Source organism: Gilliamella sp. ESL0232 (assembly GCF_013346885.1).
Lineage (GTDB): Bacteria > Pseudomonadota > Gammaproteobacteria > Enterobacterales > Orbaceae > Gilliamella > Gilliamella bombi.
The window spans coordinates 109774-224102 of sequence record NZ_JAAEDW010000002.1; the positions used below are offsets into that span (position 1 = coordinate 109774).

At 35.1% G+C, this 114329-nt stretch carries 127 protein-coding genes, 1 tRNA gene, 4 pseudogenes and 1 riboswitch (2 of these 133 only partly in view); of the genes and pseudogenes, 39 read left to right on the top strand and 93 right to left on the bottom strand.

The features are described from left to right. The 4 genes in view from GYW75_RS03475 to GYW75_RS03490 are tightly spaced (at most 41 nt apart) and all read left to right on the top strand, a layout consistent with a single transcriptional unit that may run on beyond the window. Nucleotides 1-467, top strand: partial view of a PTS system mannose/fructose/N-acetylgalactosamine-transporter subunit IIB gene (locus tag GYW75_RS03475; RefSeq protein WP_174798460.1) — the 3' portion only. It extends 7 nt beyond the left edge of the window; the window shows 467 of its 474 coding nt (coding positions 8-474); its start codon lies beyond the left edge, outside the window; the stop codon is at nt 465-467. A 41-nt stretch (nt 468-508) separates the two neighbouring features. Further along, nucleotides 509-1303, top strand: a complete 795-nt coding sequence (locus GYW75_RS03480) for a PTS mannose/fructose/sorbose/N-acetylgalactosamine transporter subunit IIC (protein WP_174798461.1) — start codon at nt 509-511, stop codon at nt 1301-1303. Beyond that, on the top strand, nt 1300-2115 hold the full coding sequence (locus GYW75_RS03485) for a PTS system mannose/fructose/sorbose family transporter subunit IID (protein ID WP_174798462.1): 816 nt from the start codon (nt 1300-1302) through the stop codon (nt 2113-2115). Before GYW75_RS03480 ends, GYW75_RS03485 begins: the two co-directional genes overlap by 4 nt. Before the next feature lie 9 nt (nt 2116-2124). After that, nucleotides 2125-3189, top strand: a complete 1065-nt coding sequence (locus GYW75_RS03490; RefSeq protein WP_174798463.1) for a tyrosine-protein phosphatase — start codon at nt 2125-2127, stop codon at nt 3187-3189. A 71-nt stretch (nt 3190-3260) separates the two neighbouring features. Here the strand turns inward: GYW75_RS03490 and GYW75_RS03495 are convergent, their stop codons facing one another. The 12 genes from GYW75_RS03495 to dusA all read right to left on the bottom strand — a co-directional run bounded on the left by GYW75_RS03495 (nt 3261) and on the right by dusA (nt 16203). Next, nucleotides 3261-3842 carry a YiiX/YebB-like N1pC/P60 family cysteine hydrolase gene (locus GYW75_RS03495; protein ID WP_174798464.1) on the bottom strand — a complete coding sequence of 194 codons (582 nt, stop codon included), beginning with the start codon at nt 3840-3842 and terminating at the stop codon, nt 3261-3263. A gap of 125 nt (nt 3843-3967) precedes the next feature. Further along, nucleotides 3968-4384, bottom strand: a complete 417-nt coding sequence (locus GYW75_RS03500; protein ID WP_085165439.1) for a DUF4878 domain-containing protein — start codon at nt 4382-4384, stop codon at nt 3968-3970. Nucleotides 4385-4530: 146 nt separating this feature from the next. Further along, a complete protein-coding gene (gene truC / locus GYW75_RS03505; protein ID WP_174798465.1) occupies nt 4531-5238 on the bottom strand; it encodes a tRNA pseudouridine(65) synthase TruC in 708 nt (235 codons plus the stop codon). Nucleotides 5239-5260: 22 nt separating this feature from the next. Continuing rightward, nucleotides 5261-6079 (bottom strand): pyridoxal phosphatase, encoded by an 819-nt coding sequence (locus tag GYW75_RS03510; protein WP_174798466.1) that lies wholly within the window; start codon nt 6077-6079, stop codon nt 5261-5263. Nucleotides 6080-6145: 66 nt separating this feature from the next. Further along, nucleotides 6146-6751, bottom strand: a complete 606-nt coding sequence (gene recR, locus GYW75_RS03515; protein ID WP_065560888.1) for a recombination mediator RecR — start codon at nt 6749-6751, stop codon at nt 6146-6148. 211 nt (nt 6752-6962) lie between these two features. Next, the gene (plsY, locus tag GYW75_RS03520) at nt 6963-7565 is read right to left on the bottom strand and encodes a glycerol-3-phosphate 1-O-acyltransferase PlsY (RefSeq protein WP_085165445.1); all 603 of its coding nucleotides are present in this window, start codon (nt 7563-7565) and stop codon (nt 6963-6965) included. 183 nt (nt 7566-7748) lie between these two features. Continuing rightward, on the bottom strand, nt 7749-10589 hold the full coding sequence (gene uvrA, locus GYW75_RS03525; RefSeq protein WP_174798575.1) for an excinuclease ABC subunit UvrA: 2841 nt from the start codon (nt 10587-10589) through the stop codon (nt 7749-7751). A gap of 233 nt (nt 10590-10822) precedes the next feature. Continuing rightward, nucleotides 10823-11758 carry a sugar kinase gene (locus GYW75_RS03530; protein WP_174798467.1) on the bottom strand — a complete coding sequence of 312 codons (936 nt, stop codon included), beginning with the start codon at nt 11756-11758 and terminating at the stop codon, nt 10823-10825. A 25-nt stretch (nt 11759-11783) separates the two neighbouring features. Further along, nucleotides 11784-12254: a YhcH/YjgK/YiaL family protein gene (locus GYW75_RS03535; RefSeq protein ID WP_174798468.1), complete on the bottom strand. Its 471-nt coding sequence runs from the start codon at nt 12252-12254 to the stop codon at nt 11784-11786. Nucleotides 12255-12366: 112 nt separating this feature from the next. Then, the gene (locus GYW75_RS03540) at nt 12367-13122 is read right to left on the bottom strand and encodes a hypothetical protein (RefSeq protein ID WP_174798469.1); all 756 of its coding nucleotides are present in this window, start codon (nt 13120-13122) and stop codon (nt 12367-12369) included. A gap of 35 nt (nt 13123-13157) precedes the next feature. Continuing rightward, a complete protein-coding gene (gene rep / locus GYW75_RS03545) occupies nt 13158-15173 on the bottom strand; it encodes a DNA helicase Rep (protein WP_174798470.1) in 2016 nt (671 codons plus the stop codon). 103 nt (nt 15174-15276) lie between these two features. Beyond that, nucleotides 15277-16203 carry a tRNA dihydrouridine(20/20a) synthase DusA gene (gene dusA, locus GYW75_RS03550; RefSeq protein ID WP_174798576.1) on the bottom strand — a complete coding sequence of 309 codons (927 nt, stop codon included), beginning with the start codon at nt 16201-16203 and terminating at the stop codon, nt 15277-15279. Nucleotides 16204-16323: 120 nt separating this feature from the next. On the opposite strand from dusA, the gene GYW75_RS03555 reads away from it, so the two are divergent. Next, on the top strand, nt 16324-16701 hold the full coding sequence (locus GYW75_RS03555) for a DUF5362 family protein (RefSeq protein ID WP_174798471.1): 378 nt from the start codon (nt 16324-16326) through the stop codon (nt 16699-16701). A 227-nt stretch (nt 16702-16928) separates the two neighbouring features. Here the strand turns inward: GYW75_RS03555 and ilvN are convergent, their stop codons facing one another. Further along, nucleotides 16929-17423 (bottom strand): acetolactate synthase small subunit, encoded by a 495-nt coding sequence (ilvN, locus tag GYW75_RS03560; protein ID WP_065591025.1) that lies wholly within the window; start codon nt 17421-17423, stop codon nt 16929-16931. Continuing rightward, the gene (gene ilvI / locus GYW75_RS03565; protein ID WP_085165460.1) at nt 17423-19141 is read right to left on the bottom strand and encodes an acetolactate synthase 3 large subunit; all 1719 of its coding nucleotides are present in this window, start codon (nt 19139-19141) and stop codon (nt 17423-17425) included. Before ilvI ends, ilvN begins: the two co-directional genes overlap by 1 nt. A 284-nt stretch (nt 19142-19425) precedes the next feature. Here ilvI and ygfZ point away from each other — a divergent pair, with 284 nt between their 5' ends. After that, complete coding sequence (ygfZ, locus tag GYW75_RS03570) at nt 19426-20301, top strand: tRNA-modifying protein YgfZ (RefSeq protein ID WP_065611291.1); 876 nt, start codon at nt 19426-19428, stop codon at nt 20299-20301. A 68-nt stretch (nt 20302-20369) separates the two neighbouring features. On the opposite strand, the gene GYW75_RS03575 is transcribed toward ygfZ, so the two are convergent. The 5 genes from GYW75_RS03575 to ppdD all read right to left on the bottom strand — a co-directional run bounded on the left by GYW75_RS03575 (nt 20370) and on the right by ppdD (nt 25240). Further along, nucleotides 20370-21527: a M20 aminoacylase family protein gene (locus GYW75_RS03575; RefSeq protein WP_174798472.1), complete on the bottom strand. Its 1158-nt coding sequence runs from the start codon at nt 21525-21527 to the stop codon at nt 20370-20372. A 211-nt stretch (nt 21528-21738) separates the two neighbouring features. After that, the gene (locus tag GYW75_RS03580) at nt 21739-22488 is read right to left on the bottom strand and encodes a prepilin peptidase (protein ID WP_091122733.1); all 750 of its coding nucleotides are present in this window, start codon (nt 22486-22488) and stop codon (nt 21739-21741) included. Continuing rightward, nucleotides 22488-23663: a type II secretion system F family protein gene (locus tag GYW75_RS03585; protein ID WP_174798473.1), complete on the bottom strand. Its 1176-nt coding sequence runs from the start codon at nt 23661-23663 to the stop codon at nt 22488-22490. Before GYW75_RS03585 ends, GYW75_RS03580 begins: the two co-directional genes overlap by 1 nt. Further along, nucleotides 23660-24769, bottom strand: a complete 1110-nt coding sequence (locus GYW75_RS03590) for an ATPase, T2SS/T4P/T4SS family (RefSeq protein ID WP_174798474.1) — start codon at nt 24767-24769, stop codon at nt 23660-23662. Before GYW75_RS03590 ends, GYW75_RS03585 begins: the two co-directional genes overlap by 4 nt. 39 nt (nt 24770-24808) lie before the next feature. Further along, nucleotides 24809-25240 (bottom strand): prepilin peptidase-dependent pilin, encoded by a 432-nt coding sequence (gene ppdD, locus GYW75_RS03595; RefSeq protein WP_174798475.1) that lies wholly within the window; start codon nt 25238-25240, stop codon nt 24809-24811. A gap of 200 nt (nt 25241-25440) precedes the next feature. On the opposite strand from ppdD, the pseudogene ampD reads away from it, so the two are divergent. Next, a pseudogene (gene ampD, locus GYW75_RS12705) lies at nt 25441-25989 on the top strand (1,6-anhydro-N-acetylmuramyl-L-alanine amidase AmpD); the annotation flags it as partial. Between the two features lie 21 nt (nt 25990-26010). Next, nucleotides 26011-26319, top strand: a pseudogene (locus tag GYW75_RS12710) (YqcC family protein); the annotation flags it as partial. Between the two features lie 73 nt (nt 26320-26392). On the opposite strand, the gene mltG reads toward GYW75_RS12710, so the two are convergent. From mltG to GYW75_RS03615, 3 genes are all read right to left on the bottom strand, one after another. Beyond that, nucleotides 26393-27415, bottom strand: a complete 1023-nt coding sequence (gene mltG, locus GYW75_RS03605) for an endolytic transglycosylase MltG (protein WP_174798477.1) — start codon at nt 27413-27415, stop codon at nt 26393-26395. Further along, complete coding sequence (alr, locus tag GYW75_RS03610; RefSeq protein WP_174798478.1) at nt 27408-28508, bottom strand: alanine racemase; 1101 nt, start codon at nt 28506-28508, stop codon at nt 27408-27410. The genes mltG and alr overlap by 8 nt, the downstream gene beginning before the upstream one ends. A 206-nt stretch (nt 28509-28714) precedes the next feature. Beyond that, entirely contained in the window at nt 28715-29044 is a 330-nt protein-coding gene (locus GYW75_RS03615; protein ID WP_034911385.1) for a nitrous oxide-stimulated promoter family protein, read from the bottom strand. 70 nt (nt 29045-29114) lie between these two features. Here GYW75_RS03615 and GYW75_RS03620 point away from each other — a divergent pair, with 70 nt between their 5' ends. Then, on the top strand, nt 29115-29945 hold the full coding sequence (locus GYW75_RS03620; protein ID WP_174798479.1) for a shikimate 5-dehydrogenase: 831 nt from the start codon (nt 29115-29117) through the stop codon (nt 29943-29945). A gap of 68 nt (nt 29946-30013) precedes the next feature. Here the strand turns inward: GYW75_RS03620 and ycaO are convergent, their stop codons facing one another. Then, nucleotides 30014-31780 (bottom strand): 30S ribosomal protein S12 methylthiotransferase accessory factor YcaO, encoded by a 1767-nt coding sequence (gene ycaO / locus GYW75_RS03625; RefSeq protein WP_174798480.1) that lies wholly within the window; start codon nt 31778-31780, stop codon nt 30014-30016. Between the two features lie 118 nt (nt 31781-31898). On the opposite strand from ycaO, the gene GYW75_RS03630 reads away from it, so the two are divergent. After that, on the top strand, nt 31899-32255 hold the full coding sequence (locus GYW75_RS03630; protein WP_194240423.1) for a DUF4282 domain-containing protein: 357 nt from the start codon (nt 31899-31901) through the stop codon (nt 32253-32255). 103 nt (nt 32256-32358) lie between these two features. On the opposite strand, the gene tsaD is transcribed toward GYW75_RS03630, so the two are convergent. The 4 genes from tsaD to coaE are packed head-to-tail and all read right to left on the bottom strand — an operon-like array spanning nt 32359 to nt 34977. Next, nucleotides 32359-33384, bottom strand: coding sequence for a tRNA (adenosine(37)-N6)-threonylcarbamoyltransferase complex transferase subunit TsaD (gene tsaD / locus GYW75_RS03635; protein ID WP_065591012.1), 1026 nt, complete (start codon nt 33382-33384; stop codon nt 32359-32361). Further along, complete coding sequence (yacG, locus tag GYW75_RS03640; protein ID WP_174798481.1) at nt 33384-33599, bottom strand: DNA gyrase inhibitor YacG; 216 nt, start codon at nt 33597-33599, stop codon at nt 33384-33386. The genes tsaD and yacG overlap by 1 nt, the downstream gene beginning before the upstream one ends. A gap of 29 nt (nt 33600-33628) precedes the next feature. Then, complete coding sequence (gene zapD / locus GYW75_RS03645) at nt 33629-34366, bottom strand: cell division protein ZapD (RefSeq protein ID WP_174798482.1); 738 nt, start codon at nt 34364-34366, stop codon at nt 33629-33631. A 5-nt stretch (nt 34367-34371) separates the two neighbouring features. Continuing rightward, complete coding sequence (gene coaE / locus GYW75_RS03650; RefSeq protein WP_174798483.1) at nt 34372-34977, bottom strand: dephospho-CoA kinase; 606 nt, start codon at nt 34975-34977, stop codon at nt 34372-34374. 256 nt (nt 34978-35233) lie between these two features. Here coaE and lexA point away from each other — a divergent pair, with 256 nt between their 5' ends. Both lexA and GYW75_RS03660 read left to right on the top strand, forming a co-directional pair. Beyond that, nucleotides 35234-35860: a transcriptional repressor LexA gene (gene lexA / locus GYW75_RS03655; RefSeq protein WP_065591009.1), complete on the top strand. Its 627-nt coding sequence runs from the start codon at nt 35234-35236 to the stop codon at nt 35858-35860. 81 nt (nt 35861-35941) lie between these two features. Continuing rightward, nucleotides 35942-36316 carry a hypothetical protein gene (locus GYW75_RS03660; protein WP_065591008.1) on the top strand — a complete coding sequence of 125 codons (375 nt, stop codon included), beginning with the start codon at nt 35942-35944 and terminating at the stop codon, nt 36314-36316. Between the two features lie 127 nt (nt 36317-36443). On the opposite strand, the gene hisM is transcribed toward GYW75_RS03660, so the two are convergent. From hisM to clpB, 4 genes are all read right to left on the bottom strand, one after another. Next, nucleotides 36444-37163, bottom strand: coding sequence for a histidine ABC transporter permease HisM (gene hisM, locus GYW75_RS03665; protein WP_174798484.1), 720 nt, complete (start codon nt 37161-37163; stop codon nt 36444-36446). 6 nt (nt 37164-37169) lie between these two features. After that, nucleotides 37170-37853 (bottom strand): ABC transporter permease, encoded by a 684-nt coding sequence (locus tag GYW75_RS03670; protein ID WP_065591006.1) that lies wholly within the window; start codon nt 37851-37853, stop codon nt 37170-37172. 3 nt (nt 37854-37856) lie between these two features. After that, nucleotides 37857-38645 carry a lysine/arginine/ornithine ABC transporter substrate-binding protein gene (locus GYW75_RS03675; protein WP_085165485.1) on the bottom strand — a complete coding sequence of 263 codons (789 nt, stop codon included), beginning with the start codon at nt 38643-38645 and terminating at the stop codon, nt 37857-37859. Nucleotides 38646-39086: 441 nt separating this feature from the next. Continuing rightward, nucleotides 39087-41657: an ATP-dependent chaperone ClpB gene (gene clpB / locus GYW75_RS03680; RefSeq protein ID WP_065591004.1), complete on the bottom strand. Its 2571-nt coding sequence runs from the start codon at nt 41655-41657 to the stop codon at nt 39087-39089. 285 nt (nt 41658-41942) lie between these two features. Next, nucleotides 41943-41988: riboswitch (PreQ1 riboswitch) on the top strand. 3 nt (nt 41989-41991) lie between these two features. Here clpB and queD point away from each other — a divergent pair. The 3 genes from queD (at nt 41992) to GYW75_RS03695 (ending at nt 44207) form a co-directional block, all read left to right on the top strand. Then, nucleotides 41992-42420, top strand: coding sequence for a 6-carboxytetrahydropterin synthase QueD (gene queD / locus GYW75_RS03685; protein WP_174798485.1), 429 nt, complete (start codon nt 41992-41994; stop codon nt 42418-42420). Then, entirely contained in the window at nt 42417-43031 is a 615-nt protein-coding gene (locus GYW75_RS03690) for a 7-carboxy-7-deazaguanine synthase QueE (protein ID WP_174798486.1), read from the top strand. Before queD ends, GYW75_RS03690 begins: the two co-directional genes overlap by 4 nt. A 108-nt stretch (nt 43032-43139) precedes the next feature. Beyond that, nucleotides 43140-44207 carry a DUF1176 domain-containing protein gene (locus tag GYW75_RS03695; RefSeq protein WP_174798487.1) on the top strand — a complete coding sequence of 356 codons (1068 nt, stop codon included), beginning with the start codon at nt 43140-43142 and terminating at the stop codon, nt 44205-44207. A gap of 143 nt (nt 44208-44350) precedes the next feature. Here the strand turns inward: GYW75_RS03695 and pgeF are convergent, their stop codons facing one another. Together pgeF and rluD are read right to left on the bottom strand one after the other, a co-directional pair. Next, nucleotides 44351-45121, bottom strand: coding sequence for a peptidoglycan editing factor PgeF (pgeF, locus tag GYW75_RS03700; RefSeq protein ID WP_034911320.1), 771 nt, complete (start codon nt 45119-45121; stop codon nt 44351-44353). Between the two features lie 5 nt (nt 45122-45126). After that, nucleotides 45127-46101 carry a 23S rRNA pseudouridine(1911/1915/1917) synthase RluD gene (gene rluD / locus GYW75_RS03705; protein ID WP_174798488.1) on the bottom strand — a complete coding sequence of 325 codons (975 nt, stop codon included), beginning with the start codon at nt 46099-46101 and terminating at the stop codon, nt 45127-45129. Between the two features lie 92 nt (nt 46102-46193). Between rluD and bamD the strand changes: the two are divergent. From bamD to infA, 6 genes and pseudogenes are all read left to right on the top strand, one after another. Beyond that, nucleotides 46194-46916, top strand: a pseudogene (gene bamD / locus GYW75_RS03710) (outer membrane protein assembly factor BamD); the annotation flags it as partial. A gap of 339 nt (nt 46917-47255) precedes the next feature. Beyond that, nucleotides 47256-49838, top strand: a complete 2583-nt coding sequence (leuS, locus tag GYW75_RS03715; RefSeq protein WP_174798489.1) for a leucine--tRNA ligase — start codon at nt 47256-47258, stop codon at nt 49836-49838. A gap of 35 nt (nt 49839-49873) precedes the next feature. Beyond that, nucleotides 49874-50365 carry an LPS assembly lipoprotein LptE gene (lptE, locus tag GYW75_RS03720; RefSeq protein ID WP_174798490.1) on the top strand — a complete coding sequence of 164 codons (492 nt, stop codon included), beginning with the start codon at nt 49874-49876 and terminating at the stop codon, nt 50363-50365. Between the two features lie 7 nt (nt 50366-50372). Next, nucleotides 50373-51377, top strand: a complete 1005-nt coding sequence (gene holA, locus GYW75_RS03725; RefSeq protein WP_174798491.1) for a DNA polymerase III subunit delta — start codon at nt 50373-50375, stop codon at nt 51375-51377. Then, a complete protein-coding gene (nadD, locus tag GYW75_RS03730; RefSeq protein ID WP_174798492.1) occupies nt 51371-52024 on the top strand; it encodes a nicotinate-nucleotide adenylyltransferase in 654 nt (217 codons plus the stop codon). Before holA ends, nadD begins: the two co-directional genes overlap by 7 nt. Before the next feature lie 224 nt (nt 52025-52248). Next, the gene (gene infA, locus GYW75_RS03735; RefSeq protein ID WP_025315083.1) at nt 52249-52467 is read left to right on the top strand and encodes a translation initiation factor IF-1; all 219 of its coding nucleotides are present in this window, start codon (nt 52249-52251) and stop codon (nt 52465-52467) included. 117 nt (nt 52468-52584) lie between these two features. On the opposite strand, the gene GYW75_RS03740 is transcribed toward infA, so the two are convergent. Then, nucleotides 52585-54027 carry an amino acid permease gene (locus GYW75_RS03740; protein WP_174798493.1) on the bottom strand — a complete coding sequence of 481 codons (1443 nt, stop codon included), beginning with the start codon at nt 54025-54027 and terminating at the stop codon, nt 52585-52587. Between the two features lie 203 nt (nt 54028-54230). Beyond that, a complete protein-coding gene (locus GYW75_RS03745; protein ID WP_174798494.1) occupies nt 54231-54497 on the bottom strand; it encodes a YkgJ family cysteine cluster protein in 267 nt (88 codons plus the stop codon). Nucleotides 54498-54613: 116 nt separating this feature from the next. On the opposite strand from GYW75_RS03745, the gene yeiP reads away from it, so the two are divergent. Then, nucleotides 54614-55186, top strand: coding sequence for an elongation factor P-like protein YeiP (gene yeiP / locus GYW75_RS03750; RefSeq protein WP_065574609.1), 573 nt, complete (start codon nt 54614-54616; stop codon nt 55184-55186). Between the two features lie 14 nt (nt 55187-55200). Continuing rightward, a complete protein-coding gene (gene ttcA, locus GYW75_RS03755) occupies nt 55201-56097 on the top strand; it encodes a tRNA 2-thiocytidine(32) synthetase TtcA (protein WP_174798495.1) in 897 nt (298 codons plus the stop codon). Between the two features lie 175 nt (nt 56098-56272). Here the strand turns inward: ttcA and GYW75_RS03760 are convergent, their stop codons facing one another. The 34 genes from GYW75_RS03760 to GYW75_RS03925 all read right to left on the bottom strand — a co-directional run bounded on the left by GYW75_RS03760 (nt 56273) and on the right by GYW75_RS03925 (nt 82675). After that, nucleotides 56273-58483 (bottom strand): hypothetical protein, encoded by a 2211-nt coding sequence (locus GYW75_RS03760; protein WP_174798496.1) that lies wholly within the window; start codon nt 58481-58483, stop codon nt 56273-56275. Between the two features lie 2 nt (nt 58484-58485). After that, the gene (locus GYW75_RS03765; protein WP_194240424.1) at nt 58486-58707 is read right to left on the bottom strand and encodes a hypothetical protein; all 222 of its coding nucleotides are present in this window, start codon (nt 58705-58707) and stop codon (nt 58486-58488) included. After that, nucleotides 58688-58918, bottom strand: coding sequence for a hypothetical protein (locus GYW75_RS03770; protein ID WP_075508847.1), 231 nt, complete (start codon nt 58916-58918; stop codon nt 58688-58690). The genes GYW75_RS03765 and GYW75_RS03770 overlap by 20 nt, the downstream gene beginning before the upstream one ends. A 10-nt stretch (nt 58919-58928) precedes the next feature. After that, nucleotides 58929-59738: a phage BR0599 family protein gene (locus tag GYW75_RS03775; protein WP_091125844.1), complete on the bottom strand. Its 810-nt coding sequence runs from the start codon at nt 59736-59738 to the stop codon at nt 58929-58931. Beyond that, complete coding sequence (locus tag GYW75_RS03780) at nt 59725-61386, bottom strand: hypothetical protein (RefSeq protein ID WP_174798497.1); 1662 nt, start codon at nt 61384-61386, stop codon at nt 59725-59727. The genes GYW75_RS03775 and GYW75_RS03780 overlap by 14 nt, the downstream gene beginning before the upstream one ends. After that, on the bottom strand, nt 61386-62345 hold the full coding sequence (locus GYW75_RS03785; RefSeq protein WP_174798498.1) for a hypothetical protein: 960 nt from the start codon (nt 62343-62345) through the stop codon (nt 61386-61388). Before GYW75_RS03785 ends, GYW75_RS03780 begins: the two co-directional genes overlap by 1 nt. Before the next feature lie 15 nt (nt 62346-62360). Continuing rightward, nucleotides 62361-63299, bottom strand: a complete 939-nt coding sequence (locus GYW75_RS03790; protein ID WP_174798499.1) for a hypothetical protein — start codon at nt 63297-63299, stop codon at nt 62361-62363. 3 nt (nt 63300-63302) lie between these two features. Continuing rightward, nucleotides 63303-66596, bottom strand: a complete 3294-nt coding sequence (locus GYW75_RS03795) for a phage tail length tape measure family protein (protein ID WP_174798500.1) — start codon at nt 66594-66596, stop codon at nt 63303-63305. Nucleotides 66597-66810: 214 nt separating this feature from the next. Further along, on the bottom strand, nt 66811-67227 hold the full coding sequence (locus GYW75_RS03800; RefSeq protein ID WP_174798501.1) for a DUF6631 family protein: 417 nt from the start codon (nt 67225-67227) through the stop codon (nt 66811-66813). 72 nt (nt 67228-67299) lie between these two features. Next, complete coding sequence (locus GYW75_RS03805; RefSeq protein WP_174798502.1) at nt 67300-68061, bottom strand: phage tail tube protein; 762 nt, start codon at nt 68059-68061, stop codon at nt 67300-67302. A gap of 19 nt (nt 68062-68080) precedes the next feature. Further along, the gene (locus GYW75_RS03810) at nt 68081-68530 is read right to left on the bottom strand and encodes a phage tail terminator protein (RefSeq protein ID WP_065574292.1); all 450 of its coding nucleotides are present in this window, start codon (nt 68528-68530) and stop codon (nt 68081-68083) included. Further along, nucleotides 68527-69048 (bottom strand): gp436 family protein, encoded by a 522-nt coding sequence (locus GYW75_RS03815; RefSeq protein ID WP_174798503.1) that lies wholly within the window; start codon nt 69046-69048, stop codon nt 68527-68529. The genes GYW75_RS03810 and GYW75_RS03815 overlap by 4 nt, the downstream gene beginning before the upstream one ends. Nucleotides 69049-69098: 50 nt before the next feature. After that, nucleotides 69099-70025, bottom strand: a complete 927-nt coding sequence (locus tag GYW75_RS03820) for a phage capsid protein (RefSeq protein ID WP_174798504.1) — start codon at nt 70023-70025, stop codon at nt 69099-69101. A gap of 62 nt (nt 70026-70087) precedes the next feature. Continuing rightward, nucleotides 70088-70447 carry a DUF2190 domain-containing protein gene (locus GYW75_RS03825; protein WP_174798505.1) on the bottom strand — a complete coding sequence of 120 codons (360 nt, stop codon included), beginning with the start codon at nt 70445-70447 and terminating at the stop codon, nt 70088-70090. A gap of 56 nt (nt 70448-70503) precedes the next feature. Then, the gene (locus GYW75_RS03830) at nt 70504-71589 is read right to left on the bottom strand and encodes a peptidase (RefSeq protein ID WP_174798506.1); all 1086 of its coding nucleotides are present in this window, start codon (nt 71587-71589) and stop codon (nt 70504-70506) included. Between the two features lie 231 nt (nt 71590-71820). Next, nucleotides 71821-72303: a phage virion morphogenesis protein gene (locus GYW75_RS03835; protein ID WP_174798507.1), complete on the bottom strand. Its 483-nt coding sequence runs from the start codon at nt 72301-72303 to the stop codon at nt 71821-71823. Between the two features lie 94 nt (nt 72304-72397). Then, the gene (locus tag GYW75_RS03840) at nt 72398-73624 is read right to left on the bottom strand and encodes a PBECR2 nuclease fold domain-containing protein (RefSeq protein WP_174798508.1); all 1227 of its coding nucleotides are present in this window, start codon (nt 73622-73624) and stop codon (nt 72398-72400) included. Then, entirely contained in the window at nt 73617-75107 is a 1491-nt protein-coding gene (locus tag GYW75_RS03845; protein WP_091123311.1) for a DUF935 domain-containing protein, read from the bottom strand. The genes GYW75_RS03840 and GYW75_RS03845 overlap by 8 nt, the downstream gene beginning before the upstream one ends. Next, complete coding sequence (locus tag GYW75_RS03850; RefSeq protein ID WP_202983914.1) at nt 75107-76498, bottom strand: terminase large subunit domain-containing protein; 1392 nt, start codon at nt 76496-76498, stop codon at nt 75107-75109. Before GYW75_RS03850 ends, GYW75_RS03845 begins: the two co-directional genes overlap by 1 nt. Next, entirely contained in the window at nt 76495-77040 is a 546-nt protein-coding gene (locus GYW75_RS03855; protein ID WP_160424330.1) for a phage protein Gp27 family protein, read from the bottom strand. Before GYW75_RS03855 ends, GYW75_RS03850 begins: the two co-directional genes overlap by 4 nt. Before the next feature lie 2 nt (nt 77041-77042). Continuing rightward, a complete protein-coding gene (locus GYW75_RS03860; protein WP_065588008.1) occupies nt 77043-77339 on the bottom strand; it encodes a VpaChn25_0724 family phage protein in 297 nt (98 codons plus the stop codon). A 6-nt stretch (nt 77340-77345) separates the two neighbouring features. Beyond that, nucleotides 77346-77648 carry a DUF2730 family protein gene (locus tag GYW75_RS03865; RefSeq protein ID WP_065564393.1) on the bottom strand — a complete coding sequence of 101 codons (303 nt, stop codon included), beginning with the start codon at nt 77646-77648 and terminating at the stop codon, nt 77346-77348. Then, nucleotides 77645-77845, bottom strand: coding sequence for a TraR/DksA C4-type zinc finger protein (locus GYW75_RS03870; protein ID WP_174798509.1), 201 nt, complete (start codon nt 77843-77845; stop codon nt 77645-77647). Before GYW75_RS03870 ends, GYW75_RS03865 begins: the two co-directional genes overlap by 4 nt. Next, entirely contained in the window at nt 77838-78029 is a 192-nt protein-coding gene (locus GYW75_RS12715) for a hypothetical protein (RefSeq protein ID WP_446719037.1), read from the bottom strand. Before GYW75_RS12715 ends, GYW75_RS03870 begins: the two co-directional genes overlap by 8 nt. Continuing rightward, a complete protein-coding gene (locus GYW75_RS03880) occupies nt 77950-78417 on the bottom strand; it encodes a hypothetical protein (RefSeq protein ID WP_174798511.1) in 468 nt (155 codons plus the stop codon). Before GYW75_RS03880 ends, GYW75_RS12715 begins: the two co-directional genes overlap by 80 nt. After that, nucleotides 78410-79033: a transglycosylase SLT domain-containing protein gene (locus GYW75_RS03885; RefSeq protein WP_174798512.1), complete on the bottom strand. Its 624-nt coding sequence runs from the start codon at nt 79031-79033 to the stop codon at nt 78410-78412. The genes GYW75_RS03880 and GYW75_RS03885 overlap by 8 nt, the downstream gene beginning before the upstream one ends. 2 nt (nt 79034-79035) lie before the next feature. After that, nucleotides 79036-79452 carry a putative holin gene (locus tag GYW75_RS03890; RefSeq protein WP_174798513.1) on the bottom strand — a complete coding sequence of 139 codons (417 nt, stop codon included), beginning with the start codon at nt 79450-79452 and terminating at the stop codon, nt 79036-79038. 152 nt (nt 79453-79604) lie between these two features. Next, a complete protein-coding gene (locus tag GYW75_RS03895) occupies nt 79605-79754 on the bottom strand; it encodes a hypothetical protein (protein WP_174798514.1) in 150 nt (49 codons plus the stop codon). Nucleotides 79755-79956: 202 nt separating this feature from the next. After that, on the bottom strand, nt 79957-80421 hold the full coding sequence (locus tag GYW75_RS03900) for an ImmA/IrrE family metallo-endopeptidase (RefSeq protein ID WP_202983915.1): 465 nt from the start codon (nt 80419-80421) through the stop codon (nt 79957-79959). After that, the gene (locus GYW75_RS03905) at nt 80422-80784 is read right to left on the bottom strand and encodes a helix-turn-helix domain-containing protein (protein WP_174798515.1); all 363 of its coding nucleotides are present in this window, start codon (nt 80782-80784) and stop codon (nt 80422-80424) included. It abuts the gene before it with no gap. Nucleotides 80785-80989: 205 nt separating this feature from the next. Then, nucleotides 80990-81316, bottom strand: a complete 327-nt coding sequence (locus GYW75_RS03910; RefSeq protein ID WP_174798516.1) for a hypothetical protein — start codon at nt 81314-81316, stop codon at nt 80990-80992. Continuing rightward, nucleotides 81309-81677, bottom strand: coding sequence for a hypothetical protein (locus GYW75_RS03915; RefSeq protein ID WP_174798517.1), 369 nt, complete (start codon nt 81675-81677; stop codon nt 81309-81311). Before GYW75_RS03915 ends, GYW75_RS03910 begins: the two co-directional genes overlap by 8 nt. 9 nt (nt 81678-81686) lie before the next feature. After that, entirely contained in the window at nt 81687-82271 is a 585-nt protein-coding gene (locus GYW75_RS03920; protein ID WP_174798518.1) for a hypothetical protein, read from the bottom strand. After that, on the bottom strand, nt 82268-82675 hold the full coding sequence (locus GYW75_RS03925; RefSeq protein WP_065567014.1) for a helix-turn-helix domain-containing protein: 408 nt from the start codon (nt 82673-82675) through the stop codon (nt 82268-82270). The genes GYW75_RS03920 and GYW75_RS03925 overlap by 4 nt, the downstream gene beginning before the upstream one ends. A 93-nt stretch (nt 82676-82768) precedes the next feature. Between GYW75_RS03925 and GYW75_RS03930 the strand changes: the two genes are divergently transcribed. The 12 genes from GYW75_RS03930 to GYW75_RS03985 are packed head-to-tail and all read left to right on the top strand — an operon-like array spanning nt 82769 to nt 90019. Next, the gene (locus tag GYW75_RS03930) at nt 82769-82960 is read left to right on the top strand and encodes a DNA-binding protein (RefSeq protein ID WP_065567015.1); all 192 of its coding nucleotides are present in this window, start codon (nt 82769-82771) and stop codon (nt 82958-82960) included. Nucleotides 82961-83005: 45 nt separating this feature from the next. Next, nucleotides 83006-83314 (top strand): helix-turn-helix domain-containing protein, encoded by a 309-nt coding sequence (locus GYW75_RS03935; protein WP_174798519.1) that lies wholly within the window; start codon nt 83006-83008, stop codon nt 83312-83314. A 5-nt stretch (nt 83315-83319) separates the two neighbouring features. Continuing rightward, nucleotides 83320-84324 (top strand): hypothetical protein, encoded by a 1005-nt coding sequence (locus tag GYW75_RS03940; RefSeq protein WP_174798520.1) that lies wholly within the window; start codon nt 83320-83322, stop codon nt 84322-84324. Between the two features lie 25 nt (nt 84325-84349). Continuing rightward, nucleotides 84350-86128 (top strand): DDE-type integrase/transposase/recombinase, encoded by a 1779-nt coding sequence (locus GYW75_RS03945; RefSeq protein ID WP_174798521.1) that lies wholly within the window; start codon nt 84350-84352, stop codon nt 86126-86128. Continuing rightward, the gene (locus tag GYW75_RS03950) at nt 86128-87360 is read left to right on the top strand and encodes an ExeA family protein (RefSeq protein ID WP_174798522.1); all 1233 of its coding nucleotides are present in this window, start codon (nt 86128-86130) and stop codon (nt 87358-87360) included. The genes GYW75_RS03945 and GYW75_RS03950 overlap by 1 nt, the downstream gene beginning before the upstream one ends. Beyond that, nucleotides 87360-87632: a hypothetical protein gene (locus tag GYW75_RS03955; RefSeq protein WP_085165880.1), complete on the top strand. Its 273-nt coding sequence runs from the start codon at nt 87360-87362 to the stop codon at nt 87630-87632. Before GYW75_RS03950 ends, GYW75_RS03955 begins: the two co-directional genes overlap by 1 nt. Before the next feature lie 19 nt (nt 87633-87651). After that, nucleotides 87652-88173: a host-nuclease inhibitor Gam family protein gene (locus GYW75_RS03960; protein ID WP_085165879.1), complete on the top strand. Its 522-nt coding sequence runs from the start codon at nt 87652-87654 to the stop codon at nt 88171-88173. Between the two features lie 2 nt (nt 88174-88175). Further along, complete coding sequence (locus GYW75_RS03965) at nt 88176-88319, top strand: hypothetical protein (RefSeq protein ID WP_167370098.1); 144 nt, start codon at nt 88176-88178, stop codon at nt 88317-88319. Next, a complete protein-coding gene (locus GYW75_RS03970) occupies nt 88312-88734 on the top strand; it encodes a hypothetical protein (RefSeq protein WP_174798523.1) in 423 nt (140 codons plus the stop codon). The genes GYW75_RS03965 and GYW75_RS03970 overlap by 8 nt, the downstream gene beginning before the upstream one ends. After that, a complete protein-coding gene (locus GYW75_RS03975; protein WP_085165876.1) occupies nt 88735-89178 on the top strand; it encodes a gp16 family protein in 444 nt (147 codons plus the stop codon). Further along, the gene (locus GYW75_RS03980; protein WP_065636010.1) at nt 89147-89653 is read left to right on the top strand and encodes a hypothetical protein; all 507 of its coding nucleotides are present in this window, start codon (nt 89147-89149) and stop codon (nt 89651-89653) included. The genes GYW75_RS03975 and GYW75_RS03980 overlap by 32 nt, the downstream gene beginning before the upstream one ends. A 3-nt stretch (nt 89654-89656) precedes the next feature. Next, a complete protein-coding gene (locus tag GYW75_RS03985) occupies nt 89657-90019 on the top strand; it encodes a Mor transcription activator family protein (RefSeq protein WP_065636011.1) in 363 nt (120 codons plus the stop codon). A gap of 191 nt (nt 90020-90210) precedes the next feature. Here the strand turns inward: GYW75_RS03985 and glnE are convergent, their stop codons facing one another. From glnE to ltrA, 6 genes are all read right to left on the bottom strand, one after another. Beyond that, nucleotides 90211-93054 (bottom strand): bifunctional [glutamate--ammonia ligase]-adenylyl-L-tyrosine phosphorylase/[glutamate--ammonia-ligase] adenylyltransferase, encoded by a 2844-nt coding sequence (gene glnE / locus GYW75_RS03990; protein WP_174798524.1) that lies wholly within the window; start codon nt 93052-93054, stop codon nt 90211-90213. Between the two features lie 440 nt (nt 93055-93494). Then, nucleotides 93495-94538, bottom strand: a complete 1044-nt coding sequence (locus GYW75_RS03995) for a hypothetical protein (RefSeq protein WP_174798525.1) — start codon at nt 94536-94538, stop codon at nt 93495-93497. Between the two features lie 16 nt (nt 94539-94554). After that, entirely contained in the window at nt 94555-95502 is a 948-nt protein-coding gene (locus GYW75_RS04000; protein WP_174798526.1) for a CYTH domain-containing protein, read from the bottom strand. 93 nt (nt 95503-95595) lie between these two features. Further along, nucleotides 95596-96003 carry a ClpXP protease specificity-enhancing factor gene (locus GYW75_RS04005; protein WP_174798527.1) on the bottom strand — a complete coding sequence of 136 codons (408 nt, stop codon included), beginning with the start codon at nt 96001-96003 and terminating at the stop codon, nt 95596-95598. Nucleotides 96004-96052: 49 nt separating this feature from the next. Continuing rightward, nucleotides 96053-96685: a glutathione S-transferase N-terminal domain-containing protein gene (locus GYW75_RS04010; RefSeq protein WP_065589152.1), complete on the bottom strand. Its 633-nt coding sequence runs from the start codon at nt 96683-96685 to the stop codon at nt 96053-96055. Between the two features lie 437 nt (nt 96686-97122). Beyond that, nucleotides 97123-98853, bottom strand: coding sequence for a group II intron reverse transcriptase/maturase (gene ltrA, locus GYW75_RS04015; protein WP_174798528.1), 1731 nt, complete (start codon nt 98851-98853; stop codon nt 97123-97125). Between the two features lie 549 nt (nt 98854-99402). Here ltrA and GYW75_RS12525 point away from each other — a divergent pair. Beyond that, entirely contained in the window at nt 99403-99537 is a 135-nt protein-coding gene (locus GYW75_RS12525; protein ID WP_255456969.1) for a hypothetical protein, read from the top strand. Between the two features lie 848 nt (nt 99538-100385). Here the strand turns inward: GYW75_RS12525 and rpsI are convergent. Further along, entirely contained in the window at nt 100386-100778 is a 393-nt protein-coding gene (gene rpsI / locus GYW75_RS04020) for a 30S ribosomal protein S9 (protein WP_174798529.1), read from the bottom strand. A gap of 11 nt (nt 100779-100789) precedes the next feature. Then, complete coding sequence (gene rplM / locus GYW75_RS04025; protein ID WP_034901369.1) at nt 100790-101218, bottom strand: 50S ribosomal protein L13; 429 nt, start codon at nt 101216-101218, stop codon at nt 100790-100792. A 274-nt stretch (nt 101219-101492) separates the two neighbouring features. Here rplM and GYW75_RS04030 point away from each other — a divergent pair, with 274 nt between their 5' ends. Continuing rightward, nucleotides 101493-102113 carry a YrbL family protein gene (locus GYW75_RS04030; protein WP_085165835.1) on the top strand — a complete coding sequence of 207 codons (621 nt, stop codon included), beginning with the start codon at nt 101493-101495 and terminating at the stop codon, nt 102111-102113. Here GYW75_RS04030 and pmrB read toward each other — a convergent pair. From pmrB to hemA, 16 genes and pseudogenes are all read right to left on the bottom strand, one after another. Next, nucleotides 102082-103185 (bottom strand): two-component system sensor histidine kinase PmrB, encoded by a 1104-nt coding sequence (gene pmrB, locus GYW75_RS04035; RefSeq protein WP_174798530.1) that lies wholly within the window; start codon nt 103183-103185, stop codon nt 102082-102084. The genes GYW75_RS04030 and pmrB overlap by 32 nt on opposite strands. Before the next feature lie 33 nt (nt 103186-103218). Further along, complete coding sequence (pmrA, locus tag GYW75_RS04040) at nt 103219-103881, bottom strand: two-component system response regulator PmrA (protein ID WP_174798531.1); 663 nt, start codon at nt 103879-103881, stop codon at nt 103219-103221. A 96-nt stretch (nt 103882-103977) separates the two neighbouring features. Next, nucleotides 103978-104214 carry a phosphatase PAP2 family protein gene (locus tag GYW75_RS12720; RefSeq protein ID WP_363319033.1) on the bottom strand — a complete coding sequence of 79 codons (237 nt, stop codon included), beginning with the start codon at nt 104212-104214 and terminating at the stop codon, nt 103978-103980. Further along, complete coding sequence (locus GYW75_RS04050) at nt 104142-104414, bottom strand: phosphatase PAP2 family protein (RefSeq protein ID WP_238786395.1); 273 nt, start codon at nt 104412-104414, stop codon at nt 104142-104144. The genes GYW75_RS12720 and GYW75_RS04050 overlap by 73 nt, the downstream gene beginning before the upstream one ends. Nucleotides 104415-104698: 284 nt before the next feature. Beyond that, the gene (locus GYW75_RS12725; protein ID WP_411630497.1) at nt 104699-104854 is read right to left on the bottom strand and encodes an integrase core domain-containing protein; all 156 of its coding nucleotides are present in this window, start codon (nt 104852-104854) and stop codon (nt 104699-104701) included. Between the two features lie 122 nt (nt 104855-104976). After that, a pseudogene (locus GYW75_RS12730) lies at nt 104977-105399 on the bottom strand (IS481 family transposase); the annotation flags it as partial. Between the two features lie 331 nt (nt 105400-105730). Beyond that, nucleotides 105731-105940, bottom strand: coding sequence for a hypothetical protein (locus GYW75_RS04060; RefSeq protein WP_034914571.1), 210 nt, complete (start codon nt 105938-105940; stop codon nt 105731-105733). A 70-nt stretch (nt 105941-106010) separates the two neighbouring features. Then, nucleotides 106011-106808, bottom strand: coding sequence for a DUF3944 domain-containing protein (locus GYW75_RS04065; protein WP_174798534.1), 798 nt, complete (start codon nt 106806-106808; stop codon nt 106011-106013). Nucleotides 106809-106921: 113 nt separating this feature from the next. Next, the gene (locus GYW75_RS04070) at nt 106922-107188 is read right to left on the bottom strand and encodes a YkgJ family cysteine cluster protein (protein WP_174798535.1); all 267 of its coding nucleotides are present in this window, start codon (nt 107186-107188) and stop codon (nt 106922-106924) included. Beyond that, nucleotides 107185-108756, bottom strand: coding sequence for a cobalamin adenosyltransferase (locus GYW75_RS04075; protein ID WP_174798536.1), 1572 nt, complete (start codon nt 108754-108756; stop codon nt 107185-107187). Before GYW75_RS04075 ends, GYW75_RS04070 begins: the two co-directional genes overlap by 4 nt. Before the next feature lie 62 nt (nt 108757-108818). Next, complete coding sequence (locus GYW75_RS04080) at nt 108819-109889, bottom strand: hypothetical protein (protein WP_034914564.1); 1071 nt, start codon at nt 109887-109889, stop codon at nt 108819-108821. Nucleotides 109890-109949: 60 nt separating this feature from the next. Then, a complete protein-coding gene (locus GYW75_RS04085) occupies nt 109950-110894 on the bottom strand; it encodes a WYL domain-containing protein (RefSeq protein ID WP_174798537.1) in 945 nt (314 codons plus the stop codon). Between the two features lie 476 nt (nt 110895-111370). Next, nucleotides 111371-111457, bottom strand: a tRNA-Leu gene (locus GYW75_RS04090). 98 nt (nt 111458-111555) lie between these two features. Beyond that, nucleotides 111556-111798, bottom strand: a complete 243-nt coding sequence (locus tag GYW75_RS04095; protein ID WP_065575322.1) for a zinc ribbon domain-containing protein — start codon at nt 111796-111798, stop codon at nt 111556-111558. 118 nt (nt 111799-111916) lie between these two features. Continuing rightward, complete coding sequence (locus GYW75_RS04100) at nt 111917-112174, bottom strand: DUF1289 domain-containing protein (RefSeq protein WP_065625977.1); 258 nt, start codon at nt 112172-112174, stop codon at nt 111917-111919. 36 nt (nt 112175-112210) lie between these two features. Then, nucleotides 112211-113482: a glutamyl-tRNA reductase gene (gene hemA / locus GYW75_RS04105; protein ID WP_065559989.1), complete on the bottom strand. Its 1272-nt coding sequence runs from the start codon at nt 113480-113482 to the stop codon at nt 112211-112213. A gap of 166 nt (nt 113483-113648) precedes the next feature. Here hemA and lolB point away from each other — a divergent pair, with 166 nt between their 5' ends. Together lolB and ispE are read left to right on the top strand one after the other, a co-directional pair. Beyond that, nucleotides 113649-114269 (top strand): lipoprotein insertase outer membrane protein LolB, encoded by a 621-nt coding sequence (gene lolB, locus GYW75_RS04110; RefSeq protein WP_174798538.1) that lies wholly within the window; start codon nt 113649-113651, stop codon nt 114267-114269. 12 nt (nt 114270-114281) lie between these two features. Then, nucleotides 114282-114329, top strand: partial view of a 4-(cytidine 5'-diphospho)-2-C-methyl-D-erythritol kinase gene (gene ispE, locus GYW75_RS04115; RefSeq protein WP_174798539.1) — the 5' end (the start) only. 795 nt of this gene lie beyond the right edge of the window; the window shows 48 of its 843 coding nt (coding positions 1-48); its start codon is at nt 114282-114284; its stop codon lies off the right edge, out of view.

Here is a 114329-nt window from a genome sequence, read left to right on the forward strand (position 1 = left end):
TAAATTTAACAAGAATAGATGACCGCCTTATCCACGGTCAAGTGATCACTACTTGGGTAAAAAATTATAATATTGAACAAGTCTTAATTATCAATGATAAAGTTGCAATGGATAAGGTTCAACAATCAGTCTTAACCATGTCTGCTCCTCCAGAATTAAAAGTATTGGTTTTTGGAGTACAACAGTTTATCGACATTATCAAAAAAACACCTATAAAAAAACGCACAATGCTACTTTTTACAAATAGTATAGATGTGAATAAGTTAATTGAAGGTGGTCTAGAAATTGAAAAACTCAATGTAGGAGGAATGCGAATGCAAGAAGGAAGACATCAGCTATCACGGGCGGTATCAGTAACTCATGAAGAGAAACAAGCATTTAAACACATTATTGAAAAAAATGTGAAAGTCGAAATTCAAATGGTACCAAAAGATCCAATTATCGAGCTAAAACCATTGCTTGATTAAACTTTAACAACTTTTTTGTTCATTAATTTGGAGGTTAACTTATGTTAACACAGGCTATTCTTGTCGCCTTTTGGGCGGGAATTTGTTCTATGGATGATGTCGGTCCACAAATGTTACGTCGACCATTATTGACTGGTACAATTGCAGGTATCATCATGGGAGACTTGGTTCAAGGGCTCATAATCAGTGCAACACTAGAGTTAATGTGGATGGGTATTGGCAATGTTGGGGCTTATTCTGCGCCAGATATTGTAGCTGGTGCAATTATTGGTGTTTCACTTGGAATTACTACGGGAGGAGGAATTGCAACAGGGATTGCTTTAGGAGTACCAGTATCACTTCTGTGTCAACAATTACTTATTATCTGGCGTTCATTTGCTTGTTTTCTTAATCCATGGGCAACACGGGCTGTTGAAAATGGTAATTATAAAGCACTAAGTAAAGTTCATTTTTTCTCAACTCCTGTATGGTTTTTGATTCGTGCTGTACCTTGTTTTATAGCCATTTACTTTGGTAGTGATCTTATTAAAACAATTTTAGATGCTATCCCACAAAGTATAATCACTGGTATGGGGGTTGCTTCTAAACTAATTCCTGCTGTCGGTATTTGTATTTTATTATTGATGCTATTAAAAGGCAGAATGTGGTTTTTTTTCCTCCTTGGTTTTATGTTAACTACTTATCTAAAATTACCAATTATCCCAATCACTTTTATCGCCTTAGCTTTTGCCGTACTGTATGACATGGCATCAATGAGCAGCAAAAATAATAATGCATATAAACAAGATGATAAATCTGCATTAAATAATAACATTGAAGAGGATTATGACCTATGATAAATGAAAAAAAAATAACAAAGAAAGATCTTAATCGCATTTTTTGGAATTTACAAACAATGTCTTTTTCTTATAACTATGAAAAAATGCAAATGATCGGGTTTGCGCATTGTATGACGCCAGTATTGGATAGGCTTTACCATGATGCTGATAAAGAAACTCGTGTTCGAGCAATGAATCGTCATTTAGAATTTTTTAATTGTCAAATCAATGCTAACGCACTAATTTTAGGCGTAACCGCAGCAATGGAAGAAAAAACGAAAGAAGACGAAAAAGAAGCTGTTGTTTCTGTGAAAGCTGGTTTAATGGGACCATTTGCAGGATTAGGAGATAGCCTATTAAAATTCACTTGGATGCCAATTTGTGGCAGCATTGGAGCTGCTTTTGCTCTACAAGGTAATATTATTGGACCAATTTTAATGTTCCTAATCTATAATATAGTCAATATATTAACTAAATATTTCTTTATTCATTACGGATATAATAAAGGTGTTGATCTAATTGAACAATCCAAAAATTCAAACATTATTCAACGAATAAGTAACTTAGCTAATGTAGTCGGAGTTATGGTTCTTGGCTCTTTAATTGCAACAACGGTTAAAGTATCTACACCATTGGCGATTAATGTCGGTGAGCAATCAGTAAAAATTCAGGAAATGTTTGATAAAGTAATGCCTAACTTTTTAACCTTAATGTTTGCTTTAGGCACATTCTTTTTAGTAAAAAAATTTCAAGGTAAATATACAGTTACATTAATTTTAAGTGTAATGGTAATAGGTGTAATTTTGTCGGTATTTGGAGTTTTAAAATAAGGATGTAACATGAAAAAACAAATTGAAACAGCATCGGTTATCCGTAATAAACAAAATAAATTAAAAATCTCATTTAAAATTAGCAACAATATGCCCGTAGATTTATATTGGACAGATGAAGCCAATATCAATACATCTAATAAAACATTAATAAGTAAAAATATACAAAATGATTTCACTATTGACGATCCTTTACAAACAAAGCGACGAATTTATTTGATATTACAAACTCAAGAACATGATTCATTTTTATTTGGAGAACGTACTCTACCTATTGCAGGCTTAAATAACTTTCGTGACTTTGGCGGTTACTTAGGAAGTAATGGTAAACGAGTAAAATGGGGAAAGCTATATCGTTCTAATCACTTATATGGATTGAAACCTAATGCTGAAAGTTATATTCGATCACTTGGTATCAAGACTATTATAGATTATCGTTGTGCTAACGAAATCAAAACTAGTCCAAATACTTTCATCGGTGAACAAAATACTTTTAATTTAGATGCTTCAGCGCAAACAGCTGAACTTGCTGCTCAATTTGCTGCCGACCCTAGTGATGAAGATCGTGCACTAATTGAAAGCGTACTACACGATATTCCTAAGGAATTAGTTAATGGTAAAGGCATACAAGTTCTTGAACAATATCGTAATTTTGTATTAAGTGACAAATCGAAAAATGCCTATAAACAGATGCTTCAAATAATGTTAGAACCAAACAATAGCCCAAACATACAACATTGTCGAGGAGGTAAAGACCGCACAGGTTATGGTGTGTTATTATTACAAGTAATGTTAGGAGTATCAGAGGAAGACATTATTTATGATTACATGTTAACACATCAAAATCGTTTAGAACGAAACAAAATAAAAATGGCTGCATATCGAAAAATTACGGATAATGAAGATGTGTTAGGTTATTTATTGAGTTTAATTGATACGCGTGAAAGTTTTGTTATTGAAATTCTCAATACTATGAAAGAAGTTGCTGGCACTCCAGCTAATTACATCAAGCAAGAATTAGGTTTCACAGAGCAAGATTTTAAAACTATGCAAAAGAATTATCTAGAAGATTAATATAACTTTTATTAATAATAAAGCGCAATATTTATTGCGCTTCCATTTTTTACATACAATAGAATAACAAATTATTCTGATGTTTCGGGATATTTATAGATCCAGGTAATATCTGGATAATTAGCGAATGCATTTGGAAATAAATAAACACCACTTAGAAATGGAAAATTAATTGACTGCCAATTAACATTAAAATTAGGTTGAAATTTGATGATGGAATCAAAAAGTAACGTTGTACAATAAAGATGTGGCTCTTCACGGGGGGCTAATATGAAAGCTTCACCTTGCTTTGTTAAAAGATCATTAACAATTTGTTGTTGTTGCTCATTAGATATAAAATTAGGTCTTGCTATAGCATAAGTTCCGGCTAGTTCTGGCGTTATAAACTCTGCTAAAGTTGATACAATAACTTGGTTAGGATGGTACTCATCATCGTTGGTCGTAGCATGAATAATTCTAATTTCTGGATTGATTGATATAATCATACCAATATGTGAAAAATTACTACCACCTAATTGATTGACTATAAGACTATCGGTTTGTATACCTTTTCTAAAAATCCAATCGCCAACTTTTACTGAATGTGGTGTTTCGGTGGTTGGATTTGAAAAATGAACAGTATCATTAGCTAGAGCAAAATTTACTAGCATCATAATTAACATCATACAAAGATAATAGCAAGATCTCATCAAAAATCGTTTCTTAATAAAAAAGGGTAATCACTATTTACCCTTTTTAGATTCTTCTAAAAACATAATCTATATTGACAATAATATAGCTATTTAAGATTAATTAGCCATTTACCATCAGCTTTAATCACCGATATGTTTTTTTCCTCTTTTTTAGTAGCATCTTTAAAGATAACAGTAGTGCTAACTATTGCCATATTTTTTTCATCATTAGTATATTTTACGAGTTCAGATTCGACTTTATCAAGTCCTCCATGTTCATCAGCAAATTGTTTACCTCGCTGTAGTGCTTCTTGCATTTTGCTTTTAACGAACATTCGCATATCCATACCTTTGTTATCATCATCTTTAGGAAAATTGATGAGATTTATAACAGTATCTGAATCACCTTTGTAGATCGCTGAGATAAATTTTTCTGCTACTTGTTCAGGAGAATCATCATTCGAGCATGCTGTTACCATAAGTGCTAATAAGAAAATGCTTAAAAACTTTATTACTAATTTCATTTTTATTTCCGTTCCTAATATTATTTATGTTTAATATTAATATGTTAAAATTATGCTCCTAAATTGAATCCACAAAAAGAATCACAGAAAGCGACAAAATAATACTATATAATCAAATAATTGCAAAGTAATATGGAATAATAACACTATTTAAAATTTAAAAGGATATCTTGCCAACTTTGATCTAACTTAGCTTCAATAATCATTGGTTTATGTTGGATTGGATGTTTGATTTCAAGTTTGCTTGCATGTAACATCAATCGTTTGATATTAAAATAAGTTGCAAATGCACGATTCTGATGTAAATCACCATGTTTGCTATCCCCCAATATCGGATGGAAAATATGTTTCATATGGCGACGTAGTTGATGTTTACGACCGGTTTGTGGTTTTAATTCAACAAAACTATACCTTGCTGTTTCAAATTTGCCAACCTTAATCGGAACTTCAATTTTGCTGATAGATTTGTAAAATGTGACGGCATCTTGTGCTGGTTTATTCTTATTAGTAAATTTATCTGCAATTTTATCTAATTCTTCAACTAAAGGGTAATCAATCACCGCTTCCCCCTCAACATAACCGCGCACAATCGCATGATACGTTTTTTCAATTTGTTTTTTTGCAAATTCTTCTGACATAATTCTTGCTACATCACTAGAAAGAGCAAACAACAAAACACCAGAGGTTGGTCTATCTAGCCTATGTATAGGGAAGACATGTTGACCGATTTGATCACGCAATGTTTGCATCACAACAACTGTTTCAGTTTTATCTAACCAACTGCGATGCACAAGCCAACCAGATGGTTTGTTAATGGCAATTAAGTCATCATCTTGATAAAGAATTTCAAACATAGAATATTTATTAAAATATCAATTATAAAAAGAGTTCTTCAAGCTCTTTAGCTATATTAGGGCCATTATTATCACCAATGGCATAATTTGCTTTGGCTTTCACTTCATCATCAGCATTACCCATCGCAATCCCTAATCCAGCAATAGATAACATACTTATATCATTATAACTGTCACCAAAAGCGACTATTTCGCTTAAATCAATATTTTCGTACTCTGCCCAGTGAGTTAACCCATTTCCTTTGGTATTTCCTTTAACTGCTACATCTGCTCGATTTGACCAAGACCATTCACACGAAAACATACCTAAGGAATCAACTGCATTTGAAAATTGTTGTAAAGCAGGTATATTATGACTACTTGTTGCAAATTTAAAAATAGCGTCAGATTGCTCAATAACTTTTTCAAAATCATCTACTTTTTTAATTTTAGGTTGTAAAAACTCAGGCAATGATTTAACCCACTTAAAAAAGCTTTCTAGATGATCATCTAACAATTCATAAGTCATCATTTTATCAGTATAAATTAATGTATGAATACCATATTGATTGACAAGATTTAGTAGCATTCGAGCCTGATCTTTCGTCATTGGTTTAGCGGCAAAAGCGTTTTGTTTCTCAAAATCATAGATATAAGATCCATTACAACAAATTGCCGGGGTTGATAATTTGAGCTGATAGTAATAAGGATAAATTACAGAATGATGCCGCCCTGAAACTAAAATAACTTTCACACCTTTAGCTGTAATTTTTTCAATGGCTGCTATTGTTTCTGGTAAAATTAAACGATTGCCGGCTAACAACGTACCATCCATATCAAAGGCTACGGCTTTATACTTCATATAATACCTCTTTTCATTTCTGATCTTAGCTATAAAGACTGGCTAAGTACTAAAAGTTCAATAAAATTATAATTCTATTTTTTGACGACCAACAAACGAATGCGATAAGGTGGTACCATCTACCATTTCGAGTTCACCACCAACTGGAACACCATGAGCTATTCTTGTTGCTGTTACATTAAACTCTGCACACATTTGCGCAATATAATTAGCTGTTGCATCACCTTCGACGGTGGGATTAGTGGCTAAAATAACTTCGCTAATCGACTCTGAAGATAGTTTTTTTTTCAATAAATCAAGACCTATATCACTAGGCCCAATACCATCTAAAGGTGATAAATGCCCTAATAATACAAAATAGCGACCACTATACTGCCCAGTTTGTTCAATGGCTACTATATCTGCTGGAGTTTCAACCACACAAAGCTGTTCACTACTTTGACGACGAGCATTTGCACAAATAGTACAGGTTTCTTGTTCGGTAAAAGTTCGGCATTCCTTGCAATGGCCGATATTTATCATTGCTTCATGTAGCTCATGAGCTAATTTAATGCCACCTTGTCGATTTCGTTGTAATAAATGAAAGGCCATTCGTTGCGCCGATTTTGGACCAACGCCAGGTAAACAACGCAATGCTTCCATAAGTGATTCTAATAATGGGCTTATTTGCATGAATTATTTGGTTTCCACATATTTGAGTTTTAAGATAATAATACCTTTTTTAAAAAATCTATCAAACAAGAATTATTCTATTGTTTAATTAACTAACGATAAAATCAAAAAGATTGCAGAAAATAAGTAGGTAGGATGTTACATAACGTACAATCTATGTTATAAAAGCACATATTCAAATATATAACATTATTATGTATAAATTTTTAGACTATCTTTTGTTCTTGCTACGATGATAACTTTTTGGTTCTTCACCTTTAAAAAGGCGCATAATGTTATTATTATGGCGAACAATAATCAAACAAGAAAGCATTGCAACTGGTAAAGTAAGCTCAGGTTTGAATAACCAAACATAAAATGGCGCCATAAGAAAACCAACAACTGCAGCCACCGAAGAATATCCTGTTATTAGTAAAGTAAGTAACCAAGTTAAAATAAAGCAACCTGTAAAATCAAACCCAATTGGAGCCATCATACCTAACGCAGTTGCAACTCCTTTTCCTCCACGAAAATGAAAAAAACAGGGGAAAATATGTCCTAAACAAGCAAAAATACCAATAATACCTAAAAAGAAAGGTGTAATACCAAGCCGATATGAAATATAAACAGGAATTGTACCTTTTAACATATCAAAGATTAAAACAAAAATGGCTGGTAATTTGCCATTGAGTCGTAAAATATTGGTTGCTCCAGGATTGTGAGATCCATGTTCTGAAGGATTAGGTAAATGCATGATGCGACTAATAATCATTGCACCAGAAAGCGAGCCCAAAATATAGGCGACTATGATCATCAATACAATTAGCAATGTCAAAATACAACCCCTTTCATCAACCACACCATGCTGATAATTGCACTTAAGAATCTTACCAAACTCGTCGCAAATCCAGTTTCTGTCTATTTTCAGTACTTATTTAACTATAATATTAATTAAAGTATATAAAAAGACTGGGCGTTGCTCCTCGCCCGTTCTTTATATGCTATATTAATAATAATTCTAGACTACTTTTTGTTTTTCCAACAACGGTTTTAAATATTTACCAGTGAAGGAATGTTTAGATTTCGCAACCTCTTCTGGCGTCCCTTCGGCAATAATTTCTCCGCCACCATTACCACCTTCTGGTCCTAAGTCCACAATCCAGTCTGCTGTTTTAACTACATCCAAATTATGCTCGATAACAACGATAGTATTGCCTTTATCTCGCAAAGAATGTAATTGCGTTAATAATTGTTTCACATCAGCAAAATGTAGCCCAGTTGTTGGTTCATCTAAGATATACAAAGTACGACCAGTATCTCGCTTAGATAATTCTTTTGCAAGTTTTACTCGTTGCGCTTCACCACCCGATAATGTTGTTGCTGACTGTCCAATGGTAATATAAGAAAGCCCAACATCAATCAATGTTTGCAGTTTGCGTGCTATCATTGGCACGGCATCGAAAAACTCGCGACCTTCTTCAACTGTCATATTTAAAATTTCGTTAATAGACTTTCCTTTATATCTGATCTCTAAGGTCTCACGGTTATAGCGAGCGCCATGACACTGATCACAAGGAACATAAATATCAGGCAAAAAGTGCATTTCAACTTTGATTAAACCATCACCTTGACAAGCTTCACAACGTCCACCCTTAACATTAAAACTAAAGCGCCCTGGATTATAGCCTCGAGCTCGAGATTCTGGTACACCAGCATAAAGTTCACGAATAGAAGTAAAAAATCCAGTATAAGTTGCTGGATTAGAACGTGGCGTACGTCCAATTGGGCTTTGGTCAATCGCAATTACTTTATCAAAATGGTTAAGTCCTTTGATTGATTTATAGGGTGCTATTTCAGTTTTTTCTGCACCATTGAGTTCGTTTTGGGCAAGGGGATATAAGGTATCATTAATTAAGGTTGATTTTCCCGAACCCGATACACCAGTGATACATGTAAATAAGCCAACTGGAATATTTAATGTCACATCTTTAAGATTATTGCCGGTTGCACCAATAAGAGATAACATTTTTTTCTTATCGACTTTGGTGCGAATAGTTGGTATTTCAATTTTTTCTTTACCGGATAAATATTTTCCTGTTAAAGATGTTTTACATGCCATTATTTGTTTGGGTGTTCCCTGAGCAACAACTTCACCACCATGAACCCCTGCCCCAGGACCAATATCAATTACATAATCAGCAGCCATAATAGCTTCTTCATCATGTTCAACGACTATAACAGTATTACCTAAGTCACGTAAATGCGTTAAAGTGTCAATCAGACGAGTATTATCTCGCTGATGCAATCCAATAGAAGGTTCATCTAGCACATACATCACGCCAACAAGACCTGCACCAATTTGGCTTGCTAATCGAATACGTTGTGCTTCACCACCTGATAATGTTTCAGCGGATCTTGAAAGCGTTAAATAGTTAAGTCCAACGTTAATCAAAAATTGTAAACGATCGTTTATCTCTTTCAAGATTTTTTCTGCAATTTGAGCTCGTTGCCCTGTCAATGTCAATTTATCAAAAAAATCCTTGGCTTGTTGCGTACTTAAATCACTAATTGTTGGTAAATTTGTATCATTAATAAACACATTTCTTGCTGCCGTACATAACCTCGAACCATTACAACAAGGACAAGGTCGATGACTAATATATTTTGCTAGCTCTTCACGGATAGTTTGTGATTCAGTTTCTTTATACCGACGAGCTAAATTATTAATAATCCCTTCAAATGGATGTTTACGCTTAACCACATCACCACGATCGTTTGAATAAACAAACTGAATTTCGGTATTACCTGAACCATTTAATAAAATATTTTTTATCTTTTCAGGTAATTTCTCATACGGTTTATCAATGTCAAACTTATAATGATCCGCTAATGATTTTAGCATCTGGAAATAGTAAAAATTGCGACGATCCCAACCTTTAATCGCACCCGCAGCTAATGAAACTTCTGGCATCTGAACAATACGTTTTTGATCAAAATATTGTTGCACACCCAAACCATCACACTCAGGGCACGCACCAGCAGGATTATTGAACGAGAATAATCTCGGTTCTAATTCAGAAATACTGTAACCACAAATAGGACAAGCAAAATTAGCCGAAAACAAATATTCTTCAGCTTGTGGATCATCCAAATTGGCCACTTTAACAATACCATTAGTGATCGAAAGAACCGTTTCAATCGACTCTGCTAAACGAAGTTTTAAGTCGTCACGAATACGAAAACGATCAACAACAACTTCAATGGTATGTTTTTTTTGCAATTCAAGAATTGGCGGATCAGAAAGATCATATACATCACCATCCACTCGTACCCGAATATAACCACTAGCAGCAAGTTGCTCGAACAGTTTAACAAACTCCCCTTTACGCTCAGTAACCACAGGGGCAAGTAGCATATAACGATTATCAGTCGGTAACGCCATGATGCTATCGACCATCTGTGATATCGTTTGTGCAGCTAACGGTAAATGATGATTTGGACAACGAGGTTCTCCAATTCGAGCAAAAAGCAAACGTAAGTAATCATAAATTTCAGTGATAGTTCCTACTGTCGAACGAGGGTTATGCGAAGTTGATTTTTGCTCGATCGAAATTGCAGGTGATAATCCTTCAATATGATCTACATCAGGTTTTTCCATCAATGATAAAAACTGACGAGCATACGCTGACAACGATTCAACATAGCGTCGTTGCCCTTCGGCATATAAAGTATCAAATGCTAACGAAGATTTACCTGATCCAGAAAGACCTGTAATAACAACTAATTTATCTCTTGGAATGGTTACATTAATGTTTTTTAGATTGTGCGTTCTCGCACCACGAATATCGATATCTTTGATTGACATAGATCTCTTCTTTTTTGTGTTTTTAAACAAAATGGATAGAAAATTAACTGTATATTATACCAGTAACATTTGATTAAATATACAACTATATAGCTGAATATACTACTTGACTAATTTTATACTAAAACACAGTGTTACCTGAAACTTTTTGACAAAAAATAAACTAAAATTTTTATTTCTACAGCAGAAAAAAACGGTCATTAATGACCGTCATTTGTTGATTTAACTTAGTATATCAATTTTGGAGTCGCATCAACAGGAATAATTGCGCCGCGATATTGTATAACCGTGCCAGCCACCAAATGCCCCTGTAATGCTGACTGAGAAGGGTTCCTTCCACTTAAACGAGCCCCAAGATATCCAGCACTAAATGAATCACCAGCGGCCGTAGTATCAATCACTTTATCTTTAGTGATTTTATTAGCAGGAACTTCAAAACGACCATCAGCAGAATCAATAATACAGTTATCACTGCCACGTTTAATAACAATTTCAGTTACACCAAATTGTTTTGTACGCTCAATAATTTGCTCATAAGGTAGCTTACCCCATAATAAATCTTCGTCATCTAATGTTAAAAATGCAATATCTGTAAAGCTAAGAATATCAGCATAAACACTACGAGCCAAATCAAGGCTACTCCATAAACATGGACGAAAATTATTATCAAAAATAACTTTACCACCATTAGCTTTAACACGTTTTAAAAGATCTAATAACTTAAGGATACTTTCAGCATCTAAAATAGCAATACTAATACCGCTCAAATATACATAATCATAATGTTCAATTTGCTGAATTATTCTATCTGTTTCAGTTGTTTTCAACCAAAATTTAGCAGCAGCATCATTACGCCAATAATAAAAAGACCGTTCACCATGTTCATCAGTAACAATAGAATAAAGCCCCGGCATTTTATCAGACATTCTTTGTACTAAATCTGTTTGAATGTTTTCTGTTTGCCAACAATCTAACATTTCTTGACTGAAGGGATCGGTACCAAGCCCGGTTACATAATGTATTGAAAAATCATTATCTTTTAGTAAACGAGACAAATAAATCGATGTATTAAGCGTATCACCACCAAAACCACGCGTAGTCGAATCCTGATTCATCGACAATTCAATCATACATTCGCCAATAACAGCTATTTTTGTAGCCATATTATACTTATCATCTTTAACCTTTTTATAAATAATCTAACGCGATTTTTACCACAACTTTGCGAACTGTTTCGATATTATTATCAATTGCACAAAGCGGTTTATGCACTTCATTAGGTAAAAACACGATAAAATCATTTGGGTGTAATATCAACAAGGTCTCTTCTTTTGGTGTTTCGATAAAGGCAATATCATTTTCTACTAATTTATTATCTAACACTTTGGTATACGGAGGTAACGTACTTACTGCCATACCCTCTTGCCCAACTAAAACAATCTGAACGTCAATATATTTTTCATGATATTCTGGATCAGCATCGTGGATATATCGCGATGCACTATCTGACACCATAAAAAACATATTATCACCATCAATATCGTAACGCCCCACAGGCGTGTTATTATTGACATTATCTTTAATATATTCAATTGATTGCTTAATTTTTTCGGGTAAATAAGGAACTAACCCTAAATGATTAATATTACCTAAAATCATACCAAATTATCCTTAAAAATATTGATGAAAATTAATACAAATAACCAAATTAGTTGTAACTAACTTATACTATGATAAATTTAATTAGATTGATAAAGAGTATATACATAAGTCACTTATTTTCGTAGATTATTTGACATATTTCTTCACATTCGTTTGTTTTCATCACGTTGATAATATGTGATAACTGTGATTTAAATATAGGTTGTTGAGTTATTAATTGTTCGGCCTTTTCAATGATTGCGGTCTTTTTCGATTCTGGGATAAATTTTGCGTAATTTTCAGCTGACTGTTCTAATGTGGTGATAATATCCAATTTAGATTGTTCAGTTAAACAGTCTGGTAAAGCAATCCACTTAAATCCACCGTAGTAATATTTTAACATTTCTGATTGCATCATTTTCACACTATACTGTATGACTTCACCTCTTTCATTATCGGGAAGTTCTTTATAAAACTGATTAATATGGGGAGATATTGCCGCAAAATATTTTATATTAAAAGTACTTAATAAAATAATTTCTTGTTGAAATCGTTTTAGGTTATTCGTTAGATCTTGGCTGGTTATTTCGTTTGATTTATTTGATGAAAAGGTTAAATAAATCTCAACTATATGGTTGATATAATTGGTTATATCTAATTTCTCATCTATTTTATCTTTTGAAAAATTCTCAAGAAGTTTGGGATCAGTAAATTGGCTAAGAATTTCTTTACCTTCTTTTGTATATAACCTAGGTAATGTTTTTTGCGCTTCAAATTTTTTGGTTAATTGATAGAGCCTCGTGCGTTCTGAGTGATAATTTAAACCTGTAGCATTCGCAAAGCAACTAGTTAAAATTAATATGACACTTATTATTAACTTCATCATTTGTTATTCCTTATTTTATAATTGTCAAAATTTGGTTACTTAGCCTTGGCAATTTGCGCTTTTAGCATGGCTAGCCTACTTTGCCCTTGTTGCATTTTTTTTTCAGGTGATAATTCGTTACGCTGATCTTGCCACTCTAAGTCGTCTTGTGGCAGTTCTAATAAAAATCGACTCGGTTCAACTTGAAGTGTCTCGCCAAATTGTTTACGTTGCCGGCTAAAAGAGAAAGTCAGTTCTCGTTGCGCCCGAGTAATACCAACATAAGCTAAACGGCGCTCTTCTTCAATGTTATCTTCATCAATGCTAGTTTGATGAGGTAATAAACCTTCGGACATGCCAATCAAGTAGACATAAGGAAACTCTAATCCTTTAGATGCATGTAGTGTCATAAGTTGTACTTGGTCGAGTTCTTCTTCGGACTCGTTACGTTCTAACATATCACGCAAAGTAAATCTCGCGACAGCTTGTTCAAGTGTCATTGCTTCATCAATATCATCACCTTGCAACATATCATTTAACCAACTGACCAATTGTTCTACATTCCGCATACGCATTTGCCCTGATGTTGGGGATGATGAGGTTTCATAAATCCAGCTCTCATAATGAATCCCGTGTAGAAGTTCATAAATAGCTTCCATGGGTTCAGTATGAGATTTTTGAATAAGGGCATCAAACCATTGTATGAATTCTTGTAATGACTCCATACGTTTACCTGAAAGCAATTGGGTCAACCCCATATCATGGCTTGCTTGATATAAACTAACACCTCGATGATTAGCCCATTCGCCAAGTTTTTGAATAGTTGCTGGACCAATTTCTCGTTTTGGTGTGTTGATAATACGAATAAACGCATTATCATCATCTGGATTAGTTAATAATCGCAAATATGCCATTAAATCTTTAATTTCAATTCGAGCAAAAAATGATGTACCGCCAGAGATTCGATACGGTATCCGATATTGCATGAGTATCTTTTCAATTAGTCGTGCCTGATGATTGCCACGATATAAGATAGCGTATTGACCATATTGACTGTTATGCGCAAAACGATGGCCAATAAGGTGATTAATAACTTTTTCGGCTTCATGCTCTTCGCTATCGGCTGAAATAACTTTTAATGTTTCACCATAACCCAGTTCTGAGAAAAGTTTTTTTTCAAAGATATGTGGATTATTTTCGATTAAGATATTCGCCACTTTTAAAATTCGACCCGATGATCGGTAATTTTGTTCTAATTTGATCACTTCTAAATTAGGAAAATCTTGTTTAAGTAATACTAAATTTTGTGGTCGTGCACCACGCCAAGAGTAAATAGACTGATCATCATCACCAACAACAGTAAATTTAGCTCGGTTACCAACTAGTAATTTGATAAATTCGTACTGACTTGTGTTTGTGTCTTGATATTCATCAACCAACAAATAACGAACTTTGTTTTGCCATTTTTCGCGAACTTCTTCGTTGGTTTTTAATAAGAGTGTGGGCAATAATATAAGATCATCAAAATCTAATATACTGCAAGCTTTTAATTGTTTTTCATACAATTGATAACAGTGAGCAAATAGTTTCTCTTTATTCGTCTGCGCTCTTGCCATCGCAATAGTTGAATCAACAAGATCATTTTTCCAATTTGAGATTGTTGAGCGTAATTGATTAATTAGATCCTTATCATCTTCTAACCATTGATGAGTTAGTTCCTTGAGTAGCGCTGTTTGATCATGATCATCAAATAATGAGAAATTAGATTTAATTCCCAGATGAGTATACTCTCGGCGAATAACATCCAATCCTAGCGTATGGAATGTTGATATTTTAAGCCCTCTTGCTTCTTGTTTACTAAGTGCTTGGGCTATACGTTCTTTCATTTCGCGTGCGGCTTTATTCGTAAAGGTAACCGCAACAATATGGCGTGGTAAATATTCTTTAACACGAATTAAATAGGAAATTTTGTTAATGATAACCCGAGTTTTGCCAGAACCTGCCCCAGCTAAAACAAGGCAAGGTCCTGAAACATATTCAACGGCTTTTTGTTGACTTGAATTTAAACGCACAGAATAAAACCATTAGGAAAAATGTGAGCTAGTATATAACGATATACTAGCAACGCGCAATTAGCGTCATTATTGAGCAAATATAATTGCTATTTTTTAAATATTATTTGATGAATGTTAAAGCCTGTTCAACAACCTCGATCCCTGCCCCTTTTTTATGCGTATTTTCGCTAAGATAGCGCCGCCATTGCCTTGCTCCTTTACGTCCATTAAATATACCTAAAGTATGCCGCATAATATGGTTAAGTTGCGCACCTTGCATTAGCTGTTGTTCGATATAAGGGTAAAGTGCTTGAATAGCAGATAGAGGATCAATGACGGGAGCATTTGTGCCAAAAATTTGCGTATCAATTTCAGTAAGTAACACTGGATTTTGATATGCCTCTCGCCCAACCATTACACCATCAACATGCTGTAAATGGCATTTTATTTCATCAATTGTTTTTATGCCACCATTGATGGCTATAGTTAAATTGGGATAATCTTGTTTCAATTTATAAACACGTTCATAGTCAAGTGGCGGAACCTCACGATTTTCCTTTGGGCTTAATCCTGATAACCATGCTTTGCGCGCATGTACAATAAATGTTTTGGTGTAAGGCATTACCTTCTCAATAAATTGACACAAAAAAGTATAGCTATCGCAATCATCAATACCAATTCTTGTTTTTACCGTGACGGGAATATCAACCTGATCTTGCATCTGAGCGATACAATCGGCAACCAAATTTGGATTTCCCATTAAACAAGCACCAAACATACCATTTTGTACGCGATCTGATGGACATCCTACATTTAAGTTGATTTCGTCATAACCACGTTCTTGCGCTAATTTTGCACATTGTGCTAATGCGTTAGGATCGCTACCGCCTAGTTGCAAGCTAAGTGGATGCTCTTCATTGTTGAAAGCTAAATAATCACCTTTTCCAAATAAAATTGCGCCTGTAGTCACCATTTCGGTATATAGCAATGCTTTTTTTGTTAAAATTCGATGAAAATAACGGCAATGTTTATCTGTCCAATCTAACATTGGGGCAATAGAAAAACGATTTAAACTTGAACTATTATGCAAAAAATTACCTCGACATTAATTTAAAAAATGCTATTTTATTCGCCACGTTCAAATAGAGCAATAATATAAGGAATAAAAATGAATACAAATCAAACAAATACAATTTCTTTTCAAATAACTGAATTATTAATAAAACATATGCGTTTTATCGCTACTATGCAACAAGTTTTTGGTGTTATTTTTATAATTGCTGGCGCTCTTACCTGTCTAGGTATAATCACTGCTATTATTGGTATTCCACAAATCATTGCTGGGGTAAAACTTTTTAAGTCAGGAAGCGCATTTAGCTTAGCTGCAAGTGTTCAAAAAGAAAATGATATTATTGATGCTATTGAAAACCTATATGGCTATTGGAAATATGCTTTAATAACATTTATCGCTTCGATTGTATTTATTGTTTTATACATTGTAATTATTATTTCTATTCTTGTTACATACAGTAATGGTTATTACTAACAATTATTACTTTAATCTAAAGACTACTGATCTTCTAATTTTGGCACTTTTTCAAGTAAGTATCTAGTAGCATTGTTCTAGGCATAACGAGTTGCTATTGTTAATTTTTGGCAAGATTAAAATATGGCAACATCTTTATGCCTTTTGATTGAGAAATCAACAGTCTTAGTATTGTTAACAAAATTAAGGCGCACAATGTGCCTTAATTTTGTTAACTATAAATATGGCTATTTAACTGTTTTTTCACTACGTGATAAGCCAATAATTCCTGAACGGACGGTTTCGATAATATTGCATGTTTCACGAATTGAGGATAAAAATGAATCTAGTTTTTCACTAGTACCCGATAGTTGTACAATATAATGTGTTGCAGTAACATCTACGATCGATCCTCTAAAAATATCGGCACAACGTTTAACTTCATCACGTGCTTGTGAACCTTTTGCTTCTACTTTTACTAGCATGATTTCACGCTCTACATGCGGGCCTTCGGTTAAATCATGAACACGGTAAACATTAACAAGTTTATGCAATTGCTTTTGGATCTGTTCAATCACATGCTCATCACCCGAGGTCTGAATTGTCATGCGGTGCATGGTTGGATCTTCAGTCTGCGCAGTGGTGATAGTTTCGATATTAAAACCACGTTGCGAAAACAAGCCGATAATTCGTGATAATGCGCCAGGTTCGTTTTCGGTTAAGATTGATAATATATAACGCATTAGGTTCTCTCCGTTTTACTAAGCCACATTTCGTTCATTGCACCACCTCGAACTTGCATTGGATATACATGTTCAGTCGCATCAGTCATAACATCAACAAAAACTAAACGGTTTTTGATTGCCAGTGCTTGTTTCAGTTTAGATTCTAGTTCCTCACGCTTTGTTATTACCATACCAACATGACCATAGGCTTCTGCAATTTTAGCAAAATCAGGTAGAGATTCCATATAAGAACTTGAATGGCGTCCAGAATAAATCATATCTTGCCACTGTTTAACCATGCCTAAGAAGCGGTTGTTCAAATTTAAAACCAGTACTGGTAAGCCATATTGCAATGCGGTTGATAATTCTTGAATATTCATTTGGATACTACCATCGCCTGTTACACATACAACGGTTTTTTTAGGATATGCCAATTTGACTCCCAGCGCTGCTGGCAAACCAAATCCCATCGTGCCTAGCCCACCAGATGTGATAAAGTGACGAGGTTTATCAAATGGGTAATAAAGCGCAGTAAACATTTGATGTTGACCGACATCGGTCGTCACAAATGCATCACCTTTGGTTAATTTATATAACACTTGTATCGCTTCTTGTGGTTTAATGCTTTGCCCTTCATGGTTATAAGCTAAGCAGTGACGTGATCGCCAGTGTTCTATCTGTTTCCACCAATCAATTAATGCGTCAAGATCACGTTCTGTATTTAACTCATCTAACATAGACAGCAACGTTTCAAGAACAACTTTTGCATCACCAACTACAGGAATTGAAGCAGATATAGTTTTTGAAATAGAAGTCGGATCGATATCAACATGAATAATTTTGGCTTTTGGACAATATTTTTCAACATTATTGGTTGTTCGATCATCAAAACGTGCACCGATTGCAAAAATTACATCGGCATTATGCATGGCCATATTAGCTTCATAAATACCGTGCATGCCTATCATACCAAGATAATGTTTATCGGTTCCCGGAAAAGCACTAATACCCATTAACGTTGAAGCGACAGGTAAGTTTAATTTTTCTGCAAGTGTTTTAATTTCGCCACTAGCATCGGCGGCAATAACCCCACCACCAATAAATAACACCGGTTTTTTAGCCGATAACAACGTGGTTAATGCTTTTTTGATCTGTTTTTTATGACCTTGAATCGTTGGATTGTAAGATCGCATTAAAACTGATTTTGGATAATGATAATTATATTTGTTAGCTGGATTAACAATATCTTTTGGTAGATCGATAACGACTGGACCAGGCCTACCTGTCGAAGCAATATAAAATGCTTTTTTGATGGTTTCTGGAATATCTTTACTATCTTTGACTAAAAAACTGTGTTTAACAATCGGACGCGAAATTCCGATCATGTCACATTCTTGAAATGCATCATTACCAATTAGGTTACTGGCAACTTGTCCAGACAATATAACCAGTGGAACCGAATCCATGTAAGCTGTTGCAATACCAGTAATAGTGTTTGTTGCCCCAGGGCCTGATGTAACTAAAACAACGCCAACATTCCCTGTTGCTCTAGCATAACCATCGGCCATATGTACCGCAGCTTGTTCATGGCGAACTAATATATGTTCAATACCACCTAACGTGTGAATGGCATCATAAATATCAAGAACACTACCACCGGGATAGCCAAATATCTGTTTTACTCCTTGGTCAATCAAAGATTGAATAACCATCTCTGCGCCTGACAGTTTTGCCATGGTTGTTGTCTCCAATGTAACTGATTAGTCATTTAGTGGTTTATTTTGCATCAACTTATAAACAAAATCAATTAAAGTCAATTAACTAAGTGTTTTACTGAAAAAATTATCCACAAATAAAATTATTTTTTAAAATATTATGAATAATATCCGTAATCTATCTATTTTATTTAAATATTGCTAATTGATTTTATTGTTATTTTTTTATTTTTTATATAAACTCAGGAGATGAGTATTTCTAGCCATAACGGTACTAGGATTCTTCTTCACCCAAAGGTACAAATATGAGCAATATTTCTTCTAAACCAACCTCTCTTGCTGACTGGCAATTAGTTAAAGTTACAGGTGAGGATAACCGAGCTTTCTTGCAAGGTCAAATAACTAACGATATTAACCGACTTTCAGAAAAATCTACGCTTTATGCTGCTCATTGCGACAGTAAAGGCAGAATGTGGAGTACTTTATTGTTATTTCAACGAGGTAATGATATTTACTATATTGAGCGTAAAAGTGTTGTTAAAAAACAGATTGCCGAACTAACAAAATACGCTGTTTTTTCTAAAGTAACTATCGAACCAGTCGAAGATCTAAATATGGTCGGCTTGGTTGGAGATGCGATCCCCCCTGGAATCACAGAAAAATTAAGCGATAAAAACTGTTTTACTGAAAATAATATCACTTATATCAAACTACCTTTACCGCAAATGCGTGTTATTATGGTAACGCCGGAGCCTATTTCTGAAGATTTACATCCATGTAGCGACTGGCTAAAACTTGATCTGCAAGCTGGTTACCCTATCATTGATAATGACAATATGGCAATATTATTACCACAAGCCTGTAATTTGCAATCTTATGACGCAATCAGCTTTGAAAAAGGTTGTTACTGTGGTCAGGAAATGGTAGCTAGAGCGCAGTTCCGTGGAGCAAATACTCGTGGTATGTATGTTATAAAGGGCACGAGTGATGTTCTACCTAAAATTGGTAGTACACTTGAATATAAACTTGCCGGTGGTTGGCGAGAAGGGGGACTTGTGTTAGCTGCGGCAAAACTAGACGAAAAAGACGGTGTTTGCGTCCAAGTGGTACTTAATAATGGAATTGATTTAAATACGCCATTTAGAGTATATGGAAATGACAATAGCCGAATGACATTTTAATTGTCTGCGACTAATAAGCTGGGATAACACAACGTTTATTCCAGCTGTCGTTGAAATCTCGTTTTAACTTAGTTAGCAAGTTCTTGGTTAACTATTTCAACAAAATAGCTTACACCAGTTGTTAACACTTCATCATTAAAGTTAAAAGCTGGATTATGCAAATTAGCCCCTCTACCAGCGCCCAACCATACATAAACACCAGGGATTTTTTGTAGCATAAAAGCAAAATCTTCTGAACCCATTGAAGGGAGAGAATCAATAATTAAGTTATCTTGTCCCACAACTTGTTTAGCAGCTGCAATAGCAATATCAGCTTGTTTAGCGTAATTGATGGTAGCTGGGTAACGGCGTTGATAATCTACTTCCGCCTTGGCTCCAAATGTTGTGGCAATACCTGTTGCTATTTGTTTAATACGATTTTCAGCCATATCTTGTACTTGTGCACTAAATGTTCTAACAGTACCGCGAATAACCGCTTCCTGTGGTAACACATTCCAAGTATCGCCACTATGAATTTGCGTTACGCTAACTACCAATGAACTTAAAGGATCAGCATTACGACTCACAATACTTTGTAATCCATTTACGATTTGCGTAGCTGTCAAAATTGTATCTTTTCCTAGATGAGGCGCAGCGGCATGAGCACCAACACCTGTTATTTTGATCTCAAATACATCATACGATGCCATCATTGGGCCATGATTAATATAAAAGTGATTTAACTCCATATTAGGTTGATTATGCATGCCATATACTGCTTCAATCGGAAATTGTTCAAATAAACCATTTTCAACCATCACTCTGGCTCCGCCTTCGTTTTCTTCAGCTGGTTGAAAAATAAGAACAACAGTACCAGCAAAATCACAGTGTTCACTAAGATATTTAGCCGTTCCTAGTAACATTGCAGTATGCCCATCATGACCACACCCATGCATTTTGCCAGAAATGGTTGAGCAATAATTAATATTATTTTCTTCAATAATATCTAATGCATCTATATCAGCTCGCAGAGCAATCCATCGTCCATCACGATTACCTTTAATAATACCAACAACTCCTGTTGGAGCAAAATCAGTATATAACTCGGTAATACCAAAGGATTGTAACTTTTCGATAATAAATTGCGTGGTTTTAACCTCTTCAAAGGCTGTTTCTGGATGGGCGTGAATATGATGGCGCCATGTTATCATTTCGGTTTTTAATTGATTAATACTATTAGATATCATAAGTAATTCCTTAGTAGGTGAATAACCTGCGGTTCAACAAACCTAGCTAACACTATAACGCGATTTTCACTTTTATAAAAATAACTATTTTTACTATGGATATCAATTTTAGTTATATATTGCATTTAATGAAAAAATAATACATTTATGCACTTTTAACACTTATTGATTAACAATAAATTGATTAAAACACCTATTTTCCTGAAACTTTTTAACAGAAATAATAAATCACATAACCAGAAATTAATAAGAAAGGGCCAAATGGAATAACTTTTGATTTTGGTTCATTGATCACATATCGCAAAAAAAGAGAATATATAATCCCCAATAGGGAAGCAAAAAATAATAACATTGGTAATGATGTATAAGGCAACCAAGCACCAAGAGCGGCAAGCAATTTGATATCACCTCCCCCTAATCCCTGTTTTTTAAATACCAAATAAAATAAAGTAGCAGGTATTTTTAATAATAGATATCCCCAAAAGATACCTAGCAAAGCATCGGTTAAAACGATGTTTGCCAAATCAAAATAGGCAAGCATTACACCTGTCCACATTAATGGTTGGGTAAACAAATCTGGCAATAAATAGTATTTAAAATCGATTAAAGCTAAAAGTAAAAAATAACAACCAAGAATCATTAAAATACCGCTTTGATAATTGATGCTTTTATCAATATAAATAAAAGTAAATAAAACAGCGACAAATAATTCAACAATAAGATATTGGCATGAAATATTGGTATTGCAGTAATAACAACGTCGTTTTAATATTAACCAAGAAATAATCGGTATCAATTGCCAAGCTTTAAGCTTACTATGACAATGTGGGCAAGCAGATCGATGAAAACTAATTCGACATAAATATTGGTATGGTGTCAGTGTTGGCAAATAACGATAATAAGCAACATAAACAAAGCTACCGATACAAAGACCTAAATAGATAATAATAAATACTAACATTAGTGAATTACATCGCCCATTTGGAATATCGGTAAATACATAGCCATAATTAAACTGCCAATAATTAAAGACAAAACAAGCATTAATAATGGCTCGAATGCTTGCGATAAATTATCGGTTAAGGTTTGATTTTGTTCTTGATAATAAATTGCTAATTTATCGAGCATTAAATCTAGTGTGCCTGATTCCTCCCCCACATGAATTAACTGTGAACATAAATTAGGAAAGTATCGTTGCCCATGCAATACATGGCTAAATGGAAGCCCTTGCTCAATGCCTACAATAATTTGCGAAATACTATCACGATAAAGACAATAGCAAGTAGTATTAGCCGCCGCAGTTAAACCAGCTAATAATGGTATGCCAGCTTTTTGAGTGATTCCAATTGTTTGAAAAATCTGAGTTAAGCAAGTGGTTTGAATAATTTTTCCAATAAAGGGAAATTTTATTACTATCATTTCGATTTTACGTCGATAACGCACTTTTAAATAGCGTTGATAACAGAAATAACTAATAAAAAAGACGATACACCAAATTAACCAGCTTTGTTGCAAATAACTCGAAAAATCAATAACTCCTTGTGTAAAAGCTGGTAGTTCAGCATCGAAATTTTGATAAATATCGGAAAATTTTGGTAAAACGAATAATAACATTACCAAACTTGCCATCATTGCAATCAATAATAAAAATAACGGATAACGCATTGCCTTTTTTAGGCTTTTTTGCAGTTTAATTGATTTTTCAAGCAATAACGATAATTGTTCAAAACTTTCATCGAGCTGCCCAGTTAGTTCGCCTGTTGCAATAATCTCACAATACAAAGAGGAAAACACCGATTGATGTTGCTGCAATACTTGAGATAAAAATTCGCCTTTAGCGACTTGTTGTTTGATATCAAGTAACAAATATTGCCAATGCGGTTTAGCTTGTTCTTGAGCAAGCAATTGTAATGTATCAATAATAGACAAACCTGCTTTTAACATAGTCGCTAATTGTTTGGTAATCATCAGTAGATCTGTACGATTAAAACTATGTGCAGTAATAATTTTACCAGCTTTAATCTTAATGGCAATTTTACCTTGCAATAATAACAGTCTTTTAGCTGCCTGTGATGATTCGGCAATAATTTTGTGTTGATTAAAATCGACATCATACCAATAATAGAGCCGTTTCATACTGTATCACCCAAGACTCGATTTAATTCAGCTAATGTTGTCACGCCCTGCCTCACTAATTTTTGTCCTGCTATTTTTAGCGAAGTCATATTTGAAGGTAAAATAGTTTGATTGGCTAATATTTGTTGTTGAATATCGGGCGTGATAACTAAAAACTCGTATAATCCAATTCGCCCTTTATAGCCGCCAATACAATTTCGGCATCCTGAAGCTAAATAATGGGGTTGGTATTCATTGTCTAACTTAACCAAATCACTTGCCACAATTTTGCAGTGTGGGCACAATTTTCGAACTAACCGCTGAGCAATAATTAATTTTAAACTTGATGACAATAGATAATTTTCTATCCCCATTTGCTTTAATCGTGTTATTGCCTCGACACTTGAATTAGTGTGCAATGTAGATAGCACCAAATGCCCTGTTTGCGCAGCTTGAATGGCAATTTCGGCGGTTTCACGATCGCGAATTTCGCCGATCATCATTACATCAGGATCTTGCCGTAGTAAAGCACGCAATACAATGGCAAATGTTAAGCCAGCCTTGAGATTAATCGCAGTTTGATTAATACCCTCTAGGGGAATTTCAATGGGATCTTCGACACTACAGATGTTACGTTCGGTTTTATTTAACCGCTTTAATCCACTATATAACGTCACCGTTTTACCGCTTCCTGTTGGACCTGTAACTAAAATCAATCCTTGTGGATAGTTTAAAATTTGCTTGAATGTTAACAGATCTGCATCCGTTAACCCTAAATCATTAATGGTTAATTCAGATTCATGATTATCCATTACTCTTAAAACAATTTTTTCGCCATTCATTACAGGCAAAGTGGAAATACGCATGGTATAACGATCAATAATGAGTTGACCATCTTGCGGTAATCGATGTTCAGCTATATTTAGTTGAGACATGATTTTTAATCTTGCTGTTATCTGTTTAGCTAATGCAAGGGGCGGTGATAACATATCATGTAAAACACCATCAATACGCATACGTATACGATAGCTATGTTGGTAAGGCTCAAAATGAATATCTGAAGCACGCTTATCTAATGCTTCAAGTAACAATTTATCGATACTTTCAATTAACTGTTCTTCTTGCATAAAGGTGGTTCCTTATTCGTCAATTATTAAATACAAACATTAGAATTTAAAAATATCTTCACAAGCACTGGTTAAACTGGTATCACTTGGCGATGTAGTACAAACTCGGCTCCAATCTAAATTGCCATTTGTAGCATTGATTGTTGGTGTTAGTGTAGTAGTTAACCCTGTTAAGGCGCTGGTTCCAACCAAGGTAATAACTCCGTTATTAACCGTAATAGAGGTAACATGATTTGATGTTCGACTCGCTGGTACGCCATTATTACCATTACTACAATTGGTTAAGCTACCTTGCTCTACAGCACAAATTTCGACAGCTGTTTTATACGAAGTCATCGTTTGTAACATATCGGTTAAGGCAGCTTTTTTTACATATCCCTGATAAGCAGGAACACCGATAGCAGCTAAGATAGCGATAACAATAATAGCAATCATAAGTTCAAATAACGTAAAGCCCGATTGATTAGACATAAATACCTCTATTTTTTAGTCAATGTTTTAATCTAAGAGCCTTTATAGCAAAACAAAAAAATGGAATAATAATGAAAAAGTAAGATTAGAAAGTAAAATCCTTAATGTAGTTAATTATTACGTTGTATGTTCAATTTTTGCGAAGCAAATCGCAAAATAGACAAATCCATACATTGGTTTATCAAATAAGTGGAGTCACTATGTCCCTAAAAATTATTAATGGCTGGTTACAAGGTATAAAGCAAGTTATTTCGCCTTTTTATAATGAACGACCTATTAATAAACCGATATCACTACTTATTATTCATAATATAAGCTTACCGCCCAATGAATATGGAGGTCCTTATGTTGAGCAATTATTTACTGGTCGGCTCGATCCCAACCAGCACCCGTACTTTGCTTCGATTCATCAACTTGAAGTATCAAGCCATCTGTTTATTCGACGTGATGGTGAAATTATTCAATTTGTTCCATTTGATAAACGTGCCTGGCATGCAGGAAAATCAGCATTTGAAGGGCAAGAAAATTGTAATGATTTTTCGATCGGCATCGAAATGGAAGGATGTGATAGCGATAATTTTACCGAACAACAATATCAGCAATTAGTAAACGTTACGTTATTATTACAACAAACTTATGCCATCAAAGATATTGCTGGGCATAGCGATATTGCTCCAAATCGAAAAACAGATCCTGGCCCTTGTTTTGATTGGCTACATTATCAGAATTTATTAACACAAAAATCGCAAGGGCAAAAGCTACTAAATCAACTTGAACAAATTATAGAGGAATTACAAAAGATCAATTTATGGCAAACTATACCGCCAAATCCCAATGCATTTTTAAGCCAAGAACCTTTTGCTATCGATACCATGCAAGCACACGAATGGTTACAATGGATTTTTATTCCACGTATACAAGCAATGATTGACGCCAAAACAAATTTGCCCAAATTTGCCTTACACCCTTATTTTGAAGAAGCACTAAAAGAGCAAGAACAAGATGTTAATCATCTACTTTACCTAATTAAGCAACTTGATGATTTGTCGCAACTTAATTATGAAAAATTACCGCATTAATATGCGGTAATAATTAAAGTTAACAAACCTGAAAAAATAATCAGGTATAGCATTGATTTTATTGAGTTTTTGTTTAATTCCCACTACTATTCATTCGACGATACTCATTAACTGCTTGCTGATGGTTACTGTAAGTACTTGAGAATGTATGTCCACCTGTTCCATTCGCCACAAAAAACAGATAATTGGTTTTAGCTGGGTGTGCTGCAGCTTCGAGCGAGGCAATGCTTGGCATTGCAATTGGAGTTGGTGGTAATCCTTCAATAACATAAGTATTATAAGGATTTTCAGTATCGGTCAAATCAACGCGCCTAATAGTACCTTTATAGTTATCGCCTAAACCATAAATAATAGTTGGATCTGTTTGTAACTTCATTTTAGCTCTTAAACGATTAACAAATACCGATGCCACATTAGCACGCTCTGAACTAATACCTGTTTCCTTCTCAATAATTGATGCAATAATCAGTAATTCATAAGGGGATTGATAAGGAAGATTACTATCCCGATTATCCCAAATTTTTTGCAAATTACTTTTCATCGTCATATGCGCACGTTTTAGGATATTAATATCTAAAGTGTCTGCGGTATAAAGGTAAGTATCAGGCGATAACCAACCTTCAATTGATCCTTCAATGCCTAATAACTTAGCAATTTCTTCATCTGTTTTTCCAACTAATGTTTGTTCAATGTATGGCGTACTTTGAATAATATTTAACCAATCTTTAGCTCGTTTACCTTCCACAAATTGAATTGAAAAATTGCTTTCTTTACCCGACACTAATAATTGCAAAAACTCTTCAACGGTCATATGTGGGTGTAATTGATAAGTTCCTGCTTTAATTGATCTCAATGAAGGATTCAATTTACACAAATAAGGCAATAAATAAGCACTATGCATTAATTTACTTTCTTTAACTTGTGCAACCAATTGGTGCATGGATGTGCCTTTTTTCAAAACAAACATCTGGTTTTCGTTGGTTACTTGCATTTGTTGTTTAGAAAACTGCTGTAAAAAGTAATAACCAATACTGATCGAGCCGCCAATAATTAATATAAAAGAAAGTGAAGTGTATAAAAATATTTTTTTAATCATAATTTAATTTATCTATATAATGAATTTTTGCGCGTGAAGTTAAGCGCGTTATTAATTCGTAAGAACTAATTCCAGTATGCTTTGCGATTTCCTCAACAGGAAGTCCTGCTCCCCAAAATATGACTTCATCACCTGGTTTTTCAAGACAATTTATACCTAAATCAACTACAATCATATCCATTGATACTCGACCAACGATTGGTACTTTTCGACCATTAATCAAAACAGGAGTATTTTCTGGAATATTTCGTGGATAACCATCACCATACCCCATTGCAACCACACCTAGTTTAGTATCTTGCTGGCTACACCAAATTTGACCATAACCAACTGATTCACCTTTTTTGTGTTTTCGTACCGCAATTAATTCAGATTTAAACGTCATTGCAGGTTGTAGCTCAGCAATAGATTCATCAAAAGGTGAAACGCCATATAAAGCAATACCTTGACGCACAACATCTCGCTGAGCTTTTGGCCAGGCTAATATACCGCCCGATGCAGCAATCGAGCGTTTGCCAATAAGTGATTTGTCATCAATTGAATTAATAAACTCATCAAATAGTTCTATTTGCTTTAACGTTTTCTCTGAAGAGAGATCATCAGCCGAACTAAAATGACTCATAATATTAATTGGTTTGCAAACCACTGAACAACTAGCCAAACGATAAAATTCTTCTTTTGCTTCATCAGGACAAAAACCTAAACGATGCATTCCTGTATCAAGCTTAAACCATGTGGTAATTTGATCTTTACGGAGGGATGTTTGCAATATGTCAATTTGCCATTTGCTATGAATAGCTGGTTGAATGTTAAAATCAATAAAATAATCCAAATCATCATGCGGGAAGAAACCTTCCAAAGCCAGAATCGGCGTGTTAATACCATTGTTTCGCAATTGCATAGCTTCGGTAAGGCGCGATACACCAAAATAATTCACTTTATCATGTAATAATTGAGCAATCTCCTCACTACCGTGTGAATAAGCATTGGCTTTTATAATCGCAACTAGTTGACTATTTGGAGCCATTTTTTTGAGATACTCAACATTATGAATAACTGCTTGACGATTAACTTCAACAACTGCAATAGACATTTCTTTAATCCAGACTCTTATCGAACCATTATTTTAAATTCTGTTTCTAATAATAACAAATTTTTTACAGTATACAAATCGGTGGAAATTTTAGGCTATTACGGAAATTAGTATTTTTAATCAATAGAATATACTAAACCATAATTTTAACTTTATGACGAGTTAATATTTGTTTTGTCATAGTAAACGTTAATAATGGTAATAACTTACCTACTCACCAAGTTTTTATAAAGATGCCTTAATGCCATTGTAGGATAATAAATTAACATTCTTGGACCAGAAAACCGCATTACCTGTTTAATTTTTAATTTATAATCTTTACGATAACAATGTTTAGGGCAACGTTCACATGTCGTTTTTTCTTCACCAAAACGGCACATTGTTAAGCGTTGCATAGCATATTGCAACAAGTCGTTGCATTCCTCACATAACTGATGATGTTGGCTATGATGTTGTTTAAAGCAATATAAATAGATCATTGCTCTTACTGTTGCTTTTTCTTGCTGTATTTTAGGACCGTTATTGTTTGCAACCATAATTACATACACGTTAATTAAGAAAGTGGTAAAATAAAATCATCTAATATGATCACAAGGATTTGTTGTAATGGCAAGAATTATCAATAAAGACACAACTGTTTGCATGTCCCTTTCAGCAAGACCAAGCAATTTTGGTACTCGCTTTCATAACTATTTGTACGAAAAACTCCATCTTAATTACTTATATAAAGCCTTTACTACCAATAATTTGAAAGATGCGATTTATGGCATTAAGGCCTTAGGTATTAGAGGTTGCGCCATTTCAATGCCTTATAAAGAAGCTTGCATTGAGTTTATTGATGAATTAGATGACTCGGTAAAATCTATTCAATCGATAAATACCATTGTTAACACCAACCATCATTTAAAAGCTTATAACACTGATTATATTGCCGTTGCTAAACTCATTGTAGAAAATAAGATTGATAATACAACACCATTTGTATTAAAAGGCAGCGGAGGCATGGCTAATGCGGTGATCGGAGCTTTTTATGACGCGGGATTTAAAAATGGTATTATTGCCGCACGTAACCAACAAAAAGGCGAAGCATTAGCCAAACGATATGGATATCAATGGATAAAAGATGAACAAAATATCCCACCACAACAAGCAAAGCTTATTATTAATGTAACGCCAATTGGCATGCTTGGCAGTATTGAAGCGCAAGAATTAGCTTTTCCCAAAAAAATGATAAATAACGCTGATATTGTGTTTGATGTCGTTGCTCTCCCCGTTGAAACACCAATGATAAAATATGCCCAGCAGTTAAACAAAACTATTATTTCAGGTGCTGATGTTGCAGTACTTCAAGCGCTTGAACAATTTGTATTATATACAAGTATTACACCTAGCGAAGAATTAGTTAAACAAGCAGGTGAATTTGCACGACAAGGTTAAATAACATTATCACTTCCACCGCGGCTATACGGTGGAAGTTGAATATATAACTTATGACATGATATAAGCTATAACATCGCCTGATGTAATTTGTTATACACTGCTAATAACTTTTGATGCATAGCAAATTGTTCTAAATTATTATTGGTGGTTTTTTGGTCTGTGGCAAAATCTGACAAGCCAAAAAATGTTTTTTCGCCACTAGCATATTGCCACATATCATCAACACAGGTTTTACCATACATTTTATTAAATGCGGCTTGATAGTTATTAAACTGTTTTTTGTCTCGTTGTAAAATAAAATTAACTAATGTCTGTAAACAACGATAAGCATGATTGCGCGATGGCGTGAATATAGACTCGTTCATTTCAATCGTCCAATCAATCCACTGTTGTGCTTGTATTAAGTCTTTGCCTGCCAATGCCAGCATTGCTTTTAACTCGCCAACGCGAAGAGTTAACCAAGCATTATCGTTACCTGTTGCTATGCCTAGCAGTTCGCGAATTCGAGCATAATCATCAAGCCCTTCATCATCAAGCTGTTCAATAATTGCTAGGTACTGTTTAGCTGTACGTTTTTGGTAAGGTAATGACAAAATAAGCTCTCGTAATCCAATAGCCATATTGCTATTGGCAATTATAAGATCTTCAGGAGGATAAATTTCAGACATACCAACGGCCAGAATTCGGCAAGCATATACACCAAGGTGTTCGTAGTCCATAATTAACACTTCAGTATTATGGCGGGTAAAAATATCCATCAAATTAGCAAATTCTTGCTCAGTTGAACCGGAAAAGTCCCAATCGACAAATTCGTAATCTGCTTGCTCATTAAATAGATCCCATGAAATCAAACCGCTTGAATCAATAAAATGCGTTTCTAAATTGCTAAGGTCGGCAATATCATCATTATCAAAACTTGGAGGTGAAAACACATCAAGATCTTTTAAACTGCGTCCTTGTAGTAATTCTGTTACTGTTCTTTCAAGCGCAACGCCAAAATTTGGATGCGCACCAAATGAGGCGTAACACGTTCCATTTTGTGGATTAAATAACACTACACAAATAACCGGAAACTCTCCACCCAATGAGGCATCAAAACAGTAAAGCGGAAAGCCTTCGCTTTCAAGCGCATCAATTGCAGCTAAAACGGTGGGGTAACGGTTAATCACTTCAGTTGGGATAATTGGTAAGCTAATGCCTTCGGCTATAATCTTATTTTTAGTATAACGCTCAAAAATTTCAGATAACCCTTGTACTCGAGCCTCATTACGAGTATTACCGGCTGACATTCCATTAGAGGCATATAAATTAGCAATTAAATTAACTGGCACATAAATAGTTTTTTTGTCAGACTGCTGTTCAAATGGTAAAGCGCAGATACCTCGATCACCATTACTTGATTGTAAATCAATTAAATCTGTTGCACTCAATTCATGATCAGGATCATAAAACTTAAGTAGTTCTTTGGATAATAGTCCTTTAGGTAGTGAATTATCTTCAGGAATAGTGAACCATTTTTCACTTGGATAATGCACAAAATCGGCATTCGCTATTTGCTTTCCTAAGTAAAAATCTGAAAAAAAGTAATTGGTTGATAACCGTTCAAAATACTCTCCTAAAGCCGATGCTAATGCCGCCTTTTTGCTTGCGCCTTTACCATTAGCAAAGCACAATGGACATTTAGTATTTTGAATATGCACTGACCACACATTAGGTACCGGATTTAGCCAAGAAGTTTCTTTTACTTCTAAATCATATTTTGCTAATTGCTGCTGAAAATAGTTGATCGAATCTTCAAGAGCAGCATCTTTACCGGGGATATAAGTTTTCATAAGTTAATCTCAAAATAATTTTATGTTATAATTGTTGCGCTTTTCAAAAATTATCACTTTATACGCAAATATAAAAAAATAGAAGTAATAAAATCAATCCAACTAAAAAGGAAATAAAATGAACAAAAAAATAGACTTTAAAGGCTTTACCATTAAAGACTTATTCTTTTTTGATAAAATGTTAACACCTTCTTTTATCACAATCGTGTATTGGATCGCATTATTACTTATTGGAATTAGTGCGTTCTCTATGATATTAGGTAGTTTTGCTGCATTTACTTATAGCTTTACTATGGGTTTAGTTGCTTTTTTCACTGGCATTGTTACCTTAGTTGTGGGCTTTATTTCAACTCGCATTGGTTTTGAATTAATTTGTGTACTATTTAATATTAATCAAAATATTCAAAAATTAGCTAATGAAAAGACCAATTCAGAAAAACAAGAAGAATGTTCTGATACAGATCCTATTAATTAATATTGTTTATTTAACTATATAGCTTAAAAATGTGGGAACAAATTCCCGCATTTTTATTTTTCATGTAATTTTAATTTACATGTTGTCAAATCAAAATAATCAGTTAACCAACATTAAGATCGCTAAGAGGCCATCTTGGTTTAACACTAATAACTAAATCTGAATACTGCCTCTCTTTTAAATGAATCATACCAGCATAAGCAATCATGGCACCATTATCGGTACAAAATTCGAGCCTTGGATAAAAAACTTTTCCTTTTCGTTGGTGCATCAACTCAGTCAATTTAGTACGCAGTGTTTTGTTAGCACTTACCCCACCAGCAACTACTAAATTTTTAAATCTAGTTTGTTCAAGTGCTCGTCTTACTTTAATCACCAATGTATCAACCAAAGCATCCTCAAATGCTCTAGCAATATCTGCTTTAGTTTGTGGATCAATAATATTATTATCACTATGCTGATGAATCATATTAGCTGCTGCTGTTTTAAGGCCTGAAAAACTAAAATCAAGCCCAGGACGATCAGTCATTGGCCTAGGAAAATGGAATCGCGCTCCACTACTCTGTTCAGCCAATTTTGATAATTTTGCGCCACCGGGATAATCTAAACCAAGCAATTTGGCTGTTTTATCAAAAGCTTCTCCTGCAGCATCATCAATTGACTCTCCAATAAGTTCATATTTACCAATACCAGTCACACTAATAAGCTGTGTATGTCCCCCCGAAACTAATAATGCAACAAAGGGAAATTCAGGTGGATTATCTTCAAGCATCGGCGCAAGTAAATGGCCTTCCATGTGATGAACTGCAACAGCTGGTACGTTCCAAGCATAAGCAAGCGATCGTCCAATCGATGCGCCTACCATCAACGCTCCAATCAATCCCGGACCAGCAGTATAGGCAACCCCATCAATATCGTGTGCGGTTAAATTAGCTTGTTTTAAAGCTGCTTGAATTAATGGCACGGTTTTACGAATATGATCGCGCGATGCCAGTTCTGGCACCACACCACCATAATCAGCATGTAATTTAATTTGAGAATAAAGCTGATTTGCAATTAAACCATTAACATCATCATAAATGGCTATACCAGTTTCATCACATGAAGTTTCAATACCAAGGATCTTCATTAATGTCTACCTATAAAATCAGCAAGGTCTTGTTCACTCCAAATATCTTGTTCTGTCATATCTTTATCAGCAATGCGATGTTCTTCAGTTGCCCAATCACCTAAATCGATAAGCTGGCAACGCTTACTGCAAAATGGACGATAAAGACTAGTTTGACTCCATTCAACTTCTTTTTGACAAGTTGGGCACTTAACAAATGTAGTATTTTTATTCATTTCAACTCTTTTTTAATAACAGTATTCAATCAACAACAGGCTAATTCAAATTCAATTTCATCAGTATTGACGTTATCGTAATTCTCAAGTGCTAAAAAGCGAATACTATAACGCGACAAATGACCAGATACTTGAGGATATACATTTTTATCTAAAGAAATTCGAATACGAATCAAATTAACATCACCATTTGTCTCTTGAAAAAAATTATTGGTATAAACAAACGGTCTAAATTCCCCTAACCGTCGAATTAATTGCATATAACATGTTAGAGATTTATCAAGTATTGATAAGTGTTGTAACCAATTTTTTATTTGATTATAACGCCTTTCTTGTGAAATTCTGAGCCATAAATGAAACGAAGGCAAGTCAAAACTACAACATCCCCCCGGAATCATTAAACGTTGACGAATGGCTGTAATAAATCGATCATCTTTTAATGGTTGTCCTAAACGTCCAATTGTATTAAATTGGACGATAAAATCATCAAATTGCTGAATCAGGTCATTGAGTAAATCATGATCCACGCCTTCGACATTTAACCACAAAATTAACTTTTGTTTTTGCGATTCAAGCTCTTTAACCAAATCACTTTTAATATCATTACGCTCAATAATCTCTAACAACTCAGACAATGCATGAAAAAAAATCAACGCACTATTGTCATTAAAATGACAATGTACATTTAATTGATTTAATAAAAATTCAACTCTAAGCCAAGTACGCATTTTTTCATTTAATGGATGTTCAAAAATAATATTATTCATCTATTCTAAATCTTACTTTTAAAGCTATTTAAATATTGTTGATGCAGTAAATTAACTTGTGTTGTTAGCGACAACAAATTACCGTCATTAACTATAATATCATCAGCATAAGATAAACGTTTCTTTAAAGATACTTGTGACTGTATCATCTTTTTAGCTAATGATTCACTAATATTATCCCTTTTTACTAATCGTTCCAATTGTAGTGAAAATGAGGTATCAATTATCAGCACACGATCAGCCCAAGTATGCAAATTGTTTTCAATCAATAACGGCACAACCCAAATTAGATAGATTTTACTTTGCATAGCAATTTGTGTTTGAGTTTCTTGTTGAATGATGGGGTGCAACAAATCATTAAGCCAGAGCCGTTCATGCTCATTATTAAAAATAATTTCGCGGAGTTGACTACGATCAAGTTCTCCATTAGCGAGTAAAATTTCTTGGCTGAAATGCTTAACAATTTGGTTAAACGCATAACTACCAGGTTGCACAACTTGCCTCGCAATAATATCTGCATCAATAATAGGCACGCCTAATTTGGCAAACAAATCAGCAATAGTGCTTTTACCGCTGGCAATACCACCACTGAGCGCAACAACATAAGGCATAAAGCAAATTCCAATCCAACAAAAAATTGCTTTATTATAACATATATATAAGTTGATTAAATAATACTAATAAGGAGAAAGATTCAGTTGTTAATTAACTATTGCATTTCCAGAATAATTCACAAAATTAGCGCATAATAACAACAATCCCCCCAAAATTTACCACCAATTGAAAAATAAATTAAATAAAACAGTTGTTTTATATTATTAGCTGTATATAATTACATGTATCTGTATATAAAAACAGGAATATGTAATGAGACCGTTAACTGAGCGCCAACAACAGATTTATGATTTAATAAAAGATAACATTCAAAATACTGGTATGCCACCTACACGTGCTGAAATTGCCCAGAAATTGGGGTTTCGATCTGCCAACGCCGCCGAAGAACATCTGAAAGCCTTAGCTAAAAAAGGCGCAATTGAAATGATCGCCGGCTCATCACGCGGAATTCGCCTTTTACTTGAAACACCTATTGAGCCAAACGAACAGGATGGTTTACCCCTTATTGGACAAGTCGCGGCTGGTTCGCCAATATTAGCGCAAGAGCATATTGAAAGCCATTACCAAGTTGATCCTTCACTATTTAAACCTCGCGCAGACTTTTTATTAAGAGTGCAAGGTATGTCAATGAAAGATATTGGTATATTTGACGGTGACTTGTTGGCTGTACATAAAACCCAAGACGTTAAAAATGGACAAGTTGTTGTAGCTCGTATTGATGATGAAGTTACAGTTAAACGCTTGTCGCGTAAAGGCAAGCATGTACATCTTCTTGCCGAAAATGCCGAGTTTTCGCCAATCAAAGTTGATTTAGAACAGCAAAATTTTGCTATTGAAGGATTAGCGGTTGGTATTATTCGTAACGGATCTTGGATGTAAGCAAACTCATAGACGCAAGTATATAGAAGTATAGCCAAAGTTAGTATAAAATAGCACTTAACTAACGTGTGGGAGATTACTATGTGGCTATTTTGGTTATACGAATTTTTAGGGTTTATTGCAGTTTTATTACTCGTTTTTGGGTACTGCCGTTTTAGAGGGATCGGTTTTTGGCTTTTTATTTGGAAACATCTAAAATGGGTTGCTTTAGCTGTATTAATTACTTGGTTAGGTATTGCATTACTTTGTCGCGTTGATTTATATAATGCAACTCACTGTTATTTTAGAGGCGAAAGTATGCGAGCTAACACAAAATATTCTATCTTTTTAGGCGAATGCCAAGTAGAAACTCCTAGCGGCAGTTATGTTCCTATTGAACGAGCTAGAGCATTACCTGGCTCAAGTCACCATGATGATGATGCCGACTCTACAAACGATTTTTATCCTATAAATTAACATGTTGTCAAATCGACAAACAACCAAAATCCGGCAAATGTCATTACAATTGTCGGATTTTTATTTTGATAGATCAATAACCTTATAAACGAATTGAGAAAATTATCCGATAGTCTAAATCAATTTATTAACTGATTTGCATATTAGCCTGCTGAAAAGCCAAATAACGTTGCTCTAACTTTTTGAAACTAAAAATCAATGTAAAGCTCACACTAAGATAAATCACTGCTGCAATACCAAAAGCATGAAAAGGTTGATAGGTTTCGGCATAAATATCGCGCGCAATCTTCATCACATCAGGCACAGTAACAGTAAAAGCCAGTGCAGTTGAATGCAACAAAAAAATAACCTCGTTACTATAAGCTGGCAATGCAATACGAAATGCTCTTGGAAAAATGATATAACGATAAATTTGAAAACGATTAAAACCAAGTGCTGTTGCAGCTTGAATTTCGCCATTTGGCACATTCCGCATAGCTCCAGCAAAAACTTCAGTAGTATAGGCGCAGGTATTTAGGGTAAAAGCTAACACCGTACAATTTAAACCACTTTGAAAAAAATCGCCTAACCAAGCATTATTTTTAACCACACTTAAGGTATATATACCAGTGTAAATAATCAATAACTGCACATATAAAGGCGTACCTCGAAAAATATAAGTAAATAGCCAAATAGGTAGTTTAATCAGTTTATTTTGTGCATTTCGCCCTACCGCTAACGCTAGCGACAAAATTCCCCCCATTAAAACCGATAAAATAAAAATCCACAGCGTCATCGCAAGACCAGTGATATTATAACCATCGGTCCATAATAGTGATTGCCAATATTGTTGAATAATTTCTAACATGAGTTCTTATAATTTAGTTTTAGTAATGCCAATAGAATAATGCCGTTCAAGCCACCATAAAATGATATTAGATATTGATGTAAAAAACAGATAAAAAGCCCCAGCAATCAAAGCAAATAACAAAGGTTGGTACACAGCTTCACCTGCATTTTTAGTAGCTTTGACTAAATCCGATAACCCCAATAACGACACTAATGCTGTCGCTTTTAACACCACTAACCAATTATTAGCAATACCTGGTAGGGCAAAGCGCATCATTAAAGGAAACATTACATACCCAAATACTTGCACTTTACTTAAACCAAGCGCTGTTGCTGCCGCTAAGGTGTTTCTAGAAACCGCAAGATAAGCTCCTCTAAAAGTTTCGGTAAAATATGCCCCATAAATAAAGCCTAACGTAATAATACCAGCGATTAAAGGATCAACTTCAATAAAAGGAGCGTTAAAATAATCAGTTATATTATTAACCAAAAACTGCAAGCCAAAAAAGATTAGCATCATCAACACTAAATCGGGTACACCTCGAATTAACGATGTATAAGCCTGACAAAGCACATTACATACTTTTGAATGACTCAGTTTACCTAATGCACAAACAATACCAAGTATCATGGCCAGTAGTAGCGATGTCAATGCTAAAATAATAGTCAACCATGCACCTTGACAAATTAAAGAAATATACCCCTGCATGGTTTATTTTTTATTACCGTACACATTAAAATCAAAATACTTATTGTTGATTTTTTGGTAGGTGCCATCAGCTAAGAGGTCTTTTAAAGCTAGGTTAAAGGCTTCGCGCAACTCATTATCATTTTTACGAAAACCAATTCCTACTCCAACATCAAAGTAGTTCGCATCGGTTAGAGCATCCCCAGCAAAAATAAAACCTTTACCTTGTGGCTGTTTTAAAAAGGCATAACTGCCAGTGACTTCATCTTGCAATGCCGCATCTAAACGACCTGCCACTAGATCAGAAAATACTTGTAACTGATTTTGATAAGGCACAATAACTACACCGTTCGGACGCCACATCTCGTTGGCGAAATGTTCTTGCGATGTACCTTGCTCAACACCAACACGCTTACCTTTCAAGGACTCAGCATTAGGCATTAAATTAGTACCCTCTTTAACAATCAAACGTGAATAAGTCATAAAGATTTCGTCAGAAAAAGCAATCTGTTTTTTACGTTTTTCGGTCATCATTAGCGAAGACGAGATAATATCAATCTTTCTTGATAATAACGACGGGATCAAAGCATCGAAGTCGGTCGATTGAAAAGTACATTTAATATTGATTTTTTCACACAATGCTTTCGTGAGTTCAATGTTGAATCCAGTAACTTCACCATTAGCATCAATAAAATCAAAAGGCGCATAGGACGTATCCGAACCAACTTTAATCGATTCAGGTAAGGCAGCATAACTTGCCATTGGCAAGCTTAAACAACCAAAAATAACTAATTTTTTTAATAAATTCTTCATGTTTAATCTTTCCTTTTTTATTTAAGGCAATAATATAACGTGTTCTAAGGTAATTTTATAATAAAAAAAAGTTATTATTGTGGTGTATAAAATTAGAATTACTTAATGGCAAAAACGCTAGACAAAATAGTTAAAGTTGTTACTTTTAACAACTAACAAAAAGCTAGTTTGATTAAGCTTTGGTTGCAAAACCTTGAAAACGGTTTTAAAAAAATTTTGTCAAAAAGTTTCAGGTAACTATATGTTAAAGTATAAAAATGTTAAAGTATAAAATGAGTAGTTTTGTTGGGTTCAGGTTTGTGTTGTTGTTATTTTATTCATCAGACATCCAATTTGCGAAAATAATGTTTGTCTGATTAAATTCTAAGTACTATAGGTAAACTAAATTGTATCAAGTATAAAAAACCGACCATAGAGGTCGGTTTGTCTTTTGAAGTTTTATTACTGTTGGGCTTCAATGTTGCCGCCAACTAAATCTAGATGAATAGTTTTACCTGGGACTAATTTACCTGACAGTATTTGTTGTGCCAATGGGTTTTCGATCTCTTGTTGGATCGATCGTTTTAACGGTCTTGCGCCATAAATTGGGTCAAAGCCAACCTTAGCTAACTGTTCAAGTGCAGCATCCGAAATATCCAATTGGTAACCGCGTTCTTCTAAACGTTTTTCAACGTGTGCTAACTGAATTTTTGCGATCGCTTTAATGTTTTCTTGACCTAATGGGTGGAATACCACTGTTTCGTCAATACGATTGATAAATTCTGGTCTAAAGTGTTTGGTTACAACCGTCATCACTAGAGATTTCATTTCGTCATAACTTAGTTCAACTTGACCTTGAATTAGGTCAGAACCTAAGTTTGATGTCATAATTATGACAGTGTTACGAAAATCAACTGTGCGACCTTGACCATCTGTTAAGCGCCCATCATCCAATACTTGCAGTAAGATATTAAAGACATCTGGGTGTGCTTTTTCGACTTCATCAAGTAAAATTACTGAGTATGGTCGTCGTCTAACTGCTTCGGTTAAATACCCCCCTTCTTCATACCCAACATAACCTGGAGGCGCACCAATTAAGCGAGCAACGGAGTGTTTTTCCATAAACTCTGACATATCTATACGCACCATAGCATCTTCGCTGTCAAACATAAAGTTAGCCAATGATTTGCAAAGCTCGGTTTTACCGACACCCGTTGGTCCTAAGAATAGGAATGATCCAATCGGTTTATTTGGATCTGAAAGCCCTGCTCGGCTACGTCGAATCGCATTTGCAACCGCTAATACCGCTTCATTTTGACCAATTACACGTTTATGTAAGGCATCTTCCATGTGCAATAGTTTATCTTTTTCGCTCTCAAGCATTCTAGAGACTGGAATACCTGTCGCTTTAGATAATACTTCTGCAATTTCGTTATCGGTCACTTTGTTACGCAATAACTTCATGGTTTTGCCTTCTAACTGCGTTGCTGAAGCAAGTTTCTTTTCGAGCTCTGGAATTTTGCCATATTGTAATTCTGACATTTTGTTCAAGTCGCCAGCTCGACGAGCTTGCTCTATTTCAGTACGTGCCTTTTCTAGTTCTGCTTTGATGTTTTGAGTCCCCGAAACAGCTGCCTTTTCTGACTTCCATTCTTCTTCAAGTGAAGCATATTCCTTTTCTTTTTCAGAAAGTTCATCATTTAACATTTGTAGTCGCTTTTTACTCGCATCATCAGATTCTTTTTTAAGCGCTTGTTGTTCAAGTTTAAGTTGAATTATGCGCCTTTCAAGTCGATCTAAAGATTCTGGTTTTGAATCCATTTGCATACGAATACTTGATGCGGCTTCGTCAATTAAATCAATCGCTTTGTCAGGTAACATGCGATCAGAAATATAACGATGCGATAATGTAGCCGCAGCTACGATTGCAGGATCGGTTATTTGCACATGGTGATGCAGTTCATAACGTTCTTTTAAACCACGCAAAATAGCGATCGTATCTTCAACTGTTGGTTCGGCAACATAGACTTTTTGGAAACGACGCTCTAACGCAGGATCTTTTTCAATATATTGACGGTATTCATCAAGCGTTGTTGCTCCCACGCAGTGTAATTCACCGCGAGCTAATGCGGGTTTTAACATATTACCAGCATCCATTGCTCCATCGCTTTTTCCTGCGCCAACCATGGTATGGATTTCGTCAATAAATAATATAATGCGACCTTCTTCTTTTGCTAAGTCTTTAAGCACGGCTTTTAGGCGTTCTTCAAATTCCCCTCGATATTTGGCACCAGCAATTAATGCACCCATGTCTAATGATAAAACGCGTTTATTTCGTAATCCTTCAGGGACTTCACGGTTAACAATGCGTTGTGCTAATCCTTCTACAATAGCAGTTTTTCCTACACCTGGTTCCCCAATTAATACTGGATTATTTTTAGTACGACGTTGTAATACCTGAATAGTTCGACGAATTTCTTCATCACGACCAATAACAGGATCAAGTTTACCTTGTTCTGCTCGTTGAGTTAAATCAATGGTGTATTTTTTAAGTGCACCGCGTTGATCTTCTGCATTAGGATCGTTCACGTTATCGCTACCTCTTACTTGATTAACTGCTTGGCTAAATTTATCTTTATTAACACCTGATCTTTTAAGAAGATCGCCTAAACTGCCCTTATCTTCTAAAGCGGCTAATATAAAGAGTTCTGATGAGATATAGCTATCACCGTTCTTTTGGGATAATTTATCGCAAAGATTTAATACTCGAACAAAATCTTGCGATGGAATAACATCTCCACCCACACCTTGAACTTGGGGTAATCGGTCAATAGCTTGAGCTAATTCTTGTTGTAAATTAACAATATTTGCACCTGCTGCAATCAATAAAGGCATTACACTACTCCCTACTTGATTAAGCATGGCTGATAGGACATGCACAGGCTCTATATATTGATTGTCTTTACCTAATGCCATTGACTGCGCATCAGCTAAAGCTTGTTGAAACTTATTTGTTAGTTTATCTAACCTCATAGTGTTTATCTCCTGAGCAATAAATTTGGATTAAACGCTTAACACATTTAATCCATTTGCATGTGATCTAAATGAGTGTTGCAACCTAAATTTCAAGAGCAAAGTTAAAATATTTTTTACAAAATTTATACAACAAAATTATCAAGTATGTAAGAATTAATTGACATAAAAATAAAGCTGTTTGCAATTCAAGCAATTACATCTAAATTTCGTTTTAAGATATACTGGTAAGATGACAAATTCACTTTTATCCCTTATATTGTTACCTTTATTTTGTTAGGTTCGCTAACCGTGGTTCGTAACCCATCCCACGAAAAAAAACTAGGAATATAAAATGTTCAAAATAGCCAAAGAGTTTCAATTTGATGCTTGTCACATGTTAGATGGGCACAATAAAAAGTGTCATAATCTGCACGGCCACACTTATCGCCTATTAGTTGAAATTAGCGGAGAGCTTATTGATAACGGCTCAAGCCAAGATATGGTCATGGATTATGCCGATTTAAAGCTAATAGTTAAACAACATATTGTCGATCCGTTAGATCACGCCTATCTTTACAATCAACAAAACCCTAATGAGTGCCGTATCGCGTCGTTACTACAAGAAATGGATCGTAAAATTTTTGCCTTTCCATGTAGAACCACCGCAGAAGGAATGAGCAAATTTATTTTTGATTGCTTATCGCAATATTTGCCTGTTTCGATGATCAAACTATGGGAAACGCCAACTTCGTATTGTGAATATCATCGGAGCCCAATATGATCGAATTTCGCATCGTTGAAATCTTCGAGTCTTTACAGGGCGAAGGTTATAATACAGGCATGCCTGCTGTTTTTATCCGTTTTGCTGGGTGCAATTTAAATTGTGCTTGGTGTGATACTAATTTCCGCCAATTTACCCGGTTTACGTTAGATACACTGCTTGCTAAAGTGAGTGAATATAACAGCAAAAACATTATCATTACTGGCGGCGAACCCACTATGGTTAAAGCATTACCTCAATTGCTTGTACCATTAAAAAATGCGGGTTATTTTATTGCCATTGAAAGTAATGGACTTGGCAAAGTTGATCCGCTTATAGATTATATAGCTCTTAGCCCTAAGTTTTGTTATCAGTCACGCTATCAAAAAATAGCACAACCAATAGCAAATGAAGTACGCATAGTAGCAGAAAATCACTGCGATTTTATTCCTTTTTGCCAATATATCGAAACCCATATTCAAGCCAAACGCTATTATCTATCTCCTTGTGAAAAGGATGGTGCATTTAATATGTTTGAAACGATAGAGTTGTTAGGAAAAATCAACCAAAATCGACTGAATAATAAATGGGTTTTGAGTGTGCAAAGCCACAAGTTTGCCAATATAGAATGATAAATTAGTACTAAAGAGAACTAATTAAATATTCATAAAATCAAGAAGTTTTATTAATTTTAATTGAATAATTGTTTAATCTATAATAACCTCATATAAATTATTTATATGGAATTAACTGTCATGCGTTTTTGCTATTGTTTATTGCTAACTTTGTTTACAACTCCAGTTATAGCTTGGGATATAGTTTGTGATAATACTTTAACTTGTCGTGTTATAGAATATAGTGATATATCTGATACAGGAGTGATAAAATCGTCAATTTTATTCCAGCGAAAAGCGGGGGCCAATGAGCCAGTTGAAATTTATGTTAGAACAAAAAATAACAAAGAAGAAGATGAAGAAGATATTGAAATTAAAAACATTCAACAATTAGATAATTCATTGGCTGCATTCATTAATCAAGAGTATTTAGGCGAATTAAAAGAAATACAAAATAATATTTATCAGTTGTCACAATTCCAAGCTACAAAAATTATTCAAGCATTTACAAAAAATGAGAAAGTTATATTCCGTAACAGTAGAAGTCAATCATTTTATACCAATGGCGGATTTTATGATGTCATGTTAACAATGGACAAAAAACAAGGACGGGTTGGTACAACTGGCGCAGTTATAGCACATGGTAATAAAAATGAATCAAACGTTTATGCACCAATACCTGTACCAACTATAAAAAAAGGTAAAGTAATTGCTCCAGAACAAAGTCAAGAACTTAATACCAATGAAGTAATTAAAATATTCCCTCAATTCAAAAAACGCTATATACATGAAGCTAAATGTGATGCTTATGATTTAGAAGATCCTTATTATGATGAAACACAAGGATATGATAAAAGATTTCGGTTAATTAAATTAGATAATAACCACGATTTACTTGAAACTAGGTGTTGGTTTAGCGCATATAACTCAGGTAACGCCTATTGGATAATTTCTAACACAGCTAAACTAAGTAATAAAAATATAAAATTTATAAATAATGAGGGCAATGCATACAAAAATGGAACAATATCCAGTATAGCTAAGCTAAGAGGTGAGGGAGATTGTTTAGAAAAATCTAGCTGGACTTGGAATGGACATAAATTTATGCTTTCCTCTAATATAAGTACAGGTGAATGCTTAGGTTTTGACGGTGGGGCTTGGGAATTACCTTCTTTTGTTAGCGAAATAAAATAACAATTGAACAATAGAAAGCCTTCAGATCTTATGGCGGTTTAAATATTATAATTTTATATATTAACATTTACCGCAGATCTTTATACTATAAATATTTTACAAAGCAGCTAAAAATTGAAGGTTTTTAGCTTAAAAAAACTCTTTTATTCAAACCAGATCATTGATGCCATTCTACCAGTTCTATTTTCACGTCGATAAGAGAAGAATTCATCTTGTTCAGTATAAGTACAATAATCACCACCAAAAATTTGCGTTACTCCTACTGCTTGTAAACGTTGTTTGGCAATTAGATATAGGTCTGCTAGGTATTTTTGTTCAGTTGGGTTGATCAATTTAAACGCTTCTTGTGCTTTTGGATCGACTTTTTCAAATTGTTGTTTGACTTCAATACCTACCTCAAATTTTTTGACACTAATGGCTGGTCCCATCCAAGCAATGATGTTTGATGGCGAGCTTGAAAATTTTTTAATTGTTTCTTCTAATATACCATTACATAATCCTCGCCAACCAGCATGGGCAGCTGCAACTTCGTCACCTTTTGTTGTACAAAAAAGTACAGGCATGCAATCTGCGGTTAACACCACACTAACTTGCTTAGGTTGATTGGTATATGATCCATCAGCTTCAAAAGTTTGATAAGAATCGATGTTACCTGTTGGAGGCTGTAAAGCAATTTGTGATATATCAAGCACTGTTGTGCTGTGAGTTTGCGTTAACCAATACGGTTCGCTTGGTATTTGTTCGGCTTGAATAATTCTTCGGCGGTTTTCAGCAATATGTTCTGAATTATCACCAGTTCGATTTCCCATATTTAAACTTGCAAATGGCGCTAAACTAACACCACCAGTTCGTGTTGAAGTAAAGGCATGAATTTTTTTTGGGGCTGTCCAATATGGGTAAATCGATTTAATCATATTCATCACCAATCTAGTTCATCTTTATGCTGTTCGGTATCTTCTTGTAAAGCTTGTATTAACTTTTGCATATCGTCAGGAATAGGAGCATGCCATTCCATTTGTTCACCTGTTATAGGATGATATAATCGCAACATGGTAGCGTGTAATGCTTGGCGATTAAAATCGCGTAAAGTTTGAATAAAAGATTCACTAGCCCCCTTAGGCGGCCTTGGTCTTCCACCGTAGAGTGGGTCACCAATTAGTGGGTGAGCAATATGTGCCATGTGCACGCGGATTTGGTGAGTTCGCCCTGTTTCTAAGCGCAATCGCAAACGTGTATGTAGGCGATATTTTTCCATCACTCTATAATGGGTAACCGCTGGTTTACCCGTTGGGAATACAGCCATATGTGTACGTTTGGTTGGATGACGGGTGATAGGCTGATCAACGGTTCCTCCTGCAGTAATAATCCCCATGACCACAGCTTCATATTCGCGTGTAATTTGGCGTAGTTGAAGTGATTCGACCAAATGTGTTTGTGCCATAATAGTTTTAGCTACAACCATTAGCCCTGTTGTATCTTTATCTAGACGATGCACAATACCTGCGCGGGGTACGCGTGCTATCTCAGGATAATAATGCAATAAGGCATTTAATACCGTACCATCAGGATTACCTGCGCCAGGATGCACAACTAAATCACGAGGTTTATTAATCACCAAAATGTCATCATCCTCGTAAACAATATCAAGCTTTATATCTTCTGGTTGATGATAAGTTTCTTGTTCAATTTCAGCATTAATAGTTATTATTTCGCCACCGAGCACTTTTTCTTTTGGTTTATTAACGATAACATCGTTGACAGTGACTTTATTATTAATAATCCAATCTTTTATTCTTGAGCGTGAATAATCAGGAAAAAGCTCGGATAATGCTTGATCTAAACGCATTCCTAGTTGACTTTGTTCGATTTTAGTTGATAATTTTAACTCATGCATGTGTAATTTATCTATTTTAAGCTGTTATGTTTTAGAGTATTATATACTAATCATCGCCTTTAATGTTTAATTATATTTGGATCAAAAACTGAATGAAATTGCGTTTACACTCTTTGCTAGCTATCGCTTTAAGTGGCATGCTAATTGGCTGTACTTCTTCCAAGCCCGATGTTGAAAATGTACCCGAGATTGAACTACATAACAAAGCGAAGTCTGAGCTTGAAAATGGTAATATTAAATCCAGTATTACTATATTAGAGTCCTTGGACAAAAATTATCCTTTTGGTCCTTATTCTCAACAAGTTCAACTTGATTTGATTTACGCTTACTATAAATCAGCTGACTTACCGTTAGCAATTGCGTCAATTGACCGTTTTTTGAAATTGAATCCAACGCATCCAAATATTGATTGGGTTATTTATATGCGTGGCATTTCAAATATGGCACAAGACGACAATATGATCCAAGGTTGGTTTAATGTTGATCGTTCAGATCGCGATCCCGATTATGCTTCAGCTGCATTTAAGGACTTTTCTTATCTACTGTCTAGTTTTCCAAACAGTCAATATGCAGCCGATGCGCAAAAACGCCTTGTATTTTTGAAAAATAGATTGGCTCGCTATCAGTTAAAAGTCGCACAATTCTATACAAAACGCGGTGCTTATGTAGCTGTGATTAATCGCGTGACTGAAATGTTAATTATGTTCCCAGATACCGATTCAACTAAAGAAGCATTGCTTTTAATGCGTAATGCTTATAATGAATTAGGCTTAGTTGATGAAACCCAAAAACTTGATCAACTGATTCAAGCAAATCTTAAAAACATGCCTAAAGAAGAACAACGATCATTCTTATCACGTTTTACTAGCGTCTTTAATGGTGGTTAGGCTTTTTTAATTAAGATACCTACCTTTAATTGCTATTTAATCACACTTAAATAGCAATTAATTTAACTTGTTGTATCCCTTTCACCTTAACCTATTAAAGGTTTGTTATTTATTAAATATCAGTAATAAAATATGCTCAATAACTTAGAATTTATCATAACAAGAAATCAATGTCTTACTTCATATATCGTTTGTAAAACGAATCAATAACCAATACAATTAGCAGCATATTTTTATTAGTAATAATAGATAGGACATTAACTCGTCATGCAAGAACAATATCGCCCAGATGAAATAGAAGCCATTGTACAAAAACATTGGCAAGAAAATAAAACCTTTCACGTTACTGAAGATTCATCAAAAGAAAAATATTACTGCTTATCGATGCTACCTTACCCTTCTGGGCGTTTGCATCTTGGTCATGTCCGTAACTACACCATTGGTGATACCATTTCACGTTACCAACGTTTAAATGGTAAAAATGTACTACAGCCAATCGGTTGGGATGCGTTTGGTTTGCCTGCTGAAGGTGCTGCAGTTAAGAACAATACTGCACCTGCAAAATGGACCTATGAAAATATTGCTTATATGAAAAAGCAATTACAACTTTTAGGATTTGGTTATGATTGGGATCGTGAAGTTACTACTTGTCATCCTGAATATTATAAATGGGAACAATGGTTTTTTACTAAGTTATATGAAAAAGGCTTAGTTTATAAAAAAACATCGGCAGTTAACTGGTGCCCTAATGATCAGACCGTACTTGCTAATGAGCAAGTGGTTGAAGGTTGTTGTTGGCGTTGTAGTACCCCTGTTGAGCGCAAAGAAATCCCACAATGGTTTATTAAAATCACCGAATATGCCGAAGAACTACTTAATGATTTGAATACGCTTGAAAGTTGGCCAGAACAAGTTAAAACCATGCAACGTAACTGGATTGGTCGTTCTGAAGGTGTTGAGTTTGATTTTGCTGTTGAAAATTATGCTGATAAGTTACGCGTCTATACAACTCGTCCTGATACATTAATGGGCGTTAGTTTTGTCTCTGTTGCCGCAGAGCACCCTCTTGCACAATTAGCAGCCCAAAACGATCCTAAAATTGCTGAATTTGTTGCTGAATGTAAAAATACCAAAACAGCCGAAGCCGATATGGCAACCATGGAAAAGAAAGGCATTGCAACTGGCTTTTATGCTATCCATCCTTTAACAGGAAAAAAAGTCCCTGTTTGGATTGCTAATTTTGTGTTAATTGAATATGGTACAGGTGCAGTGATGGCTGTGCCTGGGCACGATGAACGTGATTATGAATTTGCTTCAAAATATAACTTACCAATTAATCCTGTTATTTTAACTCAAGACGGTAACGCACCAGATCTTTCTGAAAAAGCATATACTGAGCATGGCAAGTTATTTAATTCAGGCGAATTTGATGGTCTTGATTTTGATCAAGCATTTAATGCTGTTGCTGATAAGTTAATTGCATTAGGTATTGGTAAACGTAAAGTTAATTACCGTTTGCGTGATTGGGGTGTTTCGCGTCAACGTTATTGGGGTGCACCAATCCCAATGGTGACGCTGGAAGATGGTACAACCATACCAACACCAGAAGACCAATTACCAGTTATTTTACCTGAAAATGTTGAAATGAATGGTATTACCAGTCCAATTAAGGCAGATCCTAACTGGGCTAAGACAACCGTTAACGGTCAACCTGCACTACGTGAAACCGATACGTTTGATACCTTTATGGAATCTTCTTGGTATTATGCTCGTTACACTTGTCCAAACTACGACAAAGGTATGTTAGACGAAAAAGCAGCAAACTATTGGTTACCTGTTGACCAGTATGTTGGTGGTATTGAACATGCCATTATGCATTTACTTTATTTTAGATTTTTCCATAAATTAATGCGTGATTTTGGTTTAGTATCGTCAGATGAACCAGCAAAACGTCTACTTTGCCAAGGTATGGTATTAGCTGATGCATTTTATTATACCAGTCCAACAAATGAACGTATTTGGGTTTCGCCAACTGAAGTCACTATTGAACGTGATGATAAGGGGCGCATTGCTAAAGCTGTCGATAGTCATGGCAATGAGCTAGTTCATGCCGGTATGACCAAAATGTCAAAATCAAAAAATAATGGTATCGATCCGCAAGAAATGGTTGAAAAATATGGTGCTGATACCGTTCGATTGTTTATGATGTTTGCATCACCTGCTGATATGACACTAGAATGGCAAGAATCTGGCGTTGAAGGTGCAAACCGATTTATTAAACGTGTATGGCGTTTAGTTTATGAACATACCCAAAAAGGTGTAGCAGCAAAACTAGACGTTACAGCTCTAGATAGTGAACAAAAATCATTACGTCGTGAATTACATAAAACCATAGCGAAAGTGAGTGATGATATTGGCCGCCGCCAAACATTTAATACTGCTATTGCTGCTGTGATGGAATTTATGAATCGCTTACAAAAAGCACCGCAAGAAACAGAGCAAGATCGCGCTCTAATGAGTGAAGCTTTAAATGCTATTGTTCGATTACTTTACCCAATGATGCCTCACGCTTGTTTTGTTATGTGGCAAGCTTTAGGTCACAACGAATTGATTGATAATACAACTTGGCCTGTTGCTGATCAATCGGCAATGGTTGAGGACGAGAAACTCATTGTTGTACAAATCAATGGCAAAGTCCGCGGTAAATTTATTGTACCTGCCGATGCCGATCAAGATTTTGTTGTATCACAAGCAAAACAAGAGCCTAACATCCAAAAATATTTGAGTGATGTTGCTATCCGTAAAGTGATTTATGTACCGGGTAAATTATTAAATCTTGTTGTTGGTTAATTTTGTTTGATAACTAAATTTAGGCGGTTATTGATATGAAAAAATATTTAGCATTAATTATGTTATTAACAATATCCTTAACAGGATGTGGATTTCACTTACAACATGAGACAGAAGTGCCAGAAAGTTTTAAAACGATGTCTTACATAAGTTATGACCCTTATGGAAGATTATCTCGCAATATTAAAGAGTTATTACACGATAATGATGTGACAATAACGAATAATAATGCTTCAGGTCAGGTACCATTGTTAAAAATGGTAAGTGAAAATCTAAGTCGCAATACCATCTCGATTTATCAAGATGGTAAAGCTGCCGAATATCAATTAGTGTTAACGGTTGAAGCACAAGTTGTTGCTGGTCAACAGACTTATCCAATAAGCGTACGCGTGTTTAGAACGTTTTTTGATAATCCAGCTGAAGCTTTGGCTAAGACGGTTGAACAAGACTTAATTGAAAACGAAATGTTTAAACAAGCGGCTAAACAAGTCATCCGTAAATTAAAATCGATTCATGCAGTAAATTAACGTTGACATGATTAAAATTAGTGCCGATCAAATTAACAATAATGTGGGGGCTCCCTATTATTTAATTTTAGGTAGTGATCCCTATTTACAGCATTATGTGCAAACTGAGTTACGCAAATCCTTTTTACAAAAAGGATTTGATGAGCAACTTACTTTTGTAATTGATAATCAAACCGATTGGACAGCTATTTATGATAGCTGTCAGGCTATGAATCTATTTTCTGCAAATACTCTGATTTTTCTTGATTTTGGTGAGGGTTCATTAAACGCAGCTATCACTACCAAACTCAATACACTAAGTGAGGTTTTAACCCCTGGTATTGCGCTGGTTATTACACTTAACAAAATTACGAAATCGCAAGAAAACGCTAATTGGTATAAAGCTTTATCGGATAAATTGGTGGTTATCAATTGCACTACACCCGATACTTTACAGTTGCCACAATGGATCAAAAATCATTTGCAACAACAACAAATGACCATTGAACCAAAGGCAATTGAACTGTTTTGCTATTATTATGAAGGCAATTTACTGGCATTAACACAAATTATTGCACAACTTAAGTTGTTGTATCCTAATCAGAGCATTTCTTATGATGAAGTCGAAAATAATATAAATGATTCGGCAATATTTACACCATATCATTGGACTGATGCGATGATTGCCAATAAAACAAAACGAGCCATTCATATTTTACAACAGCTAAAAATAAATGAATTTGAGCCGTTAATTTTATTGCGGATTGTTCAACGTGAATTGATATTGATGATCAATTTAAAAAAAGGATTGCAACAAAAATCATTAAAACAAGTTTTCGATGAATATAAGGTTTGGCAAAATAAAAGAACGATATATACCAGTTATCTAAACCGTTGCGATATTAATGACCTATTTAATTTATTAGCCAAATTGACAGAGATCGAAATCAGTTTAAAGCATGATAACCAAGCACGAATATGGGACGCAATGTTTAATTTATCGATGCAATTTATGGGATTAGATAAATGTTAACTGCATTATTAGGAGGAACTTTTGATCCGATCCATTATGGACACCTTCGCCCTGCTATTTCGTTAGCAAATGAAGTCGGATTAAAGCAAATTGGTTTATTGCCTAATCATATCCCTCCTCATAAACCACAACCCGAAGCGAGTACTGAACAACGCTTGGCAATGTTAAAATTGGCTATCGAAGGTTTACCATTATTTGCGTTGAATGTAAGAGAGATCTTACCTGAAACTTCAACACGTCCTTCTTATACTATCGGAACGCTTCAAGCCTGGCGACAAGAAAATGGGAATAGTGAAGGATTGGCATTTATTATGGGACAAGATTCATTATTGAGTTTACCGACTTGGAGTAAATGGAAAACGCTGCTTGATTATTGCCATTTACTAATTTGCCGTAGACCAGGTTATGCCCAAAAAACTGATAACATTGAGTTACAACAATGGATTGATGTGCATAATACCACAAACGTTAAAGATCTACACAATTCACCACATGGTTATATCTTTTTTGCACATACGCCACTTGAAGATATTTCAGCTACTGAGATCAGGCAAAATATTAACAACCAAGCCAGTTGTGAAAATTTGTTACCACCCAAAGTGTGGCATTATATTCATCAGCAAGGCCTTTATACTGCAAAGAAATAGTAGAAAGGGCTTTACATCTGACAGTTTTTTCGGCATTATTTCGCCGCTGTGTTTATTTATTTTAAACTTAGCTTTTTGTGTTTATACTTAACTTTACTTTGTCATCGAATAAAATACTTTATAGGTGACATAAAAGCGCAACGCGATACCTTTGCACTATATGTGCTTAGACGAGGAAAGTTAGTTGAGTATATTTAATTTGTACTTATTATTAAGAGGCCCCAATGGCAAAAGAAGATAACATTGAAATGCAAGGAACCATACTTGATACTCTTCCAAATACGATGTTTCGTGTGGAACTTGAAAATGGTCATGTCGTTACTGCACATATTTCTGGTAAGATGCGTAAGAACTATATTCGTATTTTAACTGGTGATAAAGTTACTGTTGAAATGACACCTTACGATCTATCTAAAGCACGCATCATCTTCCGAAGTCGCTAATATCGTTATCAGAATAAACTTTTATCGCTATATAACTGTTTATTTCTCTCTTTTTTAATAAAAAAACCGTCGACAAAAGTCGACGGAGAAGTGAGATATTTAAACTAAACTAGTGAGTTAATCATCTTTAGAAAAGTTCATTTGATCGTATTTAACCCATTTTGTTTTTTTAACTATTTTATAGCCAAAGTAAATCATTAAAAATAATGGTAAACCGATATAGGTTGCAATTACACTATTCCAATCAATAGAATCTTGTAGGAAGGCTTCGTAATTTTGACCAAGTGTTATAATTAAACATAATACGAAAGCAAAAACAGGGCCAAATGGGAAGCAGCTTGATTTATATGGTAATTGATTAACATCATGACCTTGCATAAGGTAACCCTTTCTAAAACGATAATGACTAATTGCAATTCCTAACCAAGCAATAAAACCAGTCATACCTGACATATTGAGCAACCACAAATAAACAACCTGATCTCTATACATCGACGTTAAGAAGCAAAGCATAGCCACAAATGTCGTTGCTAACAACGCTGCACGAGGTACGCCTGATGATGATAATTTTGCAAAGATTTTAGGTGCTTTACCTTCTTTAGCAAGAGCATAAAGCATACGGGTCGAAGCATAAAGTCCTGAGTTACCCGCAGATAAAACTGAAGTCAGTATAACAGCATTCATTAATGCTGCAGCTGATAATAATCCTGCATGTTCAAATACTAGGGTAAATGGACTAACACTTATATCGGTTTCATCGTTACGTAGTAAATTAGGATCAGTATAAGGAATAATTAAACTGATGACTAAAATCGCAAAGATATAAAATAACAGTATTCGCCAAAAGACTTGCCGCATAGCTTTAGGAATATTTTTTTCTGGATCTTTTGATTCACCAGCTGCAATACCAATTAATTCTGTACCTTGAAATGAAAATCCAACTACCATTGCTACACCAATCATTGATGAAAATCCACCAGCAAAAGGCGCTTCTTTGATGGTCCAATTTTGCCAACCTGCACCTTCTGCACCATGGAAAATACCAATAATCATTAATAAACCAACAATAATAAAAACAATAACGGTGACAACTTTAATTAATGAAAACCAAAATTCAGCTTCACCAAAGCCTTTAACTGAAATATAGTTTAAACAAAAGATGATACTTAAAAACAATAAACTCCATAACCAGCTATAAGGACCGGCATCAAACCAATAAGAAATAACTAGCTGAGCGGCAACTAGGTCAACCGCAACTGTAATTGCCCAGTTATACCAATAGTTCCAACCAATGGCAAAACCAAACGCTTCATCTACATAACGTGAACCATAAGTTGCAAAGGTGCCTGAAACAGGTAAATATGCAGCAAGTTCCCCTAAGCTAGTCATTAAAAAGTACACCATTACACCTATAATGGCATACGAAAGCAAAGCACCACCGGGACCTGCCTGAGCAACAGTTGCTCCTGAGGCAACAAATAGCCCTGTGCCAATTGAACCACCAATGGCGATCATAGCTAAGTGACGCGCCTTTAAATCTCGTTTTAATTTGTTTTTCATATCAATATTCTTCTTTGTTAAGGAGAGCCCATCTTATGGAGCATAAATTTTTATATTCCACATTATTTAACAACCAAATAGGCAGCTAAAAATTTATATTAATCATTACTGATAAATAAAATAGGTAAAAGTGTATCAAAAAAAAATGATGGCGAGATAAATAATTCTAATAATCGAACTGTTTTGTTAAATATATACAATACTTAACCTTTAGTTAGCTGTTCTAATTGAGTTAAATAATTCAGTGCTTGCGAACGGCTATTACCACACATTTCGATACAAGGTTTTAATCGACCACAAACTTTCGGTCTCGATGGGTGCAAGAACAATTTACATTGATAATTGTTATCTAAATGAAGACAAGCAATACCAGCTGGTTTACCCTTAGGCATACATGGGATGGCTGATGAAATTGAAGGAGCAATACAACAGGCACCGCAGTTTTTTCGACATTGGAATGAATCTGTCATAGTGTTTTCTTTATTTTACACGCCTATTCAATAAATTTTGATGGTGACAATAGCAAGTTAGCGGTAAAATAGCGAGCTAATTTTTTAACTTTTTTTAATCGTGAAGAATAAATATTATGGCTAAAGCAAATGAAATAAAACGTGGTGATGCAGTCACCTATAATGGTAAATTATTACTTGTTAAAGATATTGATGTTCAAAGTCCAAGTGCACGGGGTGCCAGTACACTTTATAAAATGCGTTTTACCGATGTAAAAAATGGTGGAAAAGTTGAAGAACGTTTTAAAGGTGATGATATCCTCGAAACAATTGAACTATCCCGTCGACCTGTTAGTTTTTCGTATATTGATGGTGATGAATATGTATTTATGGATAATGAGGATTATACCCCTTATATCTTCAAAAAAGAGCAAATTGAAGATGAATTATTGTTTATCCCTGAAGGCGGTATGAATGGTATTCAAGTGCTAATGGCTGATGGTGAAGTTCTTGCCTTGGAATTGCCACAGACTGTTGAACTTGATATTGTTGAAACCTCGCCAAGTATTAAAGGAGCTTCAGCTAGTGCGCGAACTAAACCAGCTACTTTATCGACTGGGCTTGTAATTCAGGTTCCAGAATATATTGATAACCATGAAAGAGTTAAAATTCATATTGCTGAACGCCGTTACATGAGCCGTGCCGAATAACCAATAAAATCGTAATGAATATATATAATCAAAATAAACTACATAAACGATTGCGTCGCTTAACTGGCGAAGCAATCGCTGACTTTAATATGATCGAAGAAGGCGATCGTATTATGGTTTGCTTATCAGGCGGTAAAGATAGTTATACTTTGCTTGATATTCTTATCAACTTAAAAATCAGTGCACCAGTACATTTTGATCTAATAGCAGTTAACTTAGATCAAAAACAACCAGGATTTCCTGAACATGTATTGCCTGAATATTTAAATTCGTTAGGCATTGAATATAAAATCGTGCAAGAAAACACCTACGGTATTGTCAAGGATAAAATCCCTGAAGGTAAAACAACTTGCTCGCTTTGTTCACGGCTACGTCGTGGCATTTTATATCGCACAGCAACCGAACTTGGTGCAACAAAAATTGCCCTTGGCCATCATCGAGATGATATTTTAGAAACGCTATTTTTAAATATGTTTTATGGTGGCAAACTCAAAGCAATGCCGCCAAAGCTAATGAATGATTCAGGTGAACATATCATTATCCGACCACTAGCTTATTGCAAAGAAAAAGATATCGCCAGATACGCTGAAATTAAACAATTTCCGATTATTCCTTGTAATCTTTGTGGCTCACAACCCAACTTACAAAGGCAAGTAATTAAAGAAATGCTCAATGAATGGGATAAAAAGTTCCCCGGACGCATTGAAACCATGTTCCGAGCAACACAAAACATCACCCTATCCCATCTGTGTGATACCAATTTGTTTGATTTTAAAGGGATTAAAAAAGGTGATCTTTCTGTTAATGGTGGCGATATTGCTTTTGACCGCGAAGATATGGCAACAACCATCGGTTTTGATGCTTCAGAACTTGAAAAACAAGATATGATTTTATGGAAGGAAGCAAAATAGTGGCTTAATATACATATACTTTAACTTTTTCATCAATGCCATTAATGTGGCATTGATTTTTACATTTCCTAGAAATTTTAAATCCACAATGATGCCGAGCGTGATAAATCACGCTTAAATTAAGTGATAATTAACTATTTTGTATTTTTCATCATATGAAAATAAATTACAAATATTAAGCTTTAATTTGTAAAATGTATTTTTGTAAACTTTCTAACTCGGATTTTGTGTCGTATGCGTAGATCCGAATTTCATCATAATGTTCAGTTCCATTAATTTCTAGTTCGTGAGAATTTTCATTTGTTACTACTGTTTTCTTTAGCTCACCAGCTAAATAATATTCAATATGATATTTAACGGTTTCTGGTTTATCAATATTACCTTCATTATATGCAATGAGATTATCTTGTTGTATTTCTTTGTTTCGATGTAACCATGTTAATACTATTGTTTCTTGTTCTTTTAGTGTTATTGTCTCTGTAATAACACCATTTACCTGTAAATTAGCTGGAGGATATGGGCGTGCGGCTCTTGCGTCAAATTTTAGTGCTCGAATGGGGGCCTTATTTGCACTGAGTGTTCCAGCATTAGTTTGTGTTAACTGTTGAACATAAACAACTTCACCTTTTAAATATTCAATACCGTCCGTTTCAAATAGGCTATCAAAAAACCAGATAAACGAATCTTTACTGTGTGTTTGTGGTAATGTGTCTGCACATCCCCTTGCTATTGTTAAGGTCCCATTTAACTCATCAAATGCATCAATTCGAACAATTTCATTACCAATAATAGCTGCACTACCAATTGAAACATCTGTCATATTTTTGTTAAAAATCACGTTTAATTGTGTATCTATTTTACTTAACTGACGTTTACTGATTAATACCGCACTTGGCGTAAAGTCGCCTGTTCCTCTTATTGTAAAATCAGCACCTTCAGTTGTAGTTTGTAATAAATAGTTAATTGACTGTGAATTTGGCTGAGCAGAAACTAGAAACATATAGCCTGATTCGTTATTAACATCATAATTTGATAACTGGCTCATTGCAAAATAGGGAGATTCAAATAACATATAATTTTTAACTGGTCTTGGTGTTGTATCTTGAACTATCCCTGTCCCAGATTGATTACCACTATTATAAACGGTGTCTGCCAACCCAAAAACATCCTGAATTGCGGTAATTTCAATCATTCCATCTTCGTGCTCGTTAATAGAGCCCACCCGCATGACCATATCTTCGATATCTCGGTCTGGTAGTGATACCCGAAAACAATCAGCAGGAGTTAATATTTCACCGCGTCGATCAAACTGAATCGTTAGACGAATTAAACCCGCAATTCCAGATTCCAGTTCTCGCTGTGCAACACGTGCAGCCAGCTCAAATGTTGGTAGTGCTTTATATTCAATAGAGCTACTGATTAAACCAACGGCTTGAATTGCACCTAAATTTTGTGCCCGAACTTCACTATCCTCGTTCGTTACTGGATTATGCCATTTTACAGCAATTTCATTTGGTACATTATCGGAAGCGCTACTATCATCGTCCTGTACCACTAAAATACCGTTATCATAATTAAACAATGGTAAATCTTCTGTTTTGTAATTATCACGAATCAGTTTTAGTTTAATTTTTCCTGTTGTTAAATCAGCATATTGTACTGCGCCTATATGATCTAACACCTGCTGTACAAATGTATCTAACCCATCTTGTCGATTGTAACGAAAGCATAAACCGAATTTTTCATTATATAGAATATCAGCAGCAGTTTTAAATGAATCTAAATCAATATCCTCATATAGTTGCAATCCTCGTCCCCAATCATTGTTGGTTGCACACTCTATCAAAATATGCGCAGGATTCATTGCGTGAATAGTTCTTAAATTGCTATTTATTCCATTATCTTTTTCATGAATTGTTGATGTATCATCATATAACATGATGATACATTTTTCTGGGTACCATACTTCGTTATTTGACCAACCTTGTGTTGTACGTCTGACTCTATATTTCCACGGTTTTGGACTTGCTGAATAAGCACTAATTAAACCATCAAAGAACGTCGTAACCATGCCCCGAAAACCAGGCACAACGCCGCCCAGTAAATTTTTTACACGACTAGTTGGCTCCTGATCTGCATCACCCATTGCGATTTCAAATATGCCTTTAATTCCACCTTCACCACCAACATTAGTACCACCAAACAAATTCGGCTTATCAATATAAATTGATTTGCTAACAGTAACTTCATTTGCTTTACCTGCAAACACAGTTTTATCATCAGCGGTAATAGCAACTAACTCATTAATTGGACCACGCCCAAGCCCCGACTGAATACTGAAAAAGTATTTATAACCAATTGTTGTTTTCTTCTTTTTACTGCCCATACTTACCCCTTATGCACACTAACTTGCTTTGCGAGTTCAACAATACGAATAGCTAATGCATCACCCGTACTTAAAATCGTTGTGCTATCAATCCCACCATTTTGAATAAAATCGTTAAAACTCAGTCCATAGTGTTTAAACCAGGCTCTTAATCCCCACGCACAGCCTCCACCTTGACGAATATCTGCCATAGTTATCCATATACTATTTTCTAATTGCTTCATAACGATAATTTCCATAAGCCAGTACAAACCAATCCGCAGTCCAACAGTCACCAAAAAACACACACTGTGGCGTTCCTTCTGTTGGCTGTGGATAATCAAAGTCATCAAACGTTGCTGCATTAACCTTATTATTATGTTTTTTGGCTAATGCTTGATTTAGAAAATAGGATGCAACCAGTACAACAACAAAACGCGCAATCGCCCACCACATAATTAACCTCCTAGAATAGTTTAGTAATGCTATACGGTGATTTGCCAGGCAGGTGTGGGCAACCACCATAATTCAAATGGTTATTAAATTTATTTTCACATGTATCAATCGTATTATCACAACCAGGATATACATTAATTATCAAACCTACACTTAAGCCATAAGTCCCACCGTACAGACTTAAATTATTGTTATTATGCATGCGAATACCTCGCCTTTCTGTTAGACCTTCAAACTCATATTCAATATAGCCACCGCTAAAGTAACCATTATTAATACTCTGTGGTACATTGAATGTAATTGATTTACCATCTAATGCAATTATCTCTAACCCTGAAATGACATAATGACGAGCTTTAACTTTACATCTACTATCATAAAGTGCATGGGGGCACTTTCTACCCCAGGTCAGCCTCAATCCCTGACGGCCAAATGTATTGACAATATTAGTTGTGATAATTTTGGCTTCACCAATTTTTTCACGTTTGACTTCAGTGATATTACCTACCCATGCCACCCGTAACTCTTGTTGATTATCATGATAATGCATGCGATAAATTCTAATTTTTACCGATGTACTAGGTGGCACACCTCGGTAAAAAGAAACAACTTTATTCGTAACGGGTAAGGTAATTTCAACATTATTACTGCTTGCTGATAATCCGTTATCACTAATTGCAATCGCTTCCCACAGTGCATTATTAATCATTATCGAGCGATCGGCATTTGTATAGCGGTAATACAAATTCTGCCTTTTAAACTCATACAGTGTTAATGGTTGTCCATTTGCAACAGAATACTCAAACTCACTCCAACTCATATCTTACCTCCCTAAATGTAACGTTTACTCTCGCCGTGCCGTCAGCATCAGTTAAATGCTCCCATACGACTTTGTCATCATTTAAACGGCATAGACGCATTATGGATATTTTGATTACTTCCTGGCGCATAAATGCAACTTTTTTATTGAGCAATAACCGAAGTCCACCTTTGTTATTGCTTTTTACGTTGACAATTTCACGATATAAAATGCGGTTACCACTCAATAAAATTCTTAAGAACTGTCCGCCGAAATCAGTTTCAGTCATATTATTTTGTTCAATATCTAAAATTTCACTGGTTGCATCATCAACTAGTTTGCAATCATTACTAAACGAGGGGACAAAAATTGGTTTTTGGCGACCACGGAGGGCATAAAACAATGCACGCAGTTCAAGTTGTTTATTACGGCCATTAATTAAAAATTCATGAGATTGAGTAATAAAAACACGACTCGCGCTATCTGAGTAGTACACGATACCCGTTTGATTGTCGATTTCACGTCTCATTGATTCATATGAAACATGTACATCATCTGACCAATCTGGTTCTTGCTCCAGCACATAAAAATTATTGTATATAGGTAGCTCAACATTAACGTTAATGTCATTTTTTTCAACAATTAAAAATCGTAACTCTGCGGTTGCTAATTCATCTGTTCGCCTGATAATTTTAGGTGGTTCAGTTAATTTTGCCGATTTAATAGGAAATACTTTTGCACCTTTTAAAACAGCTGTATATATCGGTTCAGATAGTGTAATACTTGAACTTTTAATTGATTCAATATTACCAACAATTGTATTACTACCATCGATAACTGTTAAATTACCTCCTATATGATAATCTCGACCGATGGTTGATAAATAAATTGTCTTATCACCTGGTTTGATTTCTCTATCTAGTAGTGCTATATCACTATAAATTGGCAATGAAAATGAGCTTAAATAGTTCTGAAATAGTATATTTTCAATTTGTCGACGTTCGTGTTTATGGATAAGCGTTTGAAACTCAAATGTCCGACGAGGTGTTAATCGCATTGCTACCCGTTGTTCTGCCCCTGTTTGTGATTGATGTACATTGGTTTTCCATTCTAATGTTTCTGTAATACCATGCGACCAATTTGGAGAGAGAGGAAGCGGTAGCGAACGATTACCGCTAACAACTAATGTAACGGTTTCAGCGTTTAAAAAATGAAACGAAATTGTACAGTTAATACTATCTGTGCCGTGGCTATCAATATCAATTGATAATATTTTTAGGCTTAATCGGCTAAATAAAAGTGGTAACGTCACATTACTGACAGTGACCCCTTGTTTATCACTATAGGTAATATCAGTCAGAATTTTACTGCTGAAATAACCGTTGAAAATTGATACTTCTATAGTGCGTTGATTACTCACATAGCCAACATCAATAGTGGATGGATTAATATAGAGCTTGTTATAAATAATATTTAAAAATGATTGTGTAATGTAGCCTTTTCGCACATTGAATAACTGCAACGGTATTCCGCGTGTAACTGGCCCCGTTTTGTCTTCAACGACAGATGATAGACGAGCCATACCTTGATATTGTTGCAAATCAAAGCTACGTTGACCACGTAGCTTTTTCAAATCATTAATAACGTATCCTGTATGTTTGTTACTCATTACTCAATTACTCTATAAAAGTAGCCAAGGTCATAACTATTATCTTCATCCTGAACGTTGGATGTGACAGTTTGAAACATTGTTGCCGCACAGCAATAATATTTTTCACCATTAATTTCACGAATAGTACCAGGAACAACACTATCAATTCTGGCAACATAAAAATCAGGAACTACACCGATGCGTTGATATTGTTTGCTAGCCAAATGCAGATAAATCGATTGTGGCACCAACGTTATCAAATTATTAAACTGAGATAAACTTACCTCAACAAGTAACATATCCGGATGGGGTTTATAATCGCGTTCAATAGTCGCATCACCAATGCCCATTGCGCCCATGCCTTCATAACCTGACTCATTTGCTCCAAAAAAATAGTCTTTTTTGTTAACTCTAACAACGCTAGCAAATGAACGATATTCTCGGCTTCCGATATACAAGTACATATCACTGGTGAAGGGATATGATGCGTAACTTGTATCATTTGTGTTTGTTGAATGTGTTCCGTACGCATAATGACCATCATTGTAAATTCCATCTTTTTTTAGCGTTCCGAATCCAAAATGTCGAAAACGGCGAGAATCAACACGTACAACAACATGAATATATTGTGTTGTTGCTAAAAATGTATATGACGCAAATGGCTCATGATGAAAATTGGTACCAGCCCCCCAATAATAACGATAGAAATTTGCTTTACCGTTAACAGAGCTTGAACCATCTTGGTTATCCCAGGATAAATTTGCGTTAAACTGATTGTTGATAACAATGTACAACGTGGGGAGTGAATTTGATGATCCAACTCTTAGGCTCCAAAAGCAATTTTCATTATGTAAATAGAGTTCTTTTGCTTTAGTATCAATTTTATCAACAACCCACCCATCAACTGATTGTGCAAACGTTGCTAGTTTTGATAATAAATCTACGACTGATGAGGCGTTACCCGTTTGATATGCCATGTTTAGCTCCAATTTCTATACTTTTTCAATTGCAAAAAAATCAATATTCGTTACACGAAAACCATTTTGAAAAATAATAAATTCGCGACCATCATCGGTGCTAATCGTATCCTCTGCCGCTCGGCTTAATCCTGGTACCCAGTAAACACCATCTAATGCCCCCCAAAATTGAGTTGCACCTTTTGTCACGTCAACAATGGAAACAGGATAAAGTGGTGAGTAGCTATCAGGTGATGCAGTTAACACATTGATTTTTTTATTGCCATAATAATAAAATTTTTCAATACCTCTTGGATAAACTAACTTTGTTTGGCTACCTTTTGAACCATAAAACTGTTGCCATGATTGCGCTGGGGTAAATACGTAAAAATGATTGATACGCGGGTCGATAATTGACGCAAAATAATCTGTTGTAATGGAATATCGTTGTAGTTCATTATTACAGCTACCTGCAATCACTAGTGGATAAGGGTACTCATTTGGCAATGCGTTTGGTAGCATAAATCCGCAATAACAACTTGAATAAACAGTTGTCATTTTTGTTACTACAATAAATCGACGATTATTAGCAAAAAACCAGTAATGTAATGGATTATTATCAGCAAATAGTCCAACTTGTGTGCGATTTAACATACCACTAAATATGTCATTGGGTTGATTGATTAATTCAACATTAAAGTAGGTTCCACCGCAGAAATAAAGATTATAAGTATCATTTGAAATGCGATTATCTGTTTTACACGCAACATAAATATTATTGCCAGCAGTCGCTCCTGGCGCACTCCATGCATATGATTTTCGTTTTGCTATAGTTGCTGTAGCCGCAGTTTCGCCGCTGTAAATTTCTGTCCAGTTATCACCTGTTTTAACTAATTCACTATCAGTTGTTAAAAATAGATTTAATTTATCCAGTAAATCGATTTCGTTATCTGCAATTCCACTTTGATAAGCCATAGATTAAATCCCCAAATCTTGTTTAATTGTTTGTTTATTTGCTCGAATAAATGTTTTAAATGCTCTGCCACCCGTTACGCTATTGATGCCACGACTGACCATATCACCAGCATCAATGACTAATTCCTGCTGAATAACGGGACTTAATACAGTTGGTGAGCTTTTGCGTTGTTGGTTATCATCAAGTAATGGCGCTTTTGGAATATTGACATTGCTAACTAGCCCGCCTGTTGCATAATGATGTAATCGTCCCGTATTGATAGCGTGAAGATAGTCGAGACCGTATTTTTTCACAGATTCAGCTTTCACAACAAATTCACCGTTTGATAAGCGAGCAGGGATTGAATCTGATGTACTTGTACCTGGTCCACTGATATAACCACCAGTCGCTGCCACAACAGATGCTGCACCAGCTAACCCCGACATAGCAGAGCTACCCGCACTAGCCGATGTAATTGCTGTGTATAAGGTCGCTGCACCACTTGAAAATGCGGCTGCCATTGCGCCTGTTAATCCCGCGGTTCCCGTTGTCATTGCGGTAGTTAATGAAGTGCCAAGTTCAACCGAGCCAACACTTGTCGCAGTGGTGATTGCTGTACCCATCAGTTCTGCTGAAGCGATAGCACTGGCATTTTCAACTGCTGTATCGGTTATTGAGTTAAAAAGTGATTTACCCAAATTACTGAGTTGATTCATGGCAATATCAGCAAGACCTTTACTTGCTACCTGAGCCATTGCTGATACGATACTTTGTGCAAGGTTTAATAATGCATCTTTTAATTCAAATGTACCTTTTGCTAAAGAATCAAGACTACCTTGGATACCGCTTTGTAACCCGTTTTTAAATGCATTGGTTAATGCATCGGTAGTTTTATTTAGTTCTGCAATTTGTAGCTGAAGTGTAGCAAGTGCTTTTTGTGCATTTTCTCCAACTTGACCAGGAAGCGCTGTCATAGCTTGCAAAGTAGGTAAATATTTGGCAAGTTCTTGCGCTGTTTGCTTGTGCAAATCAACTAACTGGCTTTGTGCTTCAATTTGTGTAATTAAACCAGCAGTTACTTGTGCTTGTATACTTTGTTCTTTAATTGACTGTTGTGATTGTGCTTGCTGAACTTTTGCTAAAATTTCGGAAATATTTGCTTCAGCTTTTTTTAGTGGTAACAACTGGTCAATTAAGTCAATACCCTCAATATTTTTATTAGCTTTAAGTTGTGCAATAACCGCTTGATACCATCTATCAATTTCTGCCGTTTTAAGGCGGGCAGGATCAAACAATAGCGAATTGAGTTGATTTTGTAATTCGTCATTAAGTTTTTTATTTTCGTGTGCTGTAATTGCATTATTTGCCGCATTAGCTCGATTACGTTGCTCTACCGTTAATTTTTGAGAATCAATCAACGCTTGACGAGTTGCGTATGTTTTTTGTGTCTGCTTATCAGCTTGTGATTCTAGCGATTTTATAAATTGTTCTGTTTCACGTGCCGCAGATTTTGCAGCTCGGGCTGATTCTTGTATTGCTTTTTTCTTTGCTTCGTGCGCATCTATCAATTTTGCATTAGCGATAATCTCTTTTTTGAGCTCTGGGCTAGCATTTTTATACTGACCTTTTTCAATTTCATAAAGTGCTTTAGCTAGGGCAGTACTTTTTTCTTGTAACGCAACTTTATTTTTTAATTGTTCGTTATACTGCCTGAGCGATTTATCCGTTATTTCTTTTACATCTTTATCATATTGACCACCAGAAAATGATTTACCGTCTTTTGATTTAACCCCTTGTGCTTGTAAATCTTTACGACCCTTTTCATTAGCCCACAGCGCTTCATATTTTTTACGTAATTCATCAACCGCTTTAGCTTGTTTTTCGGCATCACTGGCATTTTGTTTATGCAGCTCATCAAGCTCTTTTTGGGCATTGATTGCTTTTTCATTAATGACATCAGTATCATGTTTTTCTTGCGCTTCTTTTTGCTGTTTATCTCGTTGAGCCTGTTTTTCTTGTAATGCTTTATCATCATTCTTATTGTATGGAATATATCCTGCCCCAGGAACAATATAAAAACCTCTGTTTTTAGCCCCCTCCATTCTTTCAATATCTTCGTCTGAGCTTGATAACCCTAAACTAAATTTGAACTCTTTTTTAAATCCTTCGCTTATATCACTCACGCCATTTTTGAAGCTTTGCCACGCATCTTCTAACCAATTAAGCTGTTCTTGCATCTTGTTAGCGCTGACTTCCATCTCTTTGGCATATCTCTCAGTAGCAACGGCAATGGCTTGTTCTGTGTCACCTTGTGCCTCAAGTGCTGCTATACGCTGATAAGTAGCTAAATCTAACCAATGGTATTGTTTATTACTTTCAACCGCCCAACTAGTGACCGAATTTTCAATACCTTTAAATGATTGAACGGCGTCTTGGGCACTTTTTCCTGTCACTAGTGCCATATATGCTGATGCTGTAGCAATGTTTTCAATCGATTTTGCTGATAATCGCCCCGCTGATGTCAGTTCTGCAATAACACCACGTGTTTCACTGTAGTTATGATTAATTTTACCGATACGCTGAGACATAGCCTCAAGCCCGCCTGTGGTAGCACCGGCATAATTACCCGTTGAAATTAAGGCACGATTAAACCGCTCTTGGTCTGAAATTATCGTACTTATCACTTGGGACATTTTGTAAAAAGTCGCGATAAAAACACCCACTGATAACGTGGCAGCGCTAAATAATGGCGGTAATCGTCCAGTCATGTTGCCAATTGTCAGCAATGAATTTCCCGCTGATGCAAAATTACCACTTGCTAATTGTTTAAACATACTGGCGATACTACGACGGGCGCCTTTGGTATTCAGATCTAATTTTTTAGTACTTTCATTGAGTGTTTCAACCGTTGATAATGCAGCACGTTGATTGTTAATTTTTCCAAGATAATCATCAAACGTATCAGTATCAATCACGCCCGCTTTTTTTGATTTCCTTAATTTGCTTTCTAGCTCATCTAAACGACTTAGACCTTTTGTAGCAGGATCAATACTAGCAAGTAATTTGTCTAAACCTTGGCGCAGTTTTTCAACTTCTTTTTGATGGACTTTAGTGGCTTTAGCTGCTGCTTGCTGTGCCTTTTCTTCAGCTTGTTCTTGTTGCAATAATTTGATAATAGCTTGTTGTCCACGGTTCATCGCATCTACTTGCTTTTCATAGACGCTTTTTAACTCATCACCCACTTCATGAATATTTTTTTTAGCACGATTCACGTCAGCCGTGAACTTCATTGCAATATTCATATCGTTATTAGCCATTATTATTGCTCTCCGCGTAACTGTTTTACAAACTTTGTAACTTGTTTACCACCATTGAAGCCAACACAAATATCTTCAATTCGGTTAGCTCGTTCTCGGTTTTGTAACTTAATTAATTCATCGTAATACAGCAGTAATTGGCGTTGCGTGTAATGCGGTAACTGCTGTGCATCATGTCCGTTTTTAATTAATAGTGTAAAAACCTCACTCCAGCTTACTGATTTGCCTGTTTTGCAGCGTTTTGCCGAATGATTTTGCGGGTTACCGCGTTCATAAAAAAACGAGAATTAACAACCCACCACCAATCAAGTAGTTGTAAACCATCTTCATATGACAACGTTTCAATAAACGAAATCGGTTTTTGAATAGAGGTACTGATTAATGAATAAACCAATTCTAAATTACCCATAATAATTGTGTCGGCTTGCTCAATAGTGATTTTGTTTGTACCGTTCATTTCATTCACAATTAATGCAACAAACTGGTCAATTTCGTTACCAATAGTTAGTGCATCTTTAAATGAATATTCACGTACTGTAATTGTTTCACCAACTAGTGTAATTTCACGATTCGGCATTAATGTTGCTAAATCATTTGATTCTTCTTTTGTTGCTGTCACTTTTTCTGCCATGTTATTTACCTACTAATAAAATTAGAGAGTTGAATAATTAGCGGTGACACATCACCGCATAATAAAATAAATTTATTTCGCCTTTTGAACGTATGAGCCAAAATAACCAAGCGAACTATCCTTGTTTTGACTCATATCAGCCAAGACCGTGGCAGTAAGTGGTAATTCACCGTATCCCTCATTGTGTAGCAACGAAAAATTCGAGATTGGATTGAATTTAACTCTAAATAATTGAACGACAATGTGTTCATCTTCGCGGTCGGTGTTAATGCCGTCTAACATAAACCAGCGCTCAGGCGGTTGACGGGTAAAAATGCCTAGACTTTCTTTTTTAGCATAGGAATAATCAACAGAGGCTGTTAATGACGCAGGGGTTAATAATTTGATTAATCCTGCATGTGCTGATTCAATTTCATAATCTGTTCCTAATACTAATGTGGTTCCATCAGCAATTTTTAACTCAATATCGGCAACAAATGGATGGGCTAATTTAATGCGGTCACCAATTACCAGACTTTCAGGTAATTTTTCATCAGTAACAATACCTGCCTCAACAGTAATTTTTTCACCATAAAGCGCTAACGCAATGTTTTCGATTGACCAATCTTTTAACGTAAGATTTAACGTGCCGCTTTTACCCAGTGTTAATTCACCAACTTGTAGACGTTGCCCAGTGTAAGACTCATTTTGCGTAACTGTCTCAACACTTAGTTCCATTTCACAGGAATCAGCCGTACCCACATGCCGAAAGGCATTAGGTCGAACAGGTGAACTTGCGGTATTACGGGTGGCAAGATTTATGGTACCTTGCAAACTCATTAATAAATCTGACATATCTTTCTCCTAAAACTATTTATCGGCTACCAATAAAATGCTGTGTTTGAAATGAATCAATCCACACTAGAACGCCATTTTGAAAACCTAACGTTTGCCCACCAACCCATGTGACTGGACGAACTCCATCAATAAACTGAACTGTTTTACCAATCAACAAATCACGCACCGCACCTATAACGGGGTTTGCTAGCTGTTTAACATTTTGAATATTGGTTGCTTGACTTGAAATATCACGTGCAACAACCACAACACCAAAATTAACACTTACTGACTGCCGTGTTCCTGTTGGCTTATCATTCGGCGTTTCCTTACCAAGCAAAATGTAAGCAGCAGGGGTAGGTACTGAAGTTAAATCAGTCAGCTTGCTGTATTCAGCACTGGTACCAACAAAAACTAAGGTTTTATCAGACATTAAACCTTTTAATTTTTCAGCAATGACTGATACATCAAATGGTGCGCTACTCATCGTCCAAAATCCCGTAATGTGTTCATATCAAATACTCTTACCGGTCCAGTCTGTTTTGGTACACCACCTGCGACAGGCAAAGCATCATCAATACCAAGCGAATATTTCCCTTCAGCTACCATTTTTAGAAAGCCCAGAACTTGTTTGTAATCACGCACGATAGGATCGCTTTTTTCATCAGAAACACGATTGCGATGCAATTTGTAACGAACAATAATGCGTGCCCAATCAGTTAACAAACGAGGTACCTTAACTAAGGGTAGCCTGTGTCCACGTTGCCGTAAAAAGCCGTTTATTTCAGCTTCAGTATCAGCTATTGATTCATTAATGCGTGCGATTGCTCGATTTGCATTAATAACATCATCAGGCAACCAACTTGAAACATCACCACCATTAATAATGACTCCCAACAAATTAGCATCTACGGGCATTTCACCATCTTGAGCAACCAATTGGGATAGCTCAACGAGTCCTGGACGTTCGGATAAATTTAGCAATGTAATGTATGGAATATTCATCATCTTTACCCAAACCAACGATAAATTCCCGTTGGTTGTTGTTCACATTATTAACTGTTTGCTGGAATAACATTTTCAAACAAATAGCCGGCATCTTTAGCCACAACTAGCTCTTTGACCGATTCACCGACTCGAACACGTTGACCACCACGTAAACCGATATCAGGATCAACAATCGAACCCGAAACACGATCTTTAAATTGAGCTGTATAACCGAACGTCACACCACCTTTAGTATTTGCTAATTTATTACGTACCGTGAATGATGCTTTATTGCCCCAAGCACGAAGTAATGCGGGTGATTTTCCGGGTTTTGCACTGTTTAAAAAGGCATCACCGACATAAATGGTTTCTAACTCTAATAAGTCAGCTAAGAACCCTAGCGGAACAAGGCCGTTTTCACCCGCATTACCGTGGTATGCGGCAACAATTTTGGGATGACGGCGTAATATTGTGGCAACTCGACGTCCTAATGTGCCGATATTAGGACGTTGAATCATTGAATCAAATGCATCCGTTATTAATGCTACTGGGTCACTATCAAGATTATTCCATTGTTGTGCAGTAGTTAATGTTTGTTTATTGCTGTAATTTGCACCATTAAAAAGCAAATTTGCAGCTCGAACCTCACGATCTAACAAAATTAAATCAGTCGTGGCTTCAACGGCATGACCAAGGGGGTTATAGCCTGTAATGGCTGTATCAATATCATCTTGAGGGACAGGGCTATCAAGTCCCCAATCTTCAACTGAGCTTTCTTTTTCTTTGGCACTAAACTCAACTTGATTCGGTTGTGACGTCCGACCAACTTTGGTATTAGGCAAAGTAAATCGCTCTGAAAAATCAAATTCAAGCCATTTAAATGATGTGCTAGAAACAGGCACACGAGGCAAAACCTCATCGGCAATTAACTTATTATTACGGTAAGCGATAGCAATTGCAGTCAACTGCGGTTCAACTGGGAAAGGGCGTTGCATATAAAACTCCTCAATTAAAAATTTGTTTATTAAAGGTCATAGACTATTAGTTAAATAACAGGTCAAGCTTGTTTGCTTGGTGCAATCCAAATTGAGCCTAACTCACCTTCATTACCATTTTCTTCAGCAAAACCAATAATAAAATCACCACTATTTGCTTTTTTCGCTCGACCATCGGCATTTGCCGTAATTGGATCACCTATCGCAATTGCTTCGCTATAAAAAACAGGCGCTAAACCGCTACGAATCACATCAAACACTTCACCATCACCGCCACCAACAATCGTTGAAACACCAATTAATAATACGGTACCGTCAATCGCTTGTTTTGCTAAACCATCTTCACTACCATGACAGACTATCACGCGTGGTTTGACTTCGCCTTCAGCGGTTTTTGCTACTGTTAATCCTGGAATATTCATATAAAAACCTTTTGGTTAAAATTAAAATGATGCTGACATTAATAATCAGCCTGTAATTAATGCTCTTGCTTTTTAGCTTTGGTTACATGCGTAACGGCTTGGCTAATTGAAATTGTATTGCCTTTGTCTGCCTGTTCTTTTTGATAGGCTTTGGCTGCATCAGCAATGACTTTTGGATCTTGTTTATCAACGTTATCTTCACTATCACTAGCAGCCGATTTTTCAGCAAAGTTCATAAAAGCGGGACGCTCTGAAAGTACTTTTTTGATTAAATCAACTGGGGAACTGTTAACAGTTGCATCACCTTCAGCAAATGAAATTGGTTCACTACCCAACGCCATAAATACTTCAACAACTGTAGTTTTATGCGCAGGTAATAATTTTCCATCTTTAACTAGTTCATCAACAAAGGCAGCAAATTCCGCTCGCTTGTTAGTTTGTTCTTTTTCTAGCAATGCTTGTTCACGTTTGGCTAGTTCAGCATTCTTAGCGTCAATTGTTGCTTGTTGTTCGGCAAAGCTAGCGTCTAAAGGTTGTGGCATTTTTTCTTTCTCCTTTTGTTTTCTGTCGGATATTGCACGCAATGATTCAAGGCGCCATTGCGGTAAAAATAGGTCAGCACTGGCAATGCCGGCTTTTTCAATCAGCAGGTCACGCAAATTAGCTAAAATTGAAATCAAATTCTCATCAAATTCTTCATCAGCCATAGAGAATTCAACAGCACCTTGCTCGCCGTCAGATTCGGCAAAACTAACATCAGGCAAACCTTTAATAGCAGGCGCTGCTGCACCTAAAAAACCAATGTGCCGCGCATAGTAATGACCCGGTTTAGGATTGCCTGGTGAATCCGGTAAATAAATTGAAAGTGAGCGTTTTTTATAACTGCCCGCATTATAGGCTTCAGCAAATTCTGGATTAATCTGATCTAACTTTGCATAAACCAAACCATCTTTTACTTCAAATGATTTTGCCCATGCGTAAGCTGGAGCTGTTAGTTTGGGATGGCCGATTACAGCAGGTGCTTCAGATAGCGTTGGATCATAGCTTTCAGCTAAATCAATACAGTTTTCTAAAGTAAAAGTGATTTTTCGACCATCTACCGCAGTATGCGTACCAGGTTTAAAAACGGGAATAAGTGCCATAAAAAATGCTCCAGTAAATTGATATAGAGCATCATGACTTATTTTGAGAAAAGGGTAATCTGAACGCGGGCAGATAATTTTTTAATGATTTGAAAAGGGGAACGGCAAAATAATAGAAGAAATATACACTAAAAACTTATTATAAAGCATTTACAACACGATTAAAGCGATTCGTAAATAAACTAATTAGCCTTTTTTAGTAAAGTGGCTTAAAACGCGTTATATTGCGTTTTAAGCAAAACCCAAGTGCTCACGCACAACATCGACCAAGAGTAATTTATCTTGGGCGCTAATGCCAAGCCATGGTCTTGCTGGAATTACCACTTGTTTTACAGGACATCCTCCCACATTTAATGCATTGCCCTTAACTGGTTTAATTGTACCGCCGAACTGATGGATAGCGCCATAAATTAAATTTGTACCGAATAACAAAGTATTACCTTCAATCTGCCAATGCAACGTACTTCTTAGATTACCATCTAGCGTTAAAATTTTATCTTTTTGTTTGGGTTTTGAGTCTTTATACCAAGGAGATAGTTTTTTCCACGGTACACCATCGGGCGATTCTTGGGCATTAAAGCGTGCTTCATGAATATCAAGTAATACTTCGCCCATATGACTAAATAAACTTTGAGTATCATCTATGGCCGCTTCAATATGAAGCATAGCATCAAGCGCATTTTGTATATTAAACTCAATATTTACGCCAGTCATTTTTTCACCTATACTATTTTGAATGTAAGTAAGCAGCTTCTGCCAAAGCCTCAAATCCTTACTTATGCACCTCAATTATGGCAGTGATTGAGGTTTATCGTTTAAACACTCGAACACCAACCCTCAGTTGCTCTAGATATTCAGGGTTATCAGGCGCAAATGTTGTTACACCTAGCCAACCATCATCACCCACTTCAAATACCGCTAGCATAGGCTTAATTTCACCATCAATCATAAAACGAGAAATGTAGCGCCGGCGCACTACCGATTTTTGTAGATGATCAAAGTATTCCATTCTTGTCCAAATTTCATCAGGCAGTTTTAACGAATCCGCCAGTAATAATAAAAATTGCTCACGACCACGTTTTGTAACTTTCAATTCACCAGTTTTGCTAACAGTGAAAAGCTGTTTACCGATTACTAATGCATCACCGGCTACATCTTTAAAAATAGCTGGCTTAGTTAACGTTGCGCCAAATTCATTTAAGAAAATATTGGCATAATCTTCTTCAGTTAAGCCCTTTTCTAACAGTCTATTTTTGCTTACTTCACGGATAGCTGGCCATTCATCAGTTGCTTTGCTTGATGGTAAACCTCGTTTTAAAGTTGGATCTGTATCTAATGGATTTGGTACAAAATTATCAAGTCTTGATTGCCCGGGAATATGTTCAAAACTAGGGTCAATTCCTTCAGGTACTCGAACTATTCTAGGATTACCGCTATTTTCACCAATCACTCTATCAACCCAGTTTATTGTTGGTGCTTTGTCAGGTTGGTGTTTTCCCATTCTTTTTAAATTACCTTTAGTTCGCCCACGAACACGACATTGACAACCATAGCCATTGGGTGGAAAGTGAGTATTCCACCAAGGATCATTAAAATCTAATACCAGATGATCCCAACTTTGATGAAGTTCTCTAGGGTGTTCAACATAATCACTATGCAAATATTCCATGTATGGAAACTTAGCATCACGTAATTGCTGGTAGCGTCCAGCTTGATAAGATGAATTTAAATTTGTTTCATAGATGATACGAGTACGCCAGTTAAAACCGCCGTTATAACTCCAACCATGACGTTCTACTATCTCAGCAAAGTCTTTACGGAACTCATCCAGTGTAGTACCTTGGCTAATTGCTTTATCAATAGCTGCACGAAAATCATTTAGTAATGCATTACGATTAGCACCCGCCACAACAAAGGCATAATCATGCTCATTATTGTAGATATCTACATAGCTGTTTGTGGGCACATTTGCTTTACGTCTGAAGAATTCAATTTGCTCTTTAAATGGCAACGAGCCATATGCGACATTAACCATTTTTGCTATCCTCAAGTAGTTCTGTGCGACCTGCTAAATTAGCTGCTGTTAATGCTTCAGCCATGACCTTTGCATATTTATCTAATTGCATATCGGGAATTAGCTCAAATAACTTATCACGTAATTCTTCTAATGATTGAACATTATCAACCAGTTCTTTAATTTGATTAATCCATTGGTCGGTAACTGGTTGCATTTCCGTATTTAAATGATTTGATTGCAACACGGGTGCAAAGGTATTCGGTTGCTGTTCGGCAAAATCAACGTTTTTTAAAGATTGCGCATCAATCGGCTCTGCTAGTTGCGGTTTTTCTTCCCATTCACCACCATAAGTATCCTGTACATGCGAAAGAGTTGGACGGAAACCAGTGGATTCAATAATATTTTTATCACGTTCTGACATTGATTTTAAATCTTCTGGTTCATCAAAAATACGTGAAACCTGAGGAACAGCAGCACCGGGAAAATTCATCTGTGTAAACCAAGTACCTGGTCCTCGATTCCAACTCTCGCACATTACATCAGAATCTGATTTTGCAATTGAACTTAATACCGCAGCTTGGAGTGATTCATCACCACCGATTGAGCTTGATGCACCACCTGAGGAAGTAATTTGTCCAACGGTTACACGCCTAATTGCTTCGTTCATTGAGTCGTAAAACGCTTTGTAATCGCCTGCGCCTGAGCGTGCTATTTGTAGTAATTCAAGCGTCATGCCATCTGGCATGATGATGCCTGAATCGGTCTGAATTGCACGAGTGAGTGACAGTAAGTCCCGTTTTTGTTCAGGTGTTGCACCTGTACTATATTTGCCCACTGCCGTTGGCATGCCGAATTTTTCCAGAAAAATTAGCCAGAACTTAATATCATTGCGTTTAAAAAAGCTTGGCCAGTAAAGCCAATGAGCCAAGCCTAGGCCATACGGTTCATCATCATGATCGGCACCAGTTGCATAATGCCAAAAGTACGGTGCATCACAAGCAACACCTTCATGCATATTATTGGGCGTTAATAAGCGCAGTTCACCCATTGGAGTAAACCGAAAACGACGGCGATCACGAACTTTGATATCATCAATCCAATATAGATTATCTTTGATGCCATAAATTAACTCCGCCACAGCATAACCGTAAAAAACACCGTAGTGCATTAGTTTAGTCACTCGGTCAAACCCAACCGATTTTAATAACTCGCTCATTGCATCAGCTGCTTCAATATCAATCGGTTTATCGCCTCCGGGTTCCACTTTCCACTCACGAGATATAACAGCATCTTGACGCTGAGTAAATGCCGATTTCACTTCATCATCATTTAAAACTTCTTTGTAAATATCTAAACGACCGCCACCCCGATTACGAAGAACACTATCATCTGGCAGCGCTAGCGAACCAACAAACAATTTAGTAATATCATTATTTTCACCTGTGCCTGCCAGCTCTCGTCCTGTTTCAACATGTGGCTTTTTGCCTTTAAACCATAACATTAAATAAATCCTCCAAAATCGTTACCGCCCCGTACTGTGCCAAAGCCTGTATCAGTTGTTTCCAGTTCTGAGCTACCCGAATATTGATTCAATGAACGGTAAGAATCACGATATCCAAGTGACTGATATTCAATTTCATACCTATCTTGGCTAGCTGCATTAATTGCAAGAAAGGCAGCCCAAGTTCTATCAGCATGACCATTACTATCAGAATCAGCAACAAAACGCGGTTGCCCCGTTGCGCCAGTCACTTTTTTCAACTTATGCAAATCAGCACGAAGTGCATTATTGCCAGCGGGAATACGAATTTTTCTATCTTGAAATGCTTGTTTACCTTGTGTTGCTAATGTTAATTTATTGGGAGCGGTAAATAGCACACCTTCAACGACCATTTCACCATAACGTCGTTTAGCATCCTCAACAGGTTTTTCACCCATACCTGTTTGGTCCATACAGATACGAATAACACGATAACGCCTAAAAACATCATCAAGCAGTAAATCTTGTTCGGCAAAAGAGATTCGCTTCCTCTCAATAATTTCACGAGTCCAAAGAACATCGCCCACTTGTTCAATGACCCAAATAACAAATAGGTCATTACGTGTAGCAATATCAACGCCAACAAAACAAGGATTGCCTGTATAGTGTTCAGGAACTCCCGCTTTTTCATCTTCGACACTGGTTATTAAATCAAAATCAAGCCAACTGCTGGCTTCATCAAGCCACTTGAGTTCAAACTCTTGTGCCCATAAATCATCATCACCGGCACCTTTGTGTAATTCCTCAATATTTCGAGGTAACCCATCATTAACGCATTGATAAATATCCGCTACATGGCGTGACCAACCATCATCTTTACCAGTCATCAGTTCATAGAACTTATTACCTTTACCATTGGGGGTGCTAATGACTCGCAATTTTAATCCGGGCTTTGAAATAACAGGGAACAAAGCTTTCCAAATAGCACGGCTATCTTGATGAAAGGCAAATTCATCCAGTAAAACACTAGCACTAAAACCACGAGCAGTATCAGGATTGGCGGGTAAAGCAGTTATTTTACTACCACCAGGTAATTCAACTTCTAACGCTCTAATATTGGCATCCCAATCATAATCGAGTTCTTTAAAACCTGCGGACATTGCACGCAGATGAACTTTAACCCCCTCATTCATGGCTTCACGTGCTTGACGTTCACCACGTGATAAAATCACCCAACGCGCACGTTTACCTTGAGCTTCAGCTCGCAAACAGTCGAGCACAATTTGTAATGTGCTGGTAAACGTTTTACCACATTGGCGAGAGAACATTGCAATAGCAAAACGGCTAGTGTCGTTTACCCACTGTTTTTGATAGTCATAGAGTTTTAAGGCCGGTTCATTTTTTACTGTCATAAGTCATACGCCGCTTTAATTACTTTAGCTAACATTTCAGCTGGTACTTCGCCTGTTTTTTCTAGCTCATCCAGTTTTTCTTTTTGTTCACGCAATAACTTTTCACGTGCTGCTTTTTCGATTTCCTGCCGCTCTTTAAAGCTTAATTGCCTTGCTTGCATGGCTTCTTTGGCTGCTTTCGCTAAAAAACTAATTTCTTTAATCGTGATATCTTCCGATTCATGGGCTTTAAATGCAGCACGCGTTGCCAGCGTTGTAACAGCCTGAGCAAGTAGTGCTCCTGATTTATCATCAACACTGTCACCAAGCTCATCAACCAAAATACGTGATGCTGTTTCAATTTCACGTAAGCTATTGGTCATTTCATTAAAACCTTTTTGATAGCGGTGAAGACTAGAACGGCTTGGCGTATCAGTACTTGGGAATTTTTGTTGCAGCTCTGCAATCATTTCATCAAGAGTAAGTTGATCTGCTCGTAGTAGTTTCTCAATATAACTACGTACCTCAGGCTCTAGTTTGTGGATCGTTGATTTACGTCCCATAATTACGCTCCTGCGCTTGGACGTTTTACACCAGGCACAACAACTTTACCAGTGGCCACATCAGCACCAAAATCGGTTAAACGAGCAACAATAACACTACCGATTGTTTCGGTTTTAATTAAGTCTTGTTGTCCAAGCCAACTTAAATGGGTTTTAACTTGATCACGACTAATAGCGTGGCCATAGTGATCTAACGCACTATAGATAATACTAGAATTACTGCTATAACTTGGCATTTCATATAAGATACGCAAAATAACCAAACGTTGATCTTCTTTTAAAAATTCAGCGTAGCTCATAATTCCTCACTTGTTCTTTAATAAAAATTGATTGATGTTATCTAATTGACGAGATAATCCTGAAAGCCGATCAGATAACTGATTTAAAGTAGCTTCATTGCTACTTAATTTTTCAATCAATTTTGTTACCTGATGCTGAGTTGGTAATGACTTAACCGTTTCTTCAACTTGTGTTACCCGAATACGTAAGTCTAGTAGCTCTTTTTGGCTAGCCGATTGACGACCAATTAGCCATGAGTACACTCCTACAACCGCCATTACAACCCACTGCAAAAACTGCCAGTTAAAGGTAAGTTCATTAAAATTCATCGTTTATTCCTTTTTTCTTCCAATGCTGCACATTCAATACATAAATCAGTAACGACTAACTTTCGACGTTCTTCAGCTATAGGCTCTTCACAGATTCGACAATACAGGCTCGATACTCCTGTCTTTGCTTGATGTTTTGCTAATATTCGTTCTCGTGCTTCCATTTCAACAGTTGATGCTAAATCAGCGTTATCCATTGTTTGCCTCGTTGATATATTTTATTAGTTCAATAAATCGACCTGAGCACTGCCCATATTGGTCATAAAGCTGTTTTAAGGCTTGAGCTAAACCATCAGCGGTATTATTTCTTCGTTTTACGGGTAATTCGCATGGTACCGTCAGTTGTGCTGGTAAAACCATGGGTTGTTGCTTGAGCGGCATTTGTACGGGCTGAGTCGATGAACTGCAAGATACTATCATCAAACACGCAATGACTGCGATCATTAGCCGTTTTGTTAAGTGCATCTTGTAATGCTTGATTTGATTGTTCATCATATAATTTCCTTTCTGCTATCTGCTGTGACAATGAATAACTTGCATCATTAGCGGTTTTAGTTAGTTGCTTTGTGCTCTTAATCAATTGACTTAAAGTATCCATTGCTTGTTTTGCTTCTAAAGCAATATATTCTTGTTTAGCCATTGATTTGCCATGACTGATACCTAATTGGTAAAGTAAACCAAAACCAACAATCAAAAATATTCCCAACAAAAAATAACTTTTATTGCTCACAAAAAAGCTTTTGATTAATTTATATATATTTTTAATCATCACAAACTCCTAAACTCCAATTTTCAGCTATGTAAACAGGTTGCCAACGGTAGATAATGCGAATCGGATAATCACGGTTTTCTTTAAAATTAATACTTTTACGACCGCCATTAATATTTTCAACGACTCCCCAATAGTGAGTAGCATCTTGGTATTCTCGTTTTGCTCGTTGTCGATCACGATTAACCCAACCCAAACCACCGTTATAAGCTGATAAAACAAATCCCCAGTGGTCACAATCACTAGCCACTTCATTTACACGTTGATATAACCAATAATCATATTGAACTAAGGCACGCAGTGCCCAAGATGGGTTATAAGGTTCGTTGCTTCCTAATGATTTAGGGTAAGCCCCTGCAATCCAATCCGCCGTTGCTGGCATAAACTGAGCTAGCCCCTGTGCGCCTACTGGTGATTTTGCGTTTACTTTCCATCGAGATTCCTGATGAATTTGAGCTGCAAACAACGCAATTGGTGCATCAAGACCAAAGATTGCACGTGCATTACGTGTCAGTTCCCGTTGATGTTGCTTAGCATCATTTGGTACACCTGCTATAGCAGGCGCTAAATGACAACTAAACAGCATAAACACAATAATTAAAGTTAAATAACGCATGGCTATAATCCAAGTGTTACGCCAAAAATCACAGCGGAAACAATCAACGCCCGACGAATCAGAACAACCGCAAACAGAGTTCGATACTCATCAAGAACAGGGTATTCCGCACACATTTTGGAATCCATTGCCTCTGGTTGTTCATTGTTTTCTAAAGACTCAATATAGTGCTTGGTATAAAAATCAGGACCAAACTCTTTCCAATCGTTATATAAATAACCTCCAGGAGATGCATAAGGGAAAAGCGCACGGTCTAGGTGGTAACCAATCACGGCAGAAAGCAAGACTAAAGCCAGTTTATAAGCAACAACAGGCAACTGTTGAGGTGAGAGTAACGTAATAATTGCAAATAAAGTAATAGCGACTAAATACCATTTAAGCAAACGAATATGGGATAATTTTTTGATAGGGTGAGCCATAAAAAACCTCATAATTAATTAAATTAATGTATGAGGTTATTATGATCTTACTTACTTGAAATGTAATTTGAACGGGGGCAGATTAAACTCTGCTTTTCTATAAGAATAACTAAAAAAAAGTCGTCACAATTAAGTGACGACTTTATTAAGTGTTAAGCGGCTGTTTTATTAGCGCATTCACACTGTGGTATACGAAAAGCTTTTGCCTTTTTAGGATAAATAGTCTTGCCATTTTTGACTATATATCTAGCAAATGTATACCCACAAGCATTACCACATCGAGGACAGATAAAATCACTCATGCGATACCTCCTATTAAAAGGAGAACATTCAGAGCACAAATAAACTATTGCTTAATAGAAAATAATAAGTATAATCTACCGACTTTTTCAAAAGTTCCATCAGATACTCGTATGTTCTTATGGTTATTAACAAGTTAGTCATATCCGTAAAATATGTAACTAACACCCAAAATAAAAAGCACTTACCGTAAATAAGTGCTTTTTACACTTCGAAATCAAACGAATATTGACGTTCAATTCCAATTTCTAATAATATAGTTGAAGCAAATAAATCAGCTTGCCATTCAGCATCTTCTTTATAAGTTGGTTGATGTTGAGAATAGTGCAAAATGGCTTTATGCCCCAACAAAATATGCCCCATCTCATGAAAAATAGTAAATAAAGCTTCTCTTTTTCCTTTAGAGGCTGCCACATAAGTTTTATTAGGTATGCTAATGGTAAAATCGTTGGGATCACAATGACCCTCTGTAACGCCTAACCACTCTTTATCTGAAATTACTTGTAATGTTATTCCATATAAAGCTAAGTTTTCAAATACAGCATCAAAATTAATTTTCATTTTTTTTGAAAGCTTAAACACCTTGCAAGAGTTAATTGCTTTTATTTTTATATCATCAACTTCCATTGGTTCAACTCGGTTTCCTCGCATTTGGTACTTTTCAATCATTTAATCAATCCTTTTTTTATTAATATCTTCAAATAATTTAGCTAATCGCTTTAGTTCCTCAGCATTAAATGGGGATCTAGCAAAACCTGCAATTAACATCTGTTGTTGCAAAGACAAACCACTAATATTGACATTTTCATTTGACACATCAGCTAATTCTTGCAAATTATTTATTTCGTGATTTTTGGATTTGAAAAAGTAAGATATTTTTTCAACCCAATTTTTAGGGATCTTTTTTAATCCTGTTTCTAGGCCACTAAGGTAAGCAGGTGTTGTTTCAAGCTCTTTAGACATAGTTAATAAAGTATAACCAATGTCTATTCTTGCTTTTCTTACTACTTTGCCAAATTCTGTCAGTGCCATATTATTTCTCCTGTTAATGTATTTGATATACAAATACCACACTAATTTATCATGAAGAAAAAGTAAATTCAACCATTTTGGTAAATTAAAATTTATTTTTGGTTGAAAAATTAAAGGATCTAGTTTTAAAGTTATATATTTCTATAAAATATAAATAATTTACTAGTTTGATTTTTATATTTAAATGATCTGCTTATAAGGAATTTTATTCTTCCCCACAATCTTTCTTCTCTTCAACTTCTTTTAATTGCTCCAACCGCCTATTCGCACTTTTCAGCGCTTCACCTTTTTCAATAACATTACCAACCCCAAAATCACCTAAAAAGGATAGAACGGAACGACCATCAAATTTACTTTCTTTGTCAACATGTTCTATAAAACCTTGAACTTTTGCTTTTTCTAGTGCTATTTCACGGCAAGTCATGGTTTCTTTTTCATATTGAGTTAATTCTCCCTGACGACCGTAATTTTTAGTAGCACAGCCAGTTAAAACTAAAGCTAAACATAAAATTAGTAAATTTAATTTATTCATATTTAATCCTTTTATTTAAATATTCAATTTCGTAGTAGCCAACTTTTACACCTTCAGTAATGTCTTTATTTTTATATTGCTTGTCTTTATCTGTAAAAAATGCAAATATTCTTTCGTTAAAACCAGTATAGGCTCCAAAGCTATTTTTAGAGTTGACATAGAATAAAATAATGTATGCATCATCTCCGTTTATTTTTACTTTAATTGGTTTTTCGAATTTGTATTTGGCACTATCAAAATCTTTTAAATTAAGTTCTAAATAATTAATAATTTGCTTTTCATAATCACTATGAGAATCACAGCCAACTAATAAAAAAACGCTAAATATAATTGAAGTACAAAATAACCATAAATTTTTCATCTTTAATCCTTAAAAAATAATCGCCCCCAAAATAAAACCCACGGCAAATATTGCTAACGTGGGTTTTATTTGAGTTCTGAATAAAGTTATTGTTTGGTTATATAAATTTTGATTATTTAATTTCTCTAAATTAGAAAGTTCTTCAACATAATTTAATACATTTTGTAGCTGCATTTTATTAAGCCGTTTTAAATCTGAAGTACAAAATTGCCGTTTACTGTAATGATTCATCTTATCTTTTAATTCATCTTTGTCATTAATTTCACAAAGAATCAAATGGATAAGCATTTTGCAAGATGCTTTTTCTTTAGCTGCTTCAAATTCATCAGTTAAAAATTTATCAGCAATAGGAAATTGTGAAACAGTTATTTCATTAATACTACAAACACCAAGAGTAGCGTGTAGTTTAAGCCATAGTTCTGGTGCCGTTAACTCCCCGTAGTTTTCAATATCAGAAATTAAACTATTAAGGGATTTTCGTTGAGCGGGAACCAACGGGCGAGTATCTAACTCATCATCATTACTTGACGTAATATTATAAATATCTCTACCAGCTATTTGTTCTGCTGTATTATCCTGAAGTCTAACCGTCACTTTGTTTTCCGCCTCCTAGTTGTATAAATATTTCCACCAGCAATTTGACCTTCACCTCGAATTGTATTATTCGAAATATTAACCCCTGCCTGCTGAGCCGTTCCTGCTGTTAATGCACCTAAGGCTGCCGCTTTAATTGCCAATGGTGCTGTTCTAAATTTGTCAATTAAATCTTGCTCATCAACAGATAAATTACTTGTTGTTCTAATACCAGTTACAACATATTGAACATCTAACCCAAAATTGGCTAATGTAGATAAATATAATGCATCAGGAAATCTCTCACCTTTTTCATAATTAAGTTGAGTTAATTTTTTTACATTAGCAATTTCCCCCATAGCAACTTGGCTAAGGCCCATGCGTTCACGTTCTTCTTTTAGTCTTAATCCGATATTTTTTTGCATACTTTTTATCTTGACAGGTATAAATATTTATACCATAATTTAACACATAATTTATAAATCACTTATTAATAACTTATATCAAAGGAGCTAAAAATGTCTAAAGTTCTCACTCCAGAACAAGTTAAGCAACAATTTCAACAAAAAGGTAAAACTATCAAATCTTGGGCGATTGAAAATGGTTATCACCCCGTTGTTGTTTATAACGTTTTAAATGGTTTAAGTCGTGCTCATCGTGGTAAAACACACGATATAGCAGTAAAACTTGGCTTAAAACAAGCCTATTAATACCGATTGTAACAGTTTTTCACATATAGAAAAAGGGCGAAAGACATGCATAGAACACAAATTTCAACGTCTGGCACTCGAATACTTAAGGTACTAAAAGCGCTTAAAGGTTATACGTTAACGGGTTTATCTAATGGCGATATCGCAAAGATGATTAATGAATCACCTGTTAATGTAACGCGTTCACTTCAAACACTAATCGAGGAAGGACTAGTAATTAAGTTAGATAATGGTTTGTTTGCTCATAGTGTGCAAATGTTGCAAATAGCCCAAGCGCATGCAATTCACATCACTAAAATGCAAGACCAAATAACAGAAATCAATCAGCGTATTACTGCTGGTTCAAGAGGATAAATAAAATGGCAAGACAAGCAAACAAAGCAAAAGACGAAATTGAACTACCTGCAATTGATGAGCAAGGGATTAATGATGCAATGAATACCATGACTACTATTCAAAGTGAATATAACGAATCTCGTGATTTAGTTAATCAAGTTTTAGGTCAGGCTCAAATGGCTGAGGCTTTTGAACAGTTTTCGCGAACGGTTCGCACATCTAAATTGGCTTTTATCCGTGAAAATAAACTATATCAACAACTTAAAGGAATGAAAACCGCGAACGGTTCGCTATTTTCAGGAACGTGGGAAGATTTTTGTCTGTTACTCGGTTCATCTAGAGACAAAATTGAATTAGATATAGCAAACCTAAAAGCATTTGGTGAAGAAGCCCTTGAATCTATGTCACGCATGGGTATCGGTTACCGTGAGTTACGCCAATATCGTAAGTTACCTGAGGACCAAAAAACAGCACTGATTGAAGTTGCCAAAGCAGGTGATAAAGAGGCATTAGTTGAATTGGCAGAAGAATTTATTGCTAAAAATGCTAAAGAAAAAGAGCAGCTCAAAAAAGAAAATAGTAATTTGCAAGCTGATTATAAAGCCCTGAGCAAACGTAATGCTGATGTAGCGAAAGAAAAGGAAGAATTAGCAATAAAACTAGCACAATTTGAAATGAAAACCGTACCACTAGATGAGCGTTTAGAGCCGTTTAAAAAACAGATAGCAGAAACACAATCACGCATGGATAAGCTATTTGAAGAACAAAGGCAGTATGTAGACATTATGTATAAATTGATGCTCGAAATACTGGAGAATGACCCTGATTACGATCCCGAAAAACCATATTCATTGCCTGAATCAATGCAAATTGCATTATTAACATTGAATGGTTCGGCCGTATTAACTTTAGATCAAGCTCGTTATGTGCATCGTGAACTTTGGAGCAAATTTGATAGCGATATTATGGAAGCTCAACAGCGACAAGAATCTTTAGTAAATGAGAATATCCAAGATTTATATAAATGATATTTCATATCAAGGGAATTTAAAAATGGTATCACCTAATATTCGCAGCTATTTAAATGAATTAGCAATTAAGCTAGATAACACAAATTTTGGTTCAAGAAGCGCTATTATGAGTGAAGCTCAAGCCTTTTTAGGTATTTCTAAACAAACTATTTACCGACAATTAAAAGAGTTTTGTGGTTGGTCAAGTGATCGGAAATGCAGAGCTGATAAAGGTGATACAAGTGTTTCTGATATTGCTTTAAATGTGGTCGGAGCAATATGTAAAGAGTCGGTGCGTGATAATGGTAAACAAACTATGTTTACAACAACAGCAACAAGTATTGCAAAACAAAATGGTTATGAAATTGGTGTAAGTACTAATCATTTTACTAGGTTATTACGAAACCGCAAAATGAATGTAAAAGCACAACAAGTGGCAAATCCTGTTCAGTCATTACGTGCATTACATCCTAATCATGTGCACGAAGTAGATCCTTCTCTATGCCTAATTTATTACATGAAAGATAAACAACATATTATGCGTGACCGTGATTTTTATAAAAATAAGTTAGGAAACTACGCAAAAGTTAAATACAAAGTCTGGCGTTATACTTTGTATGATCGCGCATCGGGCATGATTATACCGTGGTATGTAGAAGCAGCTGGCGAAAACCAACACTCATTATTCCAGTTTTTAATGTTTGCTTGGGGTAAGCAAGATGGGCGGTTATTTCACGGTGTACCAAAGCTATTGTATTGGGATAAAGGTTCAGCAAATACATCATCAGCAATCAAGAACTTGCTAGACCATTTAGAAGTTAAATATCTAGAACACGAAGCAGGTAATGCACGAGCTAAAGGCGGTGTAGAAAATGCCAACAATATCATCGAAACACAGTTTGAAAGCCGTTTAAAGTTTCAACCAGTTAACTGTATTGATGAGTTAAATCATGCAGCAATGAACTGGGCGGAGGCATATAACGCTAATCGTTTACCTGGGCAAGATACACGTTTGCGTCGTATTGGGTTATCAGAACCTGTATCACGCCAAGCGCTCTGGCAACATATTACGGCAGAACAATTACGTACATTGCCATCTATAGAAGTTTGTCAGGCATTAATGGCAAGTCGTGAGCAAGAGCGCCAAGTTAAGTCTGATTTAACCATTAGTTTCAAACATCCACAATCAGAATCATCATTAGTCTATAGTTTAAAAGGCTTAGAGGGTATTGCTGTTAAAGATAAAGTCAGTGTGCGTTCATTAGTTTACGGTGATTGTGCTATTCAAATTGAAGTCCCTCGTTATGACGGCGAGTCATTAATCTACCGTATTGAGCCAGATCGCAATTTTGATAAGTTTGGACAACGTTTAGATGCACCTGTAATTGGCGAGGAATATAAATCTAAAGGTAATACAGAAATTGAACAAGCAGCGAAAGCGATGGATCAAGTGGCATACCCAAATATGACCGAAGATGAAATCAAAAAAGCAAAGCAAAAACAAGTAGCACCGTTCGGTGGCAAACTCAATACACTCAGTTATCTAGATGATATAAATCATCCAGCTTATTTTGAACAAAAAGGCAATGAAATTGAGACACCGGAACATTTAAAGCTAGCTGCAACAACATTAACGCTAACCGCAGCTTTAATGCGTATTACCAGTTCAATTGGTCGCAGATTAACAACTGATGAAAATAAGTGGCTATCGGTTCGTTATCAAGATGGTGTACCGGAAGATTCGTTAGATTCACTAATTCGTACATTTACAACACCTGTTGCAGTCGGTGACGGTACGACAGGGTTTAGGAGTGTTAAATAATGCTGAAATTAAAAAGCGTAATGACGCAATTCAATATCAAACAGGCACAACTCGCTAAGCATATTGATTATAAAGGCAATTCAATCAGCCAAGCAGTAATTAGCCAACTCGTTAATCACAATATTTGGCCACGCTCTATTAAGCATGAAGAACTAGAGCAGAAGATTGAAAAGGGATTAATAAAATTAGGTTTAAGCAATGATTATTTAATAAATATTTTTGAAGAAGAAACTGACACAGCCGAAATCTTGGCGGACGACGCTGTGCCAGTTGACTCAAATGAAAAATACTTAACAAAGGAGTCAGCCTATATGTTACTACGAAAACAAACTATAAATCGAGATGCTCGTGCACATTTCCGCATTCCAAGGGATCCATTTACGGATGAAATGACCCAAGATGCCGATGTCTATCTTTCTGATGATATTCGTTATGTACGTGCTGCAATGCGTCAAACAGCAAAGCATGGCGGAATGTTGGCGGTAATTGGTGAATCAGGTAGCGGTAAATCCACATTGCGCCATGATTTAATTGATTGGATCAATATTAATCATGAACCAATAACGGTTATTGAGCCGTATGTACTTGGTTTAGAAGATAACGAAGTCAAAGGTAAATCACTAAAAAGTATGGATATTAGTGGTGCAATCATCAATGCGATTGATCCACAAGCAAAACCAAAACGCAGTGCTGAAGCACGAGCAAGGCAAATGCATACTTTACTTAAAAATAGCGCATTATCAGGTCGTAAACATTTAATGATTATTGAAGAAGCTCATGGTTTATCAATTCATACGCTTAAGCATTTAAAACGCTTTTATGAGCTACAAGAAGGCTTTAAAAAACTGCTATCAATTATCTTGATTGGGCAAACAGAGCTACAAACAAAACTATCAGAGTATAACCCAGAGGTTCGTGAAGTTGTGCAACGCTGTGAAGTTGTGAACTTAAAACCACTTGATTTTAAAGTTGAAGAATATATCAAGCATAAATTTTCACGTGTTGATATGGACTATACAACGTTATTTGATTCATCTGCATTTAATGAAATCATCAATCGGTTACGTGTTGCAACAACACGTCGAGGTGAAAAGCAAGTGCGTTCATTATGTTATCCATTAGCAGTAAATAACCTTGTTTCTAACGCATTAAATCTAGCTGCACGCATTGGTGCGCTAAAAGTTACAGGTGAAGTAATTGTTGAGTGTATCAAAGACCGAGGAGATATCTGATGAAAAAGAACCAACTCATCAATAATAGCATCAATGCGGTTAATAATGCTGTAACTATATTATCTAATGAAGAATTTACCGTCATTGGTTTTTATCATGATTCACTTTCAAAGCCAACTATTGAAATTGAGCATCACCCAAAGTGCAATAAGTTTATAGCTGTGGGTAAAGCGATGTATTACCGACATGAAGGTTATTACAGGTTTGGGCAATTTGAATTAAATGGCTGCCGAGTTATATGGAAAGAACGCGATATTAGTCGTTTGCATTAATCGAATAGGAGCTATAGAAATGATAAAGACTAAAAAACGTATTAAAGCTACCGCATCAATCTATGTTGTGCAATCAAAAGATCAAGCAACAGAGGCTATTAAATATTTAGGCGATATACAGCGTGAATTAATCCGATTAGAAACCGAAATGAACGATAAGATCGCTGAAATTACTGCAAGTTATTCATCAAGTATTGAAGTATTAAAAAAGAAGTCAGTAGAAATACAAAAAGGTATCCAAATTTGGTGCGAAGCAAACCGTGATGAATTAACCAACAATGGCAAAGTTAAATCAGCCAATTTAGTTACTGGTGAAGTGCAATGGCGCAATCGTCCACCATCGTGTGTTATTCGGGGGTTAGAAACAGTTATAGAAACCCTGAAAAAGCTAAAATTGGAACGATTTATTCGTACAAAAGAAGAAGTTAATAAAGAAGCTATTTTAAACGAACCAAATGTAGTAGCACATGTTCCTGGCATCACTATCAAAAAAGATGTAGAGGATTTTGCGATAGTACCTTTTGAACAGGAGGTTATTTAACTATGCAAAAACAAGATTTTTATATTTTGCATCAATTTATATTAAGCCAGACAGCTAATTTTATAGTTCACTGTAAAGAGTATGGTTTATCTGAATTTGAAGCTGATCGCATCATCGACGAGCTAGAGGAATTAGCAAATGGGTAAAGTGACATTAATAATTGAATTTGAAAATGGTAAAGAACCGTCTTTTCATGCAAATCAAAATATTTTAGGAGGTCAATTATCTTTTGTCGCATTTTCTGACTTAAATGAATCAATTAGAAATGATATTGAAAGAATCATAAAAAAAAATTTAGGTAAACTACCATCAATAAATGATGATGTTAAAGATATTTTGGTTGATATAGCTAATAAATTTGATTTATTAGAAAAATTTAATTTGATAATGAAAACTAAATTTTCTAATCCTAAACGCTATATGCCTGATTATCATGTTTCAATCAGTCATGAACATTCGTTTATGCGTGAAGTTCAGGGGCAGGGTTATGTCGATGGACAGATATATGATGAACTCTATGCCGAATATGTTAAGTTAAAATCAAAATCAGGTTCTATCTAGATGAAATCTAAATACATCAAGCTGATTCATATTGCAAAATCTCAACTTAATCTGGATGACGATACCTATCGTCATCTATTACTGAATATAACTAAAAAAACTAGCACCAAGGATATGACTGTTTGGGAACTGGAAAAAATTCTAAATAACCTGAAATCAAAAGGTTTTAAAGTTAAATCATCAAAAAAAACAGGGAAGATAACTGCTACAGAACCAGTTCATAAAAAAATACGCTCATTATGGCTAGAGCTAGCTGATGTAGGTGAAGTAAAAAACCGCTCAGAAAAAACTATCAATTCATATGTAAAACGTATTACTGGTGTTGAAGTGATGGATTGGCTTACCCAAAAACAAGCAATGGTTGTAATTGAAAGCCTAAAAAGTTGGCTAGAACGCGTAAAAAGGAATAAAAATGAAATTAACACGTTGCCCAATTTGTCATAACGAAATTAATTTAGAAGCATTAGTCGAAGATGATTCTGGCAGAGAATTACTTATATTAGTAAGTAATTTAAACTATGGCTGTGCTAAACCGATGATTGCCTATATTGGTTTATTTCGTACTCAAAAATCAAATTTAAGTAATTCTAGAGCAGTAAACTTAATTAATGAAGTTCTGAAATTATATCAACCAAGCAGGCATCTAGCTCACGCACTACGGGAAACAGTTAATAATATTCACGCTAAGCGTTTAACTAGTGAGTATAAACCGTTTAAAAATCATAACTACTTAAAATCTGTTTATGAATCAACTAAGCATTTATTTGCATACGTTGAACATAAAGAAGAAGACAAACCAGCTCGTAGCAGTAATGAAGAGTATTTTGAACAGATGTATAGAGCCGGTATCGATTTTAATAAATTAGAAAAAAATATACCCGGTGCACTAGATTGGTATAAGAACAAAACAGGAGCGTAAATTATGACTAAGTCTGCAATATCTATTAAACGTCACGAACTGCTAACGCATATATCATTATCTGTGGCTAATGAAGCCATGGATTATGGTCTACCTGAAGATATTGCAGCTCATCTTGGCGATAGTATTGCAAATACAATTTCAGAACTGTTCGGCGGTCAGAATATCACATTTCCACGCGACTACAGATTTAAACTAAACCAACGTGACTTGCAAATCTATGACGCATTTAAAGGCAATAACTACGCAGAACTAAGTCAAAAATATAAAATGACAGAACGAGGTATCAGAAAAGTAATCGACCGAGTTCATAAACGAATGATAAAAGAAAAACAACCAACACTGTTTGAATTTAATGACGCCTAATTAATTTTTAGAGCAAAATTTTTTAGGCAATTTTTTATTTCATATTTTGTAACACTTTTTCAAAAAACAATTTCATTATTTCCCTGTTTATTTTGTTATATCCCATTTATCTCATCATTCTGTTATTATTTATCATGTTCTATTTCACCACAATAAAGTTAAACCAAACATTAAAATAAAAAGCCAATTTATTATGTTAACCATTTTAGCCAGCATTGGTTGACTATTTGTTTTTCTTGCACAAATTGCGAACTATTAACCGTGCTAGATTGTAATTGCAATGCTAATCTATGAATTTTGTTGCGCATATCGATATAGGCTTGTGTTAGCTGCTCTGCTTCTTGGCTATCCATTATTTGATAATTTGTCGCAAGTTCTAAAATCCGAACATTATCGCTCCACTTTGTCATTTTAGGATATTTATTAGCATAATTAAGCACAAGATATTGCGATATAAACTCAATATCTCCTATTCCTCCTTCATCAATTTTTAAGTTAAATAAATTGTTTTGAGTGCTACCTAGATGTACTCTCATTTTTTCACGCATTTCACGCACTTCTTTTTTTAATACAACTTCATCACGCTTTTTACAAAGTACATTATGACGAATTTGGTTAAAACGTTTTATTAATTCACCTTCTCCATATATAGCTCTTGCTCTGACTAATGCTTGATGCTCCCAAGTCCAAGCTTCATTCATTTGGTAATCTTCGAACGAATCTAAACTACAAGCAAGCAATCCTGCATCACCCTGAGGGCGAAGCCTTACATCAACTTCATATAAAATCCCAAAACTAGTACGAACATTAAATAGATGAATAATTCGCTGAACTAAACGCAAATAGAATTGACGACTATCTATCTGCTTATTGCCGTTAGTTATACTATTAACTGGACAATCATGTAAAAAAACCAAATCGAGATCCGAACCATAACCCAGTTCCCAACCGCCTAATTTACCATAGCCGATTACCACCAAGCCTTTATGATTATCAGCCAAATGCTCAGGCTTGCCATAGCGAGTAACCATTTGATTCCAAGCCATTTGTATGACAAAATCTAATAATGATTCAGCCACATAAGTTAGGTGATCACTGACCTTCATGGTAGTTAATACATGCTCAACATCGCAAGCAGCTATATGCAACAATTGCATCTGTTTAAATTGACGTAAAGCTTCAAGTTGTTGTTCTTCGTCATCAACTTCAATACGTAATAAATATTGATAAAGCTGGCTTTTATATTCATTTGGAGCAACAGTCTGATAAAGCGAATTGATATCAATAAGCTCATCTAATAATATAGGGTAATGAGCCAGCTGATCGCTAATCATTGGTGAAGCACTACATAAGCGAATCAATTGCTTCAAAGCAGTTGGATATTCAAGTAACAGTTCTAAATAAGTGGTACGACTAACAATATTAACAAGTAACGGCAAAATCCTTGATAGCACCATTGTTGCTTGCTTTTCGCTACAGACAGCTTCTAACAAACGTGGCATTAACTGATCGAGGATTTCACGCCCCCGTACGCCAATGGTACGTTTACCTATATCATCACGAAATTGCACTAGCATTTGGTAGATCTGCGTAACTTCTGTTTCTGAATAGGTAGGTAATATTGCACTAACATCGCTTATTTGAAGATCAGGCACCCAAAGATCGTCAAATTGATCGTTATAAGGCTTAGTCGTTGAGGTAGATTCTGATTCGTTTTCGCCAATAAGTTCATTAAAAATTTGGCGGTTATGTTGCATCCGCACTAATAACGCTTGTTCAAAATCATGCCAATGATTAAAGCCCATGCTTATCGCTAAACGAGCTTGATCCAGTGCATTATTTGGCAAGGTTTGGGTCTGTTCGTCAGCAATAGCTTGTAGAAGATTTTCACAACGGCGTAAAAATAGGTAATTTTCTCGTAATAACGATACTTCATTCGATGCAAGTAGCGATTCTTGTTCAATCACATCAAGCGCATTTAATAGCGAACGAGTTTGCAACCCCACTACTCTTCCACCACGAATAAGCTGAAAAACTTGTACAATAAACTCTATTTCACGAATCCCACCAGCACCAAGCTTAATGTTATTTTTTAAACCACGACGACGCACTTCACGTTCAATCATGCTTTTCATATTACGCAATGATTGTAAAACACTAAAATCAATATAGCGACGATAAACAAATGGTTTTAACATTTGATAAAGCTCACTGACATAAGGAGATTGTTGATCACCAAGCACTTTAGCTTTAACCATTGCATAACGTTCCCAATCGCGCCCTTGTTCTTGATAGTAATCTTCCATAGCAGAAAAACTCAGCACCAAAGGTCCACCATCACCAAGTGGCCGCAAGCGCATATCAACGCGATAAACAAATCCATCTTCTGTAATTTGGTCTAACGCTTTGATCAAACGTTGTCCCAAACGTGTAAAGAATACAGCATTATCTAACTCTCTCCGCCCTCCTTGTGTTTGTCCATGTTCGGGATAGGTAAAAATCAAATCAATATCGGACGAGAAATTAAGTTCTCCACCACCTAATTTTCCCATACCTAAAATCAGCAGTGGCTGCGTCTGACCTTGAGCATTGTAAGGTGTCCCCCACTCTTTGCAACTAAGCTCATAAAGCCAATTACGAGCTGTAACAATTATCACCTCAGCTAGTTCACTTAATTGTAATAAAATCTGCTCATCATTACTGATATGAACTAGTTGAGACCATGCTAACCGGACTAAAATATAACGACGAAATTGCCTTAAAATCTTCATGAATTCAGTTTCATCTGAAACTGCTATTAATTTTTCATTTAACCAAGTTTGGTAATACTGTCTTTCATCTGCCTGTGGGGGATTTTGGCTGATTTCTGTTAGCCAGTTAGGAAATCGATAAAATGCATCTACCAAAAAATTACTTCGCACTAAAATATCTAGATTAGCTTGTATTTCGTTTGATTGACATTGTTTAAGTTGAGAGGCAACTTTTTGCTTTTGTTGTTCAAACAAAGAAGAAACTGGAAGGTTAAATTCTGACATAAGCAAGCTCTCTTAGAAATTTCTTCACAAAATAATATCAGCAAAATAAGAATATATTATAAGTAACTTTTGTAAGTTATATAGTATTTTATATACAAAATAAAAAAGTGTCGAAAATGATGAGATGATTTTTAATTGAGTATTGTTTTTAGGAATGATTCATAAAGAATATACAACTTCTTTAAACCCTTTATTTTATATTACCATAGGTGCAAAGTCTTTTTGGAGTAAAAAGACCTTTACTGGAGCTATATATAACCATATATCCTAATAAAAACCGTCATTATATTGTTGTATAGATAAAAAAATATCATACCGAAAAAAGTAAAAATTTCAGGCAACAATTCTTGCAATTAATATAAGGCAACCTTGTCTATTATAGAACAATGCCTATTATAATTAATGTAAAAATGTTACCAATAAACTAATTTGTACAAATTTTATTCTGACTTTGACTCAACAAAACTGGATAAATTAACTTCTTTTCCAAAAAATGCTTTTGCTGTTTTACTAACAACTACCGAACCTATTGCACATAAAATAAGAAGAAATAATATAATATCTGTTATAACAATAACCATTATTTCGCTGTCTGTTAATGAATCTGCAACCTCATCAAACCATTTCAGACAATATATATTGAAAAATAAAACAATTATTGCTGCCAACGATGTTAACACAAAAGCAATGACAGAACTTGAAATTAATGACTTCACCTGTAAATTATCATAAACAGTTTTAAATTGTTTTCGCAAAACAAAATAACCAATCGTATTTACAATCAATAAAAAAACTGAATAAAAAATAATAGTTCTAATATGGTATTCAAGGGGACCTATAGAATCCAGAGGATCTTTAGGAACAAAAAAGAAATTTAAGCAAAATAAGACAATAGATAGATAATAGAAATTAAATAATAGAATAAATAAAGATAAATGAGTTTTTTGACTATTGTCCGAGGATAATACAATCATATCTGACTCTGTTACGAAAGCTGTTCGCAGTAGTTTTATCCCTAAATAAATCGCCATTATTATCCAAATATAACAAGCTAATCTAAATATGCCTATATAGAGGCTTTCTATATAAGTAAAATAATATGGCACTATAGCATAATATAAAAATCCAAGAACCTGTCGCTCAAATATCACCTGATAACCATTGATACCTATTATTATAAAAAAAACAATTAAAAACACACAAAGCAGATTCTTTTTATTGACTCGATAGACCGAATTCTTATGCAAGATTATGGCTGAAGTAATAAAAATTAAAACCAGATTTGCTAACTGATTAAAAGTATTAGGCAAAACTATATGAATAATTAATGATAAAAAAGAATCGTCCCAAATATATGGGTTAACCTTTGCATAGCTAAAAACCATATTCTCAACAAGAAGTTCTCGTCCAACTAAAAAAGCGCTATCTAGCACCCCATAAAACAGCAAAAACAAGAACGGTAATTTAAAAAAAGAAAGCTTCATTATTTTACTTTTTATTTCATTGATTAATAGTCATATTTGCGATCAACATAAGCCTGAACTTTGTATTAATCTCACTAAAAGCAAATTCTTTTACAGAGTTAATAGTCAATAATGCCATTTGCCATTGTGTAAATTCAGGCTCAAAAGGAAGATTTTTATCTATTAGAATATAATTTATTTGGTTTAGTGTTTGTTTATATAACTCTAAATCATTAACTTCTAATGCATATTCTTCATTTTGTTGCCAAAATCTTAACAGGCTTGCTAGATCTTGATGGGCTTGAAAATCAAATTGACAAGTTTTAAGTGATGTATTTTTCAGTAAACAATAGCCCCTAGCAGCTTTACTTTGTGAAAAAAGATGCAAATGGAAACGGCTTAATTCAAGAGCAAAATTAAACAGGTCTTGTTTATTACCTTGTTTGAGTTCTAATTCGACTTCTTGAATGATTTTAACTTTTTTGTTTGACTTAATTTCCCCTTGGTCTAGTGCTACCTCAATTTCGCTACTCGCAAAAGAAATTAACCAAGTTTGCCTTTTGAAATCAGTACTGAACAATGGTAATAAATCTCGTTGTAACCGCTCAATATCGCAATTATAGGGTAATGCCATATGTGGTAATACAGCTAAATTGGGTTCTGAATTAGGTAAGTCAACATTAAATTCAGCACGCTCATGTAATCCAGACACAGACTTGCTATCTCGCTTTAAGGTGATTTCAAACTCTTTTTCGTGATCACTTTCGCATTCCCTTACTCGCAATCCACACTGATTATTACGTAGGTAATAATCGCTTGTGTCATAATAGGTACTAGTCAAATTGAGTTTTGTAGAACTGTTTTTTGCTGGTGATATCGTTAAAAATTCAACTTCGTCGCTATCAGCCCATTGATCTAGAAAATATCTTAAATTAGCAATATCACTAGTATTAATTTCAAACTTTAATTCGATTTCATTACTCATTCATCTACTATTTTTTCGCTATTTTTAACATAATCAACGATAAATCTACTTCATACATCATAGCGAATCACCGTTAATCAACAATATGACAAATTATTTTACAACACGAAATGGATTAGGTTTTGATTTAGATTGTTTAGGTTGTGAGGACAAAGATACACTCTGTATACTATATTGTGGTTCATCTTCAAATCCCATACCCACGCCATTTTCACGAGCATAAATTGCCTCAATCGCAGCCATTGGTACCACAATATGTTGTGGCACACCAGAAAAGCGAGCATTAAATTCAATTTGTTCATTAGTAGCCAAATATTGACCAACTGATTGTGGGGCAATATTTAGTACAATTTGATTGTTTTGGATAAATTCCTGCGGCACTAATACTCCATATACAGAAGTATTAACCACAATGTAAGGTGTTAAATCATTATCCAAAATCCAGTCATAAAAAGCCCTAAATAGATAAGGGCGACGTGGCGTCATTTGTTCAAGTTCCATCAAGGCTACCTTGGCTAAAATTATCGTAAATAAAGATAAACTTAATTGTTTATGATCTTATCTTTTTTTCTGCTTCAGTTAATGAATTAATAAAAGCAGGGCGTTCAAAAACTCTCGCCATATAAGCTAAATAACTCTTTTCAGCTACTTTTGGTAATTCAATACTAAGCAATGGTAAACGCCAAAGTAACGGCGCAAAGTAACAATCGCATAATGTAAAATCATCACTCATAAAATAATCTTTTTCTTTAAACATAACCGAAATCGAAACAAGATCATCAAGAAGATTTTTTCGTGCTGTTTTAGCAGCATCACTATTAGGATCAGCAATAATTGTTTCGTATGCACTATACCACTCTTTTTTAATACGGTACATTGTTAATCGTGAATTAGCGCGAACGATAGGATAAACAGGCATCAATGGTGGATGTGGAAAGCGTTCATCCAAATATTCTAACGCAATATGTGGTTCATATAACGTAAGGTCACGATCAATTAAAGTTGGAATTGAACTATATGGATTAAGATCCAATAATTCCTGTGGTAAATTATCTGCCGTTACAAACTCTATTTCCGCAGTTACCCCTTTTTCTGCCAGAACAAAACGAATCTGATGCCCGTAAATATCTGTTGTATCACAAAATAATGTCATTACAGAACGTTTATTAACAGCAACAACCATATTCACTCCAAATTTATAAAATTAAAATAAGTCTAGTTGCCGTCTATTCTAACAAATTGGATAACAAAATTGTTAAAAAAAAATAAATTTTCTTTAATTCTTTTCCTCAAGCCCTAATTTTGACAAGCAGTTTCATAAAACATGTGCTTAAGTATAGGATTTATTAAATTAGTTAACCTAATAATATTAAATAATATTTATTTCCTAAATAATCTTAATTCTTAAAAATATTTAACCTACGTAGTTTAGCTTTTTAATTAACCAAATCAGCATAAAAAAACCCAGCATTCGCTGGGTTTTGAAACAAAATTGAAACAAAATTGTAACGTTTTTGTAATACTGCCGGTCGGGTAAGGACACAACATTACTGTTGTGCCCTCCCCTAAGAACTGTACGAGCAAATTTCTCCGCATACAGCTCAAGCCTTTCAATTGACTTTAGTAAGCCAGTTTCACTACCTCCAATTTCAGTGCATGGACTTTTTTGTGGCAAATAGGATGTAGTAACACCCTATTTTTGAGCGTATCCGCCCCTCCGTGCATTTTGTAGATAATATGATGGTCATGCCACCCCGTCTCTTTTGTGATTGGGAGTTGACATAAACCACAACGACCTTTTTGTTCCTTATACAGCATTTGCCATTTGTGTCTGTGTGAGAATTCCTCATACATCCGTTTCTGGTGTAATGTTTCCCCGTATAATTCCCATTCTGGTAAAAATGGATTGTAATCCGATTTTACCTTAATATGTCGTTTGATTGCCGTCTTGCTACATTGCAATAATTCAACCCATTTATCCATACCCTGGCGGTCTTTTATCATCGTGCCAAAGTTCCATTTCCGAGTTGCCGTCGTTTTAAAGTATTTCTCTTTAACCCAACGTTTACCCTTTTTACTATGTCTTCTTTTGCTCCAATTCCAAAGCGCGCGCCATATTAATGCATCCATTCGCCCATAAGCTTGACTGGCTGCCTGACTTCGGTGATAGTTAGCCCATCCCCTTATCATTGGATTTAATACCTTTATTAAGTCTTCTTGTTTAACCATGCTTAATTTTTTAATCTTATCTCTCACCTTGCTATAGAATGCCTCCCCATTCTTTTTACTCGGCTTGATGATAAGCTTGTCGTTAAACTGTCTTACGTTCCAACCTAAAAAGTCAAAACCCTGCCTGATATGCACTACTTTTGTTTTCTTCTCTGATAGTGTTAGTCCTCTCTCTTTGAGAAATTCCTCCACTACAGGAATGACCTTTTCTTCCAGTAATTCTTTTGAAATCCCTGAAATAATAAAGTCATCCGCATACCTAACCATGTACGTTTTATGTTGCCTGATTTTCCTGCTCGCTTTCTCACCAAAGTGATTAGCTAGCTCTTTCTCCAAGCCGTCTAACGCCATGTTGGCTAGCGTTGGCGAGATAATCCCACCTTGCGGTGTGCCCGCCTCAGTCATCTTCACCTGCCCCATGTCAACGACACCCGATTTTAACCACTTCGCTAATATCCGCTTATTAATTGGAATATTCGCTATTAACCAATCATGGCTAATGTGGTCAAAACAGCCCTTGATATCTGCATCTAATACCCACTGCGCAGGTTGGTTAGTTTTCCGCCCCTTGTGTGAGAATATTCGATGTATATGGGTTATCGCATCTGCCGTTGAGCGGTTAATGCGAAACCCATACGAGCCTTTATCCGCCGTTGTCTCCGAAACAGGCTGTAGGGCAAATAGATAGAGTGCTTGCATTGCCCTGTCTTTTATGGTCGGAATACCCAAAGGGCGTTTCTTCCCGTCAGACTTAGGAATATAGACCCGCCTTAATGGTTGCGGTTTATATCCCTTGTTTGTGAGCGTTGCAGTCGCTTTCCATTTTGCCTCAGCGGTGCTCCAAGTTACCTTATAAACACCTGCCGTCCTTTTACCTCTATTTTCAGTCACTCGCCTTACCGCTAATTGCTTAGCATAAGTTGAGCGTGTCAATAATCTTTGCAAGCGTTTAACCTTGCGCCAATCATTTTCAAGTGTCGCTTTCGCAATCCGACTCTGCAATCCTTTAACATGCCTTGTTGCTTTGACCCAATCGATATTGTGCCATTGCCTCGCCATGTCAGAGGTCGCTGGAGCTGGACTCTGTTTAATTTTTGCATTAAACTTAGTGTGCTCTTTCATACTTACCTCTTGATACAAGAAGTAGCAGAAATTACTTGATACTATGTGAATAACCGCCAAAAGAACTACCACGTTACATGTGGCGGTTATTCAGAATATCAAATAACTCTACCGCTCTGTAACACGGTTAATGATTGAGTTTTGAGCTTGGCGGATGTTTTAACAGATGAATTATTCTTCCCAGTAATTCATTTTAAACTGTTAGACACTCGCCAGCTCATTCCTCGCCTAAAATAATTCCATTAGAAATTACCCACCAAAGGATTAGCCTAACATCTTGCGACGAAAGACCAGTTAGAAGTCTGCACCCTTTCGAGTTATGTCATGTTTCATACCCTATATCAGCCATTACAGCCAATCATTCGCTTTCTCTAACCTCCCTTACCTGCACGTTCAACAGCATCACTTACGCTTTGCCTGCCGACCCCAATCTTTGCGCTTTATATAATACGATTGCTGAATTGTGGACGGCAAACGTACAGGCTTACCAAGTTCCATTATTATCACACGAGTAGTTAAGATGTAGACTGTTCGCCGATAGTCTTATTGATGGCGTATTCCCACGCTAGACGAGAATATCCGACTATATTACCTTTTGGTCAAAGCCTATCAGTAGTTTTGGCTTTTCCAGCATTACGACGTTTTCATCTATTCACTTTACGTTCATCTTTCTACCCAGTCTAGCCCCTCATGGCATACTACTTGCCATTACTTAATGTTACCTCACGATAATCATTAACCTTGCTATTCCTCAAGGGGGTACATTGTCAGGAAGCTCCGCACCAGACCGTTGCCAGTCTCGCACTATCCCTAGACTACTGTTAGCCATATAACAGGTTGACTATTAATTATGCTTATTTCCTATAGTTATAATTAATTCAACAATGATAATAATAGCTTAAGCACTGCTTGTTTAACAACTCGAGTGAAATAGGTTTTTACACCTGATATCTTACTAATAATAGTTAATTCGACCTTTATCTTTCAACTTCATCTACATTTCTGTCGATTCATCGAAATATTCTAGTCTTTGTTAATCACTAATTTAACGGTAAATCTTTTACCCATTAAGTAGTAAATTATTAGTTAATAAGAGACGTCGGCAATCGTATATAATTGCTCGCCTTGTAGTTGTATGTAGTTCAACTATGACTGGAGAGTGTAAACTCTCAAAGGGCTCCAGTTTTCTTCATGGCGAAGTTTTGATGTCAGCTATATCTTCGGCTCATCATGTAGTTGTATATAGTTCAACTCTGGACTGGTAAGGATTATCCTTACAAAAGGCTTACATGAATATGTCCCCTCTTGCACACGGGTCGAAAGGTTAACTATTTAACGCTTTCGGTATTTTCTCCCCTTCGGGAGTATGAGGCTCCCTCGAGGAGTTTACAAGCATGTAAATAAGGAAAGAGTATTTCATCTTCGCTCTTATCTACGAATGAAAGGGAAAAGTATTTCATTTTCGCCTTTCATTCACTTGATTTTTACGAAAAACATCATAAAAATCAAGTGCTTAGTGCTACTTGTCGCACCTAACGTTTGCTGAATTGAGGACGACGACGAGCTTTGCGTAGACCCACTTTTTTACGTTCAACTTGACGTGCATCACGAGTAACAAAACCTGCTTGACGTAACGCAGGACGTAAAGTTTCATCATATTCCATTAACGCACGAGTAATACCGTGACGAATCGCACCAGCCTGACCTGAAATACCACCACCTTTAACAGTGATATAAAGATCAAGTTTATCAGTCATTTCAACTAACTCCAACGGTTGCATAACAACCATACGAGCTGTATCACGACCAAAGTATTGCTCTAAAGAGCGCTTGTTAATAACGATGTTACCACTACCTGGTTTGATAAATACACGAGCAGCAGAACTTTTGCGGCGACCTGTACCGTAATATTGATTATCAGCCATCTTTTATCCCCTTAAATATCTAGTACTTGCGGTTGTTGTGCCGCATGATTGTGCTCACTACCAGCATAAACTTTTAGTTTACGGTACATTGCACGACCAAGAGGACCTTTCGGTAACATGCCTTTTACAGCAATTTCGATGACTTGTTCAGGATGACGTTCAATCATCTCTTTAAAAGTCGCTTCTTTAAGTCCACCGATGTAGCCAGTATGACGATAATAGATCTTATCAGTGCGTTTTTTGCCTGTTACAGCAACTTTTTCTGCATTGATAACGATAATATAATCACCTGTATCAACATGTGGTGTGTATTCTGCTTTGTGTTTACCACGCAAACGGCTTGCGATTTCAGTAGCTAAACGACCTAACGTTTTACCAGCTGCATCAACAACATACCAGTCGCGTTTAACTGTTTCTGGTTTAGCTGAAAAAGTACTCATTCGTAATTATCCAATTTTTAATTAATCTCACGTTAATAAATCATTTGATTTATTTACACTTTTTGATTGTTACCATTAATTAACTCACCCCTTCGAGCGGTTATACTAATATTGACAACCGAAAACAACGTTGGGAAGAACGTTGTCGTAACGTGGGTGGCAATATTATACAGAAATTTTATAAAAGCGCTAGAGTAAAAATAAAAAATCATAGCGAGAAGGAATGCTTACTGATAAACTAAAATCAACATTAAATAACAAAATATTTAAATAAATGAACAATACAATTCAACTTTCAATAGAAGATTATATTAGCAAAGGTTTGCACCGAAAATGTTATCGTCATCCAAATGATCCCAATAAGTGTATCAAAGTGAATTATAATGTTGGTGCTGAAGATGAGACTAATCGAGAAATTTCTTATTATAAACATCTAATTAGACGTAATGTTTCATTCGATGCAATAGCAAAATATTACGGTCCAGTTTCAACCAATTATGGCAAAGGCCATGTTTTCCAACTCATCCGAGATTATACCGGTGAAATAGCTATACCACTTGAAAAATACCTCGCTGATACAAAATTAACTAAGCAATATTACGATGATTTAGTTACTTCATTAAGAAATTTGAAATCAACCCTATTAAAAGATCGTATTATTACAATGACAATAAAAAGCAAAAATATTTTGTTTCAGCACTTAAGTGCAGATAACAGTCGCTTAATTATTATCGATAATATCGGTAATTCAACTCTTATTCCTATTGCCAATTACATTCCTTTTTTTGCTAAAGCCAAAATTGAACGAACTTGGCAACGTTTTTTAACATCCATTATTAAAGAAAATAGCAACAACAAATTAATCACTCGTTTAGTTGACGAAGTGAATCAGTAATCCTCAATTGTGCAATAGCACCTTTTACATTATTAGGTCTATTTTTTAAGGTAAATAGACCTTGATGTAATTTAGCAATACGGTTGACTATACTTAAACCAAGCCCAATACCATTATGCTTGCGATCCATACGAAAAAAGGCTTGAGTCAGTTTTTCGCTTTTAGACTCATCAATGCCATTACCTTCATCTTCTACAGTAATAATGATATCTTTTTTAATTTTGTAACAGCTTACCACAATTTTAGTGTTCTCAGGACTGTAGCGATAACTATTTTCAACTAAATTACGTACTAATAGTCTTATTAAGGTTGCATCACCATTAAAAATAAGATCTTTATCAGTCAAATACCATTCGAGCTGTTGCTGTTTTTGTGAAGTCAATTCTGTTAGTTCATCAGACAGCGGAATCATAATATCATTATAAAAATTAATATGTTGATACTGTCCTACAGTAAACTTTTGACTAGCTCGAGCAAGCATTAATAGCTGTTCTACAGTACTGACTAATCGATCTATACGATCAATTAACTCTGTGCAATCAATGTTATTGTTATTTTCTAACAATTCTAGATGTAAACGAATGCCTGCTAAAGGTGTCCTCATTTCATGCGCTACGTCGGAGGTAAAAAGACGTTCTTGAGATAATGTTGTACTCAGCCTAATAAAAAGATTATTCAATACAGATGTAATCGATTTAATTTCACGCATATTGCTAATTGGCGCAATGGGTTTTAGATTCTCTTCAGTACGTTGATTAAGATCTTTCTCTAAAATTTCCAACGGTTTTGTGATCCACCTGATCGCTTTATACGCTAAAAATAGTGTTACTGCCATCATAGAAAAGGCTGAACAAAACAAAACAAAAATCGCTTCTAATTCTTCTTCTTCAACAACCTCATCAATTTTATTTTGACTTAGAGTCAAATTAACCAATACATCTATTTGTTCTTTACTTTCATGCCATAACCAAAGGACAGTAATAATCTGACAAACCAACATGATAGAACCCAAAGTAAAAAATAGGTTCCAACGAATACTGTGGCGTATATTACTAAGTGATTCTGAAATCATAATTTAATTATCTAATTTAAATTAATCGAGTTATCAACATCCATCATTAAGTTGATAACCATAACCTCGTACTGTACGAATAAAATTTTTACCCAATTTATTACGTAATCCGTGAATATACACTTCCAAAACATTTGAGCTAGGGTCACTCTGCCAATCATAAAGATCATTTTGCAATAAATCACGGTGGACCTTTTCGCCAGCTTTTAGCATTAATCGAGATAATACAATAAACTCTTTTGGTGTTAACACTACTTCTTGGTTATTAACAGTCACTTTTTGTTGTTTTATATCAATATTAATAGGACCATAACTGATAAAATTATCTGCGGTACCTTGATCTCGACGAATTAACGCTCTTACTCTAGCTAATAATTCAGTTAAAGCAAAAGGTTTAATCAAATAATCATCGGCACCATTATCTAAACCATCGACTCTATCTTCTATGGTATCGCGTGCAGTTAAAATCAAAACTGGCGTTGAAATATGATTTTTTCGCCAGCGAATCAGTAAGTCAAGTCCATCACAATCAGGTAATCCTAAATCGAGTATAATTAAACTAAACTGCCCAAATTGAATATAATCTTCAGCTTGTTTACCATTTGTAGCAACTTCACAAACATAACCATTTGACGTTATACCATCGTATAAACCTTTCTGTAGCAAGCTATCATCTTCAACAATTAATATTTTCATTGATGATTTACCTTAATATAAATGTTGGAATCACTAAGAATTCTCAATCGTATAATTATCAGTAATTATATACTTCACGTTACATATCTAAAGCTATTAATTGCGCTCAATAAGAACATACTTATTAAGAAACTTGTTAATACTTATCCAATTTTTATTAATTAAATACGCCGATAATATACTTAAAATAAATCCGACAATAATATCTAATGGCCAATGAATCCCTAGATATATACGACTCCAACATACAAGTACAGCAATTAAAGCCAATAAATATAGATCTGTTCTAAAGCGATATGCATTATCAAAAAAACAGCAAAAAACATCGTCCACACAAATACCGCATGTTGGCTCGGTAAAGAACTTGTTTTGTCATGAAAAAGATAATTAGTACCAACTTCAACCACAAAAGGGCGTGGAGAATAAAAACAATAACGAATAACAAAAGTAACTAATAATGCTAACCCTAAACTAAATACTATTTTTAAAATTAATTGCCTATAAATAGGCCGAATACACCAACCGATTACCATAATAATAACAGGTAGGTAAACCAAATAGTTAGCACAAAAATAGCAAAAAAGACAAATGATTTAGATGCATGATCTGAAGCGTTTATTAATAAAAAAATTTGCGTATTAAAATCATGCCACATAAGCTATCTCTCTAGATTCACCCAAATTATTAATAATTTAACGTATAAACCTTAAGAGAACCTTAATATAAACTTATTCAGTAATCAGATAAATGTAAAATTTGATGTACTTTTAGATTTAAATTCGTCATTTAAATAAAGTGTAGGAAAACGCAGAGTTTTTTACACTTCATGGTTAAAATAATCCTCTAAAAACTCATAAGGCGTTTTCCCTGAAATCGCTTTATGTGGTTTAACGGTATTATAAAAATTAATAAATCGTTTAAGCTTTTGTTTTCTATCTTTTGAATTACTAAATATATGCTGATTATGCCACATCGCAATTCAAAGTTCGTATCACTCTTTTGAGCTTTCCCATTCGTTTGTGGACAGACTAGTTTCGTGAATTCTTGATGGATACGATGGTTGTTACACGTTTTAACAAATAGGTGTTCGCTGGTGCCTTGATATTCACGTCCATTATCGGAATAAATACATTCAATGGTATAAGAACATTGGGCTAATATATCATTTTGTAAAAACTGTGCCGAGCTAAATTGGGATTTATCAGGGTAAATACTGGCATAAAGCTCACGTGAAAAATCATCAATACCGACAAATAAATATTCTCTAGTTTGCTGTTTCGTTTCATTTTTAAGTAAAGGTAAACGTTTGGTATCAACGTGTAGCATTTCTCCCGGATAGGTTTTGTTATAGCGTTTAGCTTGCCGTCTTAATTTATCTTCAATCGATTTTTCGACTTTAACCAGACGTTTAATTCCATAACGAATGGTTTTATAACGTTCATTCTTACTGGTTAAAGGCACAAAAAGCTTCAATCGGGCTTTCTTTAGTACATTATAAATGGTAGGCCGACTGACCATAAAGCGTTTTGCCAAATCAGTGACCGTTATTTTTTCTTTATGATATAAGCGCCATATCTCTTGTCTGTAATAAGGCGTTAGTTTTTTATGTATATTCAATACAGTACTGTATCAAATTACTGTAAACAATGCGGAAAATCCTCACATTGCTATCACATTGCTAGCTACTGAAGCCGATATTATTGATCTAGATAACAAATATCGGTCTTGTGCACAAGATAGATCAGTTGGTTTATTATAAAATTTGGTGACAGAATTAACTGTCACCTTTAACTATTAAATATACAAAATTTAGGATAGGTCTGGTGGCCTATCCAGTCTTTTCCTACAACTAATTAAAAACGCGATTAATAAGCTTATTAACAACTCCACCAACAATAACCGAGGTTACAAAACTAGCTAATACTCGCCCTTCTGTTTTTATTGATTTAAGATCTTCATCTTCTTCACACGCTTTTGCTATTTTATCTTGCGCAGTATATACTGCTGCTGTTGTTAAAAGAAGCCCAGAACCCACACTAATTAATTTAAAAATTGACATGTATAACTCCTTATTGTTTTATAGCTAAATAGATAAGCACAACTTTAATTAGAAAAATAAAAAACTTTTGTTAAAGATTTTTTCCCATTATTTTTTTAAGATCTATATTATTTTTTAATATATGATTCGTTATTTTTGCATCATTGTATTTTTTTCTTAAGGTTGCTATATATAAACAAGCTGGAATTGTTACACGATAAGCTGGTCCTGTAATATTAAATAGTAGCCATAAATGGTTTATTGCCAAACAAATAGATAATACTAATTCCTGATATCGCCTCGGATAAGGTCTTGGTAACATTACTGTCATTATATTTCCTGATTTAAAACCAAAATTGTTTAAAATGCTAAATATTAAATAATTTGAAATTAAAGAAGACGAAGTCATAAAATTTTGAATCCCCATCATTACCATGGATGGTGTAACTTTAGAATTAACATTACCCAATTCTGCTGCTATTTTTTTAAGGTCTTTTTGACTTATATTTTCTAATGATTGCTTGAGAAGTGAATTTAATAAAGCATCTTCAATTTTTTCAATAAAAAAAGGTGCTGGCTCACTTAATATTGTATTAGTTCGATTACATACATCTATTAATATTTCACGATAGCATACCCCTTTACCTTGCCTTAATAAATTCATTCCTGAATTTGCACCAAATGTTTGAAGCTCTGCAGCTATAGATTTCCAATATAATTGATGGTTAGGATAATGTCGTTTATAACTTGCATCGCTTGTTAATGTTTCGGTAAACCGAAGGGTATTATCCTTAGGATCAACAGTCAATATAGAAACCAATAATTCTAAATCTTCATTAGTACATTGTTTTAAAAAAACTAGGTCTGAATCATCTCTATAAATAGCCATTTATACTCCCCTTATTAATTATTAATTATGATTACAACACTATAGCAATCAGAATTTCCTTCATAAGGAATTTAAGGTGTTTTCGTTCTAATTTTTTATTACTGGTTCATTTGTTATTTTGAATTCAAAATTTTGCATGCAATAGTGTTTATCTCGATAAACTCAACCCAACTATATTTATTTTTATAATTGAGCTGGTATTGTTTATCTACACGGCAAATATCTGGCCTTGTTTCATAAATGGTACATAATTTTGTTTGATGGTCATAATAACGACATACCCCATTACCACTATCAAGAAATTGCGTTTCTTGTGAACGATTAACACTGCAACAGCAAGCTCCACATTGATAACAAGGAAACGGGGGGGAATTACTCATAATGATTTTACCCATGAATGCACTGATTCTAAATTGCCAGCTTCAAATGGTAATTTAATTCCTCGGCGAGTTACTTCTTCTTTTAACAGAAAGCTGCGTTCTAGTTCATTATTGGTCATAGTAAGATGCAATGTAAACGACGCTAATTGTTGTGTATCCATATTGAACTCTAGCCTTGCTAACTCTTTTAAGTAATTATCTAACTCAGTATTTACAGCTTTAAAAAAATCGAGAGTTCTTTCGTATTTATCTTTAAATTTATCTAAAAAAGCCCAAATTTTTTGAGGAAGAGTCCCTTTATCTAGATAGTGATTAAATGCTAATGTTAAAATACCAGTCGCTAGTGCACTACAAAATGCAGATAACTCAGTGCCAAATGGAAAAGCAAATAATTGTGAACATATGCTATAAATAGCAGTACCACAAACAACGGAAATTCCAGCACTAATAATTTTACTTACTTCTTTGACTAATTGACCTAAAGGCAATGAATCAGGGTTGCAAAAGATTAATTTTATAGCTGCCGTAATATGCCCCCACATTTCACGGATCATTTTTCCAAGCATTTTTTGCGTAGTGAAAAATATATTGGTAACAGTAGTGGTTACACTCGATAACGCACCACTAGCAGCGCCATCTTTGAAAGAATTAAAAAAATCTTTAAATTTTAATTTTATTCGTTCCCATATAGCATTAAATACATCGCTAATATCATTTAAAAAATTTTTTATAGAAAAATTATATTTATTATTTGCATAAATAGAAGGAAATTGATCGCGTAGTTCAAACCATGCCTCAGCAAGAATAAGCCCTAGCATCTGTCTTGTTCCCATTTTAAAACCAGAAAGAGCTGATTGATAAGCGACATCTTTAGCAAACTTACTGCTAGTATAATAGGCTATATTGACAGTTCTCTCGTATTTAGCCCGTGCTTTTTTGTCTATTTCAAGCATTTTATTAAAGTTTGCTTTTTCTTTATTTTCTAACTTTTCTAATGATTTTTTTTCTTGATCTGTTAACGATTTTTTCTGTTTTAGTATAGCTATTTCTTGACGGGTTTGAGTAAGTTCATTTTGAAGTTTGCTTACAAAGTCAGACATTGAACTTGCTTTCTTAGACTTATTTAATGTTTCATTAGTGAAATATAAATTGCTACTGTCATTAGCAAGGTCAGTTCCTGATAATTCAGCTAATATTCTACCTTGATCGTGATGTATTTCATTTGCAGCAATAACATGATCTAAATTTTTTTTATCATGTTGAGCAAATATTTCCCCTGTGTAAGCATCTTTTAAGGTATTTGCTTGATGAGCGATTTTTCCTTGTCGATTTGTCTCAATATAATTGGCATGAGAATGATACTCATGTGAATCATATTTTGAGTTTTGTTCATTTATTATTCTTTCTCTATCGGTTGCGTAAATGTTTTGTCGTGCATTATGAACAGTATCAACATCTCCACCTACATTATCTTTAAATAATAAAAAATCTAATCCAAATGAAGTTACCAAAGATTTGACAACGGTATTATGTAACTCTTCGCCCCAATCCATTTCCTGTTTCATCATTATTTTTAGTCCTCGTTAATATAATCAATAAAACAAAAGCCAAGTATTCTTGGCTTTTATCATTACATTTCCTGAGTAAAATCTTTATATTCTTTTTCTTTGTTAATTAATACATTATCTAATTCTTCTTGATTAAGAATATTGAATCCATCACTATCTTTTTCGACTTCAACAATACTATCTTCGGATACTGTTTTAATTTTAAAAAGTGGGGTTGTAATAATATCGGTCATAATAGCTGCCAATAAATAACCGTTATTAATAACTCTTAAGCTCTTTTCCGAATTATCGCTAATATCTTCTCCCCAACCAAGAACCACTATCTTTTGATGCAACTCTTTTAAAGCAGAAAAGTAATAATTAAAGGTCTGATTGATTTTTTCCAACGATGTATAAATTTTATCCACATAGTTATTTGTATTAGATAAATGTTTATCAATTAAATCCATTTTTGTTATTGCTGTGTCAGCTTCAGAACTTGATTTTTTTGCATTTTCTAATGCTTTTTCAGCGTGGTTTGCATACGCAAAACCAGCAATAGCAATCATTGGCGCAATGGCTGCAGCACCTAAAACCATTGCTCCACCAGCCATTCCCCAACCTCCAGCAGCAAGTGATCCACCTCCAATAGCGGCCATAGTGGCATTATATGCAGCTACGCCAGATAAAGCGGCAATAGGTGTTCCTGTTGAAGCAGCTGCAAAAGCCATTACTCCGCTATATACCGCAAAACTTGCAGCTGCTCCCGCTGCACCAGATGCTGCAACCGTACCTAAAAACCCCACTGTAGAAAAAGAATATTCTTCAATTTTATCCATCTTAACTTTAGGAACAGATAACTTAAGATCTTTATTGTCATTTTGTTTCAATTGTTTTAATAATTCGTCGGAAATTTTTTTAAATTCACCAAATGATTTACCAATATTAAGTTCTAATGTACCTAATCGCTCTAATTTCTGTTCTGAAACTTTGTTTAATACATCCAGTTCATCTTTTCGTTTGTTATATCGGCTTTTGGTTCTTTCCAAGATTTCATCAGCTTCTGATTTTAGTTGATAACCATCGTATGCTTTTTTGCCACCAACTGCTGCAGCGACTGCAGCTGCACCTGCAAGAATAATAGGTAATGCCATTGTTATTTCCTCGTTAAATTTATGTTAATTAAAATATATTATGTTTGTATCGCAATAAAACTAGGATGTGATCATCTTTGCTTGCTCTCCAAACCCCCTAACCCAAGCGTTTAACTCACGTTCACTAGATGTGGTGATAGTAAGAATAATTTCGCCATTTTCGATTTCTTCGATTTTTTGTTCATCGCACCAAATTCTTTCTTTGACATAACCAGCCGCTGATTTGGTAAATTGAATTGAAAAAGTACGAGGTTCATGTTCTGGTAAACCAAACGTAGTTTTATTTTGAATGTGATCTGGTACTGATATAGCAACTTTTTGGTTAATAAAATCTAATTTTTTTATTCGGTGGATTGCCAAACAAGTACTGTGTTTTAATTCTGTCGCAACGTTATTTGAAATTACGCCATAAACGTATAAGGCATGATTCATTGCAATTACTTTTTGCGGAATAAAATAGTGGTTTTTTCCTTGTTGATTACCACTAGCAATATAATGAATGTGGCAAAAAGTCTTGTTTTCAATACACTTTAATAAGTCCTCAATAATGCTAACTTTCTCTGAATAATCAATCTTCCCTTTACTAAAAAAGGCAATAGGTTTACTTAGTGAAAAGTGTTCTCTTGTATCTAACTCTAATAACAACATAGAAAGATGCAATAATGTTTGATCAATACGTTCACCAATCTCTGGTGGAATAAAGGGTTTGGACAATTCGCGGCACAAACTTAGATATCGTAATTCCTGATAATTTAAACCTAGTGTATTTTTATGATTGATCTGCAAACTATACCAACGACGATTTTTTTCCTTGCCAGAGCAGAAACATTCAGGGAAAGATAACTCGATCTGTTCAGCTAGTCGTATTACTGTTTGAGCAGAACAGTTTAGTATTTCAGCTAAATCTGATTGATAATGCGGTTTATTATCTGATAGCAAAATGTGATACATTTTCAACAGTTTTTGTCCTGCACTAACATTTGAATCTTTCTTCCTACCCATCATCTATTTACCTATTGTAACCTTTTCCCTAATTAGAAATATTGCTTTATTTTTAATCAAAAATTTTTACAGAATAATATAGCTTTTCTTAACTTAAAGTATTAACTGAATTTATAAATTAAACTTTATGCTTGATCTGAATAAAAATCCGATAACATTTACATTAATAATGTTATATTCTGATTACGCATTAAATTATCAGATTGTTTTTCCTATCTACGGAAAAAGAAATAAAAAGAATTATTTTTTTATTTAATTATTGATGAATAAGAGAAAATTGTCATATCGGAATTTTCGATCAATTAATGATCATCGATCGTTTATTTCGATCAATATTACTCAATTCTATCTTTTTTGTGCTTATTTTGATGTAATTTCAGTAGAGATTAGTTAGCTAGTTTATTAAATATAGCTGAACTCAGTTTTGATAAGACTTTAGACATAAAAAAACCAGCTTTAAGCTGGTGTTCTTTGTGACTTGGTGCCAGTGGTCGGACTCGAACCGACACGCTTTTAAGGGCGGCGGATTTTGAATCCGCTGCGTCTACCAATTTCGCCACACTGGCATTAAACGTGTAAATAAGTAAACGTTAGCATTATACTAAGCTTTACAATATCTGCAACAGGTATTATCGTAAAGCGTTTTGGTTGCCTAAAAAATCAACTACCACCTGCGTTTCCAAGCAGGTAATTTTTTAAGGATTATATAAGCAGTTTGTTTAGCTACTGCATTATCAACATTGTGATTTTGAGCATATTGTAATGTAACTTCATGCCATTTTTCATCAAATGTTTTCATTGTGCCATCTTTATGAGCACAATGTTTACAATAGTTTTTAGACATATCGAGCAATGGATAATCAGCAATAGCAGTCATTGGCATGCCACATGCAATACACATTTTCATATTTTAAATTCCAATAATATTAAAAAAGGTGACTAAATAATTGCCATCTTTATATGTATAAAAATCCTACTCTGAGTTAAACAAGATTACAATATATATTAAAAATAGATAAATAGATTTAGAAATTAAGATCGAATTGAGGTGTTACTGGATTTAAGTCTTGTTGTTGTCGTTGCTGTTTTGATAATAGATAACGGCGTTTTAATGCCCGTTGTTTACATAAACGCAAAACTTTTTGCTTTTGGCTATCACTCAAGGTTAACCAACTAAATCTTTCTTCTCTTGAGCGATAACAAGCAATACAATAGCCTTGTTTATCAGTTACACAAACTCGTTTACACGGGCTTGGAATATCAAAAAATTCAATCTGATCCAATTTATTCCTCGTTTCCTAAGCAAAACGACATATTGACTAATGTTCTTTTAATCCTAATCCTTTACTTAATACTTTAAAACAGTCATCACAATCATGTGTAGCTGCATGAAGTAATGTTTGAGTCGGTGCGTGGATTAATTTATTGGTTAAGCGATGCGAAAACTCAGCAAAAACATCGTCAATGTTAGCGCCCTGCCTGATGGCATTTAAGGCTTTTATTTGTAACTCACGTTTGATACTTTCTGCATTACTACGATACTGCTTAACATAAGCAACTGCATGTCTAGTCTTAAGCCAATCAATGAAAAGTTCAGCTTGTTCTTGAATAAGATATTGCGCTTCTTTAGCGGCAATAGCTCTTTGTTCTAAATTACTTTCAACCGTTTTTTGTAAGTCATCAATAGTATAAAGATGCACATTATTGAGTTGACTAACCTCTTCCTCGACATCGCGAGGAACAGCTAAATCAATAAACAGCATTTTACGATGATTTCTAGCTCGTAAAGTGCGCTCAACCATGCCTTTACCTATAATAGGTAAAGGACTCGCTGTTGAGCTGATCACAATATCAACATCTTTAAGTCGATTAGCGATATCAGGTAATGAAATGATTTCTGCATCAATATCAACCGCAAGTTTTAATGCCTTTTCACGGGTTCGATTGGCAATAATAACTTGATTAAATCCATGCGGTTTTAAGTAACGTGAAATAAGCTCTATTGTTTCACCCGCGCCAACAAGCATAATATTTAAATTAGAGGTATCACTAAAAAGATGGCGAGCAACTAAACAAGCAGCATAAGCGACAGATGCTGTATTAGTGCCAATATTGGTTTCACTACGGACAATTTTCGCTACATGAAATACTTTTTGAAATAGTTTTTTTAATTGAACAGATAAGCAATTTTGTTCTTGAGCAAAACTATATGCTTGCTTAACTTGCCCTAGAATTTGTGGCTCACCAATGATCATAGAATCTAAACCACTTGCTACCGACATCAAATGTTCAACAGCTTGTTGACCGTCATACCAATAAAATGAATCTTGGTATAGATCAACATCAAGATGATGAAATTGTCCTAACCAACTTTCTACAGATTGTTTTAATCTTAGATAGTCAGTTTGATGCTCATAACTAAGATAAATTTCTGTTCTATTGCAGGTAGACAAAATAACACACCCATCAACTAAAGGATGTTGGTATAAGCTGTATAGTGCTTTATCGACAATCTCATTAGGAAAAGCAAGCCTTTCCCTTAAAGCAACTGGCGCTGTTTTATGATTAACACCAAAAATTGTAATAGACATTGCATCGCTTCTTTTTTGAAGGTTATTAGATATATTATTTTATTAACAGTTCTTAAACGTCTATATTATACATAAAAAACAGTAAAGGTTCTTTTTCTTATTCAGTAAATTATCAGTTATAATACTGCACTTATTGACACAAACACTAACAACTAAGAGTTATTTTATGTCTAAAATCAAATATATATTTGTTTTCATATTACCTTTACTTATCACCGCTTGCCAAATAACAAAATCTCAAAACAACACTTCGATTGAAAAGCAGTGGCAAATCCGCCAACAAAATCTAAAACAAATAAACACATTCCAAGTTAAAGGTAGTATAGCTTACATAAGTGATAAATCTCGTAATTATGGACGATTTTTAATAGCTCAACAATCAACTGATAACTACCAAGTTAAATTAACCTCCCCCATTGGTAGCAATATTTTAACATTAAACGCCGAACCTAATTATGCTCAACTGGTTGATAAAGACGGTAGAAATTACCAAGATACCAATGTTGAAAATCTTATGAAAAAGATATCCAATGTAAATATTCCACTTAATTCTTTGCATAATTGGTTAAAAGGATTTTCAGACAACATCAATACTGACAAGTTAGATAGTTCAGGAAGATTACTTTCAACTGTCTTTATACAAAATAACAATAAATGGACATTAAAAATTCCAAGTTACTCTACTTATACTTATCAAAACAAAAAGATAGATTTACCTGCAACTATAGAGCTTACGCATGATGACGAAGTTGTTCGCTTAAAAATTAGTGACTGGATTTTACGATAAAGGATAATAGTTATGAAACAGTGGTTATCACCTGCTAAATTAAATTTATTCCTTTATATC

What these genes read in the sequence shown, in the direction of transcription:
- GYW75_RS03480 (WP_174798461.1), top strand. Translation starts at nt 509, where the DNA reads ATGTTAACACAGGCTATTCTTGTCGCCTTTTGGGCGGGAATTTGTTCT.
- GYW75_RS03485 (WP_174798462.1), top strand. Translation starts at nt 1,300, where the DNA reads ATGATAAATGAAAAAAAAATAACAAAGAAAGATCTTAATCGCATTTTT.
- GYW75_RS03490 (WP_174798463.1), top strand. Translation starts at nt 2,125, where the DNA reads ATGAAAAAACAAATTGAAACAGCATCGGTTATCCGTAATAAACAAAAT.
- GYW75_RS03495 (WP_174798464.1), bottom strand. Translation starts at nt 3,842, where the DNA reads ATGATGCTAGTAAATTTTGCTCTAGCTAATGATACTGTTCATTTTTCA.
- GYW75_RS03500 (WP_085165439.1), bottom strand. Translation starts at nt 4,384, where the DNA reads ATGAAATTAGTAATAAAGTTTTTAAGCATTTTCTTATTAGCACTTATG.
- truC (WP_174798465.1), bottom strand. Translation starts at nt 5,238, where the DNA reads ATGTTTGAAATTCTTTATCAAGATGATGACTTAATTGCCATTAACAAA.
- GYW75_RS03510 (WP_174798466.1), bottom strand. Translation starts at nt 6,079, where the DNA reads ATGAAGTATAAAGCCGTAGCCTTTGATATGGATGGTACGTTGTTAGCC.
- recR (WP_065560888.1), bottom strand. Translation starts at nt 6,751, where the DNA reads ATGCAAATAAGCCCATTATTAGAATCACTTATGGAAGCATTGCGTTGT.
- GYW75_RS03530 (WP_174798467.1), bottom strand. Translation starts at nt 11,758, where the DNA reads ATGGCTACAAAAATAGCTGTTATTGGCGAATGTATGATTGAATTGTCG.
- GYW75_RS03535 (WP_174798468.1), bottom strand. Translation starts at nt 12,254, where the DNA reads ATGATTTTAGGTAATATTAATCATTTAGGGTTAGTTCCTTATTTACCC.
- GYW75_RS03540 (WP_174798469.1), bottom strand. Translation starts at nt 13,122, where the DNA reads ATGATGAAGTTAATAATAAGTGTCATATTAATTTTAACTAGTTGCTTT.
- dusA (WP_174798576.1), bottom strand. Translation starts at nt 16,203, where the DNA reads ATGTTAGATTGGACAGATAAACATTGCCGTTATTTTCATCGAATTTTA.
- GYW75_RS03555 (WP_174798471.1), top strand. Translation starts at nt 16,324, where the DNA reads ATGAATACAAATCAAACAAATACAATTTCTTTTCAAATAACTGAATTA.
- ilvN (WP_065591025.1), bottom strand. Translation starts at nt 17,423, where the DNA reads ATGCGTTATATATTATCAATCTTAACCGAAAACGAACCTGGCGCATTA.
- ilvI (WP_085165460.1), bottom strand. Translation starts at nt 19,141, where the DNA reads ATGGCAAAACTGTCAGGCGCAGAGATGGTTATTCAATCTTTGATTGAC.
- ygfZ (WP_065611291.1), top strand. Translation starts at nt 19,426, where the DNA reads ATGAGCAATATTTCTTCTAAACCAACCTCTCTTGCTGACTGGCAATTA.
- GYW75_RS03575 (WP_174798472.1), bottom strand. Translation starts at nt 21,527, where the DNA reads ATGATATCTAATAGTATTAATCAATTAAAAACCGAAATGATAACATGG.
- GYW75_RS03580 (WP_091122733.1), bottom strand. Translation starts at nt 22,488, where the DNA reads ATGTTAGTATTTATTATTATCTATTTAGGTCTTTGTATCGGTAGCTTT.
- GYW75_RS03585 (WP_174798473.1), bottom strand. Translation starts at nt 23,663, where the DNA reads ATGAAACGGCTCTATTATTGGTATGATGTCGATTTTAATCAACACAAA.
- GYW75_RS03590 (WP_174798474.1), bottom strand. Translation starts at nt 24,769, where the DNA reads ATGCAAGAAGAACAGTTAATTGAAAGTATCGATAAATTGTTACTTGAA.
- ppdD (WP_174798475.1), bottom strand. Translation starts at nt 25,240, where the DNA reads ATGTCTAATCAATCGGGCTTTACGTTATTTGAACTTATGATTGCTATT.
- mltG (WP_174798477.1), bottom strand. Translation starts at nt 27,415, where the DNA reads ATGATTAAAAAAATATTTTTATACACTTCACTTTCTTTTATATTAATT.
- alr (WP_174798478.1), bottom strand. Translation starts at nt 28,508, where the DNA reads ATGTCTATTGCAGTTGTTGAAGTTAATCGTCAAGCAGTTATTCATAAT.
- GYW75_RS03615 (WP_034911385.1), bottom strand. Translation starts at nt 29,044, where the DNA reads ATGGTTGCAAACAATAACGGTCCTAAAATACAGCAAGAAAAAGCAACA.
- GYW75_RS03620 (WP_174798479.1), top strand. Translation starts at nt 29,115, where the DNA reads ATGGCAAGAATTATCAATAAAGACACAACTGTTTGCATGTCCCTTTCA.
- ycaO (WP_174798480.1), bottom strand. Translation starts at nt 31,780, where the DNA reads ATGAAAACTTATATCCCCGGTAAAGATGCTGCTCTTGAAGATTCGATC.
- GYW75_RS03630 (WP_194240423.1), top strand. Translation starts at nt 31,899, where the DNA reads ATGAACAAAAAAATAGACTTTAAAGGCTTTACCATTAAAGACTTATTC.
- tsaD (WP_065591012.1), bottom strand. Translation starts at nt 33,384, where the DNA reads ATGAAGATCCTTGGTATTGAAACTTCATGTGATGAAACTGGTATAGCC.
- yacG (WP_174798481.1), bottom strand. Translation starts at nt 33,599, where the DNA reads ATGAATAAAAATACTACATTTGTTAAGTGCCCAACTTGTCAAAAAGAA.
- zapD (WP_174798482.1), bottom strand. Translation starts at nt 34,366, where the DNA reads ATGAATAATATTATTTTTGAACATCCATTAAATGAAAAAATGCGTACT.
- coaE (WP_174798483.1), bottom strand. Translation starts at nt 34,977, where the DNA reads ATGCCTTATGTTGTTGCGCTCAGTGGTGGTATTGCCAGCGGTAAAAGC.
- lexA (WP_065591009.1), top strand. Translation starts at nt 35,234, where the DNA reads ATGAGACCGTTAACTGAGCGCCAACAACAGATTTATGATTTAATAAAA.
- GYW75_RS03660 (WP_065591008.1), top strand. Translation starts at nt 35,942, where the DNA reads ATGTGGCTATTTTGGTTATACGAATTTTTAGGGTTTATTGCAGTTTTA.
- hisM (WP_174798484.1), bottom strand. Translation starts at nt 37,163, where the DNA reads ATGTTAGAAATTATTCAACAATATTGGCAATCACTATTATGGACCGAT.
- GYW75_RS03670 (WP_065591006.1), bottom strand. Translation starts at nt 37,853, where the DNA reads ATGCAGGGGTATATTTCTTTAATTTGTCAAGGTGCATGGTTGACTATT.
- GYW75_RS03675 (WP_085165485.1), bottom strand. Translation starts at nt 38,645, where the DNA reads ATGAAGAATTTATTAAAAAAATTAGTTATTTTTGGTTGTTTAAGCTTG.
- clpB (WP_065591004.1), bottom strand. Translation starts at nt 41,657, where the DNA reads ATGAGGTTAGATAAACTAACAAATAAGTTTCAACAAGCTTTAGCTGAT.
- queD (WP_174798485.1), top strand. Translation starts at nt 41,992, where the DNA reads ATGTTCAAAATAGCCAAAGAGTTTCAATTTGATGCTTGTCACATGTTA.
- GYW75_RS03690 (WP_174798486.1), top strand. Translation starts at nt 42,417, where the DNA reads ATGATCGAATTTCGCATCGTTGAAATCTTCGAGTCTTTACAGGGCGAA.
- GYW75_RS03695 (WP_174798487.1), top strand. Translation starts at nt 43,140, where the DNA reads ATGGAATTAACTGTCATGCGTTTTTGCTATTGTTTATTGCTAACTTTG.
- pgeF (WP_034911320.1), bottom strand. Translation starts at nt 45,121, where the DNA reads ATGATTAAATCGATTTACCCATATTGGACAGCCCCAAAAAAAATTCAT.
- rluD (WP_174798488.1), bottom strand. Translation starts at nt 46,101, where the DNA reads ATGCATGAGTTAAAATTATCAACTAAAATCGAACAAAGTCAACTAGGA.
- leuS (WP_174798489.1), top strand. Translation starts at nt 47,256, where the DNA reads ATGCAAGAACAATATCGCCCAGATGAAATAGAAGCCATTGTACAAAAA.
- lptE (WP_174798490.1), top strand. Translation starts at nt 49,874, where the DNA reads ATGAAAAAATATTTAGCATTAATTATGTTATTAACAATATCCTTAACA.
- holA (WP_174798491.1), top strand. Translation starts at nt 50,373, where the DNA reads ATGATTAAAATTAGTGCCGATCAAATTAACAATAATGTGGGGGCTCCC.
- nadD (WP_174798492.1), top strand. Translation starts at nt 51,371, where the DNA reads ATGTTAACTGCATTATTAGGAGGAACTTTTGATCCGATCCATTATGGA.
- infA (WP_025315083.1), top strand. Translation starts at nt 52,249, where the DNA reads ATGGCAAAAGAAGATAACATTGAAATGCAAGGAACCATACTTGATACT.
- GYW75_RS03740 (WP_174798493.1), bottom strand. Translation starts at nt 54,027, where the DNA reads ATGAAAAACAAATTAAAACGAGATTTAAAGGCGCGTCACTTAGCTATG.
- GYW75_RS03745 (WP_174798494.1), bottom strand. Translation starts at nt 54,497, where the DNA reads ATGACAGATTCATTCCAATGTCGAAAAAACTGCGGTGCCTGTTGTATT.
- yeiP (WP_065574609.1), top strand. Translation starts at nt 54,614, where the DNA reads ATGGCTAAAGCAAATGAAATAAAACGTGGTGATGCAGTCACCTATAAT.
- ttcA (WP_174798495.1), top strand. Translation starts at nt 55,201, where the DNA reads ATGAATATATATAATCAAAATAAACTACATAAACGATTGCGTCGCTTA.
- GYW75_RS03760 (WP_174798496.1), bottom strand. Translation starts at nt 58,483, where the DNA reads ATGGGCAGTAAAAAGAAGAAAACAACAATTGGTTATAAATACTTTTTC.
- GYW75_RS03765 (WP_194240424.1), bottom strand. Translation starts at nt 58,707, where the DNA reads ATGAAGCAATTAGAAAATAGTATATGGATAACTATGGCAGATATTCGT.
- GYW75_RS03770 (WP_075508847.1), bottom strand. Translation starts at nt 58,918, where the DNA reads ATGTGGTGGGCGATTGCGCGTTTTGTTGTTGTACTGGTTGCATCCTAT.
- GYW75_RS03775 (WP_091125844.1), bottom strand. Translation starts at nt 59,738, where the DNA reads ATGAGTTGGAGTGAGTTTGAGTATTCTGTTGCAAATGGACAACCATTA.
- GYW75_RS03780 (WP_174798497.1), bottom strand. Translation starts at nt 61,386, where the DNA reads ATGAGTAACAAACATACAGGATACGTTATTAATGATTTGAAAAAGCTA.
- GYW75_RS03785 (WP_174798498.1), bottom strand. Translation starts at nt 62,345, where the DNA reads ATGGCATATCAAACGGGTAACGCCTCATCAGTCGTAGATTTATTATCA.
- GYW75_RS03790 (WP_174798499.1), bottom strand. Translation starts at nt 63,299, where the DNA reads ATGGCTTATCAAAGTGGAATTGCAGATAACGAAATCGATTTACTGGAT.
- GYW75_RS03795 (WP_174798500.1), bottom strand. Translation starts at nt 66,596, where the DNA reads ATGGCTAATAACGATATGAATATTGCAATGAAGTTCACGGCTGACGTG.
- GYW75_RS03800 (WP_174798501.1), bottom strand. Translation starts at nt 67,227, where the DNA reads ATGGCAGAAAAAGTGACAGCAACAAAAGAAGAATCAAATGATTTAGCA.
- GYW75_RS03805 (WP_174798502.1), bottom strand. Translation starts at nt 68,061, where the DNA reads ATGTCAGATTTATTAATGAGTTTGCAAGGTACCATAAATCTTGCCACC.
- GYW75_RS03810 (WP_065574292.1), bottom strand. Translation starts at nt 68,530, where the DNA reads ATGAGTAGCGCACCATTTGATGTATCAGTCATTGCTGAAAAATTAAAA.
- GYW75_RS03815 (WP_174798503.1), bottom strand. Translation starts at nt 69,048, where the DNA reads ATGAATATTCCATACATTACATTGCTAAATTTATCCGAACGTCCAGGA.
- GYW75_RS03820 (WP_174798504.1), bottom strand. Translation starts at nt 70,025, where the DNA reads ATGCAACGCCCTTTCCCAGTTGAACCGCAGTTGACTGCAATTGCTATC.
- GYW75_RS03825 (WP_174798505.1), bottom strand. Translation starts at nt 70,447, where the DNA reads ATGAATATTCCAGGATTAACAGTAGCAAAAACCGCTGAAGGCGAAGTC.
- GYW75_RS03830 (WP_174798506.1), bottom strand. Translation starts at nt 71,589, where the DNA reads ATGGCACTTATTCCCGTTTTTAAACCTGGTACGCATACTGCGGTAGAT.
- GYW75_RS03835 (WP_174798507.1), bottom strand. Translation starts at nt 72,303, where the DNA reads ATGACTGGCGTAAATATTGAGTTTAATATACAAAATGCGCTTGATGCT.
- GYW75_RS03840 (WP_174798508.1), bottom strand. Translation starts at nt 73,624, where the DNA reads ATGGTTAATGTCGCATATGGCTCGTTGCCATTTAAAGAGCAAATTGAA.
- GYW75_RS03845 (WP_091123311.1), bottom strand. Translation starts at nt 75,107, where the DNA reads ATGTTATGGTTTAAAGGCAAAAAGCCACATGTTGAAACAGGACGAGAG.
- GYW75_RS03850 (WP_202983914.1), bottom strand. Translation starts at nt 76,498, where the DNA reads ATGACAGTAAAAAATGAACCGGCCTTAAAACTCTATGACTATCAAAAA.
- GYW75_RS03855 (WP_160424330.1), bottom strand. Translation starts at nt 77,040, where the DNA reads ATGGGACGTAAATCAACGATCCACAAACTAGAGCCTGAGGTACGTAGT.
- GYW75_RS03860 (WP_065588008.1), bottom strand. Translation starts at nt 77,339, where the DNA reads ATGAGCTACGCTGAATTTTTAAAAGAAGATCAACGTTTGGTTATTTTG.
- GYW75_RS03865 (WP_065564393.1), bottom strand. Translation starts at nt 77,648, where the DNA reads ATGAATTTTAATGAACTTACCTTTAACTGGCAGTTTTTGCAGTGGGTT.
- GYW75_RS03870 (WP_174798509.1), bottom strand. Translation starts at nt 77,845, where the DNA reads ATGGATAACGCTGATTTAGCATCAACTGTTGAAATGGAAGCACGAGAA.
- GYW75_RS12715 (WP_446719037.1), bottom strand. Translation starts at nt 78,029, where the DNA reads ATGCCGCTCAAGCAACAACCCATGGTTTTACCAGCACAACTGACGGTA.
- GYW75_RS03880 (WP_174798511.1), bottom strand. Translation starts at nt 78,417, where the DNA reads ATGATTAAAAATATATATAAATTAATCAAAAGCTTTTTTGTGAGCAAT.
- GYW75_RS03885 (WP_174798512.1), bottom strand. Translation starts at nt 79,033, where the DNA reads ATGCGTTATTTAACTTTAATTATTGTGTTTATGCTGTTTAGTTGTCAT.
- GYW75_RS03890 (WP_174798513.1), bottom strand. Translation starts at nt 79,452, where the DNA reads ATGGCTCACCCTATCAAAAAATTATCCCATATTCGTTTGCTTAAATGG.
- GYW75_RS03895 (WP_174798514.1), bottom strand. Translation starts at nt 79,754, where the DNA reads ATGAGTGATTTTATCTGTCCTCGATGTGGTAATGCTTGTGGGTATACA.
- GYW75_RS03900 (WP_202983915.1), bottom strand. Translation starts at nt 80,421, where the DNA reads ATGATTGAAAAGTACCAAATGCGAGGAAACCGAGTTGAACCAATGGAA.
- GYW75_RS03905 (WP_174798515.1), bottom strand. Translation starts at nt 80,784, where the DNA reads ATGGCACTGACAGAATTTGGCAAAGTAGTAAGAAAAGCAAGAATAGAC.
- GYW75_RS03910 (WP_174798516.1), bottom strand. Translation starts at nt 81,316, where the DNA reads ATGAATAAATTAAATTTACTAATTTTATGTTTAGCTTTAGTTTTAACT.
- GYW75_RS03915 (WP_174798517.1), bottom strand. Translation starts at nt 81,677, where the DNA reads ATGAAAAATTTATGGTTATTTTGTACTTCAATTATATTTAGCGTTTTT.
- GYW75_RS03925 (WP_065567014.1), bottom strand. Translation starts at nt 82,675, where the DNA reads ATGCAAAAAAATATCGGATTAAGACTAAAAGAAGAACGTGAACGCATG.
- GYW75_RS03930 (WP_065567015.1), top strand. Translation starts at nt 82,769, where the DNA reads ATGTCTAAAGTTCTCACTCCAGAACAAGTTAAGCAACAATTTCAACAA.
- GYW75_RS03935 (WP_174798519.1), top strand. Translation starts at nt 83,006, where the DNA reads ATGCATAGAACACAAATTTCAACGTCTGGCACTCGAATACTTAAGGTA.
- GYW75_RS03940 (WP_174798520.1), top strand. Translation starts at nt 83,320, where the DNA reads ATGGCAAGACAAGCAAACAAAGCAAAAGACGAAATTGAACTACCTGCA.
- GYW75_RS03945 (WP_174798521.1), top strand. Translation starts at nt 84,350, where the DNA reads ATGGTATCACCTAATATTCGCAGCTATTTAAATGAATTAGCAATTAAG.
- GYW75_RS03950 (WP_174798522.1), top strand. Translation starts at nt 86,128, where the DNA reads ATGCTGAAATTAAAAAGCGTAATGACGCAATTCAATATCAAACAGGCA.
- GYW75_RS03955 (WP_085165880.1), top strand. Translation starts at nt 87,360, where the DNA reads ATGAAAAAGAACCAACTCATCAATAATAGCATCAATGCGGTTAATAAT.
- GYW75_RS03960 (WP_085165879.1), top strand. Translation starts at nt 87,652, where the DNA reads ATGATAAAGACTAAAAAACGTATTAAAGCTACCGCATCAATCTATGTT.
- GYW75_RS03965 (WP_167370098.1), top strand. Translation starts at nt 88,176, where the DNA reads ATGCAAAAACAAGATTTTTATATTTTGCATCAATTTATATTAAGCCAG.
- GYW75_RS03970 (WP_174798523.1), top strand. Translation starts at nt 88,312, where the DNA reads ATGGGTAAAGTGACATTAATAATTGAATTTGAAAATGGTAAAGAACCG.
- GYW75_RS03975 (WP_085165876.1), top strand. Translation starts at nt 88,735, where the DNA reads ATGAAATCTAAATACATCAAGCTGATTCATATTGCAAAATCTCAACTT.
- GYW75_RS03980 (WP_065636010.1), top strand. Translation starts at nt 89,147, where the DNA reads ATGAAATTAACACGTTGCCCAATTTGTCATAACGAAATTAATTTAGAA.
- GYW75_RS03985 (WP_065636011.1), top strand. Translation starts at nt 89,657, where the DNA reads ATGACTAAGTCTGCAATATCTATTAAACGTCACGAACTGCTAACGCAT.
- glnE (WP_174798524.1), bottom strand. Translation starts at nt 93,054, where the DNA reads ATGTCAGAATTTAACCTTCCAGTTTCTTCTTTGTTTGAACAACAAAAG.
- GYW75_RS03995 (WP_174798525.1), bottom strand. Translation starts at nt 94,538, where the DNA reads ATGAAGCTTTCTTTTTTTAAATTACCGTTCTTGTTTTTGCTGTTTTAT.
- GYW75_RS04000 (WP_174798526.1), bottom strand. Translation starts at nt 95,502, where the DNA reads ATGAGTAATGAAATCGAATTAAAGTTTGAAATTAATACTAGTGATATT.
- GYW75_RS04005 (WP_174798527.1), bottom strand. Translation starts at nt 96,003, where the DNA reads ATGGAACTTGAACAAATGACGCCACGTCGCCCTTATCTATTTAGGGCT.
- GYW75_RS04010 (WP_065589152.1), bottom strand. Translation starts at nt 96,685, where the DNA reads ATGGTTGTTGCTGTTAATAAACGTTCTGTAATGACATTATTTTGTGAT.
- ltrA (WP_174798528.1), bottom strand. Translation starts at nt 98,853, where the DNA reads ATGAAAGAGCACACTAAGTTTAATGCAAAAATTAAACAGAGTCCAGCT.
- GYW75_RS12525 (WP_255456969.1), top strand. Translation starts at nt 99,403, where the DNA reads ATGGCGTATTCCCACGCTAGACGAGAATATCCGACTATATTACCTTTT.
- rpsI (WP_174798529.1), bottom strand. Translation starts at nt 100,778, where the DNA reads ATGGCTGATAATCAATATTACGGTACAGGTCGCCGCAAAAGTTCTGCT.
- rplM (WP_034901369.1), bottom strand. Translation starts at nt 101,218, where the DNA reads ATGAGTACTTTTTCAGCTAAACCAGAAACAGTTAAACGCGACTGGTAT.
- GYW75_RS04030 (WP_085165835.1), top strand. Translation starts at nt 101,493, where the DNA reads ATGAACAATACAATTCAACTTTCAATAGAAGATTATATTAGCAAAGGT.
- pmrB (WP_174798530.1), bottom strand. Translation starts at nt 103,185, where the DNA reads ATGATTTCAGAATCACTTAGTAATATACGCCACAGTATTCGTTGGAAC.
- pmrA (WP_174798531.1), bottom strand. Translation starts at nt 103,881, where the DNA reads ATGAAAATATTAATTGTTGAAGATGATAGCTTGCTACAGAAAGGTTTA.
- GYW75_RS04050 (WP_238786395.1), bottom strand. Translation starts at nt 104,414, where the DNA reads ATGGTAATCGGTTGGTGTATTCGGCCTATTTATAGGCAATTAATTTTA.
- GYW75_RS12725 (WP_411630497.1), bottom strand. Translation starts at nt 104,854, where the DNA reads ATGTGGCATAATCAGCATATATTTAGTAATTCAAAAGATAGAAAACAA.
- GYW75_RS04060 (WP_034914571.1), bottom strand. Translation starts at nt 105,940, where the DNA reads ATGTCAATTTTTAAATTAATTAGTGTGGGTTCTGGGCTTCTTTTAACA.
- GYW75_RS04065 (WP_174798534.1), bottom strand. Translation starts at nt 106,808, where the DNA reads ATGGCTATTTATAGAGATGATTCAGACCTAGTTTTTTTAAAACAATGT.
- GYW75_RS04070 (WP_174798535.1), bottom strand. Translation starts at nt 107,188, where the DNA reads ATGAGTAATTCCCCCCCGTTTCCTTGTTATCAATGTGGAGCTTGCTGT.
- GYW75_RS04075 (WP_174798536.1), bottom strand. Translation starts at nt 108,756, where the DNA reads ATGATGAAACAGGAAATGGATTGGGGCGAAGAGTTACATAATACCGTT.
- GYW75_RS04080 (WP_034914564.1), bottom strand. Translation starts at nt 109,889, where the DNA reads ATGGCATTACCTATTATTCTTGCAGGTGCAGCTGCAGTCGCTGCAGCA.
- GYW75_RS04085 (WP_174798537.1), bottom strand. Translation starts at nt 110,894, where the DNA reads ATGATGGGTAGGAAGAAAGATTCAAATGTTAGTGCAGGACAAAAACTG.
- GYW75_RS04095 (WP_065575322.1), bottom strand. Translation starts at nt 111,798, where the DNA reads ATGAAAATGTGTATTGCATGTGGCATGCCAATGACTGCTATTGCTGAT.
- hemA (WP_065559989.1), bottom strand. Translation starts at nt 113,482, where the DNA reads ATGTCTATTACAATTTTTGGTGTTAATCATAAAACAGCGCCAGTTGCT.
- lolB (WP_174798538.1), top strand. Translation starts at nt 113,649, where the DNA reads ATGTCTAAAATCAAATATATATTTGTTTTCATATTACCTTTACTTATC.